General features: G+C 59.5%; 117 protein-coding genes, 2 tRNA genes and 1 pseudogene (2 of these 120 running past the window's edge). 64 read left to right on the top strand and 56 right to left on the bottom strand.

What is annotated here, in order from left to right:
• Together K6117_RS05945 and K6117_RS05940 are read left to right on the top strand one after the other, a co-directional pair.
• Positions 1–91, top strand: partial view of a glutathione binding-like protein gene (locus tag K6117_RS05945; protein WP_221792755.1) — the final stretch only. The gene continues 683 nt to the left of window position 1, outside the view; only the last 91 of its 774 coding nucleotides appear in the window; the start codon falls outside the window, past its left edge; it ends in the stop codon at positions 89–91.
• Position 92: 1 nt separating this feature from the next.
• Positions 93–797, top strand: coding sequence for a glutathione S-transferase family protein (locus K6117_RS05940; protein ID WP_221792754.1), 705 nt, complete (start codon positions 93–95; stop codon positions 795–797).
• Between the two features lie 36 nt (positions 798–833).
• Here K6117_RS05940 and K6117_RS05935 read toward each other — a convergent pair whose 3' ends face one another.
• The 7 genes from K6117_RS05935 to K6117_RS05905 all read right to left on the bottom strand — a co-directional run bounded on the left by K6117_RS05935 (position 834) and on the right by K6117_RS05905 (position 7989).
• A complete protein-coding gene (locus K6117_RS05935) occupies positions 834–1544 on the bottom strand; it encodes a TetR/AcrR family transcriptional regulator (RefSeq protein ID WP_221792753.1) in 711 nt (236 codons plus the stop codon).
• A gap of 82 nt (positions 1545–1626) precedes the next feature.
• Positions 1627–1950 carry a 2Fe-2S iron-sulfur cluster binding domain-containing protein gene (locus K6117_RS05930; RefSeq protein WP_221792752.1) on the bottom strand — a complete coding sequence of 108 codons (324 nt, stop codon included), beginning with the start codon at positions 1948–1950 and terminating at the stop codon, positions 1627–1629.
• A gap of 26 nt (positions 1951–1976) precedes the next feature.
• Positions 1977–3215, bottom strand: a complete 1239-nt coding sequence (locus K6117_RS05925) for a cytochrome P450 (RefSeq protein WP_221792751.1) — start codon at positions 3213–3215, stop codon at positions 1977–1979.
• Between the two features lie 326 nt (positions 3216–3541).
• The gene (locus K6117_RS05920) at positions 3542–4933 is read right to left on the bottom strand and encodes an aromatic ring-hydroxylating oxygenase subunit alpha (RefSeq protein ID WP_221792750.1); all 1392 of its coding nucleotides are present in this window, start codon (positions 4931–4933) and stop codon (positions 3542–3544) included.
• 15 nt (positions 4934–4948) lie between these two features.
• Positions 4949–5839, bottom strand: coding sequence for a sugar phosphate isomerase/epimerase family protein (locus K6117_RS05915; protein ID WP_221792749.1), 891 nt, complete (start codon positions 5837–5839; stop codon positions 4949–4951).
• Positions 5836–7149, bottom strand: coding sequence for an aromatic ring-hydroxylating oxygenase subunit alpha (locus K6117_RS05910; RefSeq protein ID WP_221792748.1), 1314 nt, complete (start codon positions 7147–7149; stop codon positions 5836–5838). Before K6117_RS05910 ends, K6117_RS05915 begins: the two co-directional genes overlap by 4 nt.
• Positions 7150–7185: 36 nt before the next feature.
• Complete coding sequence (locus tag K6117_RS05905; protein WP_221792747.1) at positions 7186–7989, bottom strand: SDR family NAD(P)-dependent oxidoreductase; 804 nt, start codon at positions 7987–7989, stop codon at positions 7186–7188.
• A gap of 351 nt (positions 7990–8340) precedes the next feature.
• Between K6117_RS05905 and K6117_RS05900 the strand changes: the two genes are divergently transcribed.
• On the top strand, positions 8341–8943 hold the full coding sequence (locus K6117_RS05900) for a TetR/AcrR family transcriptional regulator (RefSeq protein WP_221792746.1): 603 nt from the start codon (positions 8341–8343) through the stop codon (positions 8941–8943).
• 123 nt (positions 8944–9066) lie between these two features.
• Here K6117_RS05900 and K6117_RS05895 read toward each other — a convergent pair whose 3' ends face one another.
• Complete coding sequence (locus tag K6117_RS05895) at positions 9067–11346, bottom strand: TonB-dependent receptor (RefSeq protein WP_221792745.1); 2280 nt, start codon at positions 11344–11346, stop codon at positions 9067–9069.
• 794 nt (positions 11347–12140) lie between these two features.
• Between K6117_RS05895 and K6117_RS05890 the strand changes: the two genes are divergently transcribed.
• Genes K6117_RS05890 through K6117_RS05880 form a run of 3 tightly spaced genes read left to right on the top strand, consistent with a single transcriptional unit; the run spans position 12141 to position 15052 of the window.
• Complete coding sequence (locus K6117_RS05890) at positions 12141–12491, top strand: YbaN family protein (protein WP_221792744.1); 351 nt, start codon at positions 12141–12143, stop codon at positions 12489–12491.
• A gap of 39 nt (positions 12492–12530) precedes the next feature.
• Entirely contained in the window at positions 12531–13460 is a 930-nt protein-coding gene (locus K6117_RS05885; RefSeq protein WP_221792743.1) for a 1-phosphofructokinase family hexose kinase, read from the top strand.
• Complete coding sequence (locus tag K6117_RS05880) at positions 13460–15052, top strand: MBL fold metallo-hydrolase (RefSeq protein WP_221792742.1); 1593 nt, start codon at positions 13460–13462, stop codon at positions 15050–15052. The genes K6117_RS05885 and K6117_RS05880 overlap by 1 nt, the downstream gene beginning before the upstream one ends.
• 14 nt (positions 15053–15066) lie before the next feature.
• On the opposite strand, the gene K6117_RS05875 is transcribed toward K6117_RS05880, so the two are convergent.
• Both K6117_RS05875 and K6117_RS05870 read right to left on the bottom strand, forming a co-directional pair.
• Entirely contained in the window at positions 15067–15756 is a 690-nt protein-coding gene (locus K6117_RS05875; protein WP_221792741.1) for an endonuclease NucS domain-containing protein, read from the bottom strand.
• Positions 15757–15764: 8 nt separating this feature from the next.
• Entirely contained in the window at positions 15765–16454 is a 690-nt protein-coding gene (locus K6117_RS05870; RefSeq protein WP_246604901.1) for a queuosine precursor transporter, read from the bottom strand.
• 205 nt (positions 16455–16659) lie between these two features.
• Here K6117_RS05870 and K6117_RS05865 point away from each other — a divergent pair.
• Positions 16660–16736: transfer RNA gene (locus tag K6117_RS05865), tRNA-Arg, on the top strand.
• Positions 16737–16774: 38 nt separating this feature from the next.
• On the opposite strand, the gene spt is transcribed toward K6117_RS05865, so the two are convergent.
• The 8 genes from spt to K6117_RS05825 form a co-directional block, all read right to left on the bottom strand.
• Positions 16775–17977 carry a serine palmitoyltransferase gene (gene spt, locus K6117_RS05860; protein WP_221792740.1) on the bottom strand — a complete coding sequence of 401 codons (1203 nt, stop codon included), beginning with the start codon at positions 17975–17977 and terminating at the stop codon, positions 16775–16777.
• Positions 17978–17984: 7 nt separating this feature from the next.
• Positions 17985–18230 (bottom strand): acyl carrier protein, encoded by a 246-nt coding sequence (locus K6117_RS05855; protein WP_221792739.1) that lies wholly within the window; start codon positions 18228–18230, stop codon positions 17985–17987.
• A gap of 43 nt (positions 18231–18273) precedes the next feature.
• Positions 18274–18504: a hypothetical protein gene (locus K6117_RS05850; RefSeq protein ID WP_221792738.1), complete on the bottom strand. Its 231-nt coding sequence runs from the start codon at positions 18502–18504 to the stop codon at positions 18274–18276.
• 23 nt (positions 18505–18527) lie between these two features.
• Positions 18528–19061 (bottom strand): inorganic diphosphatase, encoded by a 534-nt coding sequence (gene ppa, locus K6117_RS05845; protein WP_221792737.1) that lies wholly within the window; start codon positions 19059–19061, stop codon positions 18528–18530.
• Positions 19062–19249: 188 nt separating this feature from the next.
• A complete protein-coding gene (locus K6117_RS05840) occupies positions 19250–20623 on the bottom strand; it encodes a class II 3-deoxy-7-phosphoheptulonate synthase (RefSeq protein WP_221792736.1) in 1374 nt (457 codons plus the stop codon).
• 223 nt (positions 20624–20846) lie between these two features.
• Positions 20847–22349, bottom strand: coding sequence for a cysteine--tRNA ligase (cysS, locus tag K6117_RS05835; RefSeq protein ID WP_221792735.1), 1503 nt, complete (start codon positions 22347–22349; stop codon positions 20847–20849).
• Between the two features lie 168 nt (positions 22350–22517).
• Complete coding sequence (locus K6117_RS05830; protein ID WP_246604824.1) at positions 22518–23237, bottom strand: NUDIX hydrolase; 720 nt, start codon at positions 23235–23237, stop codon at positions 22518–22520.
• 141 nt (positions 23238–23378) lie between these two features.
• Positions 23379–23618: a DUF2312 domain-containing protein gene (locus K6117_RS05825; RefSeq protein ID WP_221792733.1), complete on the bottom strand. Its 240-nt coding sequence runs from the start codon at positions 23616–23618 to the stop codon at positions 23379–23381.
• A 243-nt stretch (positions 23619–23861) separates the two neighbouring features.
• On the opposite strand from K6117_RS05825, the gene pyk reads away from it, so the two are divergent.
• The gene (gene pyk / locus K6117_RS05820) at positions 23862–25310 is read left to right on the top strand and encodes a pyruvate kinase (RefSeq protein ID WP_343211744.1); all 1449 of its coding nucleotides are present in this window, start codon (positions 23862–23864) and stop codon (positions 25308–25310) included.
• 173 nt (positions 25311–25483) lie between these two features.
• Here pyk and ykgO read toward each other — a convergent pair whose 3' ends face one another.
• Positions 25484–25609, bottom strand: a complete 126-nt coding sequence (ykgO, locus tag K6117_RS05815) for a type B 50S ribosomal protein L36 (protein ID WP_004210176.1) — start codon at positions 25607–25609, stop codon at positions 25484–25486.
• A gap of 98 nt (positions 25610–25707) precedes the next feature.
• Between ykgO and K6117_RS05810 the strand changes: the two genes are divergently transcribed.
• Positions 25708–26466, top strand: a complete 759-nt coding sequence (locus K6117_RS05810; protein WP_221792731.1) for a metallophosphoesterase — start codon at positions 25708–25710, stop codon at positions 26464–26466.
• Here K6117_RS05810 and K6117_RS05805 read toward each other — a convergent pair.
• Entirely contained in the window at positions 26442–27227 is a 786-nt protein-coding gene (locus tag K6117_RS05805; RefSeq protein ID WP_221792935.1) for a precorrin-2 dehydrogenase/sirohydrochlorin ferrochelatase family protein, read from the bottom strand. The genes K6117_RS05810 and K6117_RS05805 overlap by 25 nt on opposite strands.
• 83 nt (positions 27228–27310) lie before the next feature.
• On the opposite strand from K6117_RS05805, the gene K6117_RS05800 reads away from it, so the two are divergent.
• Together K6117_RS05800 and K6117_RS05795 are read left to right on the top strand one after the other, a co-directional pair.
• On the top strand, positions 27311–27856 hold the full coding sequence (locus K6117_RS05800) for a (2Fe-2S)-binding protein (RefSeq protein ID WP_221792730.1): 546 nt from the start codon (positions 27311–27313) through the stop codon (positions 27854–27856).
• Between the two features lie 54 nt (positions 27857–27910).
• Entirely contained in the window at positions 27911–28714 is an 804-nt protein-coding gene (locus K6117_RS05795) for a DODA-type extradiol aromatic ring-opening family dioxygenase (protein ID WP_221792729.1), read from the top strand.
• Here the strand turns inward: K6117_RS05795 and K6117_RS05790 are convergent, their stop codons facing one another.
• The 4 genes from K6117_RS05790 to rplM form a co-directional block, all read right to left on the bottom strand.
• Positions 28715–29083, bottom strand: coding sequence for a Sec-independent protein translocase family protein (locus K6117_RS05790; protein WP_221792728.1), 369 nt, complete (start codon positions 29081–29083; stop codon positions 28715–28717).
• Between the two features lie 95 nt (positions 29084–29178).
• Positions 29179–29565 (bottom strand): nuclear transport factor 2 family protein, encoded by a 387-nt coding sequence (locus K6117_RS05785; protein ID WP_221792727.1) that lies wholly within the window; start codon positions 29563–29565, stop codon positions 29179–29181.
• Positions 29566–29699: 134 nt separating this feature from the next.
• Positions 29700–30245, bottom strand: coding sequence for a 30S ribosomal protein S9 (gene rpsI / locus K6117_RS05780; protein WP_221792726.1), 546 nt, complete (start codon positions 30243–30245; stop codon positions 29700–29702).
• Complete coding sequence (gene rplM / locus K6117_RS05775; RefSeq protein WP_221792725.1) at positions 30245–30724, bottom strand: 50S ribosomal protein L13; 480 nt, start codon at positions 30722–30724, stop codon at positions 30245–30247. Before rplM ends, rpsI begins: the two co-directional genes overlap by 1 nt.
• 513 nt (positions 30725–31237) lie before the next feature.
• Here rplM and K6117_RS05770 point away from each other — a divergent pair.
• The 6 genes from K6117_RS05770 (at position 31238) to K6117_RS05745 (ending at position 37887) form a co-directional block, all read left to right on the top strand.
• Positions 31238–32365: a phosphoserine transaminase gene (locus tag K6117_RS05770; RefSeq protein ID WP_221792724.1), complete on the top strand. Its 1128-nt coding sequence runs from the start codon at positions 31238–31240 to the stop codon at positions 32363–32365.
• 107 nt (positions 32366–32472) lie between these two features.
• Positions 32473–34056, top strand: a complete 1584-nt coding sequence (serA, locus tag K6117_RS05765) for a phosphoglycerate dehydrogenase (RefSeq protein WP_221792723.1) — start codon at positions 32473–32475, stop codon at positions 34054–34056.
• A gap of 64 nt (positions 34057–34120) precedes the next feature.
• A complete protein-coding gene (locus tag K6117_RS05760; protein WP_221792722.1) occupies positions 34121–35203 on the top strand; it encodes an ATP phosphoribosyltransferase regulatory subunit in 1083 nt (360 codons plus the stop codon).
• 5 nt (positions 35204–35208) lie between these two features.
• Positions 35209–36498, top strand: a complete 1290-nt coding sequence (locus tag K6117_RS05755; protein ID WP_221792721.1) for an adenylosuccinate synthase — start codon at positions 35209–35211, stop codon at positions 36496–36498.
• Positions 36499–36503: 5 nt separating this feature from the next.
• On the top strand, positions 36504–37259 hold the full coding sequence (locus tag K6117_RS05750; RefSeq protein WP_221792720.1) for a class I SAM-dependent methyltransferase: 756 nt from the start codon (positions 36504–36506) through the stop codon (positions 37257–37259).
• Complete coding sequence (locus K6117_RS05745) at positions 37246–37887, top strand: YoaK family protein (RefSeq protein ID WP_221792719.1); 642 nt, start codon at positions 37246–37248, stop codon at positions 37885–37887. The genes K6117_RS05750 and K6117_RS05745 overlap by 14 nt, the downstream gene beginning before the upstream one ends.
• Positions 37888–38043: 156 nt before the next feature.
• Here the strand turns inward: K6117_RS05745 and rplL are convergent, their stop codons facing one another.
• From rplL to K6117_RS05705, 8 genes are all read right to left on the bottom strand, one after another.
• Positions 38044–38415: a 50S ribosomal protein L7/L12 gene (gene rplL / locus K6117_RS05740; protein WP_221792718.1), complete on the bottom strand. Its 372-nt coding sequence runs from the start codon at positions 38413–38415 to the stop codon at positions 38044–38046.
• A 63-nt stretch (positions 38416–38478) separates the two neighbouring features.
• Positions 38479–38994, bottom strand: a complete 516-nt coding sequence (gene rplJ / locus K6117_RS05735) for a 50S ribosomal protein L10 (RefSeq protein ID WP_221792717.1) — start codon at positions 38992–38994, stop codon at positions 38479–38481.
• Between the two features lie 398 nt (positions 38995–39392).
• Positions 39393–40088: a 50S ribosomal protein L1 gene (rplA, locus tag K6117_RS05730; protein ID WP_221792716.1), complete on the bottom strand. Its 696-nt coding sequence runs from the start codon at positions 40086–40088 to the stop codon at positions 39393–39395.
• Positions 40089–40091: 3 nt separating this feature from the next.
• Positions 40092–40523, bottom strand: a complete 432-nt coding sequence (gene rplK / locus K6117_RS05725; protein ID WP_221792715.1) for a 50S ribosomal protein L11 — start codon at positions 40521–40523, stop codon at positions 40092–40094.
• 193 nt (positions 40524–40716) lie between these two features.
• Positions 40717–41256, bottom strand: a complete 540-nt coding sequence (gene nusG, locus K6117_RS05720) for a transcription termination/antitermination protein NusG (protein ID WP_221792714.1) — start codon at positions 41254–41256, stop codon at positions 40717–40719.
• 17 nt (positions 41257–41273) lie between these two features.
• Positions 41274–41474: a preprotein translocase subunit SecE gene (gene secE, locus K6117_RS05715; protein ID WP_221792713.1), complete on the bottom strand. Its 201-nt coding sequence runs from the start codon at positions 41472–41474 to the stop codon at positions 41274–41276.
• Between the two features lie 136 nt (positions 41475–41610).
• Positions 41611–41686 (bottom strand) — tRNA-Trp (locus tag K6117_RS05710).
• A gap of 70 nt (positions 41687–41756) precedes the next feature.
• Positions 41757–44087 carry a putative bifunctional diguanylate cyclase/phosphodiesterase gene (locus tag K6117_RS05705; protein WP_221792712.1) on the bottom strand — a complete coding sequence of 777 codons (2331 nt, stop codon included), beginning with the start codon at positions 44085–44087 and terminating at the stop codon, positions 41757–41759.
• 221 nt (positions 44088–44308) lie between these two features.
• Between K6117_RS05705 and topA the strand changes: the two genes are divergently transcribed.
• The 4 genes from topA to K6117_RS05685 all read left to right on the top strand — a co-directional run bounded on the left by topA (position 44309) and on the right by K6117_RS05685 (position 50045).
• Positions 44309–46942: a type I DNA topoisomerase gene (gene topA / locus K6117_RS05700; RefSeq protein WP_221792711.1), complete on the top strand. Its 2634-nt coding sequence runs from the start codon at positions 44309–44311 to the stop codon at positions 46940–46942.
• A gap of 68 nt (positions 46943–47010) precedes the next feature.
• On the top strand, positions 47011–47457 hold the full coding sequence (locus tag K6117_RS05695) for a MarR family winged helix-turn-helix transcriptional regulator (protein ID WP_221792710.1): 447 nt from the start codon (positions 47011–47013) through the stop codon (positions 47455–47457).
• A complete protein-coding gene (locus tag K6117_RS05690; protein WP_246604823.1) occupies positions 47450–48499 on the top strand; it encodes an HlyD family secretion protein in 1050 nt (349 codons plus the stop codon). Before K6117_RS05695 ends, K6117_RS05690 begins: the two co-directional genes overlap by 8 nt.
• The gene (locus K6117_RS05685) at positions 48489–50045 is read left to right on the top strand and encodes a DHA2 family efflux MFS transporter permease subunit (protein ID WP_221792709.1); all 1557 of its coding nucleotides are present in this window, start codon (positions 48489–48491) and stop codon (positions 50043–50045) included. The genes K6117_RS05690 and K6117_RS05685 overlap by 11 nt, the downstream gene beginning before the upstream one ends.
• A gap of 231 nt (positions 50046–50276) precedes the next feature.
• On the opposite strand, the gene mltG is transcribed toward K6117_RS05685, so the two are convergent.
• The 5 genes from mltG to fabD form a co-directional block, all read right to left on the bottom strand.
• Positions 50277–51245, bottom strand: coding sequence for an endolytic transglycosylase MltG (gene mltG, locus K6117_RS05680; protein WP_221792708.1), 969 nt, complete (start codon positions 51243–51245; stop codon positions 50277–50279).
• Between the two features lie 52 nt (positions 51246–51297).
• The gene (gene fabF / locus K6117_RS05675; protein WP_221792707.1) at positions 51298–52557 is read right to left on the bottom strand and encodes a beta-ketoacyl-ACP synthase II; all 1260 of its coding nucleotides are present in this window, start codon (positions 52555–52557) and stop codon (positions 51298–51300) included.
• Between the two features lie 105 nt (positions 52558–52662).
• The gene (locus K6117_RS05670) at positions 52663–52899 is read right to left on the bottom strand and encodes an acyl carrier protein (protein ID WP_221792706.1); all 237 of its coding nucleotides are present in this window, start codon (positions 52897–52899) and stop codon (positions 52663–52665) included.
• 145 nt (positions 52900–53044) lie between these two features.
• Positions 53045–53785, bottom strand: a complete 741-nt coding sequence (gene fabG / locus K6117_RS05665; protein ID WP_221792705.1) for a 3-oxoacyl-[acyl-carrier-protein] reductase — start codon at positions 53783–53785, stop codon at positions 53045–53047.
• Between the two features lie 2 nt (positions 53786–53787).
• Entirely contained in the window at positions 53788–54723 is a 936-nt protein-coding gene (gene fabD / locus K6117_RS05660; RefSeq protein ID WP_221792704.1) for an ACP S-malonyltransferase, read from the bottom strand.
• 240 nt (positions 54724–54963) lie between these two features.
• On the opposite strand from fabD, the gene rpsF reads away from it, so the two are divergent.
• The 4 genes from rpsF (at position 54964) to K6117_RS05640 (ending at position 57845) form a co-directional block, all read left to right on the top strand.
• The gene (gene rpsF / locus K6117_RS05655) at positions 54964–55407 is read left to right on the top strand and encodes a 30S ribosomal protein S6 (RefSeq protein ID WP_221792703.1); all 444 of its coding nucleotides are present in this window, start codon (positions 54964–54966) and stop codon (positions 55405–55407) included.
• Positions 55408–55421: 14 nt separating this feature from the next.
• Positions 55422–55646 carry a 30S ribosomal protein S18 gene (gene rpsR / locus K6117_RS05650; protein ID WP_221792702.1) on the top strand — a complete coding sequence of 75 codons (225 nt, stop codon included), beginning with the start codon at positions 55422–55424 and terminating at the stop codon, positions 55644–55646.
• A gap of 13 nt (positions 55647–55659) precedes the next feature.
• Positions 55660–56259, top strand: coding sequence for a 50S ribosomal protein L9 (gene rplI, locus K6117_RS05645; protein WP_221792701.1), 600 nt, complete (start codon positions 55660–55662; stop codon positions 56257–56259).
• Between the two features lie 173 nt (positions 56260–56432).
• Positions 56433–57845, top strand: a complete 1413-nt coding sequence (locus K6117_RS05640) for a succinylglutamate-semialdehyde dehydrogenase (protein WP_221792700.1) — start codon at positions 56433–56435, stop codon at positions 57843–57845.
• A 1-nt stretch (position 57846) separates the two neighbouring features.
• Here the strand turns inward: K6117_RS05640 and serB are convergent, their stop codons facing one another.
• Positions 57847–58725 carry a phosphoserine phosphatase SerB gene (gene serB / locus K6117_RS05635; protein ID WP_221792699.1) on the bottom strand — a complete coding sequence of 293 codons (879 nt, stop codon included), beginning with the start codon at positions 58723–58725 and terminating at the stop codon, positions 57847–57849.
• 28 nt (positions 58726–58753) lie between these two features.
• On the opposite strand from serB, the gene miaA reads away from it, so the two are divergent.
• From miaA to ilvC, 4 genes are all read left to right on the top strand, one after another.
• Positions 58754–59695 carry a tRNA (adenosine(37)-N6)-dimethylallyltransferase MiaA gene (miaA, locus tag K6117_RS05630; RefSeq protein WP_221792931.1) on the top strand — a complete coding sequence of 314 codons (942 nt, stop codon included), beginning with the start codon at positions 58754–58756 and terminating at the stop codon, positions 59693–59695.
• 109 nt (positions 59696–59804) lie between these two features.
• Positions 59805–61565 carry an acetolactate synthase 3 large subunit gene (locus tag K6117_RS05625; protein ID WP_221792698.1) on the top strand — a complete coding sequence of 587 codons (1761 nt, stop codon included), beginning with the start codon at positions 59805–59807 and terminating at the stop codon, positions 61563–61565.
• Positions 61565–62080, top strand: a complete 516-nt coding sequence (gene ilvN, locus K6117_RS05620) for an acetolactate synthase small subunit (RefSeq protein WP_221792697.1) — start codon at positions 61565–61567, stop codon at positions 62078–62080. Before K6117_RS05625 ends, ilvN begins: the two co-directional genes overlap by 1 nt.
• A gap of 122 nt (positions 62081–62202) precedes the next feature.
• A complete protein-coding gene (gene ilvC / locus K6117_RS05615) occupies positions 62203–63222 on the top strand; it encodes a ketol-acid reductoisomerase (RefSeq protein WP_221792696.1) in 1020 nt (339 codons plus the stop codon).
• Between the two features lie 307 nt (positions 63223–63529).
• Here the strand turns inward: ilvC and K6117_RS05610 are convergent, their stop codons facing one another.
• Positions 63530–64003, bottom strand: a complete 474-nt coding sequence (locus K6117_RS05610) for a hypothetical protein (RefSeq protein WP_221792695.1) — start codon at positions 64001–64003, stop codon at positions 63530–63532.
• 326 nt (positions 64004–64329) lie between these two features.
• On the opposite strand from K6117_RS05610, the gene K6117_RS05605 reads away from it, so the two are divergent.
• A complete protein-coding gene (locus K6117_RS05605) occupies positions 64330–64812 on the top strand; it encodes a peroxiredoxin (protein WP_221792694.1) in 483 nt (160 codons plus the stop codon).
• Between the two features lie 37 nt (positions 64813–64849).
• On the opposite strand, the gene ruvX is transcribed toward K6117_RS05605, so the two are convergent.
• Together ruvX and K6117_RS05595 are read right to left on the bottom strand one after the other, a co-directional pair.
• Positions 64850–65314, bottom strand: coding sequence for a Holliday junction resolvase RuvX (gene ruvX / locus K6117_RS05600; protein ID WP_221792693.1), 465 nt, complete (start codon positions 65312–65314; stop codon positions 64850–64852).
• Complete coding sequence (locus K6117_RS05595; protein ID WP_221792692.1) at positions 65311–66456, bottom strand: DUF3089 domain-containing protein; 1146 nt, start codon at positions 66454–66456, stop codon at positions 65311–65313. Before K6117_RS05595 ends, ruvX begins: the two co-directional genes overlap by 4 nt.
• 152 nt (positions 66457–66608) lie before the next feature.
• Here K6117_RS05595 and lon point away from each other — a divergent pair, with 152 nt between their 5' ends.
• On the top strand, positions 66609–69020 hold the full coding sequence (gene lon / locus K6117_RS05590; protein ID WP_221792691.1) for an endopeptidase La: 2412 nt from the start codon (positions 66609–66611) through the stop codon (positions 69018–69020).
• Between the two features lie 292 nt (positions 69021–69312).
• Positions 69313–70497: a dual-specificity RNA methyltransferase RlmN gene (gene rlmN / locus K6117_RS05585; RefSeq protein WP_221792929.1), complete on the top strand. Its 1185-nt coding sequence runs from the start codon at positions 69313–69315 to the stop codon at positions 70495–70497.
• A 115-nt stretch (positions 70498–70612) separates the two neighbouring features.
• On the opposite strand, the gene K6117_RS05580 is transcribed toward rlmN, so the two are convergent.
• Together K6117_RS05580 and epsC are read right to left on the bottom strand one after the other, a co-directional pair.
• Positions 70613–70966, bottom strand: coding sequence for a DUF2794 domain-containing protein (locus tag K6117_RS05580; protein ID WP_221792690.1), 354 nt, complete (start codon positions 70964–70966; stop codon positions 70613–70615).
• Positions 70967–70986: 20 nt separating this feature from the next.
• Positions 70987–71688, bottom strand: coding sequence for a serine O-acetyltransferase EpsC (gene epsC, locus K6117_RS05575; protein ID WP_221792689.1), 702 nt, complete (start codon positions 71686–71688; stop codon positions 70987–70989).
• A gap of 175 nt (positions 71689–71863) precedes the next feature.
• On the opposite strand from epsC, the gene K6117_RS05570 reads away from it, so the two are divergent.
• The 14 genes and pseudogenes from K6117_RS05570 (at position 71864) to tatC (ending at position 83259) form a co-directional block, all read left to right on the top strand.
• Positions 71864–72628 carry a sulfite exporter TauE/SafE family protein gene (locus K6117_RS05570; RefSeq protein WP_221792688.1) on the top strand — a complete coding sequence of 255 codons (765 nt, stop codon included), beginning with the start codon at positions 71864–71866 and terminating at the stop codon, positions 72626–72628.
• 59 nt (positions 72629–72687) lie between these two features.
• Positions 72688–73593: a hydrogen peroxide-inducible genes activator gene (locus tag K6117_RS05565; RefSeq protein WP_221792687.1), complete on the top strand. Its 906-nt coding sequence runs from the start codon at positions 72688–72690 to the stop codon at positions 73591–73593.
• A gap of 65 nt (positions 73594–73658) precedes the next feature.
• The gene (locus tag K6117_RS05560) at positions 73659–74288 is read left to right on the top strand and encodes a histidine phosphotransferase family protein (protein WP_221792686.1); all 630 of its coding nucleotides are present in this window, start codon (positions 73659–73661) and stop codon (positions 74286–74288) included.
• A 151-nt stretch (positions 74289–74439) separates the two neighbouring features.
• A complete protein-coding gene (gene rpmI / locus K6117_RS05555; protein ID WP_221792685.1) occupies positions 74440–74643 on the top strand; it encodes a 50S ribosomal protein L35 in 204 nt (67 codons plus the stop codon).
• Between the two features lie 19 nt (positions 74644–74662).
• On the top strand, positions 74663–75028 hold the full coding sequence (rplT, locus tag K6117_RS05550; protein WP_221792684.1) for a 50S ribosomal protein L20: 366 nt from the start codon (positions 74663–74665) through the stop codon (positions 75026–75028).
• A gap of 400 nt (positions 75029–75428) precedes the next feature.
• A pseudogene (locus K6117_RS14420) lies at positions 75429–75748 on the top strand (GIY-YIG nuclease family protein).
• Positions 75749–75840: 92 nt separating this feature from the next.
• Positions 75841–76920, top strand: a complete 1080-nt coding sequence (gene pheS / locus K6117_RS05545; protein WP_221792683.1) for a phenylalanine--tRNA ligase subunit alpha — start codon at positions 75841–75843, stop codon at positions 76918–76920.
• A complete protein-coding gene (pheT, locus tag K6117_RS05540; RefSeq protein ID WP_221792682.1) occupies positions 76917–79286 on the top strand; it encodes a phenylalanine--tRNA ligase subunit beta in 2370 nt (789 codons plus the stop codon). Before pheS ends, pheT begins: the two co-directional genes overlap by 4 nt.
• 134 nt (positions 79287–79420) lie before the next feature.
• Positions 79421–80437, top strand: coding sequence for a beta-N-acetylhexosaminidase (gene nagZ / locus K6117_RS05535; RefSeq protein WP_221792681.1), 1017 nt, complete (start codon positions 79421–79423; stop codon positions 80435–80437).
• A complete protein-coding gene (locus K6117_RS05530; protein WP_221792680.1) occupies positions 80437–81213 on the top strand; it encodes a segregation and condensation protein A in 777 nt (258 codons plus the stop codon). Before nagZ ends, K6117_RS05530 begins: the two co-directional genes overlap by 1 nt.
• The gene (gene scpB, locus K6117_RS05525) at positions 81206–81841 is read left to right on the top strand and encodes an SMC-Scp complex subunit ScpB (protein ID WP_281422093.1); all 636 of its coding nucleotides are present in this window, start codon (positions 81206–81208) and stop codon (positions 81839–81841) included. The genes K6117_RS05530 and scpB overlap by 8 nt, the downstream gene beginning before the upstream one ends.
• 23 nt (positions 81842–81864) lie before the next feature.
• Entirely contained in the window at positions 81865–82089 is a 225-nt protein-coding gene (locus tag K6117_RS05520) for a twin-arginine translocase TatA/TatE family subunit (protein ID WP_221792679.1), read from the top strand.
• Positions 82090–82112: 23 nt separating this feature from the next.
• The gene (gene tatB / locus K6117_RS05515) at positions 82113–82514 is read left to right on the top strand and encodes a Sec-independent protein translocase protein TatB (protein ID WP_221792678.1); all 402 of its coding nucleotides are present in this window, start codon (positions 82113–82115) and stop codon (positions 82512–82514) included.
• A gap of 10 nt (positions 82515–82524) precedes the next feature.
• On the top strand, positions 82525–83259 hold the full coding sequence (gene tatC, locus K6117_RS05510) for a twin-arginine translocase subunit TatC (RefSeq protein WP_221792925.1): 735 nt from the start codon (positions 82525–82527) through the stop codon (positions 83257–83259).
• A 23-nt stretch (positions 83260–83282) separates the two neighbouring features.
• Here the strand turns inward: tatC and gorA are convergent, their stop codons facing one another.
• Together gorA and tgt are read right to left on the bottom strand one after the other, a co-directional pair.
• Positions 83283–84629: a glutathione-disulfide reductase gene (gene gorA / locus K6117_RS05505; protein WP_221792677.1), complete on the bottom strand. Its 1347-nt coding sequence runs from the start codon at positions 84627–84629 to the stop codon at positions 83283–83285.
• Between the two features lie 19 nt (positions 84630–84648).
• Positions 84649–85794, bottom strand: coding sequence for a tRNA guanosine(34) transglycosylase Tgt (gene tgt / locus K6117_RS05500; protein WP_221792922.1), 1146 nt, complete (start codon positions 85792–85794; stop codon positions 84649–84651).
• A gap of 90 nt (positions 85795–85884) precedes the next feature.
• Between tgt and K6117_RS05495 the strand changes: the two genes are divergently transcribed.
• Positions 85885–86673, top strand: a complete 789-nt coding sequence (locus K6117_RS05495; protein ID WP_221792676.1) for a TSUP family transporter — start codon at positions 85885–85887, stop codon at positions 86671–86673.
• 195 nt (positions 86674–86868) lie between these two features.
• Positions 86869–88485 (top strand): ATP-binding protein, encoded by a 1617-nt coding sequence (locus tag K6117_RS05490; RefSeq protein ID WP_221792675.1) that lies wholly within the window; start codon positions 86869–86871, stop codon positions 88483–88485.
• A 6-nt stretch (positions 88486–88491) separates the two neighbouring features.
• On the opposite strand, the gene K6117_RS05485 is transcribed toward K6117_RS05490, so the two are convergent.
• From K6117_RS05485 to thrS, 10 genes are all read right to left on the bottom strand, one after another.
• Entirely contained in the window at positions 88492–90411 is a 1920-nt protein-coding gene (locus K6117_RS05485) for a PAS domain S-box protein (protein ID WP_221792674.1), read from the bottom strand.
• A 254-nt stretch (positions 90412–90665) separates the two neighbouring features.
• Entirely contained in the window at positions 90666–91034 is a 369-nt protein-coding gene (locus K6117_RS05480; protein WP_221792673.1) for a PH domain-containing protein, read from the bottom strand.
• Positions 91035–91076: 42 nt separating this feature from the next.
• On the bottom strand, positions 91077–92105 hold the full coding sequence (queA, locus tag K6117_RS05475) for a tRNA preQ1(34) S-adenosylmethionine ribosyltransferase-isomerase QueA (RefSeq protein ID WP_221792672.1): 1029 nt from the start codon (positions 92103–92105) through the stop codon (positions 91077–91079).
• Entirely contained in the window at positions 92105–92719 is a 615-nt protein-coding gene (locus K6117_RS05470; protein ID WP_221792671.1) for a peptidylprolyl isomerase, read from the bottom strand. Before K6117_RS05470 ends, queA begins: the two co-directional genes overlap by 1 nt.
• Before the next feature lie 141 nt (positions 92720–92860).
• Positions 92861–93382, bottom strand: a complete 522-nt coding sequence (coaD, locus tag K6117_RS05465; protein WP_221792670.1) for a pantetheine-phosphate adenylyltransferase — start codon at positions 93380–93382, stop codon at positions 92861–92863.
• Positions 93383–94276 (bottom strand): polyprenyl synthetase family protein, encoded by an 894-nt coding sequence (locus K6117_RS05460; protein ID WP_221792669.1) that lies wholly within the window; start codon positions 94274–94276, stop codon positions 93383–93385.
• The gene (locus K6117_RS05455) at positions 94266–94511 is read right to left on the bottom strand and encodes an exodeoxyribonuclease VII small subunit (RefSeq protein ID WP_221792668.1); all 246 of its coding nucleotides are present in this window, start codon (positions 94509–94511) and stop codon (positions 94266–94268) included. Before K6117_RS05455 ends, K6117_RS05460 begins: the two co-directional genes overlap by 11 nt.
• Before the next feature lie 43 nt (positions 94512–94554).
• Positions 94555–96573 carry a transglycosylase domain-containing protein gene (locus K6117_RS05450; RefSeq protein WP_221792667.1) on the bottom strand — a complete coding sequence of 673 codons (2019 nt, stop codon included), beginning with the start codon at positions 96571–96573 and terminating at the stop codon, positions 94555–94557.
• A 337-nt stretch (positions 96574–96910) separates the two neighbouring features.
• The gene (locus K6117_RS05445) at positions 96911–97342 is read right to left on the bottom strand and encodes a protein tyrosine phosphatase family protein (protein ID WP_221792666.1); all 432 of its coding nucleotides are present in this window, start codon (positions 97340–97342) and stop codon (positions 96911–96913) included.
• A 12-nt stretch (positions 97343–97354) separates the two neighbouring features.
• On the bottom strand, positions 97355–99352 hold the full coding sequence (gene thrS, locus K6117_RS05440) for a threonine--tRNA ligase (protein WP_221792665.1): 1998 nt from the start codon (positions 99350–99352) through the stop codon (positions 97355–97357).
• 109 nt (positions 99353–99461) lie between these two features.
• On the opposite strand from thrS, the gene purB reads away from it, so the two are divergent.
• Positions 99462–100775, top strand: a complete 1314-nt coding sequence (gene purB / locus K6117_RS05435; RefSeq protein ID WP_221792664.1) for an adenylosuccinate lyase — start codon at positions 99462–99464, stop codon at positions 100773–100775.
• A gap of 21 nt (positions 100776–100796) precedes the next feature.
• Complete coding sequence (locus K6117_RS05430; protein WP_221792663.1) at positions 100797–101243, top strand: MaoC family dehydratase; 447 nt, start codon at positions 100797–100799, stop codon at positions 101241–101243.
• A gap of 321 nt (positions 101244–101564) precedes the next feature.
• On the opposite strand, the gene rpsD is transcribed toward K6117_RS05430, so the two are convergent.
• Positions 101565–102179, bottom strand: coding sequence for a 30S ribosomal protein S4 (gene rpsD, locus K6117_RS05425; RefSeq protein ID WP_221792662.1), 615 nt, complete (start codon positions 102177–102179; stop codon positions 101565–101567).
• A 204-nt stretch (positions 102180–102383) separates the two neighbouring features.
• Between rpsD and K6117_RS05420 the strand changes: the two genes are divergently transcribed.
• The 14 genes from K6117_RS05420 to K6117_RS05355 all read left to right on the top strand — a co-directional run.
• Positions 102384–102950, top strand: a complete 567-nt coding sequence (locus K6117_RS05420; protein WP_221792661.1) for a NifU family protein — start codon at positions 102384–102386, stop codon at positions 102948–102950.
• A gap of 45 nt (positions 102951–102995) precedes the next feature.
• Positions 102996–103586 (top strand): malonic semialdehyde reductase, encoded by a 591-nt coding sequence (locus K6117_RS05415; RefSeq protein WP_221792660.1) that lies wholly within the window; start codon positions 102996–102998, stop codon positions 103584–103586.
• 36 nt (positions 103587–103622) lie between these two features.
• Positions 103623–104267: a tRNA (adenosine(37)-N6)-threonylcarbamoyltransferase complex dimerization subunit type 1 TsaB gene (gene tsaB, locus K6117_RS05410; protein WP_221792659.1), complete on the top strand. Its 645-nt coding sequence runs from the start codon at positions 103623–103625 to the stop codon at positions 104265–104267.
• Between the two features lie 47 nt (positions 104268–104314).
• Positions 104315–104731 carry a GNAT family N-acetyltransferase gene (locus tag K6117_RS05405; RefSeq protein WP_221792658.1) on the top strand — a complete coding sequence of 139 codons (417 nt, stop codon included), beginning with the start codon at positions 104315–104317 and terminating at the stop codon, positions 104729–104731.
• A 116-nt stretch (positions 104732–104847) separates the two neighbouring features.
• Positions 104848–105285, top strand: coding sequence for a Ros/MucR family transcriptional regulator (locus K6117_RS05400; protein WP_221792657.1), 438 nt, complete (start codon positions 104848–104850; stop codon positions 105283–105285).
• 145 nt (positions 105286–105430) lie between these two features.
• On the top strand, positions 105431–105853 hold the full coding sequence (locus K6117_RS05395; RefSeq protein WP_221792656.1) for a Fur family transcriptional regulator: 423 nt from the start codon (positions 105431–105433) through the stop codon (positions 105851–105853).
• A 10-nt stretch (positions 105854–105863) separates the two neighbouring features.
• Positions 105864–106607, top strand: a complete 744-nt coding sequence (locus K6117_RS05390; protein WP_221792655.1) for a lysophospholipid acyltransferase family protein — start codon at positions 105864–105866, stop codon at positions 106605–106607.
• A 10-nt stretch (positions 106608–106617) separates the two neighbouring features.
• Positions 106618–107967, top strand: coding sequence for a tRNA (N6-isopentenyl adenosine(37)-C2)-methylthiotransferase MiaB (miaB, locus tag K6117_RS05385; protein WP_221792654.1), 1350 nt, complete (start codon positions 106618–106620; stop codon positions 107965–107967).
• Complete coding sequence (locus tag K6117_RS05380) at positions 107967–108974, top strand: PhoH family protein (protein ID WP_221792653.1); 1008 nt, start codon at positions 107967–107969, stop codon at positions 108972–108974. The genes miaB and K6117_RS05380 overlap by 1 nt, the downstream gene beginning before the upstream one ends.
• On the top strand, positions 108971–109477 hold the full coding sequence (ybeY, locus tag K6117_RS05375; RefSeq protein WP_221792652.1) for an rRNA maturation RNase YbeY: 507 nt from the start codon (positions 108971–108973) through the stop codon (positions 109475–109477). Before K6117_RS05380 ends, ybeY begins: the two co-directional genes overlap by 4 nt.
• Positions 109478–109491: 14 nt before the next feature.
• Positions 109492–110424: a hemolysin family protein gene (locus tag K6117_RS05370; RefSeq protein WP_221792651.1), complete on the top strand. Its 933-nt coding sequence runs from the start codon at positions 109492–109494 to the stop codon at positions 110422–110424.
• Entirely contained in the window at positions 110417–111085 is a 669-nt protein-coding gene (locus K6117_RS05365) for a pyrimidine 5'-nucleotidase (RefSeq protein ID WP_221792650.1), read from the top strand. Before K6117_RS05370 ends, K6117_RS05365 begins: the two co-directional genes overlap by 8 nt.
• Positions 111082–111924 carry a 2,3,4,5-tetrahydropyridine-2,6-dicarboxylate N-succinyltransferase gene (gene dapD / locus K6117_RS05360; protein ID WP_221792649.1) on the top strand — a complete coding sequence of 281 codons (843 nt, stop codon included), beginning with the start codon at positions 111082–111084 and terminating at the stop codon, positions 111922–111924. The genes K6117_RS05365 and dapD overlap by 4 nt, the downstream gene beginning before the upstream one ends.
• A 55-nt stretch (positions 111925–111979) precedes the next feature.
• A protein-coding gene (locus K6117_RS05355) for a S9 family peptidase (RefSeq protein ID WP_221792920.1) crosses the window boundary here: on the top strand, positions 111980–112342 show its 5' portion. Its footprint extends 1698 nt past the window's final position; the window shows 363 of its 2061 coding nt (coding positions 1–363); the start codon lies at positions 111980–111982; its stop codon lies beyond the right edge, outside the window.

The following is a 112342-nucleotide window of genomic DNA, read 5'->3' as shown; positions in this document are numbered from 1 at the left end:
TGATGTCGTCGCAGCTGCACTCGATCCCATATTATTCGCGCATCGGGACCGTATTTACGCGCGCCACATCGGCTTGCCATTGGATTATTGAGATGATTGACCTTCATTATTTCCCGACGCCCAACACCTGGAAGGTCAGCATCATGCTGGAGGAGTGCGCGCTCCCCTATCAGGTGCAGATCGTCGATATTACGCAGAATGATCAGTTTGCGCCCTCTTTCCTGACGATCAGTCCGAACAACCGCGTGCCTGCGATCATCGACCATGATGCGCCCGAGGGGTCTCGGTCCGTGTTCGAATCCGGTGCTATTCTCCTCTATCTCGCCGAAAAGACAAGGTTGTTTCTGGCAGCCGAAGGCCCGGCGCGGACACAGGCGATGGAATGGCTGTTCTGGCAAGTCGGGGGCCTTGGGCCGATGGCGGGGCAGGGCCATCATTTCCGTCGTTATGCGCCAGATGGCAATGAATACGCAGTTGAGCGCTACACCAAAGAATGCGCGCGGCTTTATCGCGTGCTTGATCGTCAATTGGCCGGGCGGGAGTGGATTGCCGGAGACTATAGCATCGCCGATATGGCGTGCTGGGGATGGGTGTGGTTCCATCGCCTTCACGGCCAGAATCTTGATGATTTTGCCAATGTTAAACGTTGGTTTTTGGCCATGTCTGCACGGCCAGCGGTACAACGTGCCAAGCAAGTCGGCCTGGCTGCCGTGTCGCCGGCGACAAAAGAGATGTTGCAAGGCGACTTTTACATGCAGGCCGATGATTTCGCCAAGGACGAGACGCGCGTACAATAAGGACATCACATTTGGACGATTGAACGGGTGCTGACCCTAGGCTGGCTGGACCTGATTCAGGGCGCGCAATTCATCAAGGAGATGGAGCGGCGGGTTTTCCTCGATCGGCATGCAGGTTGCCATTTCGATCTGACGCAGCGTGTCCGACAGTCGGAATTCGAATGTTTCGCCTCTTGCCGGGTTGCCGCCGCTGCCGCCATAAACGGACAGGAAATGGAGAAACACAAGGCTTGAACTGACCAGTCGGCGCTGGGCGGTCGCATCGGATAAATGCGACAGACATTTGCGCAGCAATGCCAGCAGGCGGACGAGCACGGGCGGCAATGGCGTGCCGAAATCGCCGAACCATGTCGATTTCTCGCGCAATAGATATTGGCAGAGGAAGTTCGCATAGCTGTGATTGCCTTCACGGTCGACGAGCGCAGCCTGCGGCAGATAGATGATTTCGAGAATGGAGCGCGGGTCTTCAAGACGACCTTCTTGTTCGGCGCGATCGAGCATGCGTCCGCGCATTTCTTCCAACTGTCCCATGCGATAGGCGAAGACCGCCCGGATCAGTCCTTCGCGAGATTCGAAATGATATTGTGCGGCAAAGGGATTGCGCTGCTCTGCCGCGACCGCGATTTCGCGCATGGAGGCACCGTCTATCCCGTTTTCGGCAAACAGCTTTTCCGCCGCAAGGAGGATGCGGACCTGCACGTCGGAAAATGGCTGGGCAAAGGGCGCGGTAATTGTTGGCTCGTCCATATCGGTGATCATAGCCAGATATTCGCCTCAAAGCCAAGCCAGCGCCGCGGTTAATCCGCAGGCGCTGGACTGACATGATGGATCAGTCGCCGACCGAATCCGGCTGCAAGGCAATGGTCAGACCATCGAGACTGTCATCGCACAGGATCTGGCACGACAGGCGGGACTTGGCGGTGTCGAAGCTGTCGAGCGATTCCAGCAATTCATGCTCTTCCTCTTCCATCGGCGTTAACTTCCCGAAAAAGGCGCTATCGACATGGATGTGACAGGTGGCGCAGGCGCGACCGCCGCCGCATTGCGCGATGATCGGCAGACCCGCATCGCGCATCGCCTCCATCACGGTCCAGCCATTGCGGGCGTCAATATTCACTTCCCCATCACCGGGGACCGAAACGATAATCTTCATTTGTATATGCTCCTAGCTGTCACAGGTCAGGCGCGTGGCGTCCAGACCAAGGGCAGGCGTTCGACGGTGCAGACGATGCCGGATTTGTGGCTGATCTTTTCGCCTGCCGGGATATCGAATTCGGGAATGCGCTTCAGCCATTCCTCCAGCGTCACAATCGCTTCCAATCGGGCGAAATGCTGGCCTGCGCAGATATGCGGGCCGTCGCCAAAGGTGACATGCGAGATGCCTTTGCGATTGAAGTCGACATGCATCGGGCAGCCGTTCATGCGGTCATCGGTACCGGTGATGAGGGTCGGCACGCAGACCATGTCGCCTGCCTTCATCTCGACGCCATCGCATTCGGTGTCTTCCTTGACCATGCGCGCCTCGGCCACCACCGGGAAGCGGCGGAACAATTCCTCAATACCCTTGCGGATCAGGGCTGGGTTCTCGACGAGCTGGCGGCGATGGCCGGGATTGCGGGCGAGAAATTCCATGAAAAAGCTCAATACGTTCACAACCGTATCCAGCCCCGCGACCAGCAGCAGCGACACCAGCCCCCGCATTTCATCGCGGGTCATCGGACGGCCATCGATATCATTGTTGATCACAATGCTGATGAGGTCGGTGCCGGGCGTTTTCAAACGCTGTTCGATGATCGGATCAACATAGCGGAAGACATTGGCCATGACCTCCTCCATCGACATCGAGCCATCCGGACGGGTCATCTGGTCAATCCATTCCTTGACCTCTGCGGCATCCTCATGCGGCAGATCGAGCAGGTTGAGGAAGACTTGGACCGGGAATTGCTTGGCATAATCATCGGTGAAATTGCATTTGCCCTGCGGGGCCAGCGCGTCGATGATCCTGACCGCCACCGAACGGACCATCGGTTCCATCGCCTTGGTCGCGGTGATGCCGATTGCCTTGTTCAGCACCTCGCGAAAGGGAGTGTGCTGCGGCGGGTCGAGGCGGGTCGGGACAAGGCCGTAATTCTCGCCCTCGGATTTCGGCAGCCAGATGATGTGGCTCGAAAAATGCGCGGGGTCGCGATACATGGCGCGGACGCGCTTGCCGCGCACCGCGATCCAATGGCCTTCATTATGCGGTGTCCAGACGACTTCATAGGGCGTCGACTGCTGCAATTTGATCCATGCTTCATGCACGCCCATGTCGTCGATGCCGGGCGGATTGAAGATGTCAAAATCCACCACGCGATCCGCCGGGACATGGGACGGCACCGGGGCCAATGGTTTGGCGTCTGCCACTGCGCACTCAGTCATTGCACTCTCCTCAGAGACTTTAAAACATTTGTTGTAACAACACTTGTTTTAAACCCATTGGGAGGCGAAGGTCAAGAGCAGCTAAAATACTGAAATATATAGGGTGTTTATTTTATCCATGTGGTGATGCGGATGAGTCGCTGGCCAATGACAGGCGTGACACTGCTCTGCGGGCGGGGAACGCGAAGGCGGCAAGCCATTTAGGGCCGCAGGGGGCGTTGCTGGGGGCGCTGTCAGCAACGCCGATCACCCGATAGGGCGGGTGATGAATTTGGTCTGAAAATAAGGGGGCGATAGACACTCGGTCGCCACCCCCTTGGGCAAATTTAATCTAAAGGCGGCATCGCCACATATTTATCGAGCGTCTGGTGCATGTGCCGAATGCGGACCTCTTGATAATTGGCGAGGGTCATGCCGCGCTTTTTGACCGTGGTGAAGCCTTCTTGTTGGGCGCGCAGATTGCCGGTGTCCTGATCGAACACGATGCCGATGGCTTCATCCATGCCCGGCACGGTCGTGTAGGATTCGTCGGCGGTCAGGCGCACGCGTTCGGCGGGCAGGGGCCGCTCGCCGCTGGCGGGGATTGGCGGCAGCACGAGCAAGTCGAACAGCGACTGGTTCGGGTCTAGCCCCAAGGGGCGGAAGCGGTAGATGATCGGGAACGACAGAGCGAGGAAGAAGAAACCATTCGGGAAGACGAAATATTGCAGCGTATCGATCATTTCCGATGTGCTGCGACTTTCCATGTCCAGCCCGCTTTGTTCGCGCACCAGATCCTTGAAATATTGCGCCATGACATGACGCGCCCGGCCATTATCAGGCACGGTCAGCCGGTCGCCAAGGGTGGCGCGATCGCCCAGCAGCATGGAATCGAGAATTTTCTGTTCGCTGCTCTCGCCCTTGAAATTGGGGCTGGAGACGCCGGTCAATGCGAACAGGCGGTTCACATGATCGTTGTAAATGTCATATTGCGTGTTGATGTCGCCATTGGCGATCAGCAATTGCGGATGAGTCGCGACCAGATGATAGGATTCCATAAAGGCCTCCATCGCGGTCTTCCAATTGCAGGGGAGTTCCTTTTCGACATGCATCGCGATGTAGCGATTTTCCATCGCCGCCGCCTTGGCATGGGCGGGCAGGGGGCCGAGATATTCCTCCAATGACGGGGCGTTCGGGTCCATATTGATGAACACGAACCCGCCCCATGTGCCGACGCGCACCTGCGGTAGCGCGAATTTCTCCTGATCGACATGGGGAAAATCCCACGCGCAGGGCAGGTGCTTCAACTTGCCGTCGAGTTGCCAGCTCCACCCATGAAACGGACAGGCCAGTTCATGCGTAAAGCCCTCTGAATTGGCGGGTTTCAGCTTGGTCCCGCGATGGAGGCAGGCATTATAGAACGCCTTGATCTCGCCTTCTTCGGTGCGGGTGATGAGGATCGATTTGCCGACTACCTCATAGACATAATAATCGCCCGGTTCCGCGATATGTTCTTCGCGACACGCCCATTGCCAGGTGCGCGGCCACATGCTTTCAGCTTCTTTCTGGAAGAATTCCGGGCTGGTGAAGCGGGCAAAGTCGATGTCCTCATCGCCGAGAAAACGATAGGATTCGGTTTTATAGGCTTCCGGCTGACGGTCGGTATCGCCATCGGCGCGCAGAACGTCCTGCACGCTATCTGCGGGGCAGCGGGCAACGCCGGGTGCAATATGGGTCATGCAAAGGGTTCCTGATTAAGACTTGGCGGAGGCCGAAGGGAAGAAGCTGCGCGTGGTATCGAAGGATCGGGTCGCCGCCGCTTGCACATCGAGACGGCGATTTTCATCGGACAAGATCTCTACGCCATAAGCGCCATCATAGCCGGTGGCGGCCACGCAGCGCAGGAATTCGGCAACCGGCAGATCGCCCTCCCCACACAGGCGGCGGCGGTCGACGGTGTCTTCATCAATCGTGCCGATTTGCACTGCATCCGCATCGTCGAGTTCGATATGGCGGATATATCGGGCGTCCATCGCGGCGATGTCTGACAGGTTTACCCCACCGCGCGACATGTGCCAGATGTCGAGCAACAGCCCGCCATTGGCGCGCCCTGCGCCGTCGACAATGGCGATGCCGGTGGCAAGATCGGCGATGGAGCTGCTGGGAAAAAGCTCAATGGCGACGCCGGTGCCGACGGCGGCTGCATCATCGCATAATTGGGCAAAGGATTCCGCCATATGTTCGATAGGCCAGCGACCGCCCATCACATCGCCCGCCGCCTTGAAATGCGCCGCGCCGAGACTGTCTGCTGCCTTGAGCAACAAGGCGCGGACCTGATCGGAAATCGTGCGGCGTTCACCCGTCGCAAACCAGTCGAGCAGTACTTCGAGTTCGAGAAACTCCAGCGCATTACCGGACAGGATGCGCCGCATTTCCGCCACGCCTAGCGTATCGAGCAGATGGGCCAGATCCTGATGGCCAATGCCGATGCCGCGATAGCCCGCTTTTGCCGCCGCCTCGGCCCGCTGGGCGAAGGGGATCGGGCTGATCGTACACGCGCCAAAGGGGCTGATGTCGCCCGCCAGTGTGAAATAGGCCGCGACCAGCAACGGATCGGACGGCAACGCGATGGCGGGTACGGTCACTTGCTGTTCTCCGAAGATAAAGGGGCGAGAATGGCGGCACTGCCACCTGCCATCATATGATCAATCATCGCATGATATTGGGCGATGCGGCTTTCTTGCCGGGCCAGCACGGCGCCGCGATAGCCGCGCGAGCGAAAGCCCTCTTGCTGGGCGGCCAGCACCCATGCATCGTCGCTCAGGATCGGGCCGAGATTGGCCTCGCCATATTCGACAAGATCGCGCGGGACATTATCGGTGATGTTGTCATCCGCGCCATTGGTCAGCATCTTGGCCCAGAAGCTGCCGGTCGCTGCGGTGTAAAACCATGTGTCGAGGATGCAGCGATTGGGATCGTCGCCGTCCGGGGTGGCGCGCAGCAAAAGCACGCCATCCGCATTGAACGTCAGGGCGGAATTGGGGAACAAGGTGAAATGATAGGGGTCGGTCAGCTGATCATCACTTAAGCGCGCATAATGATCCATGCCCTTGCTGGCCGCCAAGGCGCGTTTCTGCTGTTGCAGGGCAATGCGCGTATCGCGTTCCCGCCCGACAAAATCGGCGGGGTCCAGCCCCCATTCGATCAATTCTTGCGCGATTTGCGGCCCAATCGGCGTGCCTTTGGGCAGGCGTTCGGCTTGAATTGAGCCGTGGTTGATCGATACCGCATGGCCATTGCCGAATTCGGTCGTCTGGGTCTTGCTGTAATGATCTTCCATATAATGCAGCCCGATCGGATGCGCGGCGGCGATATGATAGGACTCATGGAAATTATCCATCGCCGTTTTCCAGTTGCACGGCATACGCACGCTGGTGCCGGAAATCCGCTTGAGCTGATCGGACGGATAGGTTTGCAACATGTCCCACACCGGCCCCAGATAGGCTTTGAGGTCGATGGCATCCGGGTCCATGTTGATCCAGACGAACCCGCCCAACACTTCGCAACGAATATCCGCCAGCCGCAGCGTGCCGCAGGGGTTGACCGGGAAATCTTCGGCATCCTGCGCATGGGTGCATGCACCATCCAGCGCATATTTCCAGCCATGATAGCCGCAGGTAAATGCCGAAAGCGATCCTTCCCCCGTGGTGACGAGCTGGTTTCCGCGATGCTGGCAGATATTGTAGAAGCATTTGATCGAACCATCATCCTGCCGGACGGAGAGGATGGACTCGCGACCCACTTTGGAGACGACGAAATCCCCCGCGTCCGGCAGTTCGCCCTCATGGACCAGCAACAGCCAGTTGCGCGACCAGACGCTTTCCCATTCGCGCTCGGCAAAATCGCGGGAGGTATAGCGTTTGGCGTCCAAAGACCGGTGCTGTTCGATGCCCATATTGGCGTGTCCTTTTGGGTAGAGGGGATGGCCGGATTATCGCGCGGTGTAGCCGCCATCGACCACCAGTTCGCTGCCGGTGATATAGGAGGAGTCGGTCGAACACAGGAACGCGATGGCGGCGGCGATTTCCTCGGAATCGCCCATCCGGCCCATCGGCGTTGTCTTGTTCAGTTCGGTGATGAGCGTGTCGGCGTTCGGCAGGCCGTTTTCGCTGGCGATCTCTTTCAGGCCGCTCAGGGTCAGCGGTGTCGCGACAAAGCCGGGGTGGACCGAATTGACGCGGATCGGCATTTCGCGACTGGCAAATTCCACCGCCGCGGATTTGGTGAACAGTCGCGCCGCGCCCTTGCTCGCACAATAAGCGGACACATTGGCAAAGCCGACCAGCCCCAGCATCGACGACACGATCACGATGCTGGACCCGCCTTTGCGCGCCTTGCCAGAGGCGGACATCAGGCTGGTGAAAGCCTTGGTGCCAAGGAAAATGCCATCGACGTTGATCGACTGCACCTTGCGCCATTCGCTGAATGCGATCGTATCGATATAGCCATTGCCGGATGTGCCGGCATTATGGACGAGGATGTCGAGTTGCTTTTCATGTGCCTCAACATTGGCGCGGGCAGCGTTCCAGTCATCCTCATTGGCAACGTTGAGACGGATATAGCGCGCGCGTTCGCCAAAATTCGCAAGAATGGCCGCAACCTTGGGGTCGGCCGGATCAGCCAAATCGGTCAGGATCACCTGCGCCCCATCGGTGTGGAGGCGTTCTGCGGCTGCCAAGCCAATGCCGCTAAGTGCGCCGGTGACAAGTGCCACATTATTGTTGAAACCTTGCATCCTGATCTCCTGTGATGATTGCGTTGCTGCCTTGTGGGCGCGGTAAATAGAGGGAAGGCCCGGCTGTGTTCAGCTCGTGCGGCCTGCACCATATAGGGATGGAATTTTCAGTCGAGCTGGCGGTTGGCTTTCATGTCTCTCTCCAGCTTTTTTCATGCGATATTTTGTGGCAGTTTAGATAATACAATGTTCTATAATAAACCTGCTACAAAGATCAGCTTGGTCGCTGTGGACGGCGTATTCATGCTTATCTTGCGGTAAAACGCTCCATTTTTGCGTTTGGTGTTGGGGTCGGTTGTGAAAATATATACGCACGCGCCTGTGACGTGCGTGGAATGAGATGGAGCCAGCTTGCCTCGTAAAGTCGACCATGATGAACGCCGGTTGCAAATTGCCACGGTTGTCGAAAACCTTGTCTTGGCGCACGGGATCGAGGCGCTGACCATTCGCGATGTGGCCGCGCAGGTTGGTTTCAGCACCACCGTTGTGTGCCATTATTTCCGCAACAAGCTTGAAATGATGGTGTTTACCCATCGCGCCGCGCGACAACGCGGCGAACAATCGTTGATGGAGTCGCTGCGCTTAGGCCGGGATGTGATGTCCGCCGCCGAGGAGTTGCTGCCGATTACCGAGGCGCGTTGGCGCGACTGGCATAGTATTTTCGCTTTTTGGGGGCTGGCCCCTGCCGAACCGGCGGTGCGCAGCGAATGGGCTTTGGGCGTGGCGGAGGCCAAACAGCTGTTCGTCCAACTGATTGTGGCGGGCCAACAATCGGGGACGGTGCGTGCCGATCTCGATGCGCAAGCGATGGCGACGCAATTCATGGTGTGCATCAACGGGATCGCATCCTTGGTAACGCAAGACCGGGGCGCATGGCCTGCTGCGCGACAAAAGGCGTTGCTGGCCGATATGTTGCGGGGGAACCTGACCCCGAACCCTGTACCCATGATGTGAGGGGCGCAAAGGCGCGATCCATATAAAAAGCCCCGCGATCATGCCGATCACGGGGCTTTTTATTTTTGGGTAATCGATCAACCCTGATCAACGGGGTCGGCCTCGCAGCCGACCCCGGCTAGATCAGAACTTCACGCCCATGGACACGCCATAGGTGCGCGGTTCGCGGGCCGTACCGAACGACCACAGGCCGGCCACGGTGAAGCCGTGGGTCGGACCCTTGTCGTTCAGGAGGTTGCGACCATAGACGGTCAGCTTGGCTTCGGTCCCAGCGAGATCGAACTTGGTGCTGAGTGCCGCATCGACCAGATCCTGCGGGTTGTTACGCACGCGCGGATCGTTGCCGAGCACCTTATAGGTGACAGCGCCGTTCGTTGCAGTGCTGATCGCCGTTACGCCAGCAGACGAGATCTGCTGATCATAAGCGCCGATGTGACGATAGCCGAGGTTGGCGAGCACTTCACCGAAGCTGGTCGGTACGGTGTAATCGACCGAGATCGATGCGTTGAACTTCGGCGCATAGATCATTTCGTTGCCGGAATAATCGTAATTGTCGAGAACGCCTGCGATCGGACCAGCTGCCTGAGTAACGAAGCCCTTGAACTTGTTCTTCAGATAGCCTGCCGAACCGTTGATCCGCAGACCTTCTGCCGCACGCAAGGTGAAGTCGGCTTCAATACCCTTCAGCGTTGCCGAACCGACGTTGGACGTGACCGTCTGGTTGCCGGTCGGGCCACCCGGAATGGTGTTGTTCTGCTGGAGCTTGTCATATTTCGCATAGAAGCCCGCGAAATTCAGCTGGAGCTTGCGATCGAACAGATCGAGCTTGGTGCCGATTTCGTAGCTGTCCACGGTTTCCGGCTTGTAAGCACGGGCCGCAGCAACTGGTTCTGCCGCACGTGGCGAGAAACCGCCCGAACGATAACCGCGCGACCATGAGGCATAGAGCATGGTTTCATCGGTAGGACGATAATCGATGCCGACCTTCGGGGTGAACTTCTTGAAGGTGCCGCTGCCCTGACCGATCAGGCCATCCGTTGCGAAGGCATTGGAGAGCGCCTTTTTGTCGCGGGTGTAACGACCACCGAAGGACAAACGGAGCTTATCGGCAAATGCCCAGTTGAAATCGCCGAACAGGGCGATCGACTTGCTGTCGCCGCTCACAAATTGCGCATTGGTGTCGTAATCAATCGGATCGACAGTTGGCGCAAAGCCGAACACGCGCGAATATTGGGTGAGGTTGTAGCTGGACTTGAAATAATAGGCGCCGACAACATAGTCGAAGGTGTTGCCGATCTTGCCTGCGCCACGGAGTTCCTGGCTCCACTGCTTATAATCCTGCAGACGACGAACATAATACAGATCGGTCGTCGAGGCGTCGAAATCCTGCGTCTGATTTTCTTTCGACTTGCGATAGCCGGTGACCGAGGTCAGCTTGATGCCGCCGAGGTCGAGGTTCATTTCCAGCGTGCCAGCAGGCGCGCTGTAATTGCCTTGTGCGGGCTGGCCGAACACGGTGTACAGATCGCTGCTCTGGTTGCGATTGCACTGATCGGTCGGGATCAGGCTGCAGAACACTTCGCCGGTCTTGGTGATGTTGGACACATCGGTGTCGTATTTCTGGACCTGCTTTTCAACGGTCAGCAACGCGTCGAAATTGCTGTCGGTCGGCTTGACGAGCAAGGACACGCCGAAGTTTTCATTGTTGTTGCCACCACGGCGTTCGCCGGTGATGCCATGGCGATAAACGCCATCCGTCTGATTGTGGAAGTAGAAGACCTTGGCTGCAACCTGATCGCCAACGATCGGTGCGTTCACCACGGCGCGGGTCGCGAAGGTGTTGAACTTGCCATAGGAGGCTTCGAACTTGCCGCCGAATTCGCCGGTCGGACGGCTGCGCTTGATGTTGATCACGCCGCCGATGGTGTTGCGACCGAACAACGTGCCCTGCGGGCCACGCAGCACTTCGATCTGTTCGATGTCGAACATGTCGAGGAACTGGCCGGTGTTGGTGCCGATGAACACGCCGTCGATGACAACGCCGACGGTCGGTTCTTGCGACTTTTCGATGTCGGCATAGGTCAGGCCACGGATCGAGAGGTTGGCAGCAGCGCCGCCCGAGTTCTGGTTGGTGATCAACAGGTTCGGCGCAGCGCCGGTCAGGTCGCCGACGTTGAGCGAGGCCTTGTTTTCCAGCATCGCCGCGTTGACGGCGGTGATGGCGACTGGCGTGTCCTGCAGCGATTCATTGCGGCGACGTGCGCTCACGATGATTTCTTCAAAGCCCGCATTGTCGGCCTTTGCACCTGCTTCTTGTGCCTGAACTGGGGCCGCAACGGCCATCGCCAGCGTGCTGGCGAATGCTGTCAGCATGACGTGCTGACGCAACATTGAATTCTTCATAATTGTCCCCTTAGTTATAAAATACGCGATACAAATAGACTGGGTTATTCTCTGCCGCTTTTAAGACCACCTAGTTCCCAGATGCCGGGGCCTGTTCATCAGCATGTCTTTCCTGCTGTTGTGAACAAAGTGCAGAGTAAATGGTGAATAACGAAAGCCCTTTGGCGCAGATGCGGCAGGGCGATTAAGAAAATGAAATTATTTCTATTTTAAAGATGAGGCGCAGAGACGGCAGGGCAAAATTAATTGCTGTCCAACGTCGGCCGGTCAATCTTCATATTCAATCCCCTGTATAATTGTCGCGATTTTCGCGATCGTGGCGGGAACATCGCGTTCGGGCATAGGAATGTCAATCCTAGCATTATACACAGGCGTGAATGCCCCGTCCGTCAACTGTGCCCGCTTATAAAAATCATTTTTTAATAGATATTTATGAGGAAGATGGCGTCAAATAGATGTCGTGTCCGGACGAGCTGGATTTACGCGTCGCCCAGATGAAAAAGCGAAATAGCATCAGCGTGCATGCGCAGCTGGGGCGCGCAAAACCATATTTGTCACTGCCGACATCATATGCGTTCGGGGTCGCTTCCATTGCCTTTGGGGAGGCCGCGTTCATGGCAAAATATGTGTTCATCGCCTTATGTATAACATCGGATTGTGACGATTGAATTGAATTGCCGTGAAGGAAACATGACAATCTTCCTGATGTTCTGCGATCGGCCTCGGCATCGGCAAAGGTCGTTTGTTTCCCTTGATGGTTGACCAACGCGTAGCAACTCGAAAGAAATGATCAGATGAGACATGTCTATTTGATCGCAGGGTTTGTCGCTTTGGCCTTGGGGGCAATCGGGGCGGTGTTGCCGCTGTTGCCGACGGTTCCATTTCTTATCCTCGCGGCCTTTTGCTTTGCGCGGAGCAATCCGGAATTTGAGGCCTATCTGCTCGACCATCCGCAATTTGGCGAGGCAATCCGGACTTGGCGGACGCGCGGGGCCATTAGTCGCAAGGGTAAAAAGGCGGCGACCATCGCCTTTGGCATCAGCCTTGGCTTGGCATTTCTCCTGATGGACATGCCATGGCCTTTGGTGTCTGTTGTAGCCATTGGCCTGACGGGGACATGGATATGGACCCGGCCAGATGCGTGAATGTTGCCGGCCAATATGCCAAGAGTTGGAAATGATGCTGTGAAGACGATTGCCACGCTGACGATGAATCCGACGATAGACGGGGCCTGCAAGGCGGAGCGCGTTTTTCATACCCATAAGATCAGGACATCCGGCGACCGTTATGATCCGGGTGGCGGCGGCATCAATGTGGCGCGGGTGCTGGCGCGGCTCGATTGCCCGGTCAGGGCTTTTTATCTGGCGGGTGGTGCGACCGGGGCGGTGCTCGATCATCTGTTGGATGCGCAAGGGCTGGATCGGGTGCGGATGGATGTCGCGGGCAATACACGCATCAGCATGGCCGTGCTGGAACATGCGACCGGGCGCGAATATCGGTTCGTACCGGAAGGGCCGATGCTGAGCGAGGCTGAATGGGCAGGCGCGCTTGATCGACTTGCCCATATCGAATGCGACTATCTGGTCGCGAGCGGTTCATTGCCGCGCGGGGTGCCGGTTGATTTCTATGCCCGGATCGGGGCGATGGCAGCCCGCAAAGGCATTCGCTTCGTGCTCGATTCTTCGGGGGAGTCTCTAAAGGCGGGGCTTGATGCGGGCGGCGTGTTCCTTGCCAAGCCCAGTGCGGGCGAATTCGAACAACTGACGGGCCGAAGCTTCGACACGCCCGCTGCCATTGGCGAGGCTGCCCGCGATCTGGTGCAGGCGGGGAAGGCGGCGCATCTGGCTGTCACCATGGGGCATTTGGGTGCGGTGCTGGCGACTGCAGATGGCTTTTGGCATTTGCCTGCGATCAAATTGGAGGTGAAAAGCGCGGTCGGGGCGGGGGATAGTTTCCTTGCGGCGATGACCTGCGCCTTTGCCCATGGCCGTGATGCGCGGACGGCGTTTCGTTATGGCATGGCGGCGGGGACGGCGGCGGTGATGTCGCCGGGGACCGATCTGTGCCATAAGGAAGATATCGATCGGTTATTCCACGATATGGAGGGGATGTAATGTTGCCGACACCTGAAATCACCTTCCACGGGGCCGCAGGCACGGTCACCGGCTCCTGCATGGAATTACGCGTCGGCGATCAGCGGATTTTGATCGATTGCGGCCTGTTTCAAGGCTCGCGCACGCTGGAAACCCTGAACCGCGAACCATTTGATTTCAAGGTGTCCGAGATCGCCGCCGTGATCCTGACCCATGCCCATATCGATCATAGCGGGCTGTTGCCCAAATTGGTGGCCGAGGGATTTCGGGGCCGGATCTGGTGTACGGCATCGACCCGCGATCTCTTGTATCACATGCTGCCTGATGCCGGGCGCATTCAGGAGTTTGAGGCCGCGCGCCGCAATCGCCGCGCCGACCGTGCCGATGAACCGCCGTTCGAACCGATTTACACTGAGGCCGATGCGATCTCGGCTTATGAACAGTCGCATCCGGTGGATATGGAGCATTGGTTCGAGGCCGCCCCCGGCATTCGCGCCCGGTTGTGGAATGCGGGGCATATCCTTGGCTCCACCTCGGTCGAGGTCGATGCCAATGGGGTGCATCTGCTATTTTCCGGCGATATCGGGCCGGAACACAAGGCATTTCATCCCGATCCCGATGCGCCGACCGGCTTTGACCATGTTGTGTGCGAAAGCACCTATGGCGATCGTATCCGCGATGACATCACCATCGACGAACGTCGCCAATTATTGTTCGCTGAAATTCAGGCAGCGCTGACGCGCGGCGGCAATCTTGTCATCCCGGTGTTTGCGCTGGAACGGACGCAGGAATTGTTGCTCGATATTGCGCGGTTGATCGAAACGAAAAGCCTGCCCAATCCCCGCGTGTTTATCGATTCACCCTTGGCCAGCCGGGCGACCGATGTCTTTGCGTCCCATGCCGATGAGTTGGAAGATGTCGAGGGCGGGGATTTATTCCGCATCCCGGCCTTTCATTTCGTTGCCAGCGTCAATGAATCCATGGCGCTTAACAATGTGACGGGCGCGATCATCATGGCGGCGTCCGGCATGTGCGAGGCCGGGCGCATCCGCCATCATTTGCTGCACAATCTGGGCAATCGCCATTCGACCATCTTGTTCGTCGGTTTTCAGGCGGCGGGGACATTGGGCCGGACCTTGCTCGACGGGGCGGAACGCGTGCGGATTTCCGGACGGGACGTTGCGGTGCGGGCGCAAATACGACGGATCGACAGCTATTCCGCCCATGCCGATCAAGACGATCTGCGCGCATGGGTCAAGGCGCGCGAACCGATTGCAGGCAGCCTGTTCCTCACCCATGGCGAGGCGGGCAGCATTGAGACGCTGCGGCGGTTGATGCAAGCGGATGGGGTGGCGCAGTCGGTGGTCCCCCCGCAGATCGGCGAACGTTTTGCATTGCCCAAGGGTGAGGCGGCCAAACGCCTCTCCACCGGTCGTGTCGATCTGCATCCGGAGGTCGCGCGCGATTGGCAGAATGATTATGCCGAATTTTCGACCGGCCTGAAGCAGGAATTGCGCGCTATCCAGAAAGCCGCAGATCGGCGCGAGGCGCTGCATCGCATGCGCGAAGTGCTGCATTCCTATCAGGACCATCGCCGCCGCCATAAGCATTGATTATCAGGGCAGCGTCAATCCAGCGCGTTGAATTGCAGGCGGAGGCGATATTCGACCAGCTTGAGATGGGGGACGCGGCGGGCGGCGGCGCGGGTCCGTTCGCCAAAGCTGCCCGCGATAATGATCGTGCGGCACGGCATGTCGGATGACTGGGCGATGTCCGTCGTATAGCCGAGCGCCTGTTCCAGCGCATCGGCGGGACAAGGACCGGCCTTTAATTCGATCACCAATTGCGCGCCCTGTGCATCGCGCGCGAGAATATCGATCCGGCCGGTCGGGACAACCCGTTCCTGTCCGCCGTCAATCGCGACCAGCCCTGGCTCCAGCAGATCGAGATCGCGGCGGACGGCGGCTTGCAACTGATGTTCCTGCCGGATCAGGCCCCGGTCGGCCTGTTCTTTGGGGTTGGGTGGGGCGGCAATCGGTCGTGCGGCCTCGGGATTCGCATCGTCGATCAGAAATTTGAGATAGCAATTGAGCGCAGCCCGAAATTGCGTGGCCAATGGTGTATTGGCGAACAGGCCGGCACGTAATTTGCGTGCCCACATCATGATCTGAACGAAGCCCAATTCGCCGATTTTTTCGTCCAGTCCCAGCCATTGGCGATCCAATTGCCGCAGCAGCGCCGCATATTGAAAGGCTTGTTCACTGGTGCCGACATGGTTCAAAAAATGGTCGCGAAAATCCTCCGCACGCCAACTCATCGATATCCTTATCCTGCCTTTGATCCAAAAGGCGAAAACGCGGTGCCCTCATCATAGACATCGACCAATTCTGCCCGTTTCAGGTGATTGACGACGGCATAGGTCACGGGCGTCAGCAACGCCTCCCATGCGGTTTTAAAGATGAATTGCGAAATGACGACCTGCCATAATTTATCGAGCGGCCAACCCGCCAGACCGTAAAAGGCAAGGGGGTAGAAGATCAGGCTGTCCAGCCCCTGGCCGATGACGGTCGAGCCAATCGTGCGCATCCATAAAAAGCGCCCCTTGGTGAGGAGCTTCATCTTGGCCAGCACAAAGCTGTTGGCGAATTCGCCGACCCAGAAGGCGCTCATCGACGCCAGCACGATCCGCCAGCTATTGCCGAACACGGCTTCATAAGCGGGCTGATCGGGCCAGTCATGGGCGGGCGGCAGGGACACGACGACCCATGACATGAACGCCATGAAGATCAGTGCCGCAAACCCGGCCCAGATCACGCGCCGCGCCCGGGCATAGCCATAAACCTCGGTCAGCACATCGCCGATGATATAGCTTAAAGGAAAGAACATCACACCCGCGCCAAAGGCCCAATTACCGATGATCGGCAGATCGACCTCGGATCGTTTTGCGGCGCCGATGATGTTGGCGAGCAACAGAATTGCCACAAACGCCGCCATGACAAAGTCATAATAACGCATTTGTTTTTGGGCGATCTGATTGCCGGTGACATGTTGGGGCAGGTCAGCGGGCACGGATGGATCTGGGTGCATCATGGCGCGGAACCTATCGTGATTTCGCATCTTAGCAAACAGCCATTGCCAGCGCCGATGATTTTGTGCAGTGACGGCCCCAAGGTGGCGACACCGTTCCGGGCGGCGCAGCCGTGTCGGATGGAAATGGGCAGACCCCGTAGCTCAACTGGATAGAGCACCTGCCTTCTAAGCAGGATGTTGCGTGTTCGAGTCACGCCGGGGTCACCAATTAAAGGGGCGCCACCAACTGCGAAGGGGTGGAGGGTTTAGCCCAGCACCCCGGCAGCAGCACCCGCCGCCTTGAACCGACCGATAATGTCATCGACCTGTTCGCTGCTATGTTCCGCGCACAGCGAGCAACGCAGCAACGTCATGCCCGCAGGCGTCGCAGGCGGACGGGCGAGGTTGACGTACACGCCACGATCAAGCAGCGCCTCCCACATCGCCGCGCCGCGTTCCAGATCGGGCATGATGACCGAAATGATCGCCGATTGCGGCGTTTCGGTGCCGAGCTGGAAGCCGAGGTCCTTCAGGCCCTTATGCAGCTTGCGGCTGTTTTCCCACAGATGTGCACGCTTGTCGCCCGCGTGCATCAGCTTGCGGATCGAGGTGGCGGCGGTCGCGACCACCGAGGGCGGCAGCGATGCGGTGAACACATAAGGGCGGCACACCAGACGTAGCACTTCGAACTTCGGATGGTTGGAAACGCAGAAGCCCCCGACCGTACCGACAGATTTGCTGAATGTCCCGATCACGAAATCGACCTGATCGAGCACGCCCTGATCTTCGGCCACGCCGCGACCCTTGGGCCCGATAAAGCCCATGGAATGCGCCTCATCGACCAGCACCATCGCGCCATGCGCCTTGGCGATGGTGATCATTTCCTTCAACGGGGCAATATCGCCCAGCATCGAATAGACGCCTTCCAAGACGACGAGCTTGCCCGCTTCCGGTGGCAGGCGCTTCAGACGCTTTTCCAGCGCATCGATGTCGTTATGGCGGAATGGCACGATCTGGGCATTGCCCAAGGCGCAGCCATCATAGATCGACGCATGGCTATCGATGTCGAGGATGATGTAATCCTCTTTGCTTGCCATGGTTGAAATAATGCCGAGATTGGCTTGATAGCCGGTTGAGAACACCATGGCATGATCCATGCCATAGAATTCCTTCAACGCCTCTTCACAGTCGCGATGCGGGCTATAGGTGCCGTTCAATACGCGGCTGCCGGTGGTCCCTGCGCCAAATTCGTCCAGCGCCTTTTTGCCAGCAGCCAGCACGTCCGGATCGAAGGTCATGCCCATATAATTATAGGTGCCGAGCAGGATGGTTTCCTTGCCGTTGCACAAGGCGACGGTCGGGGAAATCACCTTTTCCATGACCAAGGAGAACGGGTCCTTGATGCCGGTCGAGAGCAAATCTTCGCGCTGCTGGATCAGGGGGTCGAACTTGGAAAACAGGTCGGTCATACGCGGATCAATTGTCCTGAACAGAGATCACAGTATCGACCAGCTGGCCGACATTTTCGATTTCAGCCTGCATGTTCATCGTGATGATGATGTCGAATTCGTCCTCGATCGAGGCGACGAAGTCCATCACGGTCAGGCTGTCCCATTCGAGATCGGTGGCAAAGGTTGTGGCATCGGACAGCGAAACCCCTTTCTTGTTGAAAGGTTCGATCAGTTCGGCAACCCGATTGAATGTGTCAGCGCGTTTTTCCATCAGGCGTCCTTAAACGGCTTTGGTGATGTTGGCAAAATTTTGTTTAGGCCTCAAGCGCCGGCGCGGGCGTCCGCCCGCTTAGGCTTTCGCGCCAATAAGGCGCGGCGGCCGTTCGGCCTTGCGGCACTGCGTGCCGTTGGTGGGGGATGACGAGGTCTGCACCCGACAATTGCCACCAACGGCGCTTTAGCGCCGCAAGCGCGAACGCGCGCCCGAGCTTATTGTGAGGAAAGCCAAGGCGACGGATGTCGCCGCCCGGCGCTTGCGGGAACAACAAACAACGCTAAACAGGCTGAATTATTTAGCCTGTTTAGCCCGTTCGATGCTTTCCAGCACGATGCGCTTGGCTTCGGTCGCATCGCCCCAGCCCTTGATCTTCACCCATTTGCCGGGTTCGAGATCCTTGTAATGCTGGAAGAAATGCTCGATCTGCTGCGTCACGATCGGCGGCAAATCGCCATGTTCGTTGATTTCGTCATAATAAGGGAAGGTCTTGTTGACCGGCACGGTGATGAGCTTTTCATCCATCCCGCCATCATCTTCCATGATCATCACGCCCACCGGACGCACGCGGATGACCGCGCCCGGAATGATCGGCGAACGCGCGATCACCAATGCATCGAGCGGGTCGCCATCTTCGCACAACGTATGCGGGATGAAGCCATAATTGGCCGGATAGCGCATCGGTGTGTGGAGAATGCGATCGACGAACAATGCGCCCGATGCCTTGTCCATTTCATATTTCACGGGTTCGCCGCCCGTGGGCACTTCGATGATGACGTTGAGTTCTTCGGGCGGATTCGGGCCGACCGGGATCATATCAATTCTCACGGGAAAAACCTTTTACTTGTGAATCTGTGGCCGACGACATTGCGTAGCAATATTACCGACGCCCCGGCTCATAGCGATCACAGGCCGTTTGGGGAATGTCAAAATTGCTGCGCTGCAAAATTTGCAACGCTGATGGTCGAGCCAGCCCCCCCCGGCGAGGGGCCGGCTCGACGATCTACAGGTGGAGATCAGGCCGCGACCTGTTCTCGCTCCTTCATTTCCTGATTGAGCATGTCCGCCAACAGGAAGGCGAGTTCGATGCTCTGCCCGGCATTGAGGCGCGGATCGCACTGCGTTTCATAGCGCGCGCTCAGCCCCTCTTCGGTGATGTCGATTGCGCCGCCGGTGCATTCGGTGACGTTCAGCCCGGTCATTTCGGCGTGAATGCCGCCGCCATGCGTCCCTTCCGCCCGATGGACGGCGAAGAAGCTGCGCACTTCCGACAGGATGCGGTCGAACGGACGGGTTTTCAGGCCATTGGCCGCCGAGATGACATTGCCGTGCATCGGATCGCAAGACCAGACGACCGGACGACCTTCGCGCTTGATGGCGCGGACAAGGGTCGGCAGATGCTGTTCGATCTTGTCCGAACCATAGCGCGTGATCAGCGTGATCCGGCCCGGTTCGCGATTCGGGTCGAGTATGTCGAGCATCCGCAACAGAGCATCCGGATCAAGGCTCGGGCCGCATTTCAGGCCAATTGGGTTGCCGATGCCGCGCAGGAATTCGACATGGGCCGACCCTTCAAAGCGGGTGCGGTCGCCGATCCACAGCATATGGGCGCTGGTGTCATACCAATCGCCGGTCAGCGAATCCTGCCGGGTCAGCGCCTGCTCATAAGGGAGCAGCAGCGCTTCATGGCTGGTGAAGAATTGCGTGCCCTTCAACTGCGGCACGGTGTTCTCGTTGATCCCGCATGCCGCCATGAAGTCGAGCGCATCGCCGATGCGATCCGCGACCGATTGGAATTTCTCGGCCCATGGGCTGCGGCCCATGAAATCGAGCGTCCAGCGATGGACCTGATGCAGGTTCGCATAGCCGCCCTGCGCAAAGGCGCGCAGCAGGTTCAGCGTCGCCGCCGACTGGCTATAGGCGCGGATCATCCGTTCCGGGTCCGGCGTGCGCGAGGCCGAGGTGAAGGCGATGTCGTTGATGATGTCGCCGCGATAGGACGGGAGCGACACATCGCCCTTGGTTTCCATATCGGCGGAACGCGGCTTGGCGAACTGGCCGGCCATGCGCCCGACCTTCACCACCGGCAATTTCGACGCATAGGTCAGCACCACCGCCATCTGCAACAGCACGCGGAAGGTGTCGCGGATCGTGTTGGGATGGAAATCGGCGAAGCTTTCGGCGCAATCGCCGCCTTGCAACAGGAACGCCTTGCCCGCCGAGACTTGTGCCAGCTCGGTCTTCAAATCACGGGCTTCACCAGCAAAAACGAGCGGCGGATAGTTCGACAGAGTCGCTTCCGCCGCCGACAGCGCGGCCTGATCGGGGTAGGTCGGGAGCTGGCGCGCTTCAAACGCCTTCCAGCTTTCTGTGGTCCAGTTTTTAGTCATAATGGCGCGGCTTTACGTGAAGCCGCCGCCAAGGGCAAGAAATAGCGGTAACGGCGATGATGATGGTTTTCGATCACAGTGAACGAGGCGGTGTTTTGTTTTAGTCCCGCGTTTTTGTTTTGTCCCTCAGGCGCCGGGCGCGGGCATCCGCCCGCTTGGCTTCCTCGCAATAAGCTCGGGCGCGCGTTCGCGCTTGCGGCGGCGATGCCGCCGTTGGTTTTCCTCACCCCAGATGGAGCGCCCAGTCCCAGCCGAGCGGATCGCCGTCCATGACCTCCACACCCTTGGCGGCGAGCGCATCGCGCAGCCGGTCGGATTCCGCATAATCCTTATCGGCCCGCGCCTGTTTGCGCTGGTCAAGGATCGCGTTGATCTCGTCTTCGGTGATTTGTGCATCCGCCGGGCGAACACGGAGGCCTGCGCGGTTGATCGTCATCAGGTTGAGACCGAGCACCAGATCCATCGAGGCGATGGCCCTTAGCCGATCATCGACGCTGATCTTCTTCATGCTCAGCACTTCCTCCACCAGCGGCAGGGCACGGGGCAGCATCAGATCATCGGCAATCGCCGCATCGAAGCGGGTGAGGGCATCAATGGCGGCGGCAGGCAGGCCAGCTTCCAGCGCCGTGCGATCGTAAGTCTGCCAGATCGTCCCTTCGGCCCGATCGCGCAGGGCGGATACGCCCATCACCAGTCGTTTCAACCGGGTCAGCGCGGCGGCGACATTGTCGCCCGAAAATTCGAGTTCCGAACGATAATGCGCCGAAATACAGAACAGGCGATAGGCGAGCGGGTGAATGCCCCGGTCGATCACCGATTGCAGGGTGGAGAAACCGCCCTTGGATTTCGACATCTTGCCATCGCGATCGACGAGGAAATTATTGTGCATCCAATAATTCGCGCCGGTCTTGGTCGATCCGGTGAAGGCCTGATTCTGCGCGATTTCATTGCAATGATGGATTTCGCGATGGTCGATGCCGCCGGTATGAATGTCGAACTGTTCGCCCAGATATTTCATGCTCATTACCGAGCATTCGAGATGCCAGCCCGGCGCGCCCTTGCCCCAGGGGCTGTCCCATTCCATCTGGCGCTGTTCATCCTTGGGCGATGCCCGCCAGATCGCGAAATCTTGCGGGTGGCGCTTGCCATCGACGGGGTCGATCCGGCTTTCGACCGGGGTCGCATCATGAGTCGCCGCACCCGCGAGCTTGCCATATTCCGGCAGGGTCGAGACATCGAAATACAGGCCGGAATCGAGCGTGTAGCAATGTTCGGGCGCGATTTTTTCGGCGTAATGGATCATGTCATCGACATGTTCGGTCGCGACCGACCAGCGCGATGGGTCTTTGATATTCAGCCGGTGAATGTCCTGCTTGAACGCATCGGTGTAAAAAGCGGCAATGTCCCAGATCGATTTGCCGGTCTTTTTCGCCGCCGCTTCCATCTTGTCGTCGCCGCTATCGGCATCAGAGGTGAGATGGCCGACATCGGTGATGTTGATCACATGGGTGACGTTATAGCCCTTATATTCCATCACCCGGCGCAGCGTATCGGTAAAGACATAGGCGCGCAGATTGCCGAGATGGGCAAAGGAATAGACCGTCGGCCCGCAGCTATACATCCGCACCATCGCCGGATCGATCGGCGTGAAAGGCGCGGCTTCGCGGGTGAAGCTGTTGAAGAGAACGAGCGGTGCGCCCATGGGGGAAGAAGGCTGTGCAGACATAGATGTGGCCTTAGAGTGATTTCGAGTGAAATGGAACATTTCACGACTCGGAAATCACGGCAAACAAAAGAGATTAGAGACTATCCAGATTCAAACTGAATGAAGCAGGATGGTCTCTAATCCAAGGGAAGTCGCTTCGCCAAGCCATTATGGCGCTGGAGGATAGCGTTAAAAACGCGCGATGCTGTTGAGAGCGCGCCATGTCCGGGGATAGCCGCGATCCTCCGGGATGCGGAGTACCTGTTCGCCATCGATTTCACCGACAAGCGGTTGGATCAATTCCACCGGATAAGTCTCCACATGCGCGACCAATTCGTCAAAATTGCCCGCCTGACCGATTTTTTCGAGGTTGCACAGGGTCGGAAAGACGATCCGCGCGATGCCCTCTTCCGCATCCTGCAACGCTTGTTCGGCGGAGGTCCAGACGAGATGCACGGTTTCCGAGCCATCGACCGTCGCGTTCATCGGCAGATGATTGGCCTTGGCGGCATAGAAATGCGTGTCGAACGCGCGCGGTGCGACCGAGGGTGGCGGGCACCAGCGGGCAAACAGCAATAATGCATCAAGATCCGGGGTCAGTCCATGTTCCACAAGCAATTCGGAAAAGGCTCGGCCATTGGCCAGATCGGCCCGCATCGCGTTCACAATGTCATGATCGGGCAGGGGATCAAGCGCGACCGCGAGGCCGACTTCTTCGATTGTTTCGCGAATGGCGGCAATCCGGTGCGGCGTATCATAGGGCATATCATCGCCAAGGCTTGCGGCGATGATCTTGTCATCCTCATCAACCCGGCCACCGGGAAACACGCGCGCGCCCGCCGCAAAGGCCATGGTCGCGGCCCGTTCGATCATCATGATGGCGGGTGGTGCAGCGTCCTGATCACGCATCAAGATCAGTGTCGCGGCAGGGATAGCATTGGCAAAGGGTAGATTCATGCATCAACTATACCACAAAGGTCTAATCAACACCCCTCTAAATCAATCTGCCATCCCTGCTCTTTAGGACTGTATTTTTGGTTGATCCGAAGATCAGGCCATGCCGAGTGCGGCCTTATAGGTTTCGAGAATGGCTTCGGCCTCGTCGCGGGCGTTCTTTTCCATCTTCCGCAGGCGGACAATGGCGCGCATCGCTTTGGCATCAAAACCATTGGACTTGGCTTCGTTATAGACGTCCTTGATGTCGTCCGAAATGCCGCGCTTTTCTTCTTCGAGACGTTCGATCCGTTCGATAAACAGGCGTAGCTGATCGGCGGCGATGATGTCGCTCATCTGTGACTCCATGGCATTGAATGATGGTGCTCGATGATCGAGCGGAAGGTGGCGTTTATGCCAGCGAGGGCGGATGCTCAATGCTTTTTCGCGGCCATTCTGCCGGTTATTGATTTTTCATGTCCAAACTGGCGGGTGCACTCGTCAAGCCGCCGTCTTGCTGTTATGAATTTCAACGCAGGCATTGCGCCGGATTTTCGGCACTCTCCTCCCCCCGCCTGTCATATCCGCAAAGGAGTTTTTGTGAAGCAGCCGACCCAAACCCGCAGGCGTAAGGTCCGGGTTCTTGCGACGCTTGGCCCAAGCAGCAACAGCCGTGAGATGATTTCCCGGTTGATGGATGCCGGGGCCGACGCATTCCGCATCAACATGAGCCACGGCAAGCAGGAAGACCATGCCAAGGTCATTGCCCTGATTCGCGATATTGAGCGCGAGACCGGGCGATTGGCGACGATTCTCGTCGATTTGCAGGGGCCGAAGCTCCGCGTCGGCACGCTGGCCGATGGGCCGATCATGCTGGTCAAGGGCGCGGCCTTTGTCCTCGATCGCGATCCGACGCCGGGTGATGTGACGCGCATGACCCTGCCGCATCCCGAAATTTTCGCGGCCCTGCGCCCCGATGCGCGGCTGTTGCTGGATGATGGCAAGCTGGTGTTGCGCGTGACGGCGGTGACGCAAGACCGGATCGATACGGTCGTCGAAGTCGGCGGGCAATTGTCCAACAACAAGGGGCTGAACGTCCCCGATGTCGTCGTGCCGGTCCCGGCGTTGACGGCCAAGGATCGCAGCGATCTGACCTTTGCCCTTGGACTGGGGATTGATTGGGTCGCGCTCAGCTTTGTGCAGCGGCCAGAGGATGTGGCCGAGGCGCGGCAATTGATTGGCGACAAGGCAGCGCTCTTGGCCAAGATCGAAAAGCCGCAGGCAATGGAGCGGCTGGAAGAAATTATCGAGATCGTCGATGGCGTGATGGTTGCGCGCGGCGATCTGGGCGTGGAACTGCCGCCGGAATCCGTGCCGCAGGCGCAAAAGCGGATCGTCGAAACCTCGCGCCGCATGGGTCGGCCCGTGGTGGTCGCGACCCAGATGCTCGAATCGATGATCAAGGCGCCGACCCCGACACGGGCCGAAGTGTCCGACGTTGCGACCGCGATTTACGATGGCGCGGATGCGGTGATGTTGTCGGCGGAATCGGCAGCGGGCGATTGGCCGGTCGAAGCCGTGGCAATGATGGACCGCATCGCGACGGCGGTCGAATCCGATCCGGGCTATGTTTCGCGGCTGCATTTTACCGAAACCCGTCCCGATCCGACCACCGCCGATGCGATGTCGGAGGCGGCGGCGCATATCGCCAGCGTCATTTCGGCCTCGGCGATTGTCTGCTTCACCGCGTCGGGCTCCACCGCGCGGCGCGTGTCGCGTGAACGGCCTTCGGTACCGGTGCTGATCATCACGCCCAAGGTGACGACGGCGCGGCAGCTTGGGCTGTTATGGGGCGCGCATGCGGTCAACACCCGCGATGTCGATAGCTTTGAGGAAATGGTCGAAAAGGCCAAGCGTACGGCGCTGCGCCATGGCGTGGCCGGTGCGGGCGATCATATCGTCATCATGGCAGGCGTGCCGTTCGGGACGCCGGGGTCCACCAATGTGGTCCATGCCGTGCAACTGACGGGGAATGAGTTGGAAGGCTGATTCTGATGCCCGCTGCTGTCGGTTCCGGCGGCGGCGGGCAATAGACGGCGGGAGATATGCGCAATGCTATACCCGATCAGCGCCACACGCGAAAACCCCGCGCCAGACGGGCTGGCACGGGGTTTTCAAGCAATCATGCTTCGAAAGTTGGCGACCATCAGGCCGCCAAGCAATTAGCCCTGACGAGCCTTGAAGCGACGATTGGTCTTGTTGATGACATAGGTGCGGCCACGACGACGGATAACACGGTTATCGCGATGACGCCCCTTGAGCGATTTGAGCGAGTTACGGATCTTCATGGGGCTAACGCTGCCTTGTCTGAAAACGGTTGTTGAATAAGAGCGGTCCACCTATTCGGCAGAGGGGAGTTAGTCAAGCGGTGTCAGCGGTGAAAACCATGTTGAAGACGCTTTTCGGTGCGGAAAATACCCCCGAAAAGCCCAAAGTCCCTGATGCGTCGCGAATCTATGCGATTGGCGATGTCCATGGTCGTCTTGATCTGCTGCATGATCTGCTCCGGCGAATCACTGTCGATCATGAACAACGCGGCGGGTCCGAAAGCTGCGAGATCATTCTTTTGGGTGATTTGATCGATCGCGGCCCCGATTCGGCAGGGGTGGTTGAACTTGCCTGCAATTGGAACCTTCCGGCGATCACGCTGACCACGATGAAGGGGAACCACGAGGCGACCCTGCTTTCGGTGCTGGATGGCGAGACGACATGGCTGCTGTCTTGGCTCAGTTTCGGCGGGCAGCAATGCCTTGAAAGCTATGGCGTATCGTCGTCAGTGTTGATGTCGGGCGAATTGGGCGAGATTGTCGCCGCCGCGCGCCGCGCCGTGCCGCCCGCCCATCAGGCATTTCTGGCGGGCCTGCCGCTGATGCTCCATCGTGGCGATTATTGCTTTGTCCATGCCGGGGTGAAGCCGGGGGTGGCGCTTGAAGCGCAGGTCGAATCGGACCTGATCTGGATTCGCGATGAATTTCTGGATTCGTCCGTCGATCATGGCGCGATGATTGTCCATGGCCACACGATCCGGCCAGAGGTGCAATGGCGCCCCAATCGCATCGGTCTTGATACCGGGGCCTATCGGACCGGGATATTATCGGCGGTCGGCTTGCAGGGCAGCGATTATTGGCTGCTGTCGACCGGCTGATAAGTCAGCCACAGGTCGAGATCCGCGCCCGATGATGTCGGTGGGGTGGTGGCGGCGATCCGCTCGGCATCGGCGCGTGCGCGTTCGAGAATCGCTTTCGGCACATCGGGATGATGGAAAACGCGGTCGGCCTGCCCCAATAGCCGCGCCTGCCATAGCCGCAGCATGTCCGGGTCTGCATTGTCGATCTGGAGGCTGACTAGGCCTGTCCTCGGCGTTGTCTCCGGCATGTCGAGCCATGCGGCCACGGCATCGTCCTGATGGGCGTGAAACGGGTCGAGCGGGCCTCCGGGGTCGAGCGCGGCATCAATCGCGCGCCGTCGCGTCGCCGCGTCCGGCCAGCGCCTGCGGATCGCACCACGCGCGGCATAAAGCCCGTCCGCCAGTTTCCCCAGATTGGCGGGCAGCATCGCCTCCAGCCGTTGGCGCAGCGCCTTGGCAAGACCAGCGGACGCGCCGCCGGTGCCGATGGCGATCAATACGGGGTGGCGGTCGATGATCGCGGGCAGGGTGAAGTCGCAATGATCTGGCCGGTCGGTGGCATTGACCAATACGCCGCGCGCCTTGAGGGCGGCAATCACCGCCAGCGCCTCGTCCTCCTCCTCAATCGCGACAATCGCCAGCGCCGCCTGATCATCCGGCCCGACAATGTTCGCGCCCGCGCGGGTCAACAGGCGGCGCTTGGCATCCGCGCCTGCGCCATGGCCCGCCAATATCACCCGGCGGCCCAATAGGCGCATCAGCACCGGCAGGCTGTGCAGGCTGGCTTCGGCCTGATCGGTTTTGGGCGAATTCATGCGGGCGTGGCTTTCCTTGTTGGCATCCCAGGCTATAACGCATTGCTATGACGCGTTTCACTGTCAACGGCCAGCCCGTCCATTATCGGCTTGATGCGGAAACACCCTTATTATGGGCGTTGCGCGATGCATCGAACCTGACCGGCACCAAATATGGGTGCGGGGCAGGCCAGTGTGGGGCATGCACCGTGCATGTGGATGGTCAGGCGGTGCGCTCCTGTCAGGTCAATATCGGGACGGTTGAAGGTGCGTTGGTGACGACGATCGAAGGCCTGTCCGCAGATCGCAGCCACCCGGTGCAACAGGCATGGGTCGCGGAAAACCTGCCGCAATGCGGTTATTGCCAATCGGGGATGATCATGGCGGCGGCGGCGCTGTTGCAAGCCAATCCCCAACCGGCGGATGCCGATATCGATGCGGCGATGACCAATATCTGTCGTTGCGGCACCTATCCCCGGTTGCGTCGGGCGATCCATCGCGCTGCCCGCGTCATGGCGGGGCGGGAGATTATCGCCGCCGCGCCGCCACCGGGGATCGATCCTGTGGATGCGGCGGCGGCGGTCGCTGCATTGACGCCGGTGTCGGGGAAATAAAGCGGCGGGGTTAATTCTTCACATCTGGCGCTGCCACCCCATATGGACATGATGATGACTGAAAAGAACCAGAAGCCGCAGCCCAGCCTGTTCATTCCTCATGGCGGGGGGCCATGCTTTTTCATGGACGATCCTGCCGGGCGCTGGACCGGCATGGGCGATTTTCTGCGCCAATTGCTGGCGAGTTTGCCCGCGCGGCCCAAGGCGATTTTGCTGGTCTCCGCCCATTGGGAAACGGATGGCTTTGCATTCACCGGCCATGCTGCGCCGGGGTTGATCTTCGATTATTACGGATTCCCGCCGCACACTTATGAGCTGCGCTACCCGGCGCCGGGTGCGCCTGATCTGGCGGCGCGGGCGGCAGGATTGTTGCAGGCGGCGGGTTTCAAGGCGACGGTCGATCCCGATCACGGTCTGGACCATGGCGCGTTCATCCCGTTGATGGTGGCCGCGCCCGATGCGGATATTCCGGTCGTCGAAATGTCGCTCGATCGCAGCCTTGATCCGGCGATGCATCAAGCTGCGGGTCGGGCGCTATCAGCCCTGCGCGATGAAGGCGTGCTTATCCTCGGATCGGGGATGAGCTTTCACAACATGCGGGCCTATGGCAATCCGGCGGCCACGGCCCAAGCCGCGTTGTTCGACCAATGGCTGACTTCGGTCGCAACCGCGCCCTGCAATGATCGCGAGGCGGCGCTTAATCAATGGTCGCAAGCCCCCGGCGGACAATTCGCCCACCCGCGCGAGGAACATCTCCTGCCGTTGATGGTCGCCGCCGGGGCGAGCGATGCAGCAGGCACGCGCATCTATCATGAGCGCGTGCTGGAAGTCGCGATCTCGGCCTATCGCTTCGATTAATCAGTTAATATTCAGGGCGAACCGTGCCGCCGCCTCATTTTCAGGCGTATCGGCCAGCACCCAGCCATTGGTCAGCAAGCGCGCGGTATATTGGCGGTTGTAGATGAAGGCGGCGATGATCTGCCACAGGCCAAAGGTCACAATGCTGAACAGCAGATGCAGCGCCGCAATCCCGATTTCGCCGCGAAATAACGGCACGAACCAGCCAAAGCACAGATAGGTCGGGCTGAACCCGTAAAAACCGTTTTTCGTCAGGCCCGATTGCGCATGCCGCACGACGACCCGTTTCTGGCGATAGAAAATCAGCAGGAGCAACGGCGAGAACATGATCAGCAGGATCAGAAAATGCCAGATTGAAAAGCCGCCCATATGATTTGCTTCCCCTATGTTTATTCTAGGGTCTAGACTAAGCATGATTTTGTCAATGCTTGATGATGCGGCAGGGGCTTTTGAGCGCTCCGCCCCTATTCAGTCTGCGCATCGGCCCAGACGGCATGGCTGTCAAAGTAATAGGGCATGATCTGGTCGATTTTGTCGCCCCGAAAACGGAACCGTTCGGCGATTTCGAGGTCGAAGTGTTTGCCCGTGCGGCGTGAGGTGACGCCCAGCCGGACAATGCCAAAGGCATAGCCGTCCCCGACCGTGATCCCATCGACCTGCAATGTCGGCGCATCCCAAAAGGCCATGACATTGGCAAACACCTCGGCAAGGCAGTTTTGCCCAGTATAAATGCCGCCATAGGGCAGGCTTGGCGCGCCTTTAAGCTGGAAGTCATCAGTCAACAGACTGCGAACCTTGTCGGTGTCGCCAATGGCGGTGGCATCGTAGAGGGTTTGGACAACGTCCCTCATGTGGGCATCCGATATAGTGCGTTCAGTCATGTTACCAAATCCTTCTATAAATGTTGATGGACCAGATGCGGGCGCAAAAAAAGGGGCCAGCGAAACGCTGACCCCTTTTTTGTTCGGCAGTGCCGAAGCGTGAATTAACGCTTCGAGAACTGGAAGCTACGACGGGCCTTAGCCTTACCGTATTTCTTACGTTCAACCGTACGGCTATCGCGGGTCAGGAACCCAGCAGCCTTGACCGGTGCGCGCAGCACTGGTTCGTACTTGGTGAGCGCCTGGCTGATGCCATGCTTGACGGCACCGGCCTGACCGGAAAGACCGCCGCCCTTGACGGTGCAGATCACATCATACTGGCCTTCGCGGTCGGTGACGGCGAACGGCTGGTTGATGACGAGACGCAGGGTCGGACGCGCGAAATAGGTCACCGAATCGCGACCGTTGACGATCACGCGGCCGGTGCCCGGCTTGATCCAGACGCGGGCAACGGCGTCCTTACGACGGCCAGTGGCGTAGGAACGGCCCTGCGCGTCGACTTCGCGTTCGCGCAGCGGCATGGTCGGGGCAGCAGGTGCAACAGCAACAGGTGCTTCACCAGCAACATCGGCGACAACAGCAGCCGGTGCAACAGGAGCAGCGCCGGTCAGCGCAGCCAGATCGGCGAGGGACTGACGGGTATCGGACATTATGCACCCACCTTGTTCTTGCGGTTCATCGCCGCGATATCGAGAATTGCGGGGTTCTGTGCTTCATGCGGATGCTCGGCACCCGAATAAAGGCGCAGGTTGCGCATCTGCTCACGACCGAGCGGGCCGCGCGGCACCATGCGTTCAACAGCCTTTTCAAGGACGCGTTCCGGGAAACGACCTTCCAGCACCTTGCCAGCCGTTACGCCCTTGATCCCACCAGCATAGCCGGTGTGGCGATAATAGACCTTCTTCTGCAGCTTGTTGCCGGTGAAGCGCACCTTATCCGCATTGATGACGATGACATTGTCACCGCAATCGACGTGCGGGGTGAACGTCGGCTTGTGCTTGCCGCGCAGGATGTTGGCAATGATCGAGGCAACGCGGCCAACGACCAGTCCTTCTGCATCAATAAGATGCCATTTCTTTTCGACCTCAGCCGGCTTGACCGACTTGGTGGTCTTCATCAGCGCCTTCATGGCTCTTGACCCTCATGGTTGACCGCAATCCCGCAAAATTCATGGGGATGCGACTAAAAAATCAAGCCGCCCGGACAAATCCGAACGGCGGCGATGGGCTCCAATGACGTTTAGGGGTGTTAAAGTCAAGCAAAACCGTGCGTTTTAGAAGAGGTATTATAATACCTCTGTTTGTTTTAGTCCCTCAAACGCCGGGCGCGGGCATCCGCCCGCTTGGCTTCCTCGCAATAAGCTCGGGCGCGCGTTCGCGCTTGCGGCGCTGCGCGCCGTTGGTGGCAACTTCCAAGGGCTGACCTCGCAATCCCCCACCAACGGCTGTGTGAGCAGCCGCAAGGCCGAACGGTCGCCGCGCCTTATTGGCGCGTAGCCAAGCGGGCGGATGCCCGCGCCCGGCGCTTGAGGGGCTAACAAAAGAGACTAATCATAAATTGACATTCCGCCACCTTCCCTTATGAGCAGCCCCGGGCCACGCGGTCCCAACGCCGCGCAGCTCTCTGTAAGGAGAAGCATTACATGACTGTGAATACACCTGCCTCTAAGCCGGCTCGTCCGTTTTTCTCTTCTGGCCCTTGTGCGAAACCGCCGGGCTGGGACGCCTCCAAACTCGCTACCGAATCGCTGGGCCGGTCTCACCGTGCCAAGATCGGTAAAGCGCGTCTTCAACTTGCGATCGACCTTACCCGCGAAGTGCTCGGCGTGCCGGACACCCACCGCATCGGCATTGTGCCGGGGTCGGATACCGGTGCTGTCGAAATGGCGCTGTGGACGATGTTGAGCGCCCGCGGTGTGACGATGATGGCGTGGGAAAGCTTTGGCGAAGGCTGGGTGACGGACGTCAACAAGCAATTGAAGCTCAACGCCACGGTGTTGAACGCGCCTTATGGTGAAATCCCCGATCTTTCCGCCGTCAACTTTAAGGATGACGTCGTCTTCACTTGGAACGGCACGACCTCTGGCGCGCGCGTGCCCAATGGCGACTGGATTGCCGATGACCGTGAAGGCCTGACGATCTGCGACGCGACCTCGGCGGTGTTCGCCTATGACATGCCTTGGGACAAGCTCGATGTCGTGACCTTCTCCTGGCAGAAGGTGCTGGGCGGCGAGGGCGCGCATGGCGTGCTGGTCCTCGGCCCGCGCGCGGTCGAACGGCTCGAAACCTTCACGCCGGCATGGCCTTTGCCCAAGGTGTTCCGCCTTGTGTCCAAGGGCAAGCTGACCGAAGGCGTGTTCAAGGGCGAAACGATCAACACCCCGTCCATGCTGGCAGTCGAAGACGTGATCTTCGCGCTCGAATGGGCGAAGTCGGTCGGCGGGCTGGAAGGCCTGAAGGCGCGTTCCAATGCGAATGCGGCGGCGCTTGGTAAGATTGTCGAAGAACGCAGCTGGCTTGGCCATCTCGCGGCTGATCCGGCGATACGCTCCACCACCTCGGTCTGTTTGACGGTCGAGGGCGCGGATGAAGCACTGATCAAGAAATTCGCCGGTCTGTTGGAAGCCGAAGATGCGGCCTATGACATTGCCGGTTATCGCGATGCCCCGCCGGGCCTGCGGATCTGGTGCGGCGCGACCGTGAACACGGCGGATGTCGAGGCGCTCGGCCCGTGGTTCGATTGGGCCTGGGCGACATTGCACGCCAAATAATTGCCTGCGCCCTCCCTCCATGTGTGTGAGGCGGGGGCGCAGATTATCTGTCTTCAGATCAGTTTTCCCCATTCAAACGGGAACTCTCCCCAGAGGAGTTAAGCAACATGACCAAGCCTAAAGTCCTTATTTCCGACAAGATGGACCCGAATGCCGCCAAGATTTTCGCGGAGCGCGGTTGCGATGTCGATGTCATCACCGGCAAGACCCCGGAAGAACTGATCGCGATTATCGGTCAATATGATGGTCTCGCGATTCGTTCTTCGACCCGGGTGACGAAGGAAATTCTCGACGCTGCGACGAATTTGAAGGTCATTGGTCGCGCCGGTATCGGTGTCGACAATGTCGATATTCCTGCCGCATCGGCGCAGGGCGTGGTGGTGATGAACACCCCGTTCGGCAATTCGATCACGACCGCCGAACATGCGATTGCGCTGATGTTCGCGCTGGCGCGTCAGATCCCGGAAGCCGATTTGTCGACACAGGCGGGCAAATGGGAAAAGAACCGCTTCATGGGTGTCGAAGTGACCGGCAAGACCCTGGGTCTGATCGGCGCGGGCAACATCGGTTCGATCGTCGCCAGCCGCGCGCTCGGCCTCAAGATGAAGGTCGTCGCATTCGATCCGTTCCTGACTCCGGAACGCGCGATTGAAATGGGCGTGGAAAAGGCGGATCTCGATACGTTGCTCGGCAAGGCGGATTTCATCACGCTGCATACGCCGCTGACGGATCAGACGCGCAATATCCTGAGCCGCGACAATATCGCCAAGTGCAAAAAGGGCGTGCGCATCATCAATTGCGCGCGCGGTGGTCTGGTGGATGAAGCAGCGTTGAAGGACGCGCTTGATTCGGGCCATGTCGGTGGCGCGGCACTCGACGTGTTCGTCGAAGAGCCTGCCAAGGCATCGCCGTTGTTTGGCACGCCGAACTTCATCTGCACGCCGCATCTGGGCGCATCGACCAATGAAGCACAGGTCAATGTCGCGTTGCAGGTGGCCGAACAGATGGCCGATTATCTCGTCAATGGCGGCGTGACCAACGCGCTCAACATGCCGTCTCTGTCGGCGGAAGAAGCGCCGAAGCTGCGTCCTTATATGGCGCTGGCGGAAAAGCTTGGGTCATTGGTCGGCCAGCTTGCGCATGACAGCCTGACCAAGATCGACGTCGAAGTCGAAGGTGCGGCGGCCCAGCTCAACATCAAGCCGATCACGGCCGCCGTGCTGGCGGGCCTGATGCGTCGTTATTCCGACACGGTGAACATGGTCAACGCGCCCTATATGGCGAAGGAACGCGGCCTTGATGTCCGTGAAGTCCGCCATGACCGCGAAGGCGATTATCATACGTTGGTCCGCGTCTCGGTCCATACCGCCGATGGCGAAAAGTCGGTGGCCGGGACATTGTTCGGCAATGGCCAGCCGCGCCTTGTCGAAATGTTCGGGATCAAGGTCGAAGCCGATCTTGATGGCGACATGCTCTATATCGTCAACGAAGATGCGCCGGGCTTTATTGGCCGGGTGGGGTCGTTGCTCGGTGAGGCAGGGCTGAACATCGGCACCTTCCATCTGGGTCGTCGTTCGGCGGGTGGCGAAGCCATTCTGCTGCTGTCGATGGATGCCGCCATTCCTGAAACCGTTCTTGGCGCAGCCAGCAAGCTGCCCGGCGTGAAGACGGTCAAGGCCCTTAAATTCTGATGCGTGTCGGCGACTTCATGCCAGAGGTTCCCCTTTGGCATGAAGCTGCTAAAAGGCCCCCGCTATGACCAATGCCCTGTTGCCAACCGGCTTTCGTGACCGCCTGCCGCCCGAGGCCGATGCCTCGGCGCGTCTCGTGCGTATCATCCTCGATGCTGTGGCCGGCTATGGCTATGAACGGGTGCAACCGCCCTTGGCCGAATTCGAGGCGACGTTGACGGCGGGTCTGCACGTCAGTGGCCGGGATTTGCTGCGTTTTGTCGATCCGGCATCGGGTGAAACCATGGCGGTCCGTTCGGATATGACCGGCCAGATCGGGCGGATTGCAACCAATCGCATGGGCCATCATCCGCGCCCGGTGCGCCTGTCTTATGGCGGGCCGGTGGTGAAGTTGAAGGCTGGGCAATTGCGTCCCGAACGCGAAATGATGCAGGTCGGGGCCGAATTGATCGGGGCCGATTCGGTCGCGGCGGTAGCTGAAATCATCAATGCGGCCATCGATGGCCTGCGGCAGGCGGGGGTCACGGGCCTGACGCTTGATCTCAACATGCCGGATGTGATCGATCTGTTGGCCATTGGCCCACTGCCGGTCGATGATGTTGCGCTGTTGAAAGCGCGGCTGGATGCAAAGGATGTGGCTGCCGTGCCGAATGCCTATGCCCCGTTGATCGAGGCGGCAGGCCCGGTCGCTGCGGCGATTGGCAAATTACGGGCGTTTGATGTGCAGGGCTTGCTGGCGGATCGGCTGGCGCGGATTGAGGCGATTGTCGCCTTGCTGCCGTCCGACATCACGATCACGCTTGATCCGACTGAACGCCATGGCTTTGAATATCAAAGCTGGCTTGGCTTCTCGCTTTATTCGCCGCTCGCAACCGGTGAAATCGGGCGCGGCGGGACCTATTTCAACGGCGCGGAACCAGCGGTCGGTTTTTCCGCTTTTATTGATCCGCTGATTGATGCAGGCCTTGCGCGTGGTGATCGTCGCCGCTTGTTCCTGCCGGTTGGCACGACGGCGGCTGTCGCGGCCCAATATCGGGCCGATGGCTGGGTGACGGTCGCGGCGCTGACCGAAGAAGATACGGCGCAAGCCCAGATCTGCACGCATATTTTGACCGACGGCAAGGCCGTCCCGATCAAGAAAGACTGACATTCGTGGCGAACGTAACGGTTATCGGTGCCCAATGGGGCGATGAAGGCAAGGGCAAGATTGTCGACTGGCTGGCCAGCCGCGCAGATGTGGTGGTGCGCTTTCAGGGCGGGCATAATGCCGGGCATACGTTGGTGGTCGATGGCACGACCTATAAATTGTCGCTGCTGCCAAGCGGCATCGTGCGCGGCACTTTGTCGGTGATCGGCAATGGCATCGTGCTTGATCCTTGGCATTTCCGCGATGAAGTGGCGAAGCTGGCGGGGCAGGGCGTGAACATCAGCCCGGATAATCTCCATGTCGCCGAAACCGCGCCGTTGATTCTGCCGTTCCACCGCGATCTTGATGGGTTGCGCGAAGATGCATCGGGCGCGGGCAAGATCGGCACGACCCGTCGCGGCATCGGCCCGGCTTATGAAGACAAGGTGGGCCGTCGCTCGATCCGCGTGTGCGACCTTGCCCATCTTGATGATCTGGAGCCGCAGCTTGATCGCATTTGCGCGCATCATGATGCGCTGCGCGCCGGTTTCGGTCATCCGCCGATCGATCGCGCCGCGATTGTCGCGGAATTGCGCGCAATCGCCGAATTCCTGCTGCCTTATGCCAAGCCGGTATGGGTGGGCCTGAATGAGGCGCGCAAGCAGGGCAAGCGTATCCTGTTTGAAGGCGCGCAGGGCGTGCTGCTCGATATCGATCACGGCACCTATCCGTTTGTGACCTCGTCCAACACCATCGCTGGCACTGCATCGGGTGGTTCGGGCCTTGGCCCATCGGCGGTCGGGTTCGTGCTGGGGATCGTCAAGGCCTATACGACCCGCGTGGGTTCCGGCCCGTTCCCGACGGAATTGGAAGATGAGACCGGGCAACGTCTGGGTGAGCGCGGCCATGAATTCGGCACCGTCACCGGGCGCAAGCGTCGGTGCGGCTGGTTTGATGCCGTGCTGGTGCGCCAGTCGGCAGCGGTCAGCGGCATCACGGGCATTGCGCTGACCAAGCTCGATGTACTCGATGGCTTTGACACGTTGAAGATCTGCACGGGCTATAAGCTCGACGGCAAGATCTATGACTATCTCCCGCCGCATGCGTCCGATCAGGCGCGGGTCGAGCCTATTTACGAGGAAATGCCGGGCTGGTCGGAATCGACCGCTGGCGCCAGAAGCTGGGCCGATCTACCCGCACAGGCGATCAAATATATCCGTCGGGTGGAAGAGCTGATCCAATGCCCGGTCGCTTTGGTCTCGACCTCGCCGGAACGTGAAGATACGATCCTCGTACGCGACCCATTTGAGGATTAATCCATTTGACCAGCCGTGAAGCCACTGCCTTTTTACCCCTGACAGGTAATGCCGAGTGGCGGCGCGACTGGCGGGATTGGTTGTGGCTGTTGGCCGTGGGGGCGGTCCAATGGCCGTGGCTGTTGAAAAGCCTTTGGGGTGGCCGTTTGCGGGATAAAGAGGCGCTGTTGCGGCGGCTTGATCTGCCGATGGATGCCTTGCCCAATTTGGGGAGCTGGAAGGCCGATGTCGGCTTCCTCCATTATCTTGTCGATCATATCGAGGCACATCGCCCGCAAATGGTGATGGAACTGGGCTGTGGCGCATCCTCGCTGGTGCTGGGGCGTGCGTTGCAACTTCATGGCGGCGGGCAGTTGGTCAGTTTTGATCAGCATCTCGAATTTGTCGAATCCACCAGACGCTGGTTGCTGAGCCACGACATTCATTCCGAATTGCATCATGCCCCGCTGATCCCGGCGGTGGCCCCATGGCCGGGCATCTGGTATGATTTGTCCGATGTGCCGCAAAATATCGACCTGCTGGTGATCGATGGCCCGCCTTGGACGTTGCACCCGTTGGTGCGCGGATCGGCATCCTGCCTGTTCGATCAGGTCGCACCGGGCGGCACGATCATGCTGGATGATGCGGCGCGGCCCGGCGAACGGATTGTGGCCGGGCGTTGGGCTAAGGCGTGGCCTCATTTCCGCTGGAGCCGTCGCGCGGGGATCAAGGGTACGTTGATCGGGCAATGTCAAAATAGCCAGAGTAATGCATCGGCTTGATCGCCAGAGCTGGACGCTGGCGGTGCTGTTGGCCGCCTTGGCAGGCTATATTGATGCGCTTGGTTTTCTCGAACTCGGCGGTTTTTTCGTTTCCTTCATGAGCGGTAATTCGACGCGGCTCGCGGTCGGGGTCGCGACCCATGCGGCGGATGCGCTGCGGGCAGGGACACTGATCGCGACCTTTGTCGGCGGCGTTACGATGGGGACGATGGCGCGGCGACGCGCAACCCCGACATATGGCAAGCTCGTGTCCTTGGCGTTGTTGACTTTGATCTTGTGCCTTGCGGCGATTGCGCAGGCCTTGGGGCTGAGATTGTCGGCGCTCTATGGCATGGCGTTTGCGATGGGGGTGGAGAACACCGCCTTTGAACGCGATGGCGAGGTGTCGATCGGCCTTACTTATATGACCGGCGCATTGGTGAAGCTCGGGCAAAGGCTGGGGGCGGCGCTGATGGGCGGGCCGCGTTGGGAGTGGGTGCCGTATCTGTTATTGTGGTCCGGCCTGTCCGGTGGCGCGATCATCGGGGCGTTGGTGCATCCACTCTGGGGCATGAACAGCCTGTGGGTCGCGGCGGCATTGGCCGGGGGGCTGACATTTTGGCGCTGGCGGCAGAGGGTGGCGTTTTAGGGGCGGGGCTGTCCCTATATTATATGCCTCCCGCTTCGTCATTCCCGCATAGGCGGGAATGACGAAGGAATGATGCCCCAAAAGAAAACGGGCGACCCTCGATGTGAGAGCCGCCCGTTGTTCTTGAAATCAGGCAGATGCCTGACCGATAAACTCTTACTTGAGTTCGACGGTCGCACCAGCAGCTTCGAGCTGCGCCTTAACCTTCTGGGCTTCGTCCTTCGACACGCCTTCCTTGATCGCCTTCGGTGCAGCTTCAACAGCAGCCTTGGCTTCGGTCAGGCCCAGGCCGGTGATGGCGCGGACTTCCTTGATGACGGCAATCTTGTTGCCGCCGTCGCCGGTCAGGATCACGTCGAATTCGCTCTGCTCTTCAGCAGCCGGGGCAGCGGCAGCAGCCGGGCCAGCAACTGCAACAGCAGCAGCAGCCGAAACGCCCCACTTTTCTTCGAGCAGCTTCGAAAGCTCAGCAGCTTCGAGAACGGTCAGAGCGGAAAGGTCATCAACGATTTTGTTCAGATCAGCCATTTTAAGTCTCCATGCGGGCGATAAAGCCCAATAAGTTCAGTTCAGTTCAACAGGTCGCAAAGCTTATGCGGCGTCCTTGGCGGCATATGCCCCCATGACGCGGGCCAGCTGGCCAGCAGGCGCCTGAACGATCTGGACGACCTTGGTTGCCGGGGCCTGTACCAGGCCGACAATCTTGGCGCGCAGTTCGTCGAGCGACGGCAGTGCAGCGAGTGCCTTGACACCATCGACATCGAGGACAATTGCCCCCATGGCGCCGCCGACGATTTCGAGCTTGTCGTTCGTCTTGGCGAAATCGACGGCAACCTTAGCGGCAGCCACCGCGTCCACGGAAGATGCCAGACCCGTCGGGCCAACGAGCAAGTCGTTGAGCGACGTGTAGGCAGTGCCTTCTGATGCGATCCTGGCAAGCTTGTTCTTTGCTACCCGATAGCTGGCACCGGCTTCACGCATCTTGTTACGCAGATCCATCGACTGTGCGACGGTCAGGCCGAGATTGCGGGTGACAACCACCACGCCGACCTCGGAAAAGGTGCGGTTCAGTTCGGCGACCAGTTCGGCTTTTTGAGCACGATCCATGCCATTCTCCACGTTTCAACTGATGGACCATCCATCAGCCGTTTTTGCCACCCGCACACGCACAGGAAATCCTGCCCGCATAAGGGTAAGCGTTATAGTCCGAGGGGAATGCGCGCCTGAACTGGTGCATCGCAATGGAGCACTTACAGGCGAAAAATGCGGTCCCCGTCTTGGCTGGAAATTAAGAAGGGCAAATCCCCTTCACCGGCTGTCTCGGACGGATATGCCGATTCCTTGCGGAACTGGCACGAGGCGGGCGTTAGCGGGATTCGATGCGGAAGGCAAGAGCCAGCAGCGCTGCCATAAAAAACCCCCGCGCCGAACAGGTCGGGGCGGGGGCTCTTTATCTGTTCATCGTCACGCCAAATCAGCTTTGGCGCGGCAATGCAGGCTAAGGCTTAGGCGGCGACTTCGCCGACATTGACCTTGAGGCCCGGACCCATGGTCGAGCTCAGGGCGATCTTCTGGAGATACTTGCCCTTGGCGCCAGCAGGCTTGGACTTGACGATGGCATCGACGAATGCGTCGAAGTTCGCGCGCAGGTCTTCAGCCGGGAAGCTGGCCTTGCCGATGCCCGAATGGACGATACCGGCCTTTTCGACGCGGAATTCGACCTGGCCGCCTTTGGCAGCCTTCACGGCGTCAGCGACGTTCGGGGTTACGGTGCCGAGCTTCGGGTTCGGCATCAGGCCCTTCGGCCCGAGGATCTTACCCAAGCGGCCGACGAGGCCCATCATGTCCGGGGTCGCGATGCAGCGATCGAAATCGATTTTGCCGTTCTGGCAAATTTCGAGCAGATCTTCTGCGCCAACGACGTCAGCGCCAGCAGCCAGTGCTTCTTCAGCCTTGGCGCCACGGGCGAACACGCCGACGCGGACGGTCTTGCCGGTGCCCTTTGGCAGCGTGACAACGCCACGGACCATCTGGTCGGCGTGACGCGGATCGACACCAAGGTTCAACGCGATTTCGATGGTTTCATCGAACTTCGAGGTAGCCTTTTCCTTCAGCAGGGCAATCGCTTCGTCGATGCCATGCAGCTTTTCACGATCGATGACCGTGGCGAGGGCCTTTGCCTTCTTGCTCTGAAATGCCATGGATTAACCCTCCACTACTTCGACGCCCATGGCGCGGGCAGAACCTTCGATGATCTTGGTGGCGGCTTCAATGTCATTGGCATTGAGGTCGGCCATCTTGACCTGTGCGATTTCGGCGAGCTTCGACCGGGTGATCGTGCCAGCAGAGATCTTGCCGGGTTCTTTCGAACCGGACTTCAGGTTCATCGCCTTCTTGATGAGGAAGGTCGCAGGCGGGGTCTTCGTGATGAAGGAGAAGCTGCGATCCGCATAGACGGTGATGATCGTCGGGATCGGCATGGCCTTTTCAAGGTCGCTGGTCGCGGCGTTGAAAGCCTTGCAGAATTCCATGATGTTCACACCGCGCTGACCGAGCGCAGGCCCGATCGGCGGGGACGGGTTGGCGGCGCCGGCTGGCACCTGCAGCTTGATATAGCCGGTAATCTTTTTTGCCATGTCTCACTCTCGTTTCAAGTTTAGCGGTGATAGCGGCGGGCCAAATGCCCCGCCTCCCGCGGCTGTGATTCCATAACGCGGGAATCGGCGCGTTGCGGGCGCATAGCCCGACAAGGCGAATGGCGCAAGTTTTACCCGTGATGGCCGCGCATCATGCGCCGCTGCATTACGGGTAAAACTTGCGCCAGAAAGCTTATTTGGAAAGCTCGACCTGTTCGAAGTCGAGTTCGACCGGGGTGGCGCGACCAAAGATCGACACCGATACCTTGACCTTGCTCTTGTCGAAATCGAGTTCCTCGACCGTGCCGTTGAAGCTCGCGAATGGACCTTCCAGCACCTTGACCGAATCGCCGATTTCATAATCGACGCTGACTTTGGTCTTCGGCGCGGCGGTGGCGGCTTCTTCACGGGTGTTGAGAATGCGCGCGGCTTCTGCTTCGCTGATCGGCTGGGGCTTGCCCATCGCGCCGAGGAAGCCTGTCACCTTCGGGGTGTTCTTGACCAGATGGTAGACATCATCGTTCAGGTGCAGCTTCGCCAGCACATAGCCCGGGAAGAATTTGCGATCCGAGGTGATCTTTTTGCCGCGGCGAACCTCGGTGATCTTTTCGGTGGGAACTTCGACAGCCTCCACCAATTGTTCGAGGCCCATGCGCGTGGCTTCCGCCAAGATCGCCTCACGGACTTTGTTTTCAAAGCCCGAATAGGCGTGGATGATGTACCAACGTGACATAGAATCCAGAACCTCGATTAACCGCTGATCAGCGACAACAGGAACTTCACGATCTGGCTAAAGGCCAAATCGACGACGAAAAAGAAGATACCAAGCACAAGCGCCATGATCAGCACCATGACCGTCGTCATGCCGGTTTCCTTGCGGGTTGGCCAGACGACCTTCGTCGCTTCTGTCCGAACCTGCCGAATGAACTCTCCGGGTGATGTTTTCGCCACTCTCGCTATCCGTTCCAAAAATTTAAACACAAATAGCGAGGCGCGTTACGGCATTGCCAAGCGAAACGCCTGCACCGTCCCACACCCCGTTTCTTCTCTAAGCTTCAAAAACCATGCGCTGTTTGACCAGTCATGGTGGCAGGAGTGGAGGGACTCGAACCCACGGCCCTCGGTTTTGGAGACCGATGCTCTACCAACTGAGCTACACTCCTAGAAGCCAGAGGCCGGGTTCATAGCCGCGCCCCTTGCGTTAGGCAAGTCCGGAAAAGACGGACCTTATTTTCAGGCCGCCGACCATAGAATTTCCGACCATGGCTCACGTAGCAACTGACGCATCGCCTGTGCGGTGAGCGGGCGGCTGAAAAGATAGCCCTGCGCCTGATCGCAGCCAAGTTCGCGGATGCAGGCCAGTTCTTCGTCGCTTTCCGCGCCTTCTGCGGTGATGTTCATGCCAAGGCTTTCCGCCATTGCGACGACGGCGCGGATCACCGCCTGGCTTTCACGGGTCTGGCGACCGGCATCGCGCACATAGCGCCGGTCGATCTTGATCGTGCTGAATTTGGTGCGGCCAAGGAATCCGAGCGAGCTGTAGCTGGTCCCGAAATCGTCAAGCGCCACCCGAATGCCGATGTTGATCAGCTTGTCGAGCGTGGCCAGCACATCGCATCGTTCCTTGATGAAGACCGATTCGGTGATTTCGAGTTCGAGCCTGCTCGGATCAAGGCCGCTGTGCGACAAGGCCGAGATGATCGTTTCAAACAAATGTGGGTCGAGAAATTGTTCGACCGACAAATTGACCGCGACATGCACCTGTTGCGGCCAGTTGACCGCTTCCATACAGGCCGTCCGCATCACCCATTCGCCGATGCGCGAGATGAGGCGCGCGTCTTCGGCCACGGGGATAAAGACATCGGGCGGCACAAGCCCCAGCGTCGGGTGTCGCCAGCGGAGCAGCGCTTCGCAGGCGATGATGCGTTTGTCCTTCGATGCGACGATGGGCTGGTATTCGAGACTCAGTTCGCCTCGTTCCAGCGCGTCGCGCAGCGCGATTTCGATGTTGCGGCGTTCTTCCGCCCGGGCGTAGAGCGCGGGTTCATAGCGGCGATGAATGCCGCGCCCGTCCTCCTTGGCCTTGTACAGCGCCAGATCGGCGTTGCGGACGAGCTTGTCCGCGATATGGCCGTCCTTGGGGCAGATGGCCGAACCGACGCTCGCCCCGATGAATAATGTGTGTTCGTCCACCTGATAGGGGTGGGATAAGGTCGCGATGATCCGGTCGGCCAGTTCGTTGACACTGGCAATGTCGGGCACATCGCGCAGCAACACCGCAAATTCATCGCCGCCAAGTCGTCCCGGCAGATCATGGGGGCCAAGCACCTCATTCAACCGCGCGGCGACCTGTTCCAACAATTTGTCGCCGACCGGATGGCCAAGTGAATCATTGACCAGCTTGAACCGGTCGAGGTCGATCAGCATGAAGGCGGCGATCTGGCGATCACGCTGGCAGGCGAGCACGGTTTCCTGCAATGATTCATGAATATGGGCGCGGTTCGGTAGGCCGGTCAGCGCATCGTAACGCGCCATGTGGCTGATCTTGTGCGCGGATAATTGTTCTTTGGTGACATCGGACAACACGCCGCGAAAGCCGATAAACGTCTGTTCGTCATTATAGCGCGGCGAAGCTGAAAGCTGGCACCAGCGTTCTCCATTCTCGACCCGGATCGACACCAGCAGGTTGCGAAAGCTGACCTGTTCTCGCAGCGATTCGCCGACGGTCATCGCGCCGTTGTTGGAAATACCCGCTCTGCGCAGCACGGCAAACAGGGTTTGGCCTTCAATCTCTTCGGGCGTGCGACCAAAAAAAGCGGCGAATCGGGGTGAGACATTTTCCAGCTGGCGCTGGGCATTCACCTCCCACAACAAATCGCCGCCATTGCTTTCAAACTCCTTGAGCAACAGGCGCACGACTTCATTTTGTTCGGCAAGCCGGCGCTCGCCATAGCAGCGGCGGAGCATGCGGCGGCCCGAAAAATAGGCGGAGATGGCCATGCCGGTTGAAAAGATCGCCATGATCAAGGCGAGGTCGATCGACCCGATTTCCCAACCGAGCAGCGCACCGCCCACGCCAAGCGCAGCGATCTGGGCGATGGCGGCCAGCGGTAATGGGGACAGCGACATGGCCGAGACGCTGATCAACGCCGTCAGCAGGGTATATGACAAATATCGTCCCGCCAGATCATGCGGCGAAGCCAGCATCAACAGCGCCGACGACCATGTTACGCCACTCGCCAGACAAATAAGGGTGACACGCCATTGGGTCTGCGCGAAGCTGAGGCGTGTAAGACCTTGTTCGATGGCAGACTTCATCCGGTTGAGCAGCGTCAAGCAGGTCAACAGGGCAACGCCGAAGCCGATCAGTTCGATCGGTGCCGCGGCTTTCCAGCAAATTTTCATCGCGATCACCGCCGCCAGCATCTGCCCCAGCAACAAGACGCCAGCGCGGTCCGCGAAACCGCTGAGCAGCGCCGCGCAGGCGCGCGTCAGCTCCGGATTGCGTGCTTTCCCACCCAGCACAACGGCAAGGTTGAAAGTCCTGTCACTGGTACGCTGCAATTGATGATCTCCTCATACCCGGGAGAGGACTAGCAGCAATAAGTTATCCAAGCGTAAGCAAGACCCTATTAAATGGCGGCAGCGCCGAATATTTTCCTCAGGCTGAGCATTTGGGGCGGCCATATTATTTCTGCCCCTTTTTATCGGTATCCGCAGGTGGTTGACAGGGTGCATGACAGGCTTGCACCCTCGCGTGCGTACGTGAGGAGAAAATTGCGCCCATGAAACTTGTTGTGGTGGAATCGCCGGCCAAGGCGAAAACGATCGAAAAATACCTCGGCCCGGGGCACCGGGTGCTGGCCTCTTTCGGTCATATTCGCGACCTGCCGCCCAAGGATGGGTCCGTCGATCCCGAAAACGGCTTTGACATGCTGTGGGAAAATTATGGCGACAAGGCCAAGCAGATCAAGGCCATCGCCGATGAGGCGAAGACCGCAGACACGTTAGTCCTCGCGACTGACCCTGATCGCGAGGGAGAGGCGATCAGTTGGCACGTGCAAGAGGTGCTGGCCAAGCGCAAGGCGCTGCCCAAGCATGTCGAACGCGTGACGTTCAACGCGATCACCAAGGATGCGGTGTTGACCGCCATGGCCAATCCGCGCGCGCTGGATGAGGATTTGATCGACGCCTATCGCGCGCGACGTGCGCTGGATTATCTTGTCGGCTTTACGCTGTCGCCAGTCTTGTGGCGCAAATTACCGGGCGCGAAATCCGCCGGGCGCGTGCAATCGGTGGCGCTGCGACTGGTGGTGGATCGCGAGCGCGAGATCGAAGCGTTCAAGCCGCAGGAATATTGGTCGGTTCATGCCGATATGGAGCATGACGGCGTTGAATTCATCGCGCGGCTGGTGCGCCATCGCGGCGAAAAAATCGAGCGATTGACGATCAGCGACAAGGGTGTCGCCGATAGCGCCAAGGCCGCGGTTGAGGCGGGTCGTTTTTCGGTATCGTCGGTCGATACCAAGCCGCTGACCCGCAATCCGCCTGCGCCGTTTACGACCTCGACCTTGCAGCAGGAAGCCGCGCGCAAGCTCGGCTTTTCGGCCAGCCACACCATGCGGCTTGCCCAAAGTCTGTATGAAGATGGGTCGATCACCTATATGCGTACCGATGGCGTGCAGATGGACGGTTCGGCCATCAGCGCCGCGCGCAAGGCCATCGCGGATCGTTATGATGCAGGCTATGTCCCGGACAAGCCGCGTCAATATGTCGCCAAGGCCAAAAATGCGCAGGAAGCGCACGAAGCGATCCGTCCGACCGATTTCACTCGCGACCGCACCGGCACGGGCGATCATGCGAAGCTCTATGACCTGATCTACAAGCGCGCGCTGGCGAGCCAGATGGCCTCGGCGCGGCTGGAACGTACGACGGTCGAACTGTCTGATGGCACCGGCCAGACCGGGCTGCGCGCGACCGGGCAGGTCGTGATGTTCCCCGGCTATCTCGCCATTTATGAAGAGGGCCGGGACGATGCCCCAGGCAAATCCGGCGAGGGGGAAGGCGAGGACGATAGCCGCCGCCTGCCGATGATGCGGGCGGGTGATGCTCCGGCGAAAAAGGCGGTGCATGCGGAACAGCATTTCACCCAGCCGCCGCCGCGTTATTCGGAAGCCTCGCTCGTCAAGAAGATGGAAGAATTGGGCATTGGCCGCCCATCGACCTATGCTGCGACGTTGCAGACCCTGAAAGATCGCGACTATGTCGCGGTCGACAAGAACCGCTTCACCCCGAACGAAAGCGGGCGTTTGGTGACGGCGTTCCTCGAACGCTTTTTCGAGCGTTATGTCTCTTATGATTTCACCGCAGGGCTGGAAGATAGTCTGGACGATGTATCGGGCGGGCGCGCCAATTGGCAGGCCGTGCTGGAGGCCTTCTGGCGCGATTTCAAGCCGAAGACGGTCGAAGTGATGGAGCAAAAGCCGTCGGATGTGACGGCGGCGCTGGATGTGTTCCTTGGCGATTATCTCTTCCCGGACAAGGGCGATGGCGCCGATCCACGCGCCTGCCCTGCGTGCGAGGGGGGGCGTTTGGCGCTGCGCGGCGGGCGCTTTGGCGCATTTGTCGCCTGTTCCAATTATCCGGAATGCAAGTTCACCCGTAAATTCGCCCAGCCGGGCGGACAGGATGCGGGCGGCGATACCGGCCCGGTCGTGTTGGGTCAGCACCCGGAAACGGGCGAGGACGTCACCCGCAAGTCCGGACGGTTCGGCCCTTATATCGAAATGGGCGCGGGCAAGGAGGCCAAGCGCGCCTCCATTCCCAAGGACATGACGGTCGATCAGGTCGATCTCGATTGGGGCGTGAAGCTGTTATCCTTGCCGCGCACGATTGGCGAGCATCCGGAAAGCGGCAAGCCGATCACGGCCAGCATCGGGCGCTTTGGTCCGTATCTCGCGCATGATGGCAAATATGCGCGGCTGAGCGGCACCAATGAAGTGTTCGAAACGGGCATGAACGCGGCGGTCGTCAAGCTGGCGGAAGCGGCCAATGCGACCGGCGGGCGTGGCCGTGGCGCAGCGCGCGAGCCGCTCAAGGTTTTTGGCGCGCATCCGGAAACGGCGGCGGAAATCAAGCTGATGGACGGGCGTTATGGCGCCTATGTCACCGATGGCACGACCAATGCGACTTTGCCCAAGGCGTTGGCGCCGGAGACGCTGACGCTTGAACAGGCGGTGGAGTTGCTGAAGGAAAAGGCGGCCAAATCGCCGGTCAAGGCCAAGCGCAAGGCGCCGGTGAAAAAGGCGGCGGCGAAGAAACCAGCAGCCAAAACGCCAGCAGCCAAAAAGACCGCCGCGAAAAAAGCGCCGGTGAAAAAGCCTGCTGTCAAAAAAGCCGCAGCGCCCAAACAGGATTGAAGTGCAGGCCATTGTATTGAGGCCGTCGATGATTGACAATAATAAGCATCGTTATTATCGATGCTGATATGATTGTCGACGGCCTTCAATTCGCCTTTCCTGATATTGCGCGCCAATTGCGCCGCGTGTTTGATGAACGCGCCAAAGGGCTTAATGTCACGCGGCCACAATGGCGGGCGTTGCTTCAGCTTGCCCGCCATGAAGGGTGCAATCAGGGGGCATTGGCGGACCTGCTGGAAGTCGAGCCGATCACTCTGTGTCGGATGGTTGACCGGCTGGCAGAAAGCGGCTTGGTGGAGCGTCGATCGGACCCGCAGGACCGGCGGGCATGGCGTTTGTATCTGCTGCCCAAGGCGCGGCCCTTGCTGATGGAATTGCAGCGGATCGGGGCGGCGCTTTTCGAAGATGCGATGCAGGGCATCGACGCCGAAGAACAGCAAAAACTGTTGGATAAGCTCGATAAAATCAGGGAAAATCTCGCGCGTTGCGATGCGGATCGGGTGGATAATGACTGAAACGGATCAGATGAACACGGTCAATGATCCGGGGACGCAACGCGGCTGGCTGCGGTTGTTGGTGACGATCTCGGTGCCGGTGCTGCTGATATTGGGCGCGGTGATATATTACCTTGCGAACGACCAATATGTCAGCACCGATAACGCTTATATCCAGCAGGATCGGATTGCGATTGCGCCGGAAATTACGGGCCGGGTGCTGGAGGTTGCGGTCAAGGAAAACCAGCATGTGAAGGCGGGCGATCTGTTGTTCCGCATCGATCCGACGCCGTTCCGCATCGCGATTGCACAGGCCGATGCGGCGATTGCGGCGGCGCAGGTCAATGTCGTCGAACTGAAGGCCGATTATGGCGCGACCGGCGTCGATATTGCAAGCGCGGCGCAGGCGGTCGATTTCTATCAGAAGGAATATCAGCGTCAGGCGGCGTTGATGGGGCGGGGCTTTACGACCCGCGCCCGACTGCAGGCGGCGGAGCATGCGCTTGACGATGCGCGCGGTCGGCTGGGCAATGCCCGTGCCGAGGCGATGAAGGCGCAGGCCTCGCTCGCGACCGGCACGGCGGTGCCGGGCATCAATCCGGATATCGCCGCCGCGCAGGCGCAGCGCAGCAAGGCGGTGCTGGATCTGGCGCGTACCGAATTGCGCGCGCCGACCTCTGGCACCATCAGCCAATCGGACAAGCTCCACCCCGGCCAGATGGCGTTTATGGGGGTGTCGGCGCTGAGCATCGTCGCGTCCGACCATAGTTGGGTACAGGCCAATTTCAAGGAAACCGACCTTAATCTGATGCGGGTCGGCCAGCCGGTGATGGTCTGGTTCGATGCCTATCCCGATCTTAAGCTCAAGGGCCATGTCGCCAGCATCGGCGCAGGCACCGGTTCCGAATTTTCGGTCCTGCCCGCGCAGAATGCGACCGGCAATTGGGTGAAGGTGACGCAGCGCGTGCCGGTGCGGATCTTCATCGATGAGGCATCGCCGCGTCAGTTGATCGCTGGCCAATCGGCCCATGTCCGGGTCGATACCAGCACGCATGGCGGCTGATCTCCCCCACGCGCCCGACAAGGCGGCTCTGCCGGTCGAACGTCGCGGTTTGTTGACCATCGGGGTGATGATCGCGACGATTTTGCAGGTGCTGGATGCGACGATTGCGAATGTCGCCATCCCGCATATGCAAGCGAGCCTTGGCGCGACCATCGACGAAATTTCATGGGTGCTGACGAGCTATATCATCGCCTCGGCCATTGTGATGCCGATTATCGGCTGGGTGTCGGATCGGGTTGGATCGCGGCAATTGTTCCTTGGCTGCACCCTCGGTTTTATTCTGGCGTCGATGCTGTGCGGCATTGCCAGCAATATCGAGGAAATGGTGTTTTTCCGGGTGTTGCAGGGTATTTTCGGCGCGGCATTGGCCCCGTTGAGCCAGACGGTGATGATGGACATCAATCCGCCCGAACGACAGGTCAAGGCGCTGTCGATCTGGTCGTCAGGGGTGATGATCGGGCCGGTGATGGGACCGATGCTGGGTGGATGGCTGACCGAAAATTACGATTGGCGCTGGGTGTTTTTCGTCAATGTCCCATTGGGGATTATTTGCCTCGTTATCCTATGGGCGCTGTTGCCGTCGCGGCCCCGCCGGTCGCGTCCGTTCGACCTCAAGGGTTTTTTCCTGCTGGCGATGACATTGGGGACGGCGCAGCTTTTTCTTGACCGTGGTTCGTCCGAGGATTGGCTCAATAGCTGGGAAATCCGCATTGAAATCTTGATGTTTATCTCATTTGGCTGGCTCTATCTCTGGCATCAATTGAGGACCCCTCATCCCGTGATTGAACGGGCGACGCTGGCTGATCGCAATTTTGCGCTGGGCCTGTTCATGACGCTGATGGTCGGTGCGGTGATGATGTCGGTGATGGCGTTGTTGCCGTCGATGTTGCAGGCGATCTATGGCCATAATGTCTTTACCACCGGGCTGCTGCTGGCGCCGCGCGGCATTGGTATGATGGTGGCGATGTATTTTTCCGGCTATTTTATTCAGCGCACCGATGCGCGAATGGTCGTGGCATTTGGCTATGTGCTGATTGCCTATTCGATGTGGTCAATGACCGGCTGGGCCATCGAAATGGGGTGGATGCCGATGGTCGTTACCGGCATTATTCAGGGGATCGGCATGGGATTTGTGTTTGTCCCGCTGAACGCCATGTCATTTTCCACCCTGTCACCGGCCTTGCGGACCGAGGGGGCCGGGGTATCGGGCCTTGCCCGCAATATCGGGGGGAGCATCGGCATTTCCATCGTCACGGCGCTGTTGGCGCGGAATATTCAGGTCGCGCATCAGGATATTATTAGCCATATCACGGCAGCCAATGTGCCGGGCTTCGCCCCCAATATAGCGCAGGCGCTAGGCGCGCAGGGCGTGGCGATTTTGCACATGGTCGATGCGGAGGTGAATCGGCAGGCGTTGATGATTGCCTATCTCGATGATTTTCTGATGATTACCTATTGGGCGCTGGTGCCGATCCCGTTCCTGTTGCTATTTCGCAAAATGGCCCGGCCTCAGCACGGAAGCCGCCCGCCCGCCATCGAGCATTAGGGCTTTGCGGTAGGTGTCTTAATTGTCCGCATCTTTTCTGTGCCTGCATTCCCCTTTTCGTCATTCCCGCGAAGGCGGGAATCCATATAGCGCCACCGGATCGAATTGCGCGCATCCCTGTCGGTTCGTCCTGTCTGGATTCCCGCCTTCGCGGGAATGACGAGAGGGGGGGGCGGGAATGACGAAATGGGGTGGGAATGACGAGGGATGAAGCGATGGGCTAGGGTGACCCTACATTTCCCCGCGTTTGCGGCGCAGCGCATACCAATTGGCGACATTGGCATTATGGCCCGCCAGCGTATCTGCAAAGACATGGCCGCCGGTGCCGTCCGCCACGAAATACAGCGCCTTGGTGTCTTCAGGGTCAAGCACGGCGGCGATGCTGTCGCGCCCCGGATTGGCAATCGGCCCTTGCGGCAGGCCAGCACGCGCATAAGTGTTATAGCCATTATCGGCGCGCAGTTCGGACCGCAGGATGCGACGGCCCAATGGCTTGCCCTTGGTGATCGGGTAGATCACGGTCGGGTCGGCCTGCAGGCGCATGCCCGTTTTCAGACGGTTGCTATAAACGCCCGCGACCATCCGGCGTTCGGACGGCTTGCCCGTTTCCTTTTCGACGATCGAGGCGAGGATGATCGCCTCACGCGGGGATTTGACCGCGATGCCGCTGGCGCGGTCGTCCCATAAGGTCGCGAGGGTGCGACGCATCGCGTCCTGCATCCGTTGCAGCACGGCCTTACGGGCCTCGCCCTTGTCGTAGGAATAGCTGTCGGGCAGGATTGAGCCTTCGACCGGCACCGGAATGGTTCCGGTCAATTCGGCATTTGCCATCAACCGTTCATGGACCATGATCGAGGGCATGCCCTCTGGAATAGTGATGAGCCGGATGACGGATTTGCCCGCCTGAATGATGCGGAGCACCTCGCGCGGGCTTGCGCCCTTAGGGATGCGATATTCGCCCGCCATCACCGGGCGGTGGCGGCCGAGTAATTGCGCGAGGCGGATGAAGCGCGGGGCGGAAGTGATCACGCCCGCGTCTTTTAAAGTGCGCGCGGCAGAGGTGAGCGTCGCCCCTTCGGCGATGCGCACGTTTACAGGCGCATCGAGCGGGCCGGTGCCGACCCAGCCCTTCAAGGTGAGGGTGATCGCCAGCAGGGCAAGCCCCGCCAGCAACAGGCCAAACAGACCGAATTTACGCATCACCATTCACTCTCGAAGGAGGTATTGGCCCGAAAGGCCGGGTCATTGGGTATTAGATCGCCCGCATCACAAGGCTGGCATTGGTGCCGCCAAAGCCAAAGCTGTTGTTCAGCACGGCTTTGACCTTGCGTTCCTTGGCCTTGTACGGGACGAGATCGACGCCGATGCAGCTGTCGCTCGGATTGTCGAGGTTCAGTGTCGGCGGCACAATCTGATCGCGCAGCGCGAGGATGCAGAAAATGCTCTCCACCGCGCCCGCGCCGCCGAGCAAATGGCCGATGGCCGATTTGGTCGAGGACATCGACATGGTGTCGAGATTGTTGCCGAACAGACGACGGACCGCGCCCAGTTCCAGCTCATCGCCCATCGGGGTCGAGGTGCCGTGCGCGTTGATATAGTCGATGTCTTCCAGCGCGAGGCCGGATTTCTTCATCGCCATCTGCATCGAACGGAATGCGCCCGAACCTTCCGGGTGCGGGGCGGTGACGTGATAGGCATCGCCCGACAGGCCATAGCCGATCACTTCGGCATAGATTTTCGCGCCACGCGCCTTGGCATGCTCATATTCTTCGAGCACGACGACGCCAGCGCCTTCACCCATGACGAAACCATCGCGATCCTTGTCATAAGGACGGCTGGCGCGTTCCGGGCTGTCGTTGAAATTGGTCGACAAGGCGCGGGCCTGTGCGAAGCCCGCGATGCCGAGCGGGCAGATCGTTGCTTCGGCACCACCGGCGAGCATGATGTCCGCATCATCCATCGCGATCATCCGGGCCGCATCGCCGATGCTGTGCGCGCCGGTTGAACAGGCGGTGACGACCGCGTGATTGGGGCCCATCAGGCCATATTTGATCGAGACCTGGCCAGATACCAGATTGATCAGGCGACCATGGACGAAGTGCGGGGAAACGCGCTTCGGGCCTTTTTCATGCAGGACGATGGATTCGCTCGCGATGCCCGGCAGGCCGCCGATGCCGGAGCCGATGGACACGCCCGCGCGAAAGCGGGTTTCTTCCGACATATCGAGCAGGCCAGCGTCTTCGATCGCCTGACCAGCGGCATCGATGCCGTAAATGATGAAGGGATCGACCTGACGCTGGACCTTATGGTCGACGCGCAGGTTCGGATCGAAGCCATATTCATGATCCGCAGGCTTGACTTCGCAAGCGATGCGACAGGCATAATCGGTGGCATCGAAGCGGGTGATCGTACCTGCGCCCGATTTGCCAGCGAGAATGTTCTTCCATGTGGTTTCGACGCTGCTTCCAAGCGGCGTGACAAGACCAAGACCTGTGACGACTACGCGGCGCATCCGTTTCCCCTTCTTAATTTCATACAACAATAGCCCCCCGACCCGTGACGGGCGCGGAGGGCCATTGGATATCATCTACCTGTGCCTTACGAAAAGGCGCGGGCATTAGCCCTTGTTGGCGTCGATGAAAGAGATGGCATCCTTGACGGTTGCGATCTTTTCAGCCGCGTCGTCAGGAATTTCAACGCCGAATTCTTCTTCGAATGCCATGACCAGTTCGACGATGTCGAGGCTGTCCGCACCGAGATCGTCGATGAAGCTGGCTTCTTCCGTCACCTTTTCGGCTTCGACGCCCAGATGTTCGACGACAATCTTCTTAACGCGATCCGCAGTCTCGCTCATGCGGCAGCTCCTTTTTAATATGCTGGTACGAAAAATCGGTAAAACGCCACTAATGCCCACCATGGCCGCTGGCAAGGGCATTTGCGCCCTTATTGGGCGAAAATGCTGTTGCACCAAACCAAATGGCCCTGATGGAACGGGTAAATCAGATCATCGCCATCCCGCCGTTGACGTGCAACGTCTGTCCGGTGACATAACCTGCCTCATTCGAAGCGAGGTAGACGACCGCCGCGGCGATGTCTGGGCCATCACCCAAACGACCGGCGGGAATCTTGGTCAACAGCGCCTCTTTCTGCGCGTCTGGCAGGCTGTCCGTCATCGGCGAGGTGATGAACCCAGGCGCAACGCAGTTGACGGTGATGTTGCGGCTGGCCAATTCCTGCGCCAGCGCCTTGGACATGCCGACAAGGCCCGCCTTGGATGCGGCGTAATTGGCCTGGCCCGGATTGCCGGTCGTGCCGACGACCGAGGTGATCGAGATGATCCGGCCCGTGCGTGCCTTCATCATCGGCTTGGTCGCGGCGCGGATCAGGCGGAAGGCGGCTTCGAGGTTGACGCGAATCACCTGATCCCATTCGTCATCCTTCATCCGCATGACGAGATTATCGCGGGTGACGCCTGCGTTGTTGACGAGGATGTCGATCTTGCCGCCCAAGGCTTCGACCGCCTGCGGCACCAGCGCATCGACGGCGGCGGGGTCGCTCAGATTGCAGGGCAGGATCACCGGGTCGTTCGGGAGGGTGGCGGCTACGGCCTTCAGTGCATCCTCGCGGGTGCCGGAAAGGGCGACGCGCGCGCCACGTGCCGCAAGGGCGGCGGCCACCGCAGAACCGATGCCACCGGATGCGCCGGTTACGAGCGCGGTCTTGCCTGTCAGATCAAACATATTCAAAGCCCCTTCAGCACGGATTCAATATCGTCCATCGTGATGACGGCATTGGTATTGGCATCAGGCGCGATGCGCTTGATCATCGGTCCCAAGACCTTGCCGCCGCATTCGACATAATCGGTGACGCCCGCTGCGAACATCGCCGCAACCGATTCTCGCCAGCGTACCCGGCCAGTGACCTGTTCGACCAGCAGTGTGCGGATCGCATCCGGGTCTGCAACCGGGCTTGCGGTGACATTGGCATAGACCGGGACCACCGGCGCACGCAGCGCGGCAGTGGCCAGCGCTTCGGCCATCGCATCGGCGGCGGGCTGCATCAGTGAACAATGGAACGGGGCGGAGACGGGCAGAAGTACGCCGCGCTTGATGCCGAAATCCTTGACCAACGCCACGGCGCGTTCAATCGCGCCCTTATGGCCGGAGATCACGACCTGCGTTGGATCATTGTCATTGGCGACGGCGCAGACTTCGCCCTCAGCCGCCGCATCGGCCAGCGCCTGTGCCTTTTCGGTATCCGCGCCCAGCAACGCCGCCATCGCGCCAATGCCGACCGGCACCGCCGCCTGCATCGAGCGGCCGCGCAGCTTCAGTAGCTTGGCCGTGGTGGCGAGATCGAGCGCGCCAGCGGCGCACAAGGCGGTATATTCGCCAAGGCTGTGGCCCGCGACGAAATCCGCCTTTTCCGACAGGCGAATGCCGCCTTCCTTTTCCATCACCCGCAAGGTCGCAATGGCATTTGCCATGATCGCAGGCTGGGCATTTTCGGTGAGGGTGAGATCGCTCTCCGGACCTTCGCTCATCAACAGGAACAATTTCTGGCCAAGAGCGTCATCGACCTCTTGAAACACTTCGCGGGCGATGCCGCTGGCTTCGGCCAAGGCCTTGCCCATGCCGACGGCCTGACTGCCCTGACCCGGAAATACGAAAGCGCGCATTAAGAACCCCTTTTTGCATCGCGTGGATATCAATTGCCTTCGCGTTAGAAACACAAGGCGCATATTACAAGCATTGTTGAATGCGCCTTGTCGGTCCCAATGGGCGATGGTGCTTGCAATTTCCCGGCCTTTCCGCCAAGGGCAGCGCTTGCTCGCAAGATTGAGGGCAAAGAAGACGACAGCCGGAGGGGCGACCGCATGGGGCGGCGTCAGCGATCGGCCAAGACAAGGAACATAGGCATGCCATTGTATGAGCATGTATTTCTTGCGCGTCAGGACCTGGCTCAGGCACAGGTAGATGCGTTGGCGGCAACCGCCGTACAGATCATCGAATCCGGTAACGGCAAGGTCGTGAAGACCGAAAGCTGGGGCCTGCGTTCGTTGGCGTACAAGATCGCCAAGAACCGTAAAGCACATTATGTGATGATCGAATTTGATGCGCCCGGCGATGTTGTCGCCGAATTGGAGCGTCAGACCCAGATCAACGAAGACGTGCTGCGTTACATGACCACCCGCGTTGACAGCCATGAAGCTGGTCCGTCGGTCATGATGCGCAAGAGCGAGCGCTCGGAGCGCCGTGGTGATCGCGGTGAACGCGGTGAACGCGGTGGCCGTGACGATCGCGGTGGTCGTGAAGATCGTCCGCGTCGTGATCGCGACGACAGCAACGCCAACGCGGCCTGAGGGAGATAGAAACCATGGCACGCCCATTTTTCCGCCGCCGCAAGAGCTGCCCCTTCGCCGCTAAGGATGCTCCGCGCATCGATTATAAGGATGTTCGTTTGTTGCAGGGCTTCGTGTCCGAACGCGGCAAGATCGTCCCGTCCCGTATCACGGCCGTCTCGGCCAAGAAGCAGCGTGAACTGGCTCAGGCCATCAAGCGCGCCCGTCATGTCGGGCTGCTTCCCTTCATCGTGAAATAAGGAGGGCATCGACATGGAAGTCATTTTGCTCGAACGCGTCGAAAAGCTCGGCCGCATCGGTGATGTTGTCACCGTCAAGGACGGCTTTGCCCGTAACTTCTTGCTCCCGCGCAAGAAGGCCCTTCGCTCGAACGCGACCAATCGCAAGCTGTTCGAAGCCAACCGCGCCCAGATCGAAGCTGAAAACGCCAGCCGCAAGGCTGATGCTGAAGCTGCTGCAACCGGCGTTGACGGCAAGTCGGTGACCCTGATCCGTCAGGCATCGAACACCGGCCAGCTTTATGGTTCAGTGTCGGCTCGTGACATCATCGAAGCTTTGGCTGACGATGGTGCCAAGATCCTCAAGAACCAGGTCCAGCTCGGTAACCCGATCAAGGCTATCGGCATCTACAACGTCAAGATCTCCCTGCACGCCGAAGTGGCCGTGACGGTAAAGGTCAACGTTGCCCGTTCGCCGGAAGAAGCCGAACTGCAGTCGCAGGGCGTTGACGTGATGGCGTCGATGTTCGAACGTGACGAAGCTGGTTTCACGGAAGACTATGATCCGAACGCCGAACCGGGCGATATCGCCCGTGAGGAAGAATCGGAAGCAACGACTGAAGTCGAAGCTTAAGGTCATCCCAAGCTATGCAGCGGCCCGTCCGGCATTATTGCCGGGCGGGCCGTTGTCGTTTGGGGATGTGGCATTTTGCGCCAGATCGCATCGTGCGTTAACTTTGTTTTGTCGCTATAGGGCCTAATGCGTGTGCAACGTCATGAGCGTTCAGTAACGAGGAAGTCGGCATTGTGGCTGATCCGCTAGAGATCCGGTCGTATGAGCCCGCCACCGGGGCATTGCTCTGGTCGGCACCGATAGGTGATGTCGATACCGAAATTGCCATTGCCCGCGCCGGTTTTGGCGACTGGGCTGGGCGCGCGATTGCCAATCGGACAGAGATGCTGCGACGTTTTGGCAATGTGATCCGGATGCGCCATGCGGCGCTGACCGATCTTCTCTCCCGTGAGACCGGCAAGCCCTTATGGGCGGCCCATCAAGAGGTCGATGCCGCGCTTGCCAAGGTCGAGCTGTCGATTGCCGCTTATGGCGCACGCACCGGCGCGCAAAGATTTGACGGGGATCTTGGCGTGCGCACGTCGGTGCGTCACAAGCCGCACGGCATATTGGGCGTGCTGGGCGCGCATAGCGCGCCGCTGCTACAACCGTTGCAACATATTCTCCCGGCGCTGATTGCCGGGAATAATATCGTCTTCAAGCCCTCGGAAAAGACGCCCGCTATTGGCGCGGCGCTGATCGACTGCCTCTATGCGGCAGAACTGCCAGTCGCATCGGCGCGGTTGTTGATCGGTGATGCGGATATGGGTCGGGCCTTGGCCCGCCACCCCGGGATCGACGGCCTGTTGTTCACGGGGCGTTGGGATACCGGGCGCGAACTCCACCGGCTTTATGGTGAAATGCCGAATAAAGTGCTGGCGCTGGAGAAGGGCGGGAATAACCCGATCATTGCATGGGATGTAGCGGACATGCCGCAGGCCGCGACGATGATTGTCCAATCGGCCTTTTCGTCCGCCGGGCAGCATTGCACCGCCGCGCGGCGCTTGATCGTCGAAGAGGGCAAGGCCCAGACATTGATCGACGAGATCTCAAAATTGGTGGAACGGCTGATCATTGGTGACCCGCATAGCAAGCCTGCGCCGTTCATGGGTCCGCTGATCGACATAAAGGCGGCGGATCATCTGCTGGAGGCCTATCTCGACCTGATGATGCGCGGTGGCCGACCGATCAGGCATATGGCGCGCCCAATCGCGGACAGGCCGTTTCTGACTCCCGGGCTGATCGATGTGACCGATGTCGATAACAGGCCGGATGCCGAATATTATGGACCGTTGTTGCAAGTGATCCGGGTGCCGGATTTCGAGGCGGCGTTGAAGGAGGCCAATGCCACGCAATTCGGCCTGTGTGCGTCGTTGATCGGGGGATCGCCTGCATTGTATGAACGCTTTTGGGCGGAAATGCGGACCGGAGTCGCCAATTGGAATAGGCCCACTTTTGATGTGGTGATGAGCGCGCCCTTGGGCGGTGTCGGCCTGTCCGGCAATCACCGCCCGGGCGGGGCTTATGCCGCCGATTATTGCGCCTATCCGGTGGTTTCGACCGAGGTCGAAAATGTCCGCGCACTCATCAATATCGGGCTTCGTTAAATCACGTGGCCCATTCGCTGGACGGAATACCCATCGCATAAAGGATTGCCGTCAGGTCGCCGTGATTGACGCAGGCCATGGCGGCCGCAGCGGTCTTGGGCTTGGCGTGATAGGCGATGCCAAGGCCCGCTTGCTGGATCATCGGAATGTCGTTCGCGCCATCGCCAATCGCCAAGGTCAGGGCATCGGATAGGCCGAGCGACTGGCGCTCATTGGACAGCACTTGTTGCTTGGTCGCCGCGCCGACAATCGGCTTGGCCACGGTCCCGGCGAGCAGGCCATCCACGATGTTGAGGGTGTTCGATACCGCGCGATCAAAGCCGATTTCCGCCGCGACGCGATCGGCAAAGACGGTGAAACCGCCCGATACCAATACCGCGCGGCCACCCTTGGCGCGCAAGGTGCGGACCAGCGCCAATGCGCCCGGCATGATGCGGACGCGTTCGCGATAGCAAGTGTCGATCACGGATTCCGGCAGGCCCTTTAACAAGGCGACACGGGCTTCCAGCGCCCCTTCGAATTCCAGTTCGCCGCGCATCGCGCGTTCGGTCACTTCGGCGATCTGCGCCTTGATCCCGGCATAATCGGCCAGTTCGTCGATGCATTCGATGGTGATCATCGTCGAATCCATATCGGCGACGAGCAGGCGCTTCACCCGGTCGGCGGCGGGCTGGACAATGATGTCGGTGCCGGTGATCAAGCCCTCGATGGCGCTACGGGCGGTCGCGGCATCCCCGGAGAAGGAAATATCGGCGGCGCGGCCTTCATCGATCCATGCGGGGCTGCTGACAGCCTGTCCGCTTTGTTGCAGGGCATCCGCCAAGGTGGACAGATCGGCGGAAGTCAGCCTATCGGAGGCAATGGCAGTTGCAACGAACACGAATGATCCCTCTGCATCGGATGGGGACATGCCCTTTAAGGCGAAGCCCCCGTTGGTGGTGATTGCCGGGCCGACCGCAAGCGGTAAATCGGCATTGGCGATGCGGTTAGCCGAAAAGTCCGGCGGCGTCATCATCAATGCGGATAGCGCGCAGGTCTATCGCGAATTGCGCGTGCTGTCCGCGCGACCGAGCGCTGAGGAAGAGGCAGAAGTGCCACACCGGCTGTTCGGTTGTCGCACGGGCGCGATGAGCTGTTCCGCCGCCGATTGGGCCGATGATGCCAAGCAGGCCATTGCGGATTGCCATCGGGCGGGCCAGCTCCCGATCTTGGTGGGCGGGACCGGCATGTATATCCGCACCTTGTTGGATGGGATCGCCCCGGTGCCGGACATTGATCCATTGGTGCGCGATCTGGTGCGGGCGATGCCGGTGGAAGATTCCTTTGCGGCCTTATCGGTCGAGGACCCGATCATGGCGGCGCGGCTGCGGCCCAGCGATACGACGCGGATTGCGCGGGCGTTGGAGGTGATGCGTTCATCCGGGCGGTCATTGGCCGCTTTTCAGGCCGAGACGCAGGGTGGGATCGCCGATTCGGTACGGGTGACGGGGATGATCCTGCTGCCGCCGCGCGATTGGCTGCATCAGCGCATCAATTTGCGGTTTGAGCAGATGCTCGATCAGGGCGCATTGGAAGAGGTGCGGGCGTTGTTGGCGCTCCATTTACCCCCGCTCGCGCCAGTGATGAAGGCGATTGGCGTGCCGGAGCTGGCGCGTTTCCTGTCGGGCGAGATCGACCGGGCGACGGCTATCGATCTGGGGCAGGCGGCGACCCGCCAATATGCCAAGCGGCAATATGCGTGGTTCCGGCATCAGCCGCCTGCGCAATGGTTGCGCTGTCTTGCGCAATTAGATGAGGATGAAGCAGCCTCAAACGTAATTTTAATACAAAAACACGCGTTGACACAGTAATAAAATACGTTTATTCGCCCCCAATCCGGTGTTGCTGCAATGCGGCATCGACTCTTGTGCTTTTGACAATCTGTTTACTCCCCTTGTTCTTGCAGTACGGAAATTCATCATGACGACCGAAATGTCCGGCGCCGATATTCTGATCCAGGCCCTGAATGATCAGGGTGTGGAAGTTGTGTTCGGCTATCCCGGCGGGGCGGTGCTCCCCATTTATGACGCGCTGTTCAATCAGCAGCGGATCAAGCACATCCTCGTGCGGCAAGAAGGCGGCGCGGCCCATGCTGCCGAGGGCTATGCCCGTTCGACCGGCAAGCCGGGCGTCGTACTCGTCACCTCCGGCCCCGGCGCGACCAACGCGATCACCGGCATTGCCGATGCGATGATGGATTCGATTCCGATGGTCGTCATCACCGGTCAGGTCGGCACGCCGCTGATCGGTTCGGATGCGTTTCAGGAATGCGACACCGTCGGCATTACCCGCCATGTGACCAAGCATAATTATCTGGTGAAGGACCCGGCCAAGCTCGGCGACATCATTCACGAGGCATTTCACATCGCGACGTCGGGCCGTCCGGGTCCGGTCGTGATCGATTTGCCGAAGGATGTGCAGGTCGCGACCGCGCCCTATCGTCGCACCAACACATCGGCCCTGCCGCATCGTGGCTATAAGCCCGCGATCAAGGGCGATCTGACGGCGATTGAGCAAGCGATTGAATTGCTGTCCAAGGCCGAGCGGCCGATGATCTATACCGGTGGCGGCATCATCAACTCCGGCCCTGCCGCGAGCATGGTCCTGCGTGAATTGGTGAAGTTGACCGGTGCGCCGGTGACATCGACCTTGATGGGCCTTGGCGCCTTGCCTGCCTCTTCCCCGCAATGGCTGGGGATGCTGGGGATGCACGGCACATATGAAGCCAATATGGCGATGAACCAATGTGATGTGATGCTGTGCCTTGGCGCGCGCTTCGATGACCGCGTGACCGGTCGGCTGGATGCATTCAGCCCGCATTCGAAGAAGATTCATGTCGATATCGACCGTGGCTCGATCAACAAGATCGTGCGCGTCGATGTGCCGATTATCGGCGATGTGGGCCGGGTGTTGGAAGACATGGTCAAATTGTGGAAGGCGCGCGAATATCAGCCGCGCGACCTGAAGCCATGGTGGAATACCATCAAGACATGGCGCGACCGCAATTGCCTCGCCTATCCGGCATCGGTTGAATCGGGCGAAATCGTGCCGCAGCATGCGATCCGCAAATTGTGGGAAGCGACCCATCGCCAGCAGCCGATCATCACGACCGAGGTCGGCCAGCATCAGATGTGGGCTGCCCAGCATTTCGACTTCGAATCGCCGAACAAATGGCTGACGTCCGGCGGGCTTGGCACCATGGGCTATGGCCTGCCTGCCGCTATCGGCGCGCAGCTTGGCAATCCCAAGGCGCTGGTGATCGACATTGCGGGCGAAGCATCGATCCAGATGAACATTCAGGAAATGGGCACGGCGACGCAATATCGCCTGCCGGTCAAGGTGTTCATCCTCAATAACGAATATATGGGCATGGTCCGCCAGTGGCAGGACCTGACCTATGGCGGCCGTTATTCCAGCAGCTATTCCGACAGCCTGCCCGATTTCGTGCGGCTGGCCGAGGCCTATGGCTGGAAGGGCATTCGCATCGAAAGGCCGGATCAGCTTGAACAGGGCATCGCCGATATGCTGGCCCATGATGGGCCGGTGATGGTCGATTGCATGGTGGCGAAAATGGCCAATTGCTTCCCGATGATCCCATCGGGCGCATCCCATACCGACATGATTCTCGATCCCGCCCAAGTTTCGGGCGTGATGGATGACGAAGCAAAGGCGCTTGTCTGATGCATATCCAGCAGCAGGAAACCGAACGGCATACATTGTCCGTGACAGTCGATAACGAAGCGGGCGTATTGGCCCGCATCGCCGGGATGTTCACCGCGCGTGGCTATAATATCGACAGCCTGACGGTCGCAGATGTGACCGAAGATGATTCGATCAGCCGGATCACGATTGTGACGACCGGCACCCCGGCGGTGATCGAACAGGTCGTCGCGCAACTGGATCGGCTGATCAACGTGCATCGTGTGATCGACCTCACCGAACGCGGTAATTTCGTTGAGCGCGAACTGGCCTTGGTCAAGGTTGTCGGCACCGGAGAACACCGGATCGAGGCGCTGCGTCTCGCCGATGTCTACCGCGCCCGCGTGGTCGATGCGACGACCGGCAGCTTTGTCTTTGAAGTGACGGGCAGCAGCGAGAAGATCGACAAGTTCATCGAACTGATGGGCGAAATCGGGTTGGTGGAGGTCGCCCGCACAGGTGTCGCCGCCATCGCACGCGGCAAAGAGGCCGTATAATATTTGCCAATTCAAGGAAGGGCCGCTATCGGCCTCCACCATTAGTTTTTCATGATGCCGACGATGTTTGCGGATCGGATTCGCGGGTGTTGGGTCGGTGGGCGAGATGAAGGAGCACATACATGCGCGTTTATTATGATGCCGATGCGGATATCGGCCTGATCAAGACCAAGAAGATCGCCATTGTCGGCTATGGCAGCCAGGGCCATGCCCATGCGCTCAACCTGCGCGATTCCGGCGTTGCCGAAGTCGCTGTGGCGCTGCGTGCCGGTTCGGCCACCGCGAAAAAGGCTGAAGAAGCCGGTTTCAAGGTGCTGTCCAACAAGGAAGCCGCCGCATGGGCCGATGTCATCATGATCCTCGCGCCGGACGAACATCAGGCCGCGATTTATAATGACGATCTCGCCGCCAACATGAAGTCGGGTGCGGCGCTTGCTTTCGCCCATGGTCTGAACGTGCATTTCGGCCTGATTGAACCGCGCGCCGATATCGACGTGTTCATGATCGCGCCAAAGGGCCCGGGCCACACCGTGCGTTCCGAATATCAGCGTGGCGGCGGCGTGCCCTGCCTGATCGCAATCCATCAGGATGCATCGGGCAACGCCCATGACATCGCGCTGTCTTATGCGTCGGCTGTTGGTGGCGGTCGTTCGGGCGTGATCGAAACCAACTTCAAGGAAGAGTGCGAAACCGATTTGTTCGGTGAACAGGCTGTTCTTTGCGGCGGTCTGACCCAGTTGATCATGGCGGGCTTCGAAACCCTGACCGAAGCTGGCTATGCGCCGGAAATGGCCTATTTCGAATGCTTGCATGAAGTGAAGCTGATCGTTGACCTGATGTACGAAGGCGGCATCGCCAACATGCGTTATTCGATCTCGAACACCGCCGAATATGGTGACATCATGACCGGCCCGCGTATCATCACTGCCGAAACCAAGGCGGAAATGAAGCGCGTTCTGGAAGACATTCAGAAGGGCAAGTTCGTCAAGAACTTCGTGCTCGATAACCGCGCTGGCCAGCCGGAACTGAAGGCGCACCGCAAGTTGCAGGCCGAACACCCGATCGAAAAGGTCGGTTCGGAACTGCGCGCGATGATGCCGTGGATCGCCAAGAACAAGCTGGTGGACAAGGCCAAGAACTAAGGTTTTTTGGTTTTGTGCATAAAAAGGGCGGCCATCGCGAGATGGTCGCCTTTTTTGTTTTAGAAGTCTTTGTTTGGCCCCTCAAACGCCGGGCGCGGGCATCCGCCCGCTTGGCTTCCTCGCAATAAGCTCGGGCGCGCGTTCGCGCTTGCGGCACTGCGTGCCGTTGGTGGCAATGTCCAAGCGCTAACCTCGCTATCCCCCACCCCCGGCGGCATCGCCGCCGCAAGGCCGAACGGCCGTCGCGCCTTATTGGCGCGAAAGCCAAGCGGGCGGATGCCCGCGCCGGCGACTGAGGCTAAACAAACTAACGCGCGGCGACCTTCACGCGGCATTGGCGGCTTTTCTCGATGGTATTGATACCCGCATCGTCGGCAATCGCGAGCAGATGCTGGCTGTTGCCCTTGGCGGCGGCGGCCTTGATGGCGATGTCGCGCAGCGCGTCGCAATCCTTGATGCCCTTGCTGCCCGCGCCATAGCTGTTGGCGAGCGAAGTGGTGAAGCGGTCATAGCCGACATCCCCGCCGAAATGGTCGCGCAATTGGGCGTTGATCTGCTTCAATGTGCCACGGTTGTTGTTCACGAAGCGATTATAGCTGGGCAATACGTCCGGGCCGACCATCCGGCACCGCAGCGATCCGACCATCAGCATTGTCTGCATGTCGCGGATTTTGGCAGCGTCCACCGATTTTCCTTGCCAGCATCCGGCATAAGCCGGGGTCGCAAGGGTCATGCCCAACATCGTCATCGCCGCCAATACGGCCCCCGTTTTACCGGACATGGTCTCTCCCTTAATGTGTTCTATTATATCGCGACGACCGGACGCGCAAAATGACTGATCGGGCCGTGATCTGCAATCGTGAACTTTAATGGTAAATTATTAATGGTAGCTGTCTGGTGAACGAGAGGTTCGCTTATTTTATTGCGTCATGCTGCGATAGATTCGCAATAAACTTGTCTTTGCCACTCGATTCCGGGTTCAAACCAGCGCGGGCAATGGGTATCATCCGCCGCGATGGCGTTGGCCGACTGCGTTTGAGGAGACGGAGTCGCACCCGAGTGCGCCAGTGCTACAGACCCCATTTCAATCATAAGGAAATTACCGACATGACCATTGCTCAGGGCCAGACCCTTCCCGCGACCCATTTCGTCACCATGACCGATCAGGGGCCAGCGCCCCTGGATCATGATGCGTTCTTCAAGGGCCGTCGCGTTGCGCTGTTTTCGGTCCCCGGCGCGTTCACCCCGACCTGTTCGGCCAAGCATCTGCCGGGCTTTATCGACAAGGCGGCGGAACTGAAGGCCAAGGGCGTGGATGAAATCGCCTGCACCGCCGTCAATGATCCGTTCGTGATGGGCGCATGGGGCAAGGCCGCAGGCGCGGATGGCAAGGTCACGATGCTGGCCGATGGCAATGGCGATTTCGCCAAGGCGGTCGATCTCGTCATGGACGGCACCAAATTCGGCATGGGCCTGCGCGGCCAGCGCTTTGCGATGGTCGTCAATGATGGCGTCGTTGAAAAGCTGTTCGTCGAAGGTCCGGGCGAATTCAAGGTCAGCTCGGCGGAACATATGTTGTCGGAAATCTGATTTTTCGGTCGGGGAGGGCGTGTGCCTTCCCCGACAATCAGACCAGCCCCGCTAGCCGGTCGATTGCGCCTTGCAGAATATAGGCGGCGGCGATTTTATCGACCAGTTCGGCGCGTCGTGCGCGGCTGGCGTCGGCCTCCAGCAGGGTGCGCGTCACCGCTTGGGTCGACCAGCGTTCATCCCATAACAAGATCGGCAGATCCAAAGGCGCAAGGTTGCGGACAAAGGCGCGGACCGATTGGGTGCGCGGGCTATCCGTCCCATCGAGATTGAGCGGCAGGCCCGCCACGATCCCGGTCACGCTGCGTTGCGCGCAGAGTGTGCGTAGGCTTTCGAGATCGGCGGTGAATTTCGTGCGGCGCACCAGTGCAAGGCTGCTGGCGATGGTCCATTGCTGATCGCAGATCGCAAGGCCAATCGTCTTGGTGCCGATATCCAGCCCCAATAACGGCCCGCCATGCGGTAGCAGGCCGGAAAAGACCACGGCGTCATCGGTAATCAATGGCGTGCTCCGACTTTGACAGGGCGGGATGTGGCGAGAAACGCCTGTGTGCGTTTCAAACTGTCGGCGCGGACATTGGCCCAGAACAGGTTGATGTCGAAAATATGGTAATTATTGCCGGGCAGCACGAACGCATCAAAGCCCTTGGGCGGTTGGCCGATGCTCAACAGACCCTGATCGGTGCAGCGCGCCGAAATGAGTTTCGGGGTGAGCGCCGCCGGTTCCAGCGCCGCTGTAGTGGTGAGCGCGCCGAGATTGGCGTCGGCTGTCGCCACGGGTGCTGCGCCGCCGGTGAGCGGATTGGTGCAGAGCATTGCTGTCCCGGTGCGGGCCATGCCGTCCAGCCCCTTATCCCGGTTATAGACGCTCAGAATATCGCTTGGGTCGGCGGGGTCGGCGAAACTTTGCCAGCTCATGATGCAATGGCTTTGGTCGGGCCGGACACAGGCAGGCAGGCCGAGCGCGGGCAGATCATGGGCAATCGAGATCGGCCAGCCGATGACATAGGCGGCGATCACGCGCTTGTTGATGGGCTTGTTCGCGACCTCCTGCTGCAACAGGCGCAGCAGATGCGCCGCGCCTTGGCTATGACCTACCAGAATGATCGGCTGGTCGGCGGGGATCAGGGCGAGGAAGCTCTGAAAGGCGGCGGCAACATCTTGATAGGCGAGATCTACGGCGTGGGCGCTGTTCTTGCCCGGTTTGAGGAAGGAGCCGAAGGTCGCCTGTCGATATTTGGGCGCCCAGATTTGGGCGGCGGCGGTGAAGGCGCTCGCTTGATTGCGGATGCGGACCCGCGCCTGTTCATTCGCGCCTGCATCATCCAGCGGCGCATTCCAATGGCTGCGGTCGAGATAGCTGGTCGGGTGGATATAGAATAACGCGGCCTTGCGGTCCGCGACGGGGCTTTGGCCGCTGGGCAGCCATTCCGCTGGGCTTTTCGGCCCCATGTCCGGGCGCGCATGCCACAGATTGGGCGCGGCATAGGCCTTTGGGGTGAGGGGGGCTTGCTCGGCGAATTTCACCGACGGCACGAGCGCCGCCTGCATCAGTTCTTTTTGAAAGAGTGACCATGTGATCCCGGCCAGCAGCAGCAGGCCGATCAACGCCGCAATGACATAGAGAAAAATACGCGCAGGCATGATTGTCTCCTTCAGACCGCCATCATCTAGGCGATTGTCGATCTTCTGGCCATGGCCGCAATGCGATAATTGCTTGTAACACACATTGAATGTCTGTCAGGACTGCCCATATATCGGGAAACGGGCCGTGTGCGGCCTTGATCGGAGCTTACATGATTCAGTCTTTCCCCGTCCTGCCCCTGCGCGACATTGTCGTATTTCCGGGAATGATCGTGCCGCTATTTGTGGGCCGCGAAAAATCCGTGGCGGCGCTGGAGGCCGCGATGGCGGGCGATAAAACCATTTTTCTGGTGGCCCAGTTGGACCCGGCGGATGATGAGCCGGATCGCGACGGCCTCTATGATCTTGGCGTGACCGCAACGGTGCTGCAATTGTTGAAGCTGCCGGACGGCACGGTGCGCGTCTTGGTCGAAGGGCTGGAGCGCGGCAAATTGCAGTCGATGACCGCCAGCGGCCAGTTTTTGACGGCGGCGGTCGAAATGGTGCCGATGGCGGAAGCCACCGGGCCGGAAGTATCGGCGCAGATGCGTTCGGTGATCGACCAGTTTGAAACCTATGCCAAGCTGAACAAGAAGTTGCCGCCGGAAACGGCGGTGCAACTGGGCCAGATCGATGACGCATCGCGGCTTGCCGATACGGTGGCGGGTAATCTGGTGCTGAAGGTTTCGGACAAGCAGAGCCTGTTGGTCGAGCTTAATCCGGCCAAAAGGTTGGAGATGGTCTTTGCCTTTATGGAAGGCGAACTTGGCGTCTTGCAGGTCGAAAAGAAGATCCGCAGCCGGGTGAAGCGCCAGATGGAAAAGACCCAGCGCGAATATTATCTCAACGAGCAGTTGAAGGCGATCCAGCGCGAACTCGGCAATGAGGGTGAGGGCGAAGGCGATGAGGTTTCCGAACTCGCCCAAAAAATCGCCAAGACCAAATTGTCGAAGGAAGCCCGCGAAAAGGCCAATGTCGAGCTGAAAAAGCTCAAGGGCATGGCCCCGATGTCGGCGGAAGCGACGGTCGTGCGGAATTATCTCGATGCGCTGCTTGGTTTGCCATGGGGCAAGAAGTCGAAGATCAAAAAGGATCTGGCGGCGGCGCAGGCTGTGCTCGATGCGGATCATTACGGGCTTGAAAAGGTCAAGGACCGGATCGTCGAATATCTGGCGGTGCAGGCGCGGACCAACAAGCTGAAAGGCCCGATCCTCTGTCTCGTCGGCCCGCCGGGCGTGGGGAAGACCTCGCTTGGCCGTTCGATTGCCAATGCGACGGGGCGTGAATTCATTCGCCAGTCTTTGGGCGGTGTGCGCGATGAGGCCGAAATTCGCGGCCATCGCCGGACCTATATCGGATCAATGCCGGGCAAAATCGCATCGAACCTGCGTAAGGCCGGGACCAGCAATCCGCTGATCCTGCTCGATGAAATCGACAAGCTTGGTCAGGATTTCCGTGGCGATCCTGCGTCGGCATTGTTGGAAGTGTTGGACCCGGAACAGAATTCGAAGTTTCAGGACCATTATCTGGAAATCGACCTTGATCTGTCGGACGTGATGTTCGTCACCACCGCGAACAGCCTTAATCTGCCGCAGCCTTTGCTCGACCGTATGGAAATCATCCGGTTGGAAGGCTATACGGAAGATGAGAAGCTGGAAATCTGCAAGCGGCATTTGCTGACCAAGCAGGTGGAAGCGCATGGCCTGAAACCGAGCGAATTCGTCGTCGAGGAAGAGGCGCTGCGTAAGCTCATTCAGCTCTACACCCGTGAGGCGGGCGTGCGTAAGCTGGAGCGCGAAATCGCCAAGCTGGCACGCAAGGCGCTGCGTCAGATTCTGGAAAAGAAGGCGACGTCGGTGACGATTACGCCGGATAATCTCGCGGAATATGCGGGCGTGCCGCGCTATAAATATGGCGTCGGCGAAACCGAGGATCAGGTGGGCGTGGTGACGGGCCTTGCATGGACCGAAGTTGGTGGCGAATTGCTCAGCATCGAAACCGTGACGGTGCCGGGCAAGGGCATGATCAAGACGACCGGGAAATTGGGCGAAGTGATGCAGGAATCGGTGCAGGCCGCCTTCTCCTTCGTCAAGGCGGGGGCTGCGCTTTATGGCATCAAGCCCGGCACGCTGGCGCGGCGCGACATCCATATCCATCTGCCGGAAGGCGCGGTGCCAAAGGATGGCCCATCGGCGGGGATTGGCATGGTCACGGCGATTGTCTCGGCCCTGACCGGCATTCCTGTCCGCAAAGAAGTGGCGATGACCGGCGAAGTGACGCTGCGCGGTCGGGTGCTGCCGATTGGCGGGTTGAAGGAAAAGCTGTTGGCGGCACTGCGTGGCGGCATCACCACGGTGCTGATCCCGCAGGAAAATGAAAAGGATCTGGCCGAAATCCCGAAAAATGTGCTGGAAGGGTTGAAGATCTACCCGGTCAGCCATGTGGATCAGGTGCTCGAACATGCGCTGGTAACGATGCCGGTGGCAGTGACTTGGACGGATGAGGACCAATTGGCCGCGATTCCGGACTATCAGGCACCGGTAAAGGCCGCCGATCCGGCGACGGATGGGACGGTTCGGCATTAATTTGTTTTGCCTCAGGCGCCGGCGGCAGCATCCGCTGCCTTAGGCTTTCGCGCCAATAAGGCGCGGCGGTCGTTCGGCCTTGCGGCGGCGATGTCGCCGTTGGTGGCAGTCGTCACGGACGGTGATACTACGCACCTCATCATCCTGAACTTGTCTCAGGATGATGAGGTGGGAACCAACTGTGGCGATGTTGCGGGGGAGGGGCGAGATGACAACATACACCACACTTCCCGTTGGCGTTAATTTCCTGTAGAGGCCGCGGTCTATGGACAGCCTGCATTCCCAAGCCCCGATGGCCCGCCCCGGCCATATCGATCCCGTTCCCGTGCCGCGGGTGGTGACGCCGCGCGCCGATGGCAAGATCGACCTGTTGGGCCGGTCGAAGGACGAGCTGAAGCAGATCCTGCTCGATGCCGGGCTGGACATCAAACAGGCGAAGCTGCGGGCCAAGCAATTATGGCATCAGATCTATAATCGCGGCGCGACTCAGTTCGATGCGATGACCGATATTGCCAAGTCGATGCATGGCTGGCTCGACGATCATTTCGTGGTCGAACGGCCAGAAGTGATCGAAGCGCAGGTGTCGGTCGATGGCACGCGCAAATGGTTGCTGCGCGCGCCGGATGGCGAAGATTATGAAATGGTCTTCATCCCCGATGCGGATCGCGGCACCTTGTGCGTGTCGAGCCAGGTCGGTTGCACGCTGAACTGCCGTTTTTGCCATACCGGCACGATGCGATTGGTGCGTAACCTCACCACCAGCGAAATCGTCGGCCAGATCATGCTCGCGCGTGATGCGCTGGGCGAATGGCCGAGCCAGCCCGAGGGGCGTTTGCTCACCAACATCGTGATGATGGGCATGGGCGAGCCATTGTACAATTTCGACAATGTCCGCGATGCGCTCAAGATCGTGATGGATGGCGATGGTATTGCCTTGTCCAAGCGGCGGATCACCCTGTCCACATCGGGCGTGGTGCCGATGATGGAACGCGCAGGGCGCGAAATCGGGGTCAATCTTGCGGTGTCGCTCCATGCCGTCACCAAGGAAATTCGCGACGAGATCGTCCCGATCAACCGCAAATATGGCATTGAGGAATTGTTGCAGGCCTGTGCCGATTACCCGGGCGTCAACAATGCCCGGCGCATCACCTTTGAATATGTGATGTTGAAGGACAAGAACGACCGCGATGAAGACGCGCATGAGCTGGTCCGGCTGATCCGCAAGTACAAGCTGCCCGCCAAGGTCAATTTGATCCCGTTCAATCCTTGGGAAGGGTCATGCTATGAAACGTCCCTGCCCGAACAGGTGCGGCGTTTTTCCAACATCGTGTTCAACGCGGGTATTTCCGCGCCGGTCCGCACCCCGCGCGGGCGCGATATCGATGCCGCTTGTGGCCAGTTGAAAACGAGTTCGGAGAAAAAGAGCCGGGCGGAGCTGGATCGCTTGGCAGAGGAAAAGCTCGCGGCGCTGGGTTAAGCCTCAGTCGCCGGGCGCGGGCATCCGCCCGCTTAGGCTTTCCTCGCCATAAGCTCGTTCGGCCTTGCGGCACTGCGTGCCGTTGGTGGCACTAGCCAAGGGAGAGCCGTCACAATTATTCCACGACCTTCATGAGCCTGCGTTCAAGCGGGGCGAGGACGGGGCCGAGTTCGTGGCCGCGTTTGATGATCAGGCCGGATTCGTTGAACAAGGCCCACATGCCCTGTTTCTGGCGAAGGGCCGGGCGCTTTTCGATCCTGATTTCCGGGCGTTCTGCCGCGCGGCGAAAGGCGGCGAAGGCGGCGATGTCGCGGTCCATGTGCATCGCATAATCGCGCCACAGACCGGCGGCGACCATGCGGCCATACAGATCCATGATGCGTTGCAATTCGATCCGTTCAAACCCGACTTGCAGGATTTGACCGGGACGATGCGAGCCGGTGGGTGGGAAGGGGGTGACGTCACCCATAAGTGACGATCACGCCCGGATCAGCCATTTTTCCGTGCGGCGACATCGGCTTTGGCGGCCGCGTCGCGCTCTTCGATCAGCGCGGATAATCGGGAGCGCAGCACCTCGATTTCGCATTTCAGCAGGTCCAATTGCTGTGTCGCCGGATCGAAACGGTCGGCGCATTGCGTGCCATAAGGCACGAAGTCCTTTTGATATTCCTGTGCATCGACGAGCATCGGCTTGGCCGGGATGCCGACGACGACGGCCCCTTCCGCCACATCCTTAGTAACGACGGCATTGGCACCGACCCGCGCGCGTGCGCCGATATTGATCGGGCCCAGCACTGCCGCGCCTAGCGAGATGATCGCGCCTTCGCAAATGGTCGGGTGGCGTTTGCCGCCGACACCGCTGGTGGGATTGGTGCCGCCCAAGGTCGCGCCTTGGTAGATCGTGACATTGTCGTGGATTTCAGCGGTTTCGCCGATGACGACAAAGCCATGGTCGATGAAGAAATTGCGGCCAATCGTCGCGCCCGGATGAATGTCGATCGCGGTCAGGAAGCGCGCGATATGATTGACGAGCCGGGCAAGAAAGAAAAGATTCGCTTCAAACAGCCAATGGGCGATGCGATGGAAGCCGAGCGCGATGACGCCGGGGTAAAGCAATACCTCCCAGCGCGATCGGGGCGCAGGGTCGCGCGCGCGGATCGAATCGAGATACTCGATCAGCCTGCCAAACATTGCCTACCCTTTCCCCGTTGAAATGAAGCTCTATGTAGTGGCGCTTCGGCATAATTTCTAGTGCTGGGGTCAGTTGGACGTGGATACGCGCTCAAATGAAGGTGATGAGTCTTGTCTTTTGATGGGGGATCGTCCACCGCGACGCTAGAGATTAGACGCTTGAGGAGTGAGTGGCATGCTGTTCGGTTTGGAGCTGCAAGATGTGCTGCCGTTTATCGCGGTGGGCTTTGCGGCGCAATTGGTCGATGGCGCGCTTGGCATGGCCTTTGGCGTGATTTCCAGCACTTTGCTGGTTTCGCTGGGCGTGCCGCCTGCCACGGCATCGGCCACGGTGCATCTCGCGGAATGTTTCACCACCGGCGTTTCGGGGGCGAGCCATATTCTTCATAAGAATGTGAACTGGAAATTATTGGCGCGACTGGCCGTGCCGGGGATGCTGGGTGGCGCAGCCGGGGCGTATTTGCTGTCCAACATCGATGCCTCAATCGCCAAGCCTTATGTGCTCGCCTATCTGACCGGCATCGGGATTTATCTATTGGTGCGCGGCATTCGCCATACCGAGATGGAGCGCCGGGTGCGCGTGATTGAGCCTTTGGGCCTGTTGGGTGGTTTTCTCGATGCATCTGGCGGCGGTGGCTGGGGACCGATTGTGACCAGCAATTTGCTGTTACAGGGCAGCGATCCGCGCACGACGGTCGGTTCGGTCAATACCGCCGAATTCTTCATCACTACCACGATTTCGGCGACCTTTATCTTTTCGCTGGGCGCAGAGGCGTTTTCGGCGGCGATTGTCGGCTTGATTATCGGCGGCGTGATCGCGGCGCCATTGGGCGCATGGCTGACCAAGCATATTCCCGCCCGGCCCTTGTTGATCATGGTCGGCGTGGTGTTGACGCTGACCAGCCTTGTCGGTTGCGCCAAGGCTCTCAAGTTCTTCTGACGCTGGCATCATCGATAAATTACGCTATATTGCCCTTTCATGATTGAGAGGGTCGATCAATGACTGTGTTCCTGCCGACGCTGAAGCAGTTGCAATATCTGGTCGCACTCAAGGACCATGGCCATTTCGGCAAGGCCGCCGATGCGTGTTTCGTGACCCAGTCGACCTTGTCGGCGGGCTTGCGTGAATTGGAAACATTGATCGGCATCGTGTTGGTCGAACGCACCCGCCGGGTGGTTCGGTTCACCCCCTTGGGCGACCGGGTTGCGGATAAGGCGCGGCGCGTTTTGCGTGAGGCGGAGGAATTGGGGGATCTGGTCAAGGCATCGGGCGAGCCCTTGTCCGGCGAATTGCGGATGAGCGTCATCCCGACGATTGCGCCGTTCCTGCTGCCGCGCATCCTGCCGAAATTGCGGGCCGATTGGCCTGCGCTCAAGCTCTATCTGCGTGAGGAGCCGAGTGCGGCGGCGTGCGAATCGCTGCATAGCGGCCATGTCGATTGCGTGTTGCTGGCGCTGCCCTATGCCTGTGGCGAGGTCGAAACCGCCATTTTGTTCGAGGATTTCCTGTTTCTTGCCTTTCCCGGCGATGAAGACGCGCCGGACCGGGCCACGCCCGATCTGATTGCGCCGGATAGGTTGTTGTTATTGGAAGACGGGCATTGCCTGAAGGACCATGCGCTGGCCGCCTGCAATCGCCCCGAATTACGGGCGGAGGCGACGATGTTGGGGACATCGCTGCACACATTGGTGCAGATGGTGGATAATGGCCTTGGGGTGACATTATTGCCGGAAATGGCGATTGATGCGGGGATATTGCAGAATACGAAAATTCAGGCGCGTCGGTTGATCGCCGGACATCCGAGCCGGACCATCGCATTGATCTGGCGTAAGGCCAGCCCGCGGACAAAGGAGTTCCTCTTGCTGGCCGAGGCACTTAAGGACATGGAGCGGGCGGCGGCTTGACCGGTTGCATATCGGCCTATGCCGCGCCAAAGAGTGGTTTCGTTTTGAACACAAGGGACAATTGCATGACTGACACCGGGATCGATTTTGCCAGCTTGCTGTGTTCGCGGTTGTGCCACGATCTGTTGAGCCCGGTGGGCGCGATCAACAACGGACTGGAATTGCTGGCGGATGAGCATGATCCCGATATGCGCGCGCGCTGCATGGAATTGCTCAATGAAAGCGCGCGGGCATCGGCGAACAAGCTGAAATTCTTTCGCCTTGCCTTTGGTGCGGCCGGTGGCTTTGCCGATCTGGTCGATGTGCGCGAGGCCAAGGCGGCAATTGAGGGACTGATCGGCGCGGACAGTCGCACGACATTGGGCTGGATGGTGTCGCAGCCGACATTGAGCAAGCCCGCGATCAAGACGTTGCTCAATCTGTCGCTGATCGCGTCCGATGCGCTGGTGCGCGGCGGGCAGCTGGATATTGCGGCGGAAGGCAGCGAAATCGTGATCCGCGCCTCCGGTCCGCGCATGATCCTTGATCCGGAATTGCGCACGGCGCTGGCGGGCGATACGGCGGCGGATGCGCTGACCCCCCGCGCAGCGGTGGCGTGGCTGGTGCATAATCTGATCCGCGATGCGGGTGCGACCTTCCAATTGTCGGAGCCGGAACCGACGGTTCTCGTGTTTGGCGTGTCGGGTTTGCAATAAAGCGCATTTGCTATCCGGGCTGGGGCGCGAAGAGTCGGTTCGCGCTTGCAGAATCGGTACGATCTGTTATTCGCCGCCGTTCCGAACGGATGGGCTGGCTCAAATGGGCTGCCATGTTCATCTCTGATCGGTTTACTGTAAGGAGACCAAAATGCCCAAGCTCAAGACCAAGAGCGGTGTGAAGAAGCGCTTCAAGATCACCGCAAATGGCAAGATCAAGCATGGCGTCGCTGGCAAGCGTCACCGTCTTATCAGCCATAATTCGAAATATATCCGCCAGAATCGCGGCACGTCTGTGCTGTCGGATGCCGATAGCCCCACAGTGAAGCTGTGGGCGCCGTACGGCCTGCGTTGAGATCGGGAGGATATAATTTATGGCACGCGTGAAACGGGGTGTTACCACCCACGCCAAGCATAAGCGGATTCTCGATCAGGCGAAGGGCTATTATGGCCGTCGCAAGAACACGATCCGTATCGCTCGTCAGGCCGTCGAAAAGGCCGGACAATACGCATATCGCGACCGTAAGGTTAAGAAGCGGTCCTTCCGTGGTTTGTGGATCCAGCGCATCAACGCTGCCGTCCGCATGGAAGGCCTGACCTATGGCGTGTTCATGCACGGCCTGAAGCTCGCCAACATCGAACTGGACCGGAAAGTCCTGGCCGATCTGGCAGTGAATGAAGCCGCTGCATTCAGCGCAATCGTTGCACAAGCCAAGGCGGCTTTGCCCCAGGCTGCGTAACGCGCACTGACTAGGTTACAAAAGGGGCGTCGAGGCAAATTGCTTCGGCGCCCCTTTTTGTTTGTTGGCGTGTCTGCTTATTTTCGTCAAACCTGCATAGTTAAACGTCATTTCTGGCCTCCTTTCATTCTTCCGTAGTCTCTTTTCCTCGTCATTCCCGCGAAGGCGGGAATCCAGATGCGCGGCGTTTGGAGGTTGGTTCGCAACTTGTCGGATGAGTGCTTCTGGATTCCCGCCTTCGCGGGAATGACGAGGAGGGGGCGGGAATGACGAGAAGAGGTTGACGGTGACGAGGGGCGGCGGGGATATAGAGATAGAGAGCTGGCGGTGACGAGGGGCGGAAATTGTGAGAAAAGAGTGGGAGTACCAGAAGAAGGGCGGACTTAGTGGAGTGTAAGCGTTGCGCGATGTGTTTCAACCGACCGTGTATTTGCTCGCCAATGGTCGCCACGGTACGCTGTATATCGGCGTGACCTCCACCTGATCCAGCGCCTGCATCAGCATCGGACATCCGTAACCCCCGGTTTTGCCAGTCGTTATGATATCAACCTCCTGGTCTGGTTCGAACAGCATGGGACAATGGAGTCCGCGATTCAGCGGGAGAAGCGCCTGAAAAAATGGTGCCGCGACTGGAAATTGCGCCTGATTGAGGCCGCTAACCCCGAATGGGTTGATCTCGCCATTGGATTAGGGTTTGAGCCTGTCGCAAAGAAGCCTTAAGGGGAACCCAAATTTCTCAACCCCTGTCATTCCCGCGCAGGCGTGAATGACGCGGTAGTTATATTGACGGAAAATCACTGGAATTATCCGAGATGAGCGAAATGACCGATCTTAAGGCCCAATTGCTGGCTGAAATTGCTGCGGCGACCTCGCTGGAAGCGCTGGACGCTGTGCGCGTGGCGGCGCTCGGCAAGCAGGGCAGCGTATCCGCATTGTTGAAGTCGCTGGGCGGCATGTCGCCGGACGAGCGGCAGGTGCAAGGTCCGTTGATCAATGGCCTGCGCGAGGCCGTGACCAATGCGATTGCCGACCGCAAGGCGGCGCTGGAAGGCGCGGCGTTGAATGCGCGGCTTGCGTCCGAGAAATTGGACATGACATTGCCTGCGCCCGCATTTCCCGCAGGATCGGTCCATCCGGTCAGTCAGGTGATGGACGAACTGGCGGAAATTTTCGCGGACCTTGGCTTTGCCGTCGCGACCGGGCCGGAAGTCGAAGATGACTGGCATAATTTCACCGCGCTCAATATCCCGGAAAGCCATCCGGCGCGCGCGATGCATGACACTTTCTATTTCCCCGATGAAGTTGATGGGAAAAAGATGCTGCTGCGGACCCATACATCGCCGGTGCAGATCCGCACGATGATGTCGCAAAAGCCGCCGTTCCGCATCATTGCGCCGGGGCGCGTCTATCGTTCGGATTCGGATGCGACCCACACGCCGATGTTCCATCAGATCGAAGGTCTGGTGATCGATCGCGGCATCCATATGGGCCATCTCAAATGGACGCTGGAAACGTTTCTCAAGGCCTTTTTCGAGCGCGATGATGTCGTGCTGCGGATGCGGCCCAGCTATTTCCCGTTCACCGAACCTTCGGCAGAGGTCGATGTCGGCTTCACCCGCGATAAATCGGGCCGCCGTGTGATCGGCGGATCGGAAGGCTGGATGGAGGTGCTCGGTTCCGGCATGGTTCATCCGAAGGTGATCGAAGCCTGTGGGCTGGACCCGAATGAATGGCAGGGCTTTGCCTTTGGCACCGGGGTCGACCGGTTGGCGATGCTGAAATACGGGATGGATGATTTGCGCGCATTTTTTGACGGCGATCTGCGCTGGCTGAAACATTATGGCTTTGCGGCGCTGGATGTGCCCACCTTGTCTGGGGGAGTGGGCGCATGAAGTTCACCCTGAGCTGGTTGAAAGAGCATCTCGATACGGATGCCGACATCAACGCCATTTCGGTCGCGCTGACGCAGATCGGGCTGGAAGTCGAGGGCATTGAGAATCCGGCGGAAAAGCTCGCGGGTTTCAAGGTTGCGAAGGTGTTGACCGCCGCGCCGCATCCGCAGGCCGATAAATTGCAGGTCTTGACCGTCGATGCGGGCGATGGCGCGTTGCAGGTTGTGTGCGGCGCACCCAATGCGCGCGCAGGCCTCATCGGCGTGTTCGGGATTGAGGGCGCGGTTGTCCCGGCCAATGGCATGGTGCTGCGTAAGGCCGCGATCCGTGGCGTTGAATCCAATGGCATGATGTGTTCGACCCGCGAACTAGAATTGGGCGAGGACCATGACGGCATTATCGAATTGCCGGAAAACGCGCCGATTGGTACGGATTTCGCCGATTATGCCGCGTTGAACGATCCGGTGATTGATGTGGCGATTACCCCCAATCGTCAGGATTGCATGGGTGTGCGCGGCATTGCCCGCGATCTTGCCGCCGCTGGTTTCGGCGGGTTGAAGCCACTCAATATCCCGCAGGTTGCCGCCATTTTCCCTTGCCCGATTGAGGTGCGGACCGATGATCTGCCGGGTTGTCCGGCTTTTTATGGCCGCGTCATCCGGGGCGTCACCAACGGCGCATCGCCCGATTGGATGCAGCGACGGTTGCAGGCCGTGGGTCAGCGCGCGATTTCCGCATTGGTCGACATCACCAATTATGTGATGCTCGATCATGGTCGCCCGAGCCATGCCTATGATCTGTCCACGTTGGCGGGGCCGGTGGTGGCGCGCAAGGCCAAGGACGGGGAGCGCGTGACCGCGCTCAATGGCAAGGAATATGCGCTGGACAGCAGCATGACCGTCATCGCCGATGCCAATGGCGTACATGACATTGCCGGGATCATGGGTGGCGAACATTCGGGGTGCAGCGACACGACGACCGATGTGTTGTTGGAGGTCGCCTATTTCGACCCGGATCATATCGCGCGTACCGGCCAGAGACTGGCGCTCGCATCCGATGCGCGCAGCCGGTTTGAACGTGGGGTGGACCCGGCGTTTCTCGATGAGGCGACGCAATTGCTGACCGGGCTGATCCTGTCGATTTGTGGTGGCGAGGCCTCCGAGATCGTCCGTTCCGGCCAGCCGCCTGAATTGGGCCGCACGATCCGCTATGACCCGCAATTGAGCGAGCGTCTGGGCGGTGTTGCGGTGCCGGACGCGCAGCAGCGCGCGATTTTGACGGGCCTTGGCTTCAAGATCGATGCGGGCTGGACGGTATCTGTGCCGAGCTGGCGGCGCGATGTCGATGGCGCGGCGGATCTGGTGGAAGAAGTGATCCGCGTGATCGGTCTCGACAATGTGCCGAGCACGCCATTGCCGCGCACTGAGGGCGTGGCCCGTCCGACGGCGACGCCGATGCAGATGGTGGAACGTCGCGCCCGGCGTGCGGCGGCGGCGCGTGGCCTGCAAGAGGCGATCACCTGGTCGTTTTTGCCGGAAGCGCAGGCGGCGGCTTTTGGCGGTGGGGTGTGGACATTGTCCAACCCGATTTCCGAAGATCTGAAGGTTATGCGGCCTTCGTTGTTGCCCGGCCTGTTGGCAGCGGCGCAGCGCAATGCCGACCGTGGCGCGGACAGCATTCGCCTGTTTGAAATCGGGCGGCGTTATCTGGCCGAGGGCGAGCGCCTGACATTGGGCGTGGTGCTGGCGGGCGAACGCAGCCCGCGTAACTGGCAACAGGGCAAGGCGCAGGGCTTTGACGCGTTCGATGCCAAGGCCGAGGCGCTGGCTTTGCTGGCGGCAGCCGGTGCGCCGGTCGATAATTTGCAGGTGATGGGTGAGGCGGGGGATCATTTTCACCCCGGCCAATCCGCGACATTGCGGCTGGGGCCAAAGACGGTGGTCGCGAGCTTTGGCGCGCTGCATCCGGCGACGGCCAAGACATTCGGGCTTGAAGGGCCGGTGGTCGCGATCGAGATTTATCTCGATGCCCTGCCGGTGAAAAAGTCCAAGGATGGCTTTATGCGTCCGGCCTATACCCCGCCTGCATTGCAGACGGTGCGGCGCGACTTTGCGTTCCTGATGCAGGCGGAAGAGCCGGTTGATGGGCTGTTGCGTGCGGTACGCGGCGCGGACAAGGTCAATATCGTCGCGGTGCGGCTGTTCGATCTGTTCACCGGCCAAGGCGTGGCGGAAGGGCAGAAATCAGTCGCCATCGAAGTGGCGTTGCAGCCGGTCGACAAGAGCTATGACGAGGCGGCGTTGAAGGCCATTTCGGAAAAGATTGTCGCCGCTGCCGTCAAGCAAGGGGCGACGTTGCGCGGGTAATCTCAATTGCGAGCGTGAGGAAAATGAGGCCAAGCTGGCGTTAATTGCCTGTCATGGCCGCATTGCCTTTGTGAATGGACCGCTTATGCTGGGCATCAGGCGGTCCGTCCAAATAGTCTTAATCGGGAAGAAATATGCAGCCGGTCATTTTTGGACTTGAGGGCGAGGTGCTGACGGAACGGGAGCGCGCCTTGTTTCGCGCCTCGAACCCGGCGGGTTATATTCTGTTCAAGCGCAATATTTCGGGCGAGGCGCAGTTGCGGGCGTTGACCGATAGCTTGCGCGAATTATCCGGGCGTAATGATGTGCCGATCCTGATCGATCAGGAAGGTGGCCGCGTTGCCCGGATGCAGCCGCCGATCTGGCCTGCATTTCCCAAGGCGGAATTGTTTGACCGGCTTTATGATGTCGCGCCGATTTCGGCGATTGAGGCGGCGCGGGCCAATGCGCGGGCGATTGCGTTGATGCTGCATCAGGCGGGCATCAATGTGAACTGCCTGCCGTTGCTCGATGTGCGCCAGCCCGATGCCCATGATATTATCGGGGACCGGGCCTTGGGCGCAGAGCCGCAGCGTATCGCCGCCATGGGGCAGGCGGTGTTGGACGGCATGGCATCGGCGGGCGTGGTCGGCATTATCAAACATATTCCCGGCCATGGCCGTTCATTCGCCGATAGCCATCTCGATCTGCCGGTGGTCGATGCCACTGCCGAAGAGCTGGAAATCGATCTTGCGCCGTTCATCGCGCTGCATGATGCGCCGATGGCGATGACCGCGCATATTGTTTACCCGGCATGGGATGCGGCGCGCTGCGCCAGCCTGTCGCCATTGGTGATTGCCGATATTATTCGCCAGCGGATCGGCTTTGACGGATTGCTGATGTCCGATGATCTGGGGATGAAGGCGTTGACCGGCAGCTTTGGCGAACGGGCCGAGGGCGTGGTGCGCGCGGGCTGCGATGTGGCGCTGCATTGTTCGGGCGATTTTGCCGAGATGGAGGCGATTGCCTTGGCCTTGGGCGAGATCAGCGATCTGGCGCATCTCCGGCTGGAACGGGCGATGGCGAGCGTGGTTGGGGCCGACCCCTTGGCGGGCGAGGATTTCGCCACCGTCACGGCCAAGCGCGATGCGCTATTGGCGCTGGTGGCCTGATGACGACGGCGTCCCTGTTTTTCGAGCAGGCGCCGGACACGAGCGACGTTGAGCGACTGGTGATCGAGGTTGGCGGCTGGGAAGGGCCGCTTGATCTGTTGCTGACATTGGCGCGCAATCAAAAGGTCGATTTGCGCGAAATTTCGATTTTGGCTTTGGTCGATCAATATCTGAACTTCATCCGGGATGCGAAGCAACTGCGGCTCGAACTCGCGGCGGATTATCTCGTGATGGCGGCGTGGCTGGCCTATTTGAAATCCGGCCTGTTGTTGCCGCGCCCGGCGGATATTGATCCGGACCCGGAAGAATTGGCGATGCGCCTGCAATTGCGGTTGCAGCGGCTGGATGCGATGCGCGAGGCGGGCGCGCGGTTGATGGGGCGTGATCGGCTGGAGCGCGATGTCTTTCTGCGCGGGGTGCCAGAGGGGGTGCGGACCCTGCGTAAAACGGCGTGGGATGCGTCTTTATATGATCTGATTGCGGCCTATGGCCATTTGCGGGCGCGGGCCGAACCGCCGGTGCATTTCGTGCGGGTCCGCAATGTCATGCCATTGGATGAGGCGATTGAGCGGGTCGGGCGATTGGTCGGGGCGCAGATCAACTGGGCCGAAATCGGGGTGTTCCTGCCTGCGGATAAAGATCCGGCCTATCGCCGGTCGGCGCTGGCGTCGTCCTTTGTCGCGGCGCTGGAACTCGCGCGATTGGGGCGGGTCGAACTGGCGCAGGACGGGGCGTTTACGCCGTTGATGATTCGTAAGGGCCAGAATTATGGCTGAGGAAATGACATTCGAGGACGGCGGTGAAGCATTGGATGGCTTGCCGATCGGCCTGCCGGAAGAGGCGCGGTTGCGGGCGTTGGAGGCGTTGCTGTTCGCCGCGCAAGAACCGATGTCGCAGGCGGATATTGCCCGTCATTTGGGAGAATTGCCGGGGCTGATGGCCTCATTACGCAGCCTTGCGGCGCATTATGCCGGGCGCGGGATCAATCTGGTCGAACGCGGCGGCAAATGGCATTTCCAGACGGCGGGCGATCTGGCGCATTTACTACGGCGCGAGCGCGAGGAACCGCGCAAATTGTCGCGGGCCGCGATCGAGACGCTCGCGATCATCGCTTATCATGAACCGGTGAGCCGGGGCGAGATTGAGGCTATTCGCGGGGTGCAGATTTCAAAAGGCACGCTGGATGTGCTGTTGGAGGCGGGCTGGGTGCGTCCGGCAGGAAGGCGCGAAAGCCCCGGCAGGCCGTTATTATATGCGACCACCGCTGGGTTTCTGGCGCATTTCGGCCTTGTGTCACGGCGCGACCTGCCGGGGATTGAGGATTTGAAGGCGGCGGGCTTGCTTGATCCGGTGGATGAGACAGTGATGCAACTCGCGCTGGAAAGCCGCGCCGAGGAAGAGTAGAGAGAGACAAAGGAGTTTTCCGAATGGGTAGTTTCAGCATCTGGCATTGGTTGGTCGTCGGCATTCTGGTGATGCTGTTGTTCGGCAAGGGCCGGTTTTCCGATATGATGGGCGATGTCGCCAAGGGCATTAAAGCGTTCAAAAAAGGCATGTCCGAAGAGGAAGAAACGACCAAGCAGGTCGATGCTCCGCCCGTCGTGCCGCCGGTGATCGAAAATAGCAAAACGCGCGAAGAGCAATCGCGTTGATTTTTTCGGCATAGGCCCGGTCCATGTTTGATGTGGCTTCGTCGGAACTGTTGATGGTGGCAGTGGTCGCGCTGGTCGTGATTGGCCCCAAGGATTTGCCGCGCGTGATGCGTGTGGTTGGTCATTGGCTGGGCAAGGCGCGCGGCGTGGCCCGGCATTTTCGCGCGGGCATGGATGAAATGATCCGCCAATCGGAAATGGACGATCTGAACCGCAAATGGGCCGAACAGAATGAACGGATCATGCGCGAACATCCGATGACGGATGCCGAGCGTGATGCATTGGCGGATGCCGATCCGGTGATGACACCCCGGCCTGATTTGATTGCGCCGCCGCCCGTTGTCGCTCCGGTCGCAGACGATGCCGATGTCGCCGATGTTGCGCCCGTGACGCCCGCTGATCCTTCAGCCCGCCAAGAAGGTTGAACCTGCCTTGATCGACGATCTTGATGAATCCAAGGCGCCATTGCTTGAACATCTGGTGGAGCTGCGCAACCGGTTGTTGTGGAGTTTCGGCGCGTTGGCCGTGGCCTTTGGCGTGTGCATGTATTTTTCCAAGCCGATCTTCACGATCCTCGTGCGTCCCTTGCTGATGGCCGGGCAGGGCAAGCTGATTTACACCGACATTTTCGAGGCGTTTTTCGTTGAATTGAAGGTCGCGTTTTTCGCGGCGTTGATGCTCGCGTTTCCGGTATTTGCGATTCAGGCGTGGAAGTTCATTGCGCCCGGTCTTTATGCCAAGGAAAAGCGCGCGTTTCTCCCGTTTTTGCTGTTGACGCCGATCCTGTTCGGGCTTGGGGCGTCGCTCGCGTATTTCTTTGCCATGCCGGTCGCGCTGCATTTCCTGCTTGGCTATCAGGGCAATTTCGGCGGCGTGACATCCGAGGCCTTGCCCGCGATTGGCAATTATCTCGATTTCGTGACCAAGTTCATTTTCGGCTTTGGCGTGGCGTTTTTGCTGCCGGTGTTGCTGGTGCTGCTGGAAATGACCGGCATCGTGACGCGCCAGCAACTGTCATCCGGGCGGCGCTATGCGATTGTCGGGGCGTTTGCGGTCGCGGCAGTGCTGACCCCGCCCGATGTTGTGTCGCAGCTGTTGCTCGCGGTGCCGCTGATCATCTTGTACGAGCTGGCGTTGATCGGGATCTGGTTTAACGAAAAGCGTAGGTGATTTTTTTGGGGGGGCGTCCCCCCTTATTTCATCAATACCAGTTCTTCGGCCATGCTGGGGTGCAGCGCCATGGTGTCGTCGAACGCCTGCTTATTGAGGCCCGCTTTGACCGCAATCGCGGCGGCTTGCAGGATTTCTGACGAGTCCGGGCCGATCAGATGCAGGCCGACAACCTGTTCATCCGGCCCGGCGGTGATCATTTTATACAGGCCGCGTTCCTGCCTGCCGGAGACGACATTCTTCATCGGGCGGAAGTCGGATTTATAGATTTTGATCCCATCGCCATATTGGGCGCGGGCGTCTTCTTCGGTGAGGCCAACACCCGCAAGCGGCGGGCTGCTGAACACGGCGGTCGGGATCGCGTCATAATCGACGGTGCGCGGATTGTTACCGAAGACCGTATCGGCAAAGGCATGACCCTCGCGGATTGCGACCGGGGTGAGTTGCACCCGGTTGGTGACATCGCCGACCGCATAGATGCTGGCCACATTGCTGCGGTTATGGGCGTCGACGATAATCGCGCCTGACTTGTCCACCGCCACGCCCGCATGTTCGAGGCCGAGTCCTTGGGTTTTCGGGCTGCGGCCAATGGCGAACAGGACCATGTCGGTTTCGATCTGGCCTTGATCCCCGCCATCGACGATGAGGCTGTTATCCTCCTGTTTGGCGATGCCCTGCAACGGGAAGTCGAAGCGCACATCTACGCCCTTGGCGGTTGTCATCGCGACGAGCCGGTCGACGATTTCCGTATCATAGCCGCGCAGCATCCGGTCGCCACGGGTGACAAGTGTCACCTCCACGCCAAACGCATGGAGGATGCCCGCGAATTCATTGGCGATATAGCCCGCGCCCGCGATCACCGCGCGCTTGGGCAGGGCGTCCAAGTGAAAGACCTCGTTCGAGGTGATGCCATATTCGGCCCCCGGTACGTTCGGGATCGTCGGCCAGCCGCCAACGGCCACGAGAATGACCTTCGCCGTCACGGTCTTGCCGGAGGTGAGCGTCACCTCATGCGGGCCGGAGATGGTTGCGCGTTCGGGGAAGAGGGTGACATGATTGTTGTTGAGCGTCTGGGTATACAGACCCTCCAGCCGGGTTACATCATCCAGCACGACATCGCGCAATCGCGGCCAGTTGAAGCTCGCACCCTGAATGTCCCAGCCGAAACGGGCCGCATCATGCACATCTTCGGCGAAATGCGCGCCATAGACCAGCATCTTTTTCGGGACGCAGCCGCGAATGACGCAGGTGCCGCCGACGCGATGTTCTTCGGCCACCGCGACCTTGGCGCCATGCGAGGCGGCAATGCGGGAGGCGCGGACGCCGCCCGAACCGGCGCCGATGATGAACAGGTCAAAGTCGAAGGACATGGGGTTTAGCCTTGGTCGGTTATGCGGCGGACCGCTTGTAATGCAGGCGGAAATTATCCGCGAATGCCGTGAGGGTGCCGGATGCAATCGCATCGCGCAAGCCCTGCATCAGCGACTGGTAGAACCAGATATTATGCTGGGTCATCAGCATCGCGCCGAGAATTTCGCCCGAACGGATCAAGTGATGGAGATAGGCGCGCGAAAAGCGGGTGCAGGCCGGACAGCCGCAACGTTCATCCAGCGGGGACATGTCTTCGGCATGTTTCGCGTTGCGGATGTTGACCGGGCCATTCCATGTAAACGCCTGCCCATTGCGGCCAGACCTTGTCGGCAGCACGCAATCGAACATATCGACGCCGCGTTCGACCGCGCCGACAATGTCATCCGGCTTGCCCACGCCCATCAGATAGCGCGGCTTTTCATCCGGCAATTGACCCGGTGCGTAATCGAGCACGCCGAACATCGCCTCTTGCCCCTCGCCCACCGCAAGGCCGCCAATCGCATAGCCGTCAAAACCGATGTCGATCAGCGCCTCTGCCGAATGCTGGCGGAGCTGCTGATCGAGCGAACCTTGCTGGATGCCGAACAGGGCGGATCGCGCCGCATGTTCGGTGCCGCTGTCGAACCCGTCGCGCGACCTTTTGGCCCAGCGCATCGAGCGTTCCATTGATCGCGCGGCCTCATCCGGAGTCGCGCCGTTTTTGGTGCATTCGTCAAAGGCCATGACAATATCGGAGCCGAGCAGGCGCTGAATTTCCATCGAGCGTTCGGGCGAGATCATGTGCCTCGAGCCATCGAGATGGCTTTGGAAGGCGACGCCCTCTTCGCTCATCTTGGTGAGGGCCGACAGGCTCATCACCTGATAGCCGCCGCTGTCCGTCAGGATCGGGCGATCCCAGTCCATGAAACGATGCAATCCGCCCAGCCGCGCCATGCGTTCCGCGCCGGGGCGGAGCATCAGATGATAGGTATTGCCCAGAATGATATCCGCGCCTGCCGCGCGCACCTCTTCCGGGCGCATCGCCTTGACGGTCGCGGCGGTGCCGACCGGCATGAAGGCGGGGGTGCGGATCTCGCCGCGCCGCATCTGGATGACGCCCGTGCGGGCCTTGCCATCGCGGGCGTGGATGTCGAACTGGAAACGGGGTGGTGTGGCGCTATTCATGGCGCTTGGTCCTGCGACAAGCGGATAAGGCATGGCAAGTGAAAAGCGACGCGCTTGATTTGTGATGCTGGTCATGCAAGGCGCGCATACATGGAAATCGGTTGGGACATTATCGCGCTGTTGAGCCTGGTCGGGCTGTGCGCAGGCTTTATCGACAGCATCGCAGGGGGCGGTGGCCTGATCGCGCTGCCCGCGATTTTGGCGACCGGCATGTCGCCTTTGGCCGCGCTTGGCACCAATAAGGCGCAGTGTATTTTCGGCACGATTACCGCGACCTATCGCTTTGCCAAGGCCGGGTTGGTCGAATGGCGCTATATCACGCCCGCGATTATCGGCGCGGCGGTCGGTGCCTGTATCGGGGTATGGGCGGTGCAGAGCGTCAGCCCGGGCGGCCTGAAATTCGTGATTCCGTTGTTGCTGTTGTTGGCGGCAGGGTATTTTCTGTTTTCGCCACGGATGCATGATGAGGATGCGCATCGCCGTTTGTCCACGCGTGGATTTACGGTGGCGGCGGCGGGCCTTGGTTTTTACGATGGCTTCTTTGGGCCGGGCGCGGGCAGTTTTTACACCGCCGGTTTGGTCGCCTTATATGGCATGGGCCTGACCCGCGCGACCGCGCATACCAAAGTGCTGAACATGACCAGCAATGTGATCGCGACAGTGGCCTTTTCGATTGCGGGCTATCCTGTCTGGAAAGTCGGCATCGCGATGGGGCTGGGACAGATCGCGGGCGCGTGGATCGGCACGCATTATGCCGTCCGCCATGGGGCGAAGGTGATCCGCCCGTTGATCATTATCGTGTCCTTGGGCCTGACCTTGCGCTTGTTGCTCGATCCGGAAAATCTGCTGCGTCAATTCGTGGTGGAGCGGTTTCTATAGGTCTTGAACCTCGGTTGCGGCATCGCGGCGCGCACAGCCTAAATTGATCCTTCCATTTAATTAATTAATAATTACAACGGGCGAGGCGGTGATAAAGCCGCGTCACGGGTCGTTGCAGAAACGGGTCGCCATCTGTTGGCGAGGCCCCTTTGATGCGCGCACCCATCTGATAAGAATAACCATAAAGGCTGCACTATGTCCCTGAGCACGACCGAACGCGATGAACTTGGCATTGTCCTTGATATCAGCGGGAACAAGGTCATCTGCCGGTTGGATGTGGCGACATTGGTGGCATTGCGCGCGGCGGCGGGCGAGGCGGAACGCGCGGCGACATCGGTTGGCGGCCATGTCAAAATCGCGCTGGCGGATGTGTGGCTGCTTGGTACGCTGACCGAAATCAATATGGATCGGGTCGATCACCATTCGGTGATCGCGGAGGTCGACTTTATCGGTGAAGGCGACCGGGGCGATGATGGCAGGCTGGTCAATTTCCGCCGTGGCGTGACCCTATACCCGCATCCGGGCGACCGGGTGTTTCTGGCCGCTCAGGATGATCTCAGCCTTGCCTTTGCCCCGCGCGACCGCGCCCATATCGAGGTGGGGACGGTCTATCCGACCGCCGATGTCCGTGCGTCGATTGAATATGACAAATTGCTCAGCCGCCATTTCGCGGTGGTCGGCTCCACCGGTACGGGCAAATCGACCACGGTCGCGCTGATCCTGCATCGGATCATATCGGCAGCCCCCCAAGGGCATATTGTGATGCTCGACCCGCATGGCGAATATGCTGCGGCCTTTGGTTCGGTCGGCAAGGTGTGGAATGTCGACAATCTTCAGATCCCTTATTGGGTGATGAACCTGCGGGAACATTGCGAAGCCTTTATCGCCGCATCGGATGACCGGATGGCGATTGATGTGAACATCATGGCGAAATGCCTGTTGAAGGCGCGCACCAAGAATTACATGCTGGAAGATGCGAGCAAGATCACGGCGGATAGCCCGATCCCCTATTTGCTGAGCGACCTGATCGAGGCATTGCAGGATGAAATGAGCCGTCTCGACAAGCAGGCGGAGACCTATCGCTATATGCGGCTGCGGCTCAATATCGAGCAATTCTTCTCTGACCGCCGTTTCTCATTCATCTTCAATGCCCAGCTTCGCAATAATTCGATGACGCAGCTGATTTCGGACTTGTTGCGCTTTCCCACCGATGATCGGCCGATTTCGATTATCGATCTGGCAGGCGTGCCATCGGAGATTGTCAAAGTGGTGGTATCGACCGTGTCGCGCCTGATCTTTGATTATGCCGTATGGGCACCGCGCGAACGGCGGTTGCCGGTGCTGTTGGTGTGCGAAGAGGCACAGCGCTACCTCCCGTCGCGTCATCCGGGCGCGACCCTGTCTGCCGAGCGGCAGCTTGAACGCATCGCCCGCGAGGGACGCAAATATGGCGTGTCCTTGGGGCTGATCACCCAACGGCCATCGGAATTATCGGATGTGGCCTTGTCGCAATGCGGGACCATCATCGCGATGCGGCTCAACAATGTGCGCGATCAGGATTATATCCGCGACAGCCTGCCGGAAGGGGCGCGCAGCTTTATCGACACCATCCCGGCGTTGCAGAACCGCGAATGCATCATGTGCGGCGAGGGCGTGCCGGTGCCGGTGCGAGTCCGGCTGGATACGCTGGAGGCGGATTTGAAGCCTGCATCCGAAGACCCGATCTTCTCCGACCTATGGAATCAGCGGCAGGATGATAATGATCTGGTCGTTGAAACGGTCAGCCGTTGGCGGGGTGAAGGCCAAGACTGACATAGCTCAGGAATTGGCGCTGCTCTCGCTGTCGATATTGGTCGGCAGGGATTCGATCAGTTCGAATATCTGCGCATTATGCGGGCCGACCGCATAGGCCCAAAGATGCCGCGCCGGGTCGTTGCCGGTATAGGTGTCCAGCAGTTGCTGCACCTTGTGGCGGCTGGCGCCCGTATCATGCGCGACCTGTTGGATCAGGTCCATCTTGCCGCTGATGCCGGATCGGATGCAGGTTTCAATCGCGGCGAGGATAGGTATGTCCGTGGCCGGTAGATCGACATGGCTTTCCTGTTGGGGCGTTGTATGGGCGGGTTGCGCTTGCAGGTCGGCATAAGAGATGTCGCCGCTTAAGGGATGGCTGATCGCGGCTTCCTCCACCTTGAGATCAACCAATATACCGACAAGCCCGGCAGGCCGGCCATTGCTATCGTTGAAACCGTTCAGCCGATAGATCGTCTCGTGCAATTCGCCTGCCGCATCGGGGATACGCATTTTTGAAACGAAACTGCCGCCATTTTTCAAAATATGGGCGTTGGCCTCATGATAGATGGCGCGATCTTCCAGCGGCAACAGCTCGAAATCCAACACCGTCTTGCCGAGCAGATTTTCTGCCTTGATCCCGAAATAATCAAGATAGGCCTGATTGAACCCCTGATAACGGCCATCCAGCCCTTTCAGGAAAATCGGATAGGGAATGGTGTTGAGCAGCACCTGTTGGAACGATAATTGATCGGCCAATGATTGTTCATATTGCTTGCGCTGGCTGATGTCGCGCACGGCGACCAGCACGCTGGCGGGGCGATCTTCGACCGCGGGGATGATGCGGAGTGCCTGTTCGATCGGGAATTCGACACCGGCCTTGCTGAAACCGCGAAAGTCGCCGGTCATTTGTCCCAGCCCGACATTTTGCCCGCGCTGCATGAACTGGTTGCGCAGATCGGCATGGCGGAGGCGGACATCGGGCGGGGTCAGCAAGTCGATATTCTTGCCGATCAATTCGCCCCGATCATAGCCGAATAATTGATGAGCCTTGGTATTGGCCCGCAGGATCACGCCATCGCTGCTGACCACGAATAATGCGTCGGGAAAGAAATCGACGATGCGGCGATACCAGCTTTCCGAGCGCTGATGGATCAGGCGCTGGTTATCAAGCTGATACATCGACACGCCGAACCCCTGCAAGGCGCGGGCGAGTTCGCCCAGCTCGGACGGCTCGTTGCGATAGTCGAATTCTACGCTACGGTCGCCCTTGGCGAGGCGCGTCGCCTGTTCAATCAGGGTCAGCAGCGGGACAATCAGTTTCTGACGGTAAAAACCGACCAACGTCACCAGTACCACCAACAGATTCAAGCCCACCACCAGACTGGCATTGGCAATGGTCAAATCGCGCTTGTTGCCCAATGACGCACTTTTGGTGTTGAGCCGTTGCTGGATCAGGCGATGGACGTTGCTGATCTGGCTGATCGCGGCAAAGCTCAGATCATCATGGGCCCGGCCCTGCAACAGCATGGTTGCGCGCGCGCGGTCACCGGATTTGAACGCGGTAATAGCCTGCGCCTCTATTGCCACCGCCTGATCGGCGGTGCGACGCGCGCGATCCAGCGCGGTGCGTTCGGTTTCGGTCAATTCATGTTGCGCGAACTGTTTGATGCCGCTCGTCCAAGCGGGGGCGATTTTCTGGCGCGCAGAATTGAACGCGGCTTCAAATTGCGCATCGCCTGTCGCGACAAAAGCGCGGGCGGCAGTGCCGGTATCGACTGTGAGGCTGGTCAGATTGCCCGCCACAGTCGCGCTATCGAACATCGCGGCGGCAATGTCCCGGCGTTGGTGAGAAATATGGATCACGAACAACACGCTGAACGCCGAAACGAGCGTCAGGAGAATATTGATGAGTGCAATGATGCCGCTTGCTTGCCTGAGCCTCATAACTCTCCCCGCCATAGAATTGATGAGAGAAGGACGCATGTGAACGCACACAGTTACAAGACTTATTCCGGCGATGGTGCAGCCGAGGCCATAATAGACCGCAGCAAGACACCATGACAGCTACGACAAGTTTAAACTTATTAAACCACAATCCGTTGCCATACCAATGAAATTCGACATGAAAAGGGTGGAGACGAGTTGCCGAACCGGGTTCAGCCTCTCGCCTCCACAACCACAAAACACCAAAGATCGGGTTACAGCGTTGCCCGCGCGATCAGGTTGGAAATTTCGACCATGTTGGTCTTGCCGGTGAATTCGAACTTCACCTTGCCGAGCGCCGAAAAATAGATTTCCAGCTCCGCATCGAGATCGAACGTCCCCGCCGTTTCCACCGAAAAGGCGACGATATTTTTATAGGGCAGTGAGGTGAAGTCCTTCTTGCTGCCGGTGATGCCCTGCACATTGACGGCGATGATCCGGCGGTCGGTAAACACCACCCCATCGCGAAAAGACTTATACGCGCCCAATACCCGCTCGCCATCGATCAATAGCGCACCGACGATGCGCTGATATTCGTCATTTTGCTTCAGTTTGAAGACGGTCTTGTTGTTGAAATCAATCACTTTACGCTCCCATTTATATGGGGCGGTTATGCGAAACGGGGACTAGGCTGGCAACAACAAACTCGCATCGCCATAGCTGTAGAAACGATAGCCGTCCGCAATCGCATGGGCATAGGCCGCCTGCATCCGTTCCCGGCCCATCAGCGCGCTCACCAGCATGAATAATGTCGATTTGGGGAGGTGGAAGTTGGTCATTAATCCGTCAATCGCGCGGAAACGATAGCCGGGGGTGATGAAGATCGCCGTGTCGCCCGCGAATGGCTGGATGATGCCGTCTTCGCCCGTCGCGCTTTCCAATAAGCGCAGCGACGTCGTGCCGACCGCGATGATGCGGTGGCCCGCGCGGTGGACTTCGTTCAGGCGCTCGGCAGTGTCGGGTTCGATCCGGCCCCATTCGGCGTGCATCTGGTGGTCGGTCGTGTTATCGACCTTGACCGGCAGGAACGTGCCCGCGCCGACATGGAGCGTCAGGGTTTCATGCCGCACCCCGCGTGCCGCCAGTTGCGCCATCAGCCGATCAGTGAAATGCAGCGCGGCGGTGGGGGCGGCGACGGCGCCTGCCTCGCGCGCGAACATCGTCTGGTAATCCTCCAGATCGCGCGCATCGGTCGGGCGCTTGCCCGCGATATAGGGCGGCAAGGGCATCGTGCCCGCGCGTTCCAGCAGGATTTCGACCGGTTCTTCCCCGTCGAAGCTGAGGAGGAAGCTGCCGTCTTCTGCCCGGTCGCTGGCCAAGGCGGTGACGCCCTGTCCGAAATCGATCCGGTCGCCGTCATGCAGCCTTTTGGCGTTACGGATAAAGGCGCGCCAGCCGCGCAGGCCTTCGCGCTTGTGCAAGGTTGCGCCGATTTTCGCTTCGCCGCGCGTGCCTTGCAATTGCGCGGGAATGACGCGGGTGTCGTTGAACACGAGGCAATCGCCAGGGCGTAGCCAATCGGGCAGGTCCGATACCGATTGGTCGGATGTGGCGTCGCCGTTCAGCACCAGCATCCGCGCGGAGTCGCGCGGGCTGGCGGGCCGGAGCGCGATCCGCTCCGGCGGCAGCTCGAAATCAAACAGGTCGACGCGCATTATTGGGGCGGTGCGGCTTCTGCTGGGGTAGGAGCTGGCGCGGCTTCCGGTGCAGGGGAGGCTTCCGGCGCAGCGGCCACGGGCGTGGCGACTATTACCGGTGCAGGCGCGGCAAGCGGTGCGTCCGGCATCCATGCGCGGACGATCTTGGACGGATTGGCAGGCGGTTCGCCCTTGGCAATCGCATCGACGAACTGCATCCCGCTGATCACCCGGCCAAGCGCGGAGTATTTGCCATCGAGGCGGAAGTTCGGGGCGAGCATGATGAAGAACTGGCTATTAGCGCTGTCCGGGCTTTCGGCGCGGGCCATCGACATGGTGCCACGGAAATGGGGGAGGTCGTTAAACTCCGCCTTCAGATCGGGGAGGTCGGAACCGCCAATACCAGTGCCGGTCGGATCACCGGTCTGGGCCATGAAGCCTTCGATCACGCGGTGGAAAATCTGGCCATTGTAAAAGCCGCGATTGGCGAGGATGCGGATACGATCCACATGCGCCGGGGCCTTATCAGGACGCAGCAGAATATCCACGGTGCCACCGGTCGACAATTCGAGATGCAGGACATTCGCCTGATCAATTGCCGGGGCGGTGGGCGCGGGGGCGCTTTGGGCCATAGCCGTGGCACTGCCGAGCGACAGGGCGAAAATTGTTAAGAGCGAGCTAATCCACTTCACGGGCGGTGCTTTCTATCTGTCGTTATTTGGGTGACTTGGGCGTAGCGCCCGTCATCTTAGCTGAGTGTGAACAAGCGCGGCTTAACAGACACCCCGCAGACGGCCGGTGGTGTTGATCCGTTCCACCACCTGTGCGCGCACGGTCGGGGTCACGAACTTGCCGATATTGCCGCCATAGATCGCGATTTCCTTGACGAGCTTGGAGGCGATTGGCTGGAGCGAGACATCCGCCATCAGGAACACCGTTTCGATGCGGTCGTTCAATTGCTGGTTCATGCCCGCCATTTGATATTCATATTCGAAATCGGCGACCGCTCGCAGGCCGCGCACGATCATCGTCGCGTTTTCGCGTTCGGCAAAGTCCATCAGCAGTGAATCAAACGCCACGACGCTGACCTTGCCCGGCACATCGGCGGTTTCGCGGGTCACCATTTCCATGCGTTCTTCAAGCGAGAACATCGGCGATTTCGACGCATTGGTCGTGACCCCGATCACCAGATGATCGACCAGCTTGGCCCCGCGCCGAATGATATCGAGATGGCCCAGGGTCAGCGGATCAAATGTGCCTGGATAGACGCCGATACGATGCTTTTTTTCCGGCATTCAACGGTCCCTCTCAACAGCGAACCGTGCGATGGCGCGCAACAGGTCCGCCTCCTCCCCAAATCCGTGCAGATGCGCATGCGCCTGTTCTACCAGCGCCGATGCCTGTGCGCGGGCGCGATCAATGCCGAGCAGGGACACGAATGTCCCCTTGCCCTGCGCCGCATCCTTGCCAACGGCCTTGCCCGCGATGGCGGCATCGCCCTCGGCATCGATCAGATCGTCGGCAATCTGGAATGCGAGGCCAACATCACGCGCATAGCCATGCAGGCCAGTGCGGCCTTCCGGCGGCACATGGCCGAGAATGGCCCCTGCTTCGACGCTGAATGAGATCAACGCGCCGGTTTTCAACTGTTGCAGCCTTGTGACCATCGCCAGATCGAACGGCGTGGTCTCGGCCACCAGATCCATCATCTGTCCGCCTGCCATGCCCTGCGGGCCGCTTGCATGCGCCAAGGCATGGCTGAGGCTGGAGCGCACGAACGGGTCGGGCAGCACATGGTTGTTCGCCAACAGCTCGAACGCCAGCGCATGGAGGCTGTCGCCCGCCAATACGGCGGTCGCCTCGTCAAAAGCCTTGTGCACGGTCGGCTTGCCGCGCCTGATGTCGTCATCGTCCATGCAGGGCAGATCGTCATGGATCAGCGAATAGACATGGATGCATTCGACCGCGAGGCCCGCTTGCAGCGCCTGCACCAGATCGACGTTGAACAATTGCGCGGTTGCTCGGACGAGCAACGGGCGGAGCCTTTTGCCACCGCCCATCGCGGCATGGCGCATGGCGTGATACAGCCGGGCGCGGGGATCATCCGGCACGGCCAGCAAGCGATCAAAGGCCGTGTCAACGTCCTGTGCGGTGGCGGCGACGATCGCGGCGAATTGATCAGGCGCCATCGAACGGCACAGTGCCAGCGGGCGCACCCACATTGTTGAGCGTGATCTGTTCGATCCGGGCCTGTGCCTCACGCAACCGCGCCTCGCAATGCAAGCGCAATTGATCGCCGCGCGCATAAAGCGCCAGTGATTCTTCCAGTGGCACATCGCCGCGTTCAAGCTTGCCCACGACCGTTTCGAGTTCGCGCAGCGCGTCCTCGAAGCTTTTGCCCGTCATATCTGTGTCCTGTGCCATGGTCTGCCTATCTGCCGGTGGGGTTGCTCCCGGTCAAGCCTGCTTATCGACCGCCGCTGCCGGGCCGGTCGAGGACATTGTCGAGCCATGCGCGATCCAGCGTCTGTTGGCCGCCTTCATCGAAATTGGGCGGGGTCTTGTTGCCGGGGTCGATATTGGGATCAATCGGCAGTTCGCCCGCATCCGGGCCGGCGGCATTGTCGATGGGGCTGTCGAGATAGACCTCCTCATCCGGTTCCAACTGCCATTCGGGCAAGGTGACGTTGGTATCGAATTGTTCGACCGGGCGTTTGGCCACGGCGACCTGCATGAATTGCGAGAAGGCGCGGGCAGGCGCCCGGCCCCCTTGCAGGCCGGAAACGGGCTTGGCGTTATCGCGGCCCATCCAAACGCCGGTGGTGATGCCGCTGGAAAAGCCGAGGAACCAGCCGTCCTTGTTAGAACTGGTGGTGCCGGTCTTGCCTGCGACTGGACGACCGATCTGGGCGGCGCGGCCCGTGCCGGTGTTGACGGCGGTCTGGAGCAGGTCGGTCATTTGCGCGGCGACCCAAGGGGCGACAAGCACGCGACTGTCGTCTATTTTCTGCGTGTAGAGCAGTTCGCCCTTGCCGGTCGTGACCTTGATGATGCCATAAGGCGTCACGGCCACGCCCTTGCGATTGATCGCGGCAAAGGCCTGCGTCATTTCGATCAGGCGGACATCGGCGGTGCCGAGCACCATCGATGGCTGGGTATTGATCGGAGTCGTGATGCCAAATCGCCGGGCCATATCGGCAACCGCGTTGAAGCCGACTTGCGAACCGAGCTTGGCTGCCACAGTATTGACCGAAAAGGCAAAGCCGGTGCGCACATCGATATTGCCGCTATATTTGCCATTACTGTTGCGCGGGCTCCAGCCCAGAATGTCGATCGGTTCATCGACGATGGGATCGTCCGGCTTTACCCCGGCTTCCAGCGCGGCGAGATAGACGAACAATTTCCACGCCGAACCCGGCTGGCGATTGGATTGGGTCGCGCGATTATAGATCGAGGTGACGTAATCGGTGCCGCCGACCATTGCACGGACCGCGCCATCGCGATCGAGCGCGACCAGCGCGCCCTGTGCACCTGTCGGCACATTGGCGCGGATCGCGGCATCGGCGGCGCGCTGCATATTGAGATCAAGGGTGGTCCAGACCTCCAGCGGCTCATTCTTTTCGGTCACGTACATATCGAGCTGCGGCAGCGCCCAATCGGTGAAATAGCGCACGCTGTTCTTATCAGTCGGGGCGACGAGCTTGACGCCCGCAAGGTCCGCCGATGCGACTTCGCCGGGGCTGATCACGCCTGCTTCGCGCATGGTTTCCAGCACCACTGCGGCGCGGCCACGGGCGGCATCGGCATCGGCGGTCGGGGAATAACGCGACGGGGCCTTCACCAGACCGGCGATGATCGCCGATTCCGCGAGCGAAAGCCGGTCCGCGCCATGGCCGAAAAAGGTGCGCGATGCAGCGTCCACGCCATAAGCGCCGCCGCCGAAATAGACACGGTTGAGATAGAGTTCGAGAATATCGTTCTTGGAGAATTTCGCCTCCAGCGCGAGCGCGAGAATGATCTCGCGAAACTTGCGTCCAAAGGTGCGGGTGTTGGACAGGAAGATATTGCGCGCGAGCTGCTGGGTAATGGTCGATGCGCCCTGACGGCGGATGCCGCTTGCGGTATTCACATAAAAGGCGCGCGCGATGCCGATGGGGTCGATGCCGGGGTGCATGTCGAATCGGCGATCCTCAACCGCGATGATCGCCTGCTTCATCACATTGGGGATGCGGTTGGACGCCAGCCAATCGCCATAGCTCGGCCCCAAAGAAACGATCACCGTGCCATCGGCGGCGCGGACCCGGATGGTCTGGCCATTGGGGCTGGCTTTCATTTCCTCGAAGCTGGGCAAAGAGGAATAGGTAATGGCAACCGCCGCGCCCAGCGCGACAAGACCCAGCAGGCCCGCGGTGAACCCCCATTTGAACAGGCTGGAAATGAGCCGTCTGATGCCGCCGGGCGACGAACCGGAACTTGATTTTGCCATAGCGCACTCGTCTATGCGGTTGGCGCGCTGGCCGCAAGCGGGCTGCGATGTGCCGTTAACGAAATTTAAGGGCAGGAGGGTTGCAGGCTACCTATCCTAGGTCACTGCCTCCTGATGGCGGCGCTGGAAATTAGCCCTGTTCTTCTTTTCTTGTCGTCATTCCCGCGAAGGCGGGAATCCAGACAGGATGGACCAACGCAGGATGCACGCCCTTCGATCCGGTGGTGCTTATGGATTCCCGCCTTCGCGGGAATGACGAGGGAAGGGGAATGACGAGGGGTGCGGTGACGAAAGAGGAGGTGTGGGTGACGATATTTAGGCCTAATATCAGCGCGCTTTAACCCGCATGCGCCCGCAACTGATCCATGATCGGACGGATCGGCGACAGGTCATAACCGGCATTGGCCGCCAGCGTGGCGAGCGCATCGCCATCTTCGCCTGCTGCGGACTGTGCCAAGGCCCAGACGAGCGTCGAGCGCGTGCCGGACCGGCAATAAGCGAGGATCTTCGCATCGGGGCGAGAGACGGCGGCGAGCATCGCATCGACCTGCGGCTTGGAGAAACCGGCATGGGTGATGGGAATCGCGACATAATCAAGGCCCAATGCCTTGGCCGCGGCTTCGATCTCTGCGCCGGTGGGTTGGTCGAAATCCTCGCCGTCCGGGCGATTGTTGATGATCAGGGTAAAGCCCTGTTGCGCGGCATCATTGACCTCTTCGAGGCTGATCTGCGGGGCGACTGACAAATTCGGAGTGAGGGTGCGGAACATGGATCAGTCTCCTTATACGCGCAGGTCGGGCGGCGTTGCCTCGGCCTTCAATAGCGCAATCGCCTCTGCCAAGGGCATGAAGCGCTGGCGCTCCTCGCCCAAAGTGCGGATGGCGACGGTGCCTTCTTCGGCCTCGCGCTTGCCGACGACCAACAGATGCGGGACCTTCGCCAGCGAATGTTCGCGCACCTTATAGTTGATCTTTTCGTTGCGGAGATCGCTTTCGACGCGAATGCCCGCCGCTTTCAACTGGGCGGTGACATCATGGGCATAATCATCGGCGTCGGACACGATGGTCGCGACCACGGCCTGCACCGGCGCGAGCCAGACCGGCAGTTTGCCCGCGAAATGTTCGATCAAAATGCCGATGAAACGTTCATAGGACCCGAAAATCGCGCGGTGGAGCATCACCGGGCGATGCTTTTCGCCATCTTCGGCGACATAGCTCGCGTCCAGCCGCTCCGGCAGCACGCGGTCCGACTGGATCGTGCCGACCTGCCACGTGCGGCCAATCGCATCGGTCAGATGCCATTCGAGCTTGGGCGCATAAAACGCCCCTTCGCCCGGCAATTCTTCCCAGCCATAGGCATCGGTGGCAAGGCCCGCCGCCGCGACGGCATCGCGCAATTCGGTTTCGGCCTGATCCCACATCTCTTCGGTGCCGAAGCGTTTTTCAGGGCGCAGCGCGAGCTTGATCGAATAGCCTTCAAAGCCAAGCTGTTGATAGATGCGGTCGGCCAGTGCGCAGAATTTCCGCACTTCATCGACGATCTGATCTTCGCGGCAGAAGATATGGGCGTCGTCCTGCGTGAACTGGCGGACGCGCATCAGGCCGTGCAACGCGCCATGCGGTTCATTGCGGTGGCAGCAGCCATTTTCGTAAATACGCAACGGCAGGTCGCGATAGCTTTTGATCCCCTGACGGAAGATCAGGACGTGCGCCGGGCAGTTCATCGGTTTCAAGGCCATCCAATCGGCCTCGCCCGAAATCACCGGACCTTCGTCCTCGGTATTCGGCACCTCATCCGGGATGACGAACATATTTTCGCGATATTTGCCCCAATGGCCGGATTGTTCCCATTGGCGGGAGTCCATCACCTGCGGCGTTTTGACCTCTTTATAACCGGCACCATCAATGGCGCGGCGCATATAGGCTTCCAGCTCGCGCCAGATCATATAGCCCTTGGGATGCCAGAACACGCTGCCATGCGCTTCTTGTTGGAGATGGAACAGGTCCATTTCCTGCCCCAATTTGCGATGGTCGCGCTTGGCGGCTTCTTCGAGCCGGGTCAGATGCAGGTCGAGCTGCTTTTTATTCAGCCAGCCGGTGCCATAGACGCGCGACAACATCGCGTTTTTCTGGTCGCCGCGCCAATAAGCGCCCGATACGCGGGTGAGCTTGAACGCCTGAGGGTCGAGCCGCCCGGTGGAGGCCAGATGCGGCCCACGGCACATGTCCATCCAATCATCGCCCGACCAATAGACGCTGATTTCATCGCCCGCAGGCAATTCTGCCGCCCATTCGGCCTTGAAATTCTCGCCTTGCGCGCGCCAGCGGGCGATCAGCGCATCGCGGTCCCAGATTTCGCGACGCAATGGCTTGTTGGCGGCGATGATTTTACGCATCTCGGCCTCAATCGCGGGCAGGTCTTCATCCGTGAACGGGCGATCCTTGGGCGCGAAATCATAATAAAAGCCATCATCGGTCGAGGGGCCGAAGGTGATCTGCGTGCCGGGAAACAGTGTCTGCACCGCCTCGGCCAGAATATGCGCGAAATCATGACGCGCGAGTTCCAGCGCGTCCGCCTCATCTTTCGAGGTGACGAGCGCGAGCGTCGCATCCCCGGTCAAAGGCCGGGTGATGTCCCGCAATTCGCCATCGACTCGCGCCGCAATCGCGGCTTTCGCGAGGCCGGGGCCAATGGCGGCGGCGATATCATAAGGGGTGGTCCCCTGTGCCACTTCGCGCACAGAGCCATCGGGAAGGGTGATTTTCAGCATCTCGGACATGGCTGCAACCCATAGGCAGGGCCAAGGCCAAGTCAAGCCGCGCATTGCCCAAAGCGGCCTGCTTTGCTAGCGGCAGCGCAACTCTCATTCCTTGCAGAAAGCCCCTGCCATGATTCTCCGCTATTCACGTCCCGACATGGTCAAGATCTGGGATGCGGAAACCCGCTTCAAGATCTGGTTCGAAATCGAAGCCCATGCGACCGATGCGCTGGCGGAATTGGGCGTTGTGCCAAAGTCCGCCGCCAAGGCGTTGTGGGATTGGTGGGCGACCAACCCGACGATCGATGTCGCCGCCATCGACGCGATTGAAGCCGTGACCAAGCATGATGTGATCGCATTCCTGACCTGGGTTGCGGAAAATGTCGGCGATGAAGCACGGTTCATGCATCAGGGCATGACCTCTTCCGACGTGCTGGATACTTGCCTTGCGGTGCAATTATCGCGGGCGACCGATTTGTTGCTGGCCGATCTCGATCAATTGCTGGCGGCGATCAAGCGTCGCGCGTTTGAACATAAGATGACACCGTCGATTGGCCGCAGCCATGGCATTCATGCCGAGCCGGTGACGTTCGGTTTGAAGATGGCAGAAGCCTATGCCGAATTTTCGCGCTGCAAGGATCGCTTGATCGCGGCGCGCAAGGACATCGCCACCTGCGCGATTTCGGGCGCGGTCGGCACTTTCGCCAATATCGACCCGCAGGTCGAAGAACATGTCGCGGCCAAGCTTGGCCTTGAAATCGAGCCGGTGTCGACACAGGTCATCCCGCGTGATCGCCATGCGATGTATTTCGCGACCTTGGGCGTGATCGCCTCGTCGATTGAGCGTCTCGCGGTCGAAGTGCGCCATTTGCAGCGCACCGAAGTGCTGGAAGCTGAGGAATATTTCTCGCCGGGCCAGAAGGGCTCTTCGGCCATGCCGCACAAGCGCAATCCGGTGCTGACCGAAAATCTGACCGGCCTTGCCCGGATGGTGCGTTCTTATGCCCTGCCGGCGATGGAAAATGTCGCCTTGTGGCATGAGCGCGACATCTCGCATTCGTCGGTTGAACGCTATATCGCGCCGGATGCGACGATCACCCTTGATTTCGCGCTTGGTCGCCTGACCGGCGTAATCGACAAGCTGCTCGTCTATCCGGAGCGGATGGAAAAGAATCTCAACAAAATGGGCGGTCTCGTCCATTCGCAGCGCGTGCTGCTGGCGCTGACCCAAGCGGGCGTGAGCCGGGAAGACAGCTATCGTCTCGTTCAGCGCAATGCGATGAAAGTGTGGGAATCGGATGGGCAATTGTCGTTGATGGAATTGCTGAAAGCCGATGAGGAAGTGACGGCGGCGCTCAGCCCGCAGCAGATCGAAGAAAAGTTCGACCTTGGCTATCATCTGAAGCATATCGACACGATCTTTGCCCGCGTGTTCGGCCAGTAATTATTGAGGAGCAAGGCGGTCATGGCGCAATATCTGGAAGATCTTGTTGTTGGCGAGGTCTGCCATTTTGGCCATTATGAGGTGACGCGCGAAGACGTGATCGACTTCGCGCGCAAATTCGATCCGCAGCCCTTTCACCTTGACGATGAGGCGGCGGCCAAGACCCATTTTGGTCGCATCGCCGCCAGTGGCTGGCACAGCGGCGCGATGTCGATGGCGATGTTGGTCGAACATTTCAACGCGGTCGGCCATCAGGGCCTTGGCTCCCCCGGCATTGATGAACTGCGCTGGTTGAAGCCGGTCTATCCCGGCGATACGCTACGACTGACATGGGAAGTGCTGGAAGTAACGCCGTCGCGTAGCAAGCCCGACCGGGGCAGCATCCGCACCCGCACCGAAATGTTCAACCAGCATGATGAATGCGTGATGCGGATTTTGGCGCGCTCGATGGTGGCGCGGCGGGTTTGATTTAGGGGTTTTTAATTAGTCCCTCAGGCGCCGGGCGGCAGCATCCGCTGCCTTGGCTTTCCTCGCAATAAGCTCGGGCGCGCGTTCGCGCTTGCGGCACTGCGTGCCGTTGGGAGCAATTTCCAAGGGCAGACCTCGCTATCCCCCACCCCCGGCGGCACCGCCGCCGCAAGGCCGAATGGCCGCCGCCGCTTATTGCGGCGTAGCCACAAGCGCCGGATGTCGCCGCCCGGCGCCTGAGGCCAAAACAAAAACGCGGGCATAAACAAAAAAAGGGCGGCCCCAGCGGGACCGCCCTTTTCTTTAATACTGTACCGAAAATTAGCGCGAATAGAATTCGACGACCAGATTCGGTTCCATCTTCACCGGATAAGGTACTTCGTCCAGCGTCGGGACGCGGGTGAAGGTGACCTTGGTCACGCCATCCGGGGTGACATAATCAGGGATTTCACGTTCGGACAGGCTCTGTGCTTCGAGCACCAGCGCCATTTCCTGCGCCTTCTTGCCGAGCGAGATGACCTGACCGGCCTTTACCTGACGCGATGCGATGTTGCACTTCACGCCATCGACATAGACATGGCCGTGGCTGACGAGCTGACGCGCAGCGAAGATGGTCGGGGCGAACTTGGCGCGATAGACGATCGCGTCCAGACGGCGTTCCAGCAGGCCGATGAGGTTCTGCGACGTATCGCCCTTCATCTTATCGGCTTCCTGATAGGCGCGCTTGAACTGCTTTTCAGTCACATCGCCATAATAGCCCTTCAGCTTCTGCTTGGCGCGGAGCTGAATACCATAATCGGTGGCCTTGCCCTTGCGGCGCTGACCGTGCTGGCCCGGACCATATTCGCGCTTGTTCACCGGGGACTTCGGACGGCCCCAGATGTTTTCGCCCATACGGCGATCGAGCTTGTACTTGGCGCTTGTACGCTTCGTCATGATACTTCCTTCAATTGCGTTTCTTCTCGGTCCCGGTACCGCTCTGCCTCATGCGTGCATGGGGCAGGGCCACTGCTTCACCGGGGTGCAGGGCCAATTGCGAAACGCGCGGCTAGGGGATGGGGGGCGAAGAGTCAAGTCCGGTCGCGCATTGGGCACAGGAGATGCCTTGCGCTTTTTGCGAATAACTCCCATTTAGGCGTCATGCTGATAGAAATCGAACTCACCCCCAATCCATCGACCCTCAAATTCTTGCCGGGTCAGACCGTTCTTGCCGATGGCAGCCGCGATTTCGCGTCGCCGGAAGAGGCCGAGGTGTCGCCGCTGGCTTCTGCGTTGTTCAGCCTTGGCGATGTGTCGGGGGTGTTTTTCGGTCGCGACTTTATTTCCGTGACGCTGGGCGTGGGCGGCGATTGGGCGGCCAATAAGAATGATGTGCTGAACATTCTGCTCGATCATTTCGCGAGCGGTGCGCCATTGTTCCGTGGCGGCACTGCGGCGGGCATTGCGATTGTTGATGAAGATCTGGACGATCCGGCGGATGCCGAGATCATTGCCCAGATCAAGGATCTGATCGAAACACGGGTGCGCCCGGCGGTCGCGCAGGATGGTGGCGATATTGTCTATCGCTCTTATGCGCAGGGCGTGGTCAGTCTGGCGATGCAGGGCGCATGTTCCGGCTGTCCGTCGTCTTCGGCAACGTTGAAGCAGGGCATCGAGCAATTGCTGAAGCATTATGTGCCGGAAGTGACCGAAGTTCGCGCTGTATAAACGCGCCGATTTCTTGCCGACCCCCAATATTTCAAGGAAATACGAATGGCTGCACCGTTGAGCGATCAGGCAATGGATCAATTGTTCCGCACGGCGCGGACGGTGAATGCCTATCTTGATCAGCCGGTCGCGACACAAACGCTGCATGCGGTCTGGGATTTGCTGAAATGGGGGCCGACCTCGGTCAATTGCCAACCGATCCGCATCGTCTGGTGCGTATCGCAAGAGGCGAAGGACAAGCTCGCGGCCTGTGCGATTGCGGGCAATGCCACCAAGATCAAGGCCGCGCCTGTGACCGCGATTATCGGCATGGACCTTGAGTTTTACGAGCGCCTGCCCGAACTTTTCCCCGCGATGGAAACGAAAAGCTGGTTTGAGGGCAATACTGCCTTTGCCGAAACCTCCGCCTTTCGGAACAGTTCGTTGCAGGGCGGCTATTTCATCATGGCGGCGCGCGCGCTGGGCCTTGATGTCGGTCCGATGTCGGGTTTCGATAATGCGGCGGTCGATCAAGCCTTTTTTGCCGGGACATCGGTGAAGTCCAATTTCATCGCGACCATTGGCTATGGTGATTTGGCGAGCGCCTATCCGCGCGCGCCGCGCCCGACGTTCGATCAGTCGAACCGCATCGCCTGATTTGCTGGCTGCCCGTATCCGATGCCGCGCTTTTAGATGATAGCCGACACCCTTGTCATTGAAACGGCGGCCTCCGCTTGTTCGATTGCCCTGATATCTGTGGGCGAGGTGACGGCCTATCGCCATGATTCAATGGCGCGGGGCCATGCCGAACATCTGTTACCGATGATGGCCGCCTTGCCCGATCAGGGCCGGGCAGGGTCGATCCTTGTCGATTGCGGGCCGGGCAGCTTTACCGGGGTGCGGGTCGGCATTGCGGCGGCGCGCGCGCTTGGCTTTGCGTGGCAGGTGCCGGTGCATGGGTTTCGCACGCTTGATCTGCTCGCGGTGATGGCAGGACGGGCATTGCCTGCACAGGACCGGTTTTTGGTGGTGACTTTGGGCGGCCATGGCGAATGGTTTGTCCAGCCGTTTGTTCGCACGGACAATGGGATCATCGCTGCTGCGCCTTTTCAGTCTTTGCTGCCGGAGGCGGCGATCACGGCGCATGGCGCAGAATATGTCGCGATTGGCAGCGCCGCTGCCGCCTATGCAGCGCATTTTCCAGAGATGGCGTTTCTTGATCTTGCCCCCGATGCGCGAGAGGCGCTGTGGCTGCCTGCGGAGATGATCTTGCAGGATGCCCAACCCATTTATGGCCGGGGCGCAGATGCCAAGCCCATGGCGCCGCTACCCGCATGAATAATAACGGCGTCCGGCCCGGCAGCATGTCCGATCTGGATGCGGTCATGGTGGTGATGGAAGCTGCGTTTGATTCGCAATTTGGCGAAGCATGGACCAAGGCGCAGTTGACGAGCATGATGATCATGCCCGGCATCTTGTTATTGGTACATGAAAATAACGAACAGATGGTTGATGGGTTTGCCCTGTTCAGTCGCGTTGTCGATGAATCCGAATTATTGTTGGTGGCGGTAGATCCTGTTCATCGTCGCCAAGCTATTGCGGATAATATCCTTGATCAGGGCTATATAATTTTAGCTGAACATGGCGTAAAATCGCTATTTCTTGAAGTTCGGGATGGCAATCCGGCGATGCATTTATATCGCGCGCATGGTTTTGAAGTGATCGGTCGACGACCCAATTATTATCACGGCAGCGGTGTTGAAACCTTTGATGCATTAACCCTGAGAAAATGGATCGCGTGATTTAATATATTATTGAATTTTTTGGGCCAACTAAGACTTGCGTTCTAATATTGGGCTAATTAAATAGCCCATTCGTATTGAGTATCCATTCAACTGCATTACACAAGGGTCGCACCATGGCAGAGATTACAGACATTCAAGAAGGCTTGCTGGCACTGACTGCGGATATCGTCGCCGCGCATGTCAGCAATAATACCGTCGCGATTAACGATGTGTCGGCACTGATTTCGAACGTATATAATGCGCTGAATAGCCTTGGCGCACCTGTGCAGATCGAAGAAGTAAAGCAGGAGCCTGCTGTTTCGATCCGTTCTTCAATCAAGCCGGATTACATCGTTTGTCTTGAAGACGGCAAGAAGCTCAAGATGCTCAAGCGCCATTTGATGAGCCAATATGGCATGACGCCGGATGATTATCGCGCGAAATGGGGCCTGCCGACCGATTATCCGATGGTTGCGCCGAATTATGCGGCACAGCGTCGTGAATTGGCCGTGCAGATCGGCCTTGGCCGTTCGGGCCGTCGCGGCAAGGGTCGTCCGGCAGCCAAGCGTTAAGTTCAACTTTTAAAATTCGTAACCGGGTTGGGGGCTACTTATTTGAGTATGCTACCAGCCCGGTTTCGTTTTTATGGGCCATCGCTTTTCTTGAGCAATGTTTCGCGATACACAACGCCGACGTGTCGCAGGGATCGGGGCAATAATGAATCGCAAAATCGATATCGAAGCGCTCTGCGCGGACAAGGGACTCCGCATTACCGAGCAGCGTCGGGTCATTGCCCGGATATTGTCCGAATCGGATGACCATCCCGATGTGGAATTGCTGCATAGCCGCGCATCGGCAATCGATGCGGGGATTTCCATCGCGACCGTGTATCGCACCGTCCGCTTGTTTGAAGAGGCGGGTATTCTTGAGCGTCATGATTTCGGTGATGGCCGCGCCCGTTATGAGGCGGCGGCAGATGTCCATCACGATCATTTGATCGATGTCGAAACCGGCGCGGTGATCGAGTTCGTTGATCAGGAATTGGAAGAATTGCAGCGTCGTATAGCTGAAAAACTCGGTTTCCGACTGGTCGATCACCGGCTGGAATTGTTCGGCGTGCGGTTGAACCGGCCTGAATGATCGCCGGTTGATGCGGGTGATCGCCTGGGCGCGGATTGCGGCAATTCTGCTGATCTTGTTGCCGTTATTCTTGCTCCATCTGATATTGCGCATTTTTACACAGCACACGCCCTGTCCGAGATGGTTTTTTCGGCTGGCGGGTGTGTTGGTGGGTCTAAAGATCAATTGGCGCGGCCAGCCGTTGCGGCGGCATGTCCTGTATGTCGCCAATCATGTGAGCTGGCTGGATATTCTGGCGCTGGGCGGCGTCGGCCATGCCCGGATGGTGTCCAAGGCCGAGGTGCGCCATTGGCCATTGATCGGTGCGCTGGCGCGATTGGTGGATACGATTTTCGTGGATCGCAGTAACCCCGCGATGGCGCGTGCGCAGGCGGGCGAGCTGGTCGAAGCGCTGAAAGAGGGTGCGCCGGTGGCCTTGTTCCCGGAAGGCACGACCGGGGATGGCATTGTCTTGCGGCCATTCAAGGCCCCGTTATTCGCGGCTTTGTATCCGCCGCGCGAAAGGGCGATGGTGCAGCCGGTCGCGCTCGATTTCGGGTCGGATGCGGCGGAGATTGCATGGATCGATCAAGAGCCGTTCGGCCATAATGCGATGCGCATCTTGTCGCGCATTCGGCCCATCAGGCTGACCCTGATGTTCGGTGCGCCAGTCTGTTCGTCCGATTATCCTGACCGCAAGGCATTGAGCAATGCGATGCAACAGGCGATCAATGAGTCGCTGATAGCTTCCGCTTCTCGTCATCACCGGGTATAGCTGTTTCAACATGACAGCGAATCCTGACAAATCCGCCTCCCCCCAGCGCTATTTCGTGAAATCATATGGCTGTCAGATGAACGCCTATGATGGTGAGCGCATGGGCGAACTCCTTGGCACTTCCGGTATGGTGGCGGTCGAAACGGCGGATGAGGCGGATATTGTCCTGCTCAACACCTGCCACATTCGCGAACGCTCGGTTGACAAATTATATTCGGAAATTGGCCGGATGCGGGTGCGGCCAGATGGCACCAGCCCGATGATGGCGGTCGCCGGTTGCGTCGCGCAGGCCGAAGGGGCGGAAATCAGCCGCCGCGCGCGCGAGGTCGATATTGTCGTCGGTCCACAGGCCTATCACCGTCTGCCCGATCTGATCGCACGGGCGAGGAAGGGCGAACGCGTTGTCGATACCGATATGCCGGTGGAATCGAAATTCGATGTCCTGCCCAAGCGCAAGCGCCAAGGGCCGTCCGCCTTTTTGACGGTGCAGGAAGGGTGCGACAAATTCTGCACCTATTGCGTCGTGCCTTATACCCGTGGGGCGGAAGTATCGCGCCCTTGGGCGGCGGTGATGGACGAGGCCCGCGCCTTGATCGATGCCGGGGCGGTTGAAATCACGCTGCTTGGCCAGAATGTGAATGCATGGACCGGGGTGGATGAAAAGGGACAGGCGCAAGGGCTGGATGGCCTGATCCGCGCGCTGGATCGTCTGAATGGCCTCGCGCGTATTCGCTACACCACCAGCCATCCGATGGACATGACCGAAGGGCTGATCCACGCCCATAAAGATGTGGAAAAGCTGATGCCGTTCCTCCATCTGCCGGTCCAATCGGGCAGCGAACGCATTTTGAAGGCGATGAACCGCAGCCATGATCGCGATACCTATTTGCGGATCATCGAACGCGTGCGGGCAGTCCGGCCCGACATTGCGATTTCGGGCGATTTCATCGTTGGCTTCCCCGGCGAGACGGATCGCGATTTCGAGGATACGCTCCAGATCATCCGCGATGTTGATTACAGCCTCGCCTTTTCGTTCAAATATAGCCCGCGCCCCGGCACGCCTGCTGCGACCATGGAAGACCATGTGTCGGATGCGGTGATGAGCGAACGGCTGCAATTGTTGCAGGGCCTGTTGAATGAGCAGCAGCACCGCTTCAATCAGGCGGCTTTGGGTCGTCGCACCAATGTCCTGTTGGAACGCCTTGGCAAAAAGCCGGGGCAGAAGATCGGCAAGTCGCCTTGGCTGCAATCGGTGATCGTCGACACCGATTTGCCGATTGGCAGTTTGATCGAGGTTGATATTCAAACCGCCGGGCCAAACAGCCTTGGCGCCACTCTGGCAATGGAGGAAGCGGCCTGATGTCGAGGAAACCGGTGCAAGCTCGTGAGGGTGAAAAAGGTCGTCTCGAAATTCTCTTTGATAAGCCGCAATTATTAGGTCGCCTGTTCGGCGAATTTGATCGCAATCTGGTCGCGATCGAGAACCGCCTTGGCGTGTATATTGCCGCACGCGGGGGCAAGTTGCAGATCGAGGGCGAGGCAGGGGCCATCGCCCAGGCGCGCGATGTGCTGACCGGCCTGTATAACCGTTTGGTGCAGGGTCAGGAAATCGACGCCGGTCTGATCGATGGCGTGATCGCCATGTCCAATGAGCCGACGCTGGATGGTATTGTCCGCTCCGATAGTGGCATGGGCGGGACATCGGTGATGATCCGCACCCGCAAGAAAACCATCGTGCCGCGCTCCCCCACGCAAATTCGCTATATGGAGCGACTGGCGCAAGACGATCTCATTTTCGCATTGGGGCCAGCCGGGACGGGCAAGACCTATCTCGCGGTGGCGCAGGCGGTGCAGCAGTTGATCGCAGGGTCGGTTGATCGCCTGATCCTGTCGCGTCCGGCGGTCGAGGCGGGGGAACGGCTTGGCTTCCTCCCCGGCGATATGAAGGAGAAGGTCGATCCCTATCTCCGCCCGCTATATGATGCGTTGTATGACATGCTCCCCAATGAACAGGTGGAGCGCCGCATCGCATCCGGCGAAATTGAAATCGCGCCGATTGCGTTCATGCGGGGCCGGACCTTGTCCGATGCGTTTGTCATTCTCGATGAGGCGCAGAATACGACGCCCGCGCAGATGAAGATGTTCCTCACGCGTTTTGGCCAGAATAGCCGGATGGTGGTGTGCGGCGATCCCAAGCAGATCGATTTGCCCAATCCGTCGCAATCGGGATTAGCCGATGCAGTGGCCAAATTGTCCGGGATCGACGGTATTTCCATGGTCCGTTTTGGCGCGGGCGATGTCGTGCGCCATCCGATCGTCGGCAAGATCGTCGAGGCCTATGAAGGCCCGGATAATAGATACGAATGATCGACGTTGACGTTATTGTCGAACCCGTCTGGCCGAAGGGCGAGGACTGGAAGGCGCTGGCTCGCAAGGGTGTAGAAACCGCGCTCGCGCATACGCCTTATGCGAGGCTGGCGACCGGACGGTTGCCGGTTGAGGTGGCGGTGCGTTTTACCTCGGATACTGAGGTGCATGCCCTCAATCGCGACTATCGCGAAAAGGATAAGCCGACCAATGTCCTGAGCTTTCCGATGCTATCGCCCGACGAGGTCGATGCACTGGAGGATGGCGAGGGGCCGGAGGTGTTGCTCGGCGATATCGTGCTCGCGGTCGAGACTTGTACGCGCGAGGCGGCGGACAAGCAGATCGCCGTTTCGGCCCATGCGATCCATCTGGTTGTCCATGGCATGCTGCATCTGCTAGGCTATGATCATCTGGAGGATGCCGAAGCGGACGCCATGGAGGCGATCGAACGGCAGGCTCTATCATCCTTGGGCCTTGATGACCCTTATGACGATGCGGAGTAACCAGTAACAATTTCATGGCAGACGATATATCCGGGCGAAGTACCGACAATAATGGCGGCAATGGCAATACGCGATTATGGGGCAAGCTTCGCCATTTGATCCATTTCCGCCTGCATGGCGCCAGCCTGCGCGATCAGATCGAAGACGCGATTGGCGATCATGAGGATGACCATGTGCAGACGGGCGAGCCGGGCGACGATCTGACGCCCGATGAACGCCAGATGGTCCGCAATGTGTTGGCCGTCGCGGAATGCACCGTTGGCGATGTCGCGGTGCCGCGTTCCGACATTGTCGCCATTGCGGAAAGCGCGAGCTTTGATGAACTGGTCGCGGCCTTTGTCGATGCGGGGCATAGCCGTTTGCCGGTCTATCGTTCGAGCCTCGATGAAATTGTCGGCATGATCCATGTGAAGGATGTGTTCAACGTGCTGGCGACCGACGCACCGCGCCCGGCGGCGATCAGCGAACTGATCCGCGAGCCGCGCTATGTCCCGGCATCGATGGGCGTGATCGACTTGTTGGAGGAAATGCGCCGGACCCGGACCCATCTCGCGATTGTCGTCGATGAATATTCTGGGACCGATGGATTGCTGACGATTGAAGATCTGGTCGAGGAAATCGTCGGCGAGATCGAGGATGAATATGACGAGGAAGCGCCTGCGCTGCTCGTGATGGGGGAGGATGGCAGTTGGGAAGCCGATGCCCGCACCCCATTGGAAGAAATAGGCGAACGGGTTGATCCGGCCTTGGCCGAGGTCGAGGACGATATCGATACGGTCGGTGGGCTGGCGTTCATGCTGGCTGGACGCGTGCCGGAACTGGGGGCGGAACTCGATCATCCGAGCGGTTGGCGCATCACGGTGATGGATGGCGATGAACGGCGGATCACGCGGGTGCGCCTGTGCCGGTTGGCGGATGTGGCAGTAGGGTCCGATTGCGATGGCTGATTTCAGCCATGTCGATTGCTGGATTTTCGACCTTGATAACACGCTGTATCACCCGGATTGCGATTTGTTCGGGCAGATCGATGTGCGCATGGGCGCCTATATCCAGCGCCTGCTCGATTGCGATGCCGATGCGGCGCGGGTGGTGCAGAAACGCTATTTCCATGAACATGGCACGACCTTGGCGGGGCTGATGCGCCATCATGGGGTCGAACCGGGCGATTTCCTCGATTATGTCCATGACATTGATTTATCGGTGGTGAAGGCCGATCCCGATATGCGGGCGGCGCTGCTACGCCTGCCGGGGCGGCGGATGGTGTTCACCAATGGCGATGCGTCTTACGCATGGCGGGTGCTGGATCGGCTCGGGATCGCCGATATATTCGATGAATTGCACGACATCATTGCCTGTGATTATGTGCCGAAACCGGCGCAATATGCCTATGACAGCCTTGTCCGCCTGCGTGCGGTCAAGCCTGACAAGGCGCTGTTTGTCGAGGACATGGCGCAGAATTTGCGCCCGGCCAAAGCGATGGGCATGATGACGGTCTGGATCAACAACGGATCGGAACGCGGCGATCATGATGTCGATCATGCATGGATTGATGAGGAAATTTCGCATATCGGCCATTGGCTGAATCAGATTACGGAGAAAACGACATGACGACAGGTCTGCAACAGGACATTGAAGCCGCTTGGGATGCCCGCGACACGATCAACGCCGGCACCACTGGCGCGACGCGCGATGCGGTGGTGGCGGCGCTCGCGCTGCTCGATGCCGGCAAGGCGCGGGTCGCCGAAAAGGGCGCGGATGGCCAATGGACCGTCAATCAATGGCTGAAAAAGGCCGTGCTTCTGTCCTTCCGCCTCAATGATAATGAAATTATCGCCAATGGGCCGGGGCAGGCCGTGTGGTTTGATAAGGTGCCGAGCAAGTTCGACCGTTGGGATGCCGCCCAGTTCCGCGCCGCCGGTTTCCGCGCGGTGCCGGGTTCGGTCGTGCGTCGCGGTTCGTTTATCGCCCCGAACGTCGTGTTGATGCCGAGCTTCGTCAATATCGGTGCGTATGTTGGCGAGGGATCGATGGTCGATACTTGGGCGACGGTCGGTAGCTGCGCCCAGATCGGCAAAAATGTCCATCTTTCGGGCGGCGTCGGCATTGGCGGCGTATTGGAACCGTTGCAGGCCGATCCGGTGATCATCGAAGATAATTGCTTCATCGGTGCGCGTTCGGAAGTCGTCGAAGGCGTGCGCGTCGAAGAAGGCGCTGTGCTGGCGATGGGCGTATTCCTGTCCTCCACCACCAAGATCATCGATCGCGCCACCGGCGAAATCTTTGTCGGTCGTGTGCCGAGCTATTCGGTCGTCGTGCCGGGCGCATTGCCGGGCAAGCCGTTGCCCGATGGCACGCCGGGGCCGAGCCTTGCCTGCGCCGTGATCGTCAAGCGCGTCGATGCCCAGACCCGCGCCAAGACCGCGATCAACGAATTGCTGCGCGACTAATCTGATCTTGTCCTCAACCTCCGGTGAGGTTGAGGACATATCCTTCAAGGACTTCATGGCCGATCCAGCCCCCCTCACGCCGCCCATCGCAGCGACCCGGCCTCATCAGTCGGTCCATCATGGCCGGATCATCGACGATCCTTGGGCGTGGCTGCGCGATCCGAACTATCCGGACGTGAATGATGGGCAGGTGATTGCCCATCTTGAAGCGGAAAATCGCTGGTTCGAGGCGCAAATGGCGCCGCATCAGCCATTGATCGATAGCTTGTTTGAAGAAATGAAGGCGCGGCTCAATGAAGATGAGTCGAGCGTGCCGTATCGCGATGGCGGCTGGCTTTATCATTGGGCGTTCGCGCCGGGGACACAATATCGCCGCTGGTTTCGCGCCGCTGTAGACGGTGGGGCGGCGGTCTGTATC

Source organism: Alteraquisediminimonas sediminicola (assembly GCF_019740335.1).
Taxonomy (GTDB): Bacteria; Pseudomonadota; Alphaproteobacteria; order Sphingomonadales; family Sphingomonadaceae; genus Alteraquisediminimonas; species Alteraquisediminimonas sediminicola.
The sequence above is the reverse complement of the archived record's forward strand: the minus strand, read 5'-3'. Positions and strand labels throughout refer to the sequence as shown.

What these genes read in the sequence shown, in the direction of transcription:
- K6117_RS05940 (WP_221792754.1), top strand. Translation starts at nt 93, where the DNA reads ATGATTGACCTTCATTATTTCCCGACGCCCAACACCTGGAAGGTCAGC.
- K6117_RS05935 (WP_221792753.1), bottom strand. Translation starts at nt 1,544, where the DNA reads ATGGACGAGCCAACAATTACCGCGCCCTTTGCCCAGCCATTTTCCGAC.
- K6117_RS05930 (WP_221792752.1), bottom strand. Translation starts at nt 1,950, where the DNA reads ATGAAGATTATCGTTTCGGTCCCCGGTGATGGGGAAGTGAATATTGAC.
- K6117_RS05925 (WP_221792751.1), bottom strand. Translation starts at nt 3,215, where the DNA reads ATGACTGAGTGCGCAGTGGCAGACGCCAAACCATTGGCCCCGGTGCCG.
- K6117_RS05920 (WP_221792750.1), bottom strand. Translation starts at nt 4,933, where the DNA reads ATGACCCATATTGCACCCGGCGTTGCCCGCTGCCCCGCAGATAGCGTG.
- K6117_RS05910 (WP_221792748.1), bottom strand. Translation starts at nt 7,149, where the DNA reads ATGGGCATCGAACAGCACCGGTCTTTGGACGCCAAACGCTATACCTCC.
- K6117_RS05905 (WP_221792747.1), bottom strand. Translation starts at nt 7,989, where the DNA reads ATGCAAGGTTTCAACAATAATGTGGCACTTGTCACCGGCGCACTTAGC.
- K6117_RS05895 (WP_221792745.1), bottom strand. Translation starts at nt 11,346, where the DNA reads ATGAAGAATTCAATGTTGCGTCAGCACGTCATGCTGACAGCATTCGCC.
- K6117_RS05890 (WP_221792744.1), top strand. Translation starts at nt 12,141, where the DNA reads ATGAGACATGTCTATTTGATCGCAGGGTTTGTCGCTTTGGCCTTGGGG.
- K6117_RS05880 (WP_221792742.1), top strand. Translation starts at nt 13,460, where the DNA reads ATGTTGCCGACACCTGAAATCACCTTCCACGGGGCCGCAGGCACGGTC.
- K6117_RS05875 (WP_221792741.1), bottom strand. Translation starts at nt 15,756, where the DNA reads ATGAGTTGGCGTGCGGAGGATTTTCGCGACCATTTTTTGAACCATGTC.
- K6117_RS05870 (WP_246604901.1), bottom strand. Translation starts at nt 16,454, where the DNA reads ATGCGTTATTATGACTTTGTCATGGCGGCGTTTGTGGCAATTCTGTTG.
- spt (WP_221792740.1), bottom strand. Translation starts at nt 17,977, where the DNA reads ATGACCGACCTGTTTTCCAAGTTCGACCCCCTGATCCAGCAGCGCGAA.
- K6117_RS05855 (WP_221792739.1), bottom strand. Translation starts at nt 18,230, where the DNA reads ATGGAAAAACGCGCTGACACATTCAATCGGGTTGCCGAACTGATCGAA.
- K6117_RS05840 (WP_221792736.1), bottom strand. Translation starts at nt 20,623, where the DNA reads ATGACTAAAAACTGGACCACAGAAAGCTGGAAGGCGTTTGAAGCGCGC.
- cysS (WP_221792735.1), bottom strand. Translation starts at nt 22,349, where the DNA reads ATGTCTGCACAGCCTTCTTCCCCCATGGGCGCACCGCTCGTTCTCTTC.
- K6117_RS05830 (WP_246604824.1), bottom strand. Translation starts at nt 23,237, where the DNA reads ATGCGTGATCAGGACGCTGCACCACCCGCCATCATGATGATCGAACGG.
- K6117_RS05825 (WP_221792733.1), bottom strand. Translation starts at nt 23,618, where the DNA reads ATGAGCGACATCATCGCCGCCGATCAGCTACGCCTGTTTATCGAACGG.
- ykgO (WP_004210176.1), bottom strand. Translation starts at nt 25,609, where the DNA reads ATGAAGATCCGTAACTCGCTCAAATCGCTCAAGGGGCGTCATCGCGAT.
- K6117_RS05810 (WP_221792731.1), top strand. Translation starts at nt 25,708, where the DNA reads ATGTTGAAGACGCTTTTCGGTGCGGAAAATACCCCCGAAAAGCCCAAA.
- K6117_RS05800 (WP_221792730.1), top strand. Translation starts at nt 27,311, where the DNA reads ATGACGCGTTTCACTGTCAACGGCCAGCCCGTCCATTATCGGCTTGAT.
- K6117_RS05795 (WP_221792729.1), top strand. Translation starts at nt 27,911, where the DNA reads ATGACTGAAAAGAACCAGAAGCCGCAGCCCAGCCTGTTCATTCCTCAT.
- K6117_RS05790 (WP_221792728.1), bottom strand. Translation starts at nt 29,083, where the DNA reads ATGGGCGGCTTTTCAATCTGGCATTTTCTGATCCTGCTGATCATGTTC.
- K6117_RS05785 (WP_221792727.1), bottom strand. Translation starts at nt 29,565, where the DNA reads ATGAGGGACGTTGTCCAAACCCTCTACGATGCCACCGCCATTGGCGAC.
- rpsI (WP_221792726.1), bottom strand. Translation starts at nt 30,245, where the DNA reads ATGTCCGATACCCGTCAGTCCCTCGCCGATCTGGCTGCGCTGACCGGC.
- rplM (WP_221792725.1), bottom strand. Translation starts at nt 30,724, where the DNA reads ATGAAGGCGCTGATGAAGACCACCAAGTCGGTCAAGCCGGCTGAGGTC.
- K6117_RS05770 (WP_221792724.1), top strand. Translation starts at nt 31,238, where the DNA reads ATGACTGTGAATACACCTGCCTCTAAGCCGGCTCGTCCGTTTTTCTCT.
- serA (WP_221792723.1), top strand. Translation starts at nt 32,473, where the DNA reads ATGACCAAGCCTAAAGTCCTTATTTCCGACAAGATGGACCCGAATGCC.
- K6117_RS05760 (WP_221792722.1), top strand. Translation starts at nt 34,121, where the DNA reads ATGACCAATGCCCTGTTGCCAACCGGCTTTCGTGACCGCCTGCCGCCC.
- K6117_RS05745 (WP_221792719.1), top strand. Translation starts at nt 37,246, where the DNA reads ATGCATCGGCTTGATCGCCAGAGCTGGACGCTGGCGGTGCTGTTGGCC.
- rplL (WP_221792718.1), bottom strand. Translation starts at nt 38,415, where the DNA reads ATGGCTGATCTGAACAAAATCGTTGATGACCTTTCCGCTCTGACCGTT.
- rplJ (WP_221792717.1), bottom strand. Translation starts at nt 38,994, where the DNA reads ATGGATCGTGCTCAAAAAGCCGAACTGGTCGCCGAACTGAACCGCACC.
- rplA (WP_221792716.1), bottom strand. Translation starts at nt 40,088, where the DNA reads ATGGCATTTCAGAGCAAGAAGGCAAAGGCCCTCGCCACGGTCATCGAT.
- rplK (WP_221792715.1), bottom strand. Translation starts at nt 40,523, where the DNA reads ATGGCAAAAAAGATTACCGGCTATATCAAGCTGCAGGTGCCAGCCGGC.
- nusG (WP_221792714.1), bottom strand. Translation starts at nt 41,256, where the DNA reads ATGTCACGTTGGTACATCATCCACGCCTATTCGGGCTTTGAAAACAAA.
- topA (WP_221792711.1), top strand. Translation starts at nt 44,309, where the DNA reads ATGAAACTTGTTGTGGTGGAATCGCCGGCCAAGGCGAAAACGATCGAA.
- K6117_RS05695 (WP_221792710.1), top strand. Translation starts at nt 47,011, where the DNA reads ATGATTGTCGACGGCCTTCAATTCGCCTTTCCTGATATTGCGCGCCAA.
- K6117_RS05690 (WP_246604823.1), top strand. Translation starts at nt 47,450, where the DNA reads ATGACTGAAACGGATCAGATGAACACGGTCAATGATCCGGGGACGCAA.
- K6117_RS05685 (WP_221792709.1), top strand. Translation starts at nt 48,489, where the DNA reads ATGGCGGCTGATCTCCCCCACGCGCCCGACAAGGCGGCTCTGCCGGTC.
- mltG (WP_221792708.1), bottom strand. Translation starts at nt 51,245, where the DNA reads ATGCGTAAATTCGGTCTGTTTGGCCTGTTGCTGGCGGGGCTTGCCCTG.
- fabF (WP_221792707.1), bottom strand. Translation starts at nt 52,557, where the DNA reads ATGCGCCGCGTAGTCGTCACAGGTCTTGGTCTTGTCACGCCGCTTGGA.
- K6117_RS05670 (WP_221792706.1), bottom strand. Translation starts at nt 52,899, where the DNA reads ATGAGCGAGACTGCGGATCGCGTTAAGAAGATTGTCGTCGAACATCTG.
- fabG (WP_221792705.1), bottom strand. Translation starts at nt 53,785, where the DNA reads ATGTTTGATCTGACAGGCAAGACCGCGCTCGTAACCGGCGCATCCGGT.
- fabD (WP_221792704.1), bottom strand. Translation starts at nt 54,723, where the DNA reads ATGCGCGCTTTCGTATTTCCGGGTCAGGGCAGTCAGGCCGTCGGCATG.
- rpsF (WP_221792703.1), top strand. Translation starts at nt 54,964, where the DNA reads ATGCCATTGTATGAGCATGTATTTCTTGCGCGTCAGGACCTGGCTCAG.
- rpsR (WP_221792702.1), top strand. Translation starts at nt 55,422, where the DNA reads ATGGCACGCCCATTTTTCCGCCGCCGCAAGAGCTGCCCCTTCGCCGCT.
- rplI (WP_221792701.1), top strand. Translation starts at nt 55,660, where the DNA reads ATGGAAGTCATTTTGCTCGAACGCGTCGAAAAGCTCGGCCGCATCGGT.
- miaA (WP_221792931.1), top strand. Translation starts at nt 58,754, where the DNA reads ATGCCCTTTAAGGCGAAGCCCCCGTTGGTGGTGATTGCCGGGCCGACC.
- K6117_RS05625 (WP_221792698.1), top strand. Translation starts at nt 59,805, where the DNA reads ATGACGACCGAAATGTCCGGCGCCGATATTCTGATCCAGGCCCTGAAT.
- ilvN (WP_221792697.1), top strand. Translation starts at nt 61,565, where the DNA reads ATGCATATCCAGCAGCAGGAAACCGAACGGCATACATTGTCCGTGACA.
- ilvC (WP_221792696.1), top strand. Translation starts at nt 62,203, where the DNA reads ATGCGCGTTTATTATGATGCCGATGCGGATATCGGCCTGATCAAGACC.
- K6117_RS05610 (WP_221792695.1), bottom strand. Translation starts at nt 64,003, where the DNA reads ATGTCCGGTAAAACGGGGGCCGTATTGGCGGCGATGACGATGTTGGGC.
- K6117_RS05605 (WP_221792694.1), top strand. Translation starts at nt 64,330, where the DNA reads ATGACCATTGCTCAGGGCCAGACCCTTCCCGCGACCCATTTCGTCACC.
- K6117_RS05595 (WP_221792692.1), bottom strand. Translation starts at nt 66,456, where the DNA reads ATGCCTGCGCGTATTTTTCTCTATGTCATTGCGGCGTTGATCGGCCTG.
- lon (WP_221792691.1), top strand. Translation starts at nt 66,609, where the DNA reads ATGATTCAGTCTTTCCCCGTCCTGCCCCTGCGCGACATTGTCGTATTT.
- rlmN (WP_221792929.1), top strand. Translation starts at nt 69,313, where the DNA reads ATGGCCCGCCCCGGCCATATCGATCCCGTTCCCGTGCCGCGGGTGGTG.
- K6117_RS05580 (WP_221792690.1), bottom strand. Translation starts at nt 70,966, where the DNA reads ATGGGTGACGTCACCCCCTTCCCACCCACCGGCTCGCATCGTCCCGGT.
- epsC (WP_221792689.1), bottom strand. Translation starts at nt 71,688, where the DNA reads ATGTTTGGCAGGCTGATCGAGTATCTCGATTCGATCCGCGCGCGCGAC.
- K6117_RS05570 (WP_221792688.1), top strand. Translation starts at nt 71,864, where the DNA reads ATGCTGTTCGGTTTGGAGCTGCAAGATGTGCTGCCGTTTATCGCGGTG.
- K6117_RS05565 (WP_221792687.1), top strand. Translation starts at nt 72,688, where the DNA reads ATGACTGTGTTCCTGCCGACGCTGAAGCAGTTGCAATATCTGGTCGCA.
- K6117_RS05560 (WP_221792686.1), top strand. Translation starts at nt 73,659, where the DNA reads ATGACTGACACCGGGATCGATTTTGCCAGCTTGCTGTGTTCGCGGTTG.
- rpmI (WP_221792685.1), top strand. Translation starts at nt 74,440, where the DNA reads ATGCCCAAGCTCAAGACCAAGAGCGGTGTGAAGAAGCGCTTCAAGATC.
- rplT (WP_221792684.1), top strand. Translation starts at nt 74,663, where the DNA reads ATGGCACGCGTGAAACGGGGTGTTACCACCCACGCCAAGCATAAGCGG.
- pheS (WP_221792683.1), top strand. Translation starts at nt 75,841, where the DNA reads ATGAGCGAAATGACCGATCTTAAGGCCCAATTGCTGGCTGAAATTGCT.
- pheT (WP_221792682.1), top strand. Translation starts at nt 76,917, where the DNA reads ATGAAGTTCACCCTGAGCTGGTTGAAAGAGCATCTCGATACGGATGCC.
- nagZ (WP_221792681.1), top strand. Translation starts at nt 79,421, where the DNA reads ATGCAGCCGGTCATTTTTGGACTTGAGGGCGAGGTGCTGACGGAACGG.
- K6117_RS05530 (WP_221792680.1), top strand. Translation starts at nt 80,437, where the DNA reads ATGACGACGGCGTCCCTGTTTTTCGAGCAGGCGCCGGACACGAGCGAC.
- scpB (WP_281422093.1), top strand. Translation starts at nt 81,206, where the DNA reads ATGGCTGAGGAAATGACATTCGAGGACGGCGGTGAAGCATTGGATGGC.
- K6117_RS05520 (WP_221792679.1), top strand. Translation starts at nt 81,865, where the DNA reads ATGGGTAGTTTCAGCATCTGGCATTGGTTGGTCGTCGGCATTCTGGTG.
- tatB (WP_221792678.1), top strand. Translation starts at nt 82,113, where the DNA reads ATGTTTGATGTGGCTTCGTCGGAACTGTTGATGGTGGCAGTGGTCGCG.
- gorA (WP_221792677.1), bottom strand. Translation starts at nt 84,629, where the DNA reads ATGTCCTTCGACTTTGACCTGTTCATCATCGGCGCCGGTTCGGGCGGC.
- tgt (WP_221792922.1), bottom strand. Translation starts at nt 85,794, where the DNA reads ATGAATAGCGCCACACCACCCCGTTTCCAGTTCGACATCCACGCCCGC.
- K6117_RS05495 (WP_221792676.1), top strand. Translation starts at nt 85,885, where the DNA reads ATGGAAATCGGTTGGGACATTATCGCGCTGTTGAGCCTGGTCGGGCTG.
- K6117_RS05490 (WP_221792675.1), top strand. Translation starts at nt 86,869, where the DNA reads ATGTCCCTGAGCACGACCGAACGCGATGAACTTGGCATTGTCCTTGAT.
- K6117_RS05485 (WP_221792674.1), bottom strand. Translation starts at nt 90,411, where the DNA reads ATGAGGCTCAGGCAAGCAAGCGGCATCATTGCACTCATCAATATTCTC.
- queA (WP_221792672.1), bottom strand. Translation starts at nt 92,105, where the DNA reads ATGCGCGTCGACCTGTTTGATTTCGAGCTGCCGCCGGAGCGGATCGCG.
- K6117_RS05470 (WP_221792671.1), bottom strand. Translation starts at nt 92,719, where the DNA reads ATGGCCCAAAGCGCCCCCGCGCCCACCGCCCCGGCAATTGATCAGGCG.
- coaD (WP_221792670.1), bottom strand. Translation starts at nt 93,382, where the DNA reads ATGCCGGAAAAAAAGCATCGTATCGGCGTCTATCCAGGCACATTTGAT.
- K6117_RS05460 (WP_221792669.1), bottom strand. Translation starts at nt 94,276, where the DNA reads ATGGCGCCTGATCAATTCGCCGCGATCGTCGCCGCCACCGCACAGGAC.
- K6117_RS05455 (WP_221792668.1), bottom strand. Translation starts at nt 94,511, where the DNA reads ATGGCACAGGACACAGATATGACGGGCAAAAGCTTCGAGGACGCGCTG.
- K6117_RS05450 (WP_221792667.1), bottom strand. Translation starts at nt 96,573, where the DNA reads ATGGCAAAATCAAGTTCCGGTTCGTCGCCCGGCGGCATCAGACGGCTC.
- K6117_RS05445 (WP_221792666.1), bottom strand. Translation starts at nt 97,342, where the DNA reads ATGTTCCGCACCCTCACTCCGAATTTGTCAGTCGCCCCGCAGATCAGC.
- thrS (WP_221792665.1), bottom strand. Translation starts at nt 99,352, where the DNA reads ATGTCCGAGATGCTGAAAATCACCCTTCCCGATGGCTCTGTGCGCGAA.
- purB (WP_221792664.1), top strand. Translation starts at nt 99,462, where the DNA reads ATGATTCTCCGCTATTCACGTCCCGACATGGTCAAGATCTGGGATGCG.
- K6117_RS05430 (WP_221792663.1), top strand. Translation starts at nt 100,797, where the DNA reads ATGGCGCAATATCTGGAAGATCTTGTTGTTGGCGAGGTCTGCCATTTT.
- rpsD (WP_221792662.1), bottom strand. Translation starts at nt 102,179, where the DNA reads ATGACGAAGCGTACAAGCGCCAAGTACAAGCTCGATCGCCGTATGGGC.
- K6117_RS05420 (WP_221792661.1), top strand. Translation starts at nt 102,384, where the DNA reads ATGCTGATAGAAATCGAACTCACCCCCAATCCATCGACCCTCAAATTC.
- K6117_RS05415 (WP_221792660.1), top strand. Translation starts at nt 102,996, where the DNA reads ATGGCTGCACCGTTGAGCGATCAGGCAATGGATCAATTGTTCCGCACG.
- tsaB (WP_221792659.1), top strand. Translation starts at nt 103,623, where the DNA reads ATGATAGCCGACACCCTTGTCATTGAAACGGCGGCCTCCGCTTGTTCG.
- K6117_RS05405 (WP_221792658.1), top strand. Translation starts at nt 104,315, where the DNA reads ATGGTGGTGATGGAAGCTGCGTTTGATTCGCAATTTGGCGAAGCATGG.
- K6117_RS05400 (WP_221792657.1), top strand. Translation starts at nt 104,848, where the DNA reads ATGGCAGAGATTACAGACATTCAAGAAGGCTTGCTGGCACTGACTGCG.
- K6117_RS05395 (WP_221792656.1), top strand. Translation starts at nt 105,431, where the DNA reads ATGAATCGCAAAATCGATATCGAAGCGCTCTGCGCGGACAAGGGACTC.
- K6117_RS05390 (WP_221792655.1), top strand. Translation starts at nt 105,864, where the DNA reads ATGCGGGTGATCGCCTGGGCGCGGATTGCGGCAATTCTGCTGATCTTG.
- miaB (WP_221792654.1), top strand. Translation starts at nt 106,618, where the DNA reads ATGACAGCGAATCCTGACAAATCCGCCTCCCCCCAGCGCTATTTCGTG.
- K6117_RS05380 (WP_221792653.1), top strand. Translation starts at nt 107,967, where the DNA reads ATGTCGAGGAAACCGGTGCAAGCTCGTGAGGGTGAAAAAGGTCGTCTC.
- ybeY (WP_221792652.1), top strand. Translation starts at nt 108,971, where the DNA reads ATGATCGACGTTGACGTTATTGTCGAACCCGTCTGGCCGAAGGGCGAG.
- K6117_RS05370 (WP_221792651.1), top strand. Translation starts at nt 109,492, where the DNA reads ATGGCAGACGATATATCCGGGCGAAGTACCGACAATAATGGCGGCAAT.
- K6117_RS05365 (WP_221792650.1), top strand. Translation starts at nt 110,417, where the DNA reads ATGGCTGATTTCAGCCATGTCGATTGCTGGATTTTCGACCTTGATAAC.
- dapD (WP_221792649.1), top strand. Translation starts at nt 111,082, where the DNA reads ATGACGACAGGTCTGCAACAGGACATTGAAGCCGCTTGGGATGCCCGC.